The following is a 115,343-nucleotide window of genomic DNA, read 5'->3' as shown; positions in this document are numbered from 1 at the left end:
GACGCATTGGCCAGGCTGTCCGAAGTGGACGATTGCTGGAACCGCATCGGCATCCGCGGCGATAAAAGCTGCGAACGGCTGCCCGAACACGTGCATTGCCGCAACTGCCCGGTGTATGCCGCGGCGGCCAAGCGCATCCTGGACCGCCTGCCGCCGCAGGCCGCGGCGCAGGTCGAGGACACCACTGCCGCCCTGGCGGCGCAGGCGCGCCTGTCGTCGCTGCTGGTGTTCCGCCTGCGCAACGAATGGCTGGGGCTGTCCACCAAGGCGCTGGACGAAGTGGCCAGCACGCGGGCCATCCTGACGCTGCCGCACCGGCGCGATCCGGCGGTGCTGGGGGTGACCAACGTGCGCGGCACCTTGACGGTGTGCGTGTCGCTGGCGCGGCTGCTGGGGCTGGACGCCACGGCGGCCGACAACGGCCGCGACCGGCCGTCGGCGGCGCGCATGCTGATCTTCGGCGGCGCCGGCCGCGCGGTGGTGCTGCCGGTCGACGAGGTCGAAGGTATCCATTCCGTGGACCTGGACGCGCTGGGCGCGCTGCCCGCCACGGTCGAAGGCGCCAGCCTGAAATATTCCCGCGGCGTGGTGCGCTGCGGTGCCCATAGCGTGGGCGTATTGGACGAGACCCTGTTGATGCAAGCCATGGAACGGAGCCTGGCGTGAACCCGGACCAGATGCGCGACGCCTCGTTGCTGGAACTGTTCCAGCTGGAAACCCGCGATCAGGTGCAGGTGCTGAACAACGGCCTGCTGGCGCTGGAGCACGACCCGACGTCGGCGCCCCAGCTCGAAGCCTGCATGCGCGCCGCGCACTCGCTCAAGGGGGCCGCGCGCATTGTCGACCTGCATCCGGCCGTGCGCATTGCGCACGCAATGGAAGACTGCCTGGTGGCGGCGCAGGAAGGGCGGCTGCGCTTGCAGGCCGCCGATATCGACGCGCTGCTGCTGGGTGCGGACCTGCTGCAGCGCGTAGCCACGCCGGGCGCCGAACTGGGCAGCGAGATCGACGAGTTGGTGGCCCGCCTGTCCAACGCGCCGAATGCGCCGCCGGCCGCGGCGGTGGTCGAACGTGCGCCCAGGCCATCCGACTTTCTGCCGCCGATCCAGCGGCCTGGCGACCCGCCGCCGCCGCCCCCGCCCGCGCGCCGCGTGTCGGACCAGGCGCTGGGCGAGGGCGAGCGGGTGCTGCGGGTCACGGCCGACACGCTCAACAAGCTGCTGGGCCTGTCCAGCGAAACCCTGGTCGAATCGCACTGGATCGCGCCGTTCAGCGCGTCCATGCTGCGGCTGCGGCGCCTGCAATCGGGCGCGGGCCAGGCGCTGGACAGCCTGCGCGCGTCGCTGGCCGAGGCGCACCTGGATGCCCGCAGCCAGGCCGCGCTGGACGATGCCCAGCGCATCGTCGAAGCCTGCCAGCAGGAACTGACGCAGCGCGCCAGCGAGGTCGATGAATTCGGCTGGCGCATGGGCCACCTGGCGCAGCGCCTGTACGACACGGCGCTGGCCTGCCGCATGCGGCCCTTCGGCGACGGCGTGGGGGGCATGGCGCGCATGGTGCGCGACCTGGGCCGCTCGCTCGGCAAGCAGGTGCGGCTGGAAATCGATGGCGACGCCACCCAGGTCGATCGCGACATCCTGGACAAGCTCGATGCGCCGCTGATGCACCTGTTGCGCAACGCGGTGGACCACGGCATCGAGATGCCGATGGACCGCCTGGAAGCCGGCAAGCCGCCCGAGGGCCTGATCCGGCTGTCGGCGCGCCACGCCGCCGGCATGCTGCTGATCGAACTGAGCGACGACGGCGGCGGCATTTCGCTGGACCGCCTGCGGGTCGAAGTGGTGCAGCGCAAGCTGACCAACAGCGAGACCGCCGCCCGCCTGAGCGAGGCCGAACTGCTGGAATTCCTGTTCCTGTCCGGCTTCAGCACCCGTGGCGAAGTGACCGAGATCTCGGGCCGCGGCGTCGGGCTGGATGTGGTGCAGACCATGGTGCGGCAGTTGCGCGGCGCCGTGCGCATCCACCAGCAGACGGGGCAGGGCACCCGCTTCGTGCTGGAAATGCCGCTGTCGCTGTCGGTGGTGCGCAGCCTGCTGGTCGAGGTGCAGGGCGAAATCTACGCGTTTCCGCTGGCCTACGTCAGCCACGCGTTGCAGGTGCGCGCCGAGGACATCGAGCAGCTTGAAGGGCACCAGCATTTCCGCTTCATGGACCGCCAGATCGGCCTGGTGTCGGCGCGCCAGATCCTGCGGTCGGGCGACCCCGCCCCGGCGGCCGAGACGCTGCAGGTCGTGGTGGTGGGCGACCACGACAAGCGCTACGGCATCGCCGTGGATCGCTACGTGGGCGAGCGCACCCTGGTCGTGCAGCCGCTGGACCCGCGCCTGGGCAAGGTGCAGGACGTGATGGCCGGTTCGCTGATGGACGACGGCACGCCGCTGCTGATCCTGGACGTCGAGGACATGCTGCTGTCGGTGCAGAAGCTGGTCGAAGGCGGGCGCTTGACCCGCGTGGACGGCGGTGGCCCGGTGGCGCAGGCGCGGCGCCGCAAGCGCGTGCTGGTGGTGGACGATTCGCTGACCGTGCGCGAACTGGAACGCAAGCTGCTGCTGAACCGCGGCTTTGACGTGGCGGTGGCGGTCGACGGCATGGACGGCTGGAACATGCTGCGCAACGAGCCCTTCGACCTGGTGGTGACCGACGTCGACATGCCGCGCATGGACGGCATCGAGCTGGTCACGCGCATCAAGGCTGACCCCAAGTTGCAAAGCCTGCCGGTGATGGTAGTGTCCTACAAAGATCGCGAAGAGGACAGGCGGCGCGGCCTGGATGCCGGTGCCGACTATTACCTCGCCAAGGGCAGCTTCCACGACGACGCCCTGCTGGACGCCGTCGAAGACCTGATCGGAAAGGCGCGAACGTGAGAATCGGCATCGTCAACGATCTGCAGATGGCCGTCGAAACCCTGCGGCGTGTCATCGCCCTGGAACCCGGGCTGGAAGTCGCCTGGGTGGCGGCCAACGGCCAGGAGGCCCTGGAACGCTGTGCCCAGGACCGCCCCGACGTGGTGCTGATGGACCTGATCATGCCCGTCATGGACGGCGTCGAGGCCACGCGCCGCATCATGGCCGAAACTCCCTGCGCCATCGTGGTGGTGACGGTCGACGTGGCCCGCCACACTGCGCGCGTGTTCGATGCCATGGGCTACGGCGCGCTGGATGCGGTGGACACGCCGGTGGTGGGCAGCGCCGACCTGCGCACGGCGGCCACGCCCTTGCTGCGCAAGATCCGCAATATCGGCTGGCTGATCGGCCGCTACGGCAATAACCGCACGGCGCTGACGCCGGTGGCCCGCAGCGCGACCCAGCTGGGCCCGTCGCAGGGGCTGCTGGTGATCGGCGCGTCGGCCGGCGGCCCGGCCACGCTGGCGCAACTGCTGCGCGACCTGCCCGTGACGTTTCCCGCCGGCATCGTGCTGGTACAGCACGTGGACGCCTCGTTCGCCGCTGGCATGGCCGACTGGCTCAACGATCAGGTCGATCTGCCGGTGCGGCTGGTGCGCGAAGGCGAGCGCCCGGCGCCGGGCCAGGTATTGCTTGCCGGCACCGACGACCATCTGCATCTGGTGGCGGATGGTACGCTGCGTTACACCGAGAATCCCAAAGAAAGCCTGTACCGTCCCTCAATTGACGTATTCTTTCATAGCGTGGCGCAGCACTGGCGCGGCCTGGCGGTCGGCGTGCTGCTGACGGGCATGGGCCAGGACGGGGCGCGCGGCCTGAAGGCGCTGCGCGAGCGCGGCTGCCTGACCATTGCCCAGGACCAGGCCACCAGCGCAGTCTATGGCATGCCGAAAGCGGCGGCCGCGCTGCAGGCCGCCGTTGAAATCCGCCCGTTGGACAAGATTGCCCCCCGTTTGATCCAGGCGTTTGCTTGAGCCGGCGGATACAGCGAGACATCAAGGACAGACACTATGCACCCTCCCATTGACAGCCCGGCGTCGGCGGACCTGAATTCGCATGCGGCCATGGTATTGCTGGTCGACGACCAGGTGATGGTCGGCGAGGCCATCCGCAGGTCCCTGGCCACGGAGGGCAACATTGACTTCCACTATTGTTCGGACCCCTACAAGGCCCTGACCGTCGCCATCCAGACGCGGCCCACCGTGATTCTGCAGGACCTGGTGCTGCCGGGCGTGGACGGCCTGAGTCTGGTGCAGGAATACCGCAGCCATCCGGTGACGCGCGACATTCCCATCATCGTGCTGTCCACCAAGGAAGACCCGGCCATCAAGAGCGCGGCGTTCGCGGCCGGCGCCAACGACTACCTGGTCAAGCTGCCCGATTCGATCGAACTGGTGGCCCGCATCCGCTACCACTCGCGCTCGTACCTGGCGATGGTGCAACGCGACGAGGCCTACCAGGCCCTGCGCCAGAGCCAGCAGCAGCTGCTGGAAAGCAATATGGAATTGCGCCGCCTGACCAATTCGGACGGCCTGACGGGCCTGGGCAACCGCCGTTATTTCGATGAATACCTCAACGCCGAATGGCTGCGTGCGCGCCGTGACGGGCGCGAGATCAGCATGCTGATGATCGACGTGGATCACTTCAAGTCCTACAACGACACCTACGGCCACATCGCCGGCGACGAGGCCCTCAAACGCGTGGCCAACACCATTTTTGCCAGCTGCGACCGGTCCACCGACCTGGCGGCGCGTTTTGGCGGCGAGGAATTCGCGCTGGTGCTGCCGGGCACGCCGGCGGGCAGCGCCCGCCTGGCCGCCGAAAAGCTGCGCCGCGCGGTGGAAGCGATGCAGATTCCGCAGAAGGATGCGGGCGGCGGACCGTGGCTGACCGTCAGCGTGGGCACTGCCACGGCCGTGCCGGTGGCCGACCAGCCTTGCACCGACCTGATCCAGGTGGCCGACCGCGGGCTGTACCAGGCCAAGCGCCAGGGCCGCAACCGGGTAGTGCAGGGGCAGATGTAATTCAGCAAACGGCCCCGGCGTTGTGCGGGGCCTGCGCGCGGGGCCGTGCCTTTGCAAGGCAAGGCCCCGCGGCGCTTCAGGCCAGCCTTATTGCCGGCGCCGGATCAGCGTGGCCGCCAGCATCAGCGTCAGGCTGACGGTCACGGCCACCGCGGCCATGGCCATGCCTTCCCCCACGGACCCTTGCTCGAACTGGCGCCAGACGAAGATCGACACCGTCTGCACGCCGGCCGGCGCCAGCAGTAGCGAGGTGACCAATTCGCGCGAGGCCACGGCAAACACCATCAGCATCGACGCGGCCAGGCCCGGCAGCACCAGCGGCAGCACGATGCGGCGCAGCGCCGCCGCCGCGCTGGCGCCGTGCACCCGCGCGGCCGCTTCGAGGTTGGCGCCGATCTGCGACAGCGCCGCGCCGACGTAGCGCACGGGGTAGGGCAGCAGCAGGCAGGTGTACGACAGCAGCAGGATGCCCCAGGTGCCGTAGGGCGACGCGGGCCAGAACGGCTGGTTCCAGGCCAGGATCAGCCCCACGCCCACCACCACGCCGGGCAGGGCGGCGGGCAGCAGCGCCAGCGCGTCGATGACGGCGGCGCCCGGCACGTGCCGGCCCGCCACGCACCAGGCCGCGAGCAGGCCCACGGCGCCGGCCGCCAGCGCCGTGCCGCTGGCCAGGAAGAGGCTGGTGGACAACGCCTGCCAGGCTTCGCCGCCGCTCTGGAACAAGGCCGCGAAATGGGCCAGGGTCAGGTTGGCCGGCGACAGGCCCGCCGAGACGTGGCGCGTCAAGGCGGCCGCCAGCATCGAGGCCAGCGGCGCCGCGACCGCCACCAGCGCGACGGCGACAAACAGGGCCAGCACCGGCCAGCGCCAGGGGCCGAGTGGGCCGCGCGCCAGCGGGGCGGGCTTGCCGGTGGTGGTTTCGAAGCCGCGTCCGGCCACCAGCGCGCGCTGCACTGCGTAGGCGGTCAACGCCAACGCTACCAGCACCATGGACAGCAGCGCGGCGCCGGGCAGGTCGATGGGCCAGTCCGCCAGTCGCCGCTCGATGGCGGTGGTCATGACGCTGACGCCGGCCTGCGCGCCCAGCGCGGCGGGCACGCCGTATTCCTCGATGGCCAGGGTGAAGGCGAGCAGCAGGCTGGCCGCGATGGCCGGCAGCGCCAGCGGCAGGGTGACGCGCACGAAGGCGCGCCAGGGCCCGGCGCCGAACACGCGCGCCACGTCCGCCAGCCTCGCGCCGGTGGCGGCCATGCTGCGCGACACGGCGAAATACACCACCGGAAAGATCGCCAGCCCCATCGCCAGCGTCACGCCCGCCGGGGAAAACAGCAGCGGGCCCAGGTGGAAGCCGGCCAGCTGTTCCAGGTAGCCGCGCGGTTGCAGCGCCATGGTCCAGGACAGCGCGGCGATGTAGGGCGGCAGCAAAAAGGGCACCAGGAACAGCAGGTCCCACAGCCGCGCCAGCGGCACCTGGAACAGACCGCGCAGGGCGCCCAGCGGAATGCCGATCACGGCGCTGACGGCCGCCACGCCCAGGCCCAGCTTGAGGGTGCCGCCGATCAAGGTCAGTGCGGCCGGCGTGGCCAGGGTGGCCGCCCAGGCGCCGAAGGGGTTGCGCAGCGACCCGTCGGCCAGGTGCGGAAAGATGGCCTGCAATGCGACGAAGGCCATCGGCAGGGCGACGAGCACGCCCAGGGCGGCCAGGGTGATGGCCGCCAGGATGAAGACGCTTTTCATGGTGGGGGTGGGGATGCCGGGCGGGCCGGCATCCCGGTCGGTCAGTGTTGGCCGAACAGGCGGGCGAACCGGGCCAGCACCTCGGCGCGGTGGGCGCCGGGCGCGGTCTCGGGCAGCAGCGCCAGGTCCTTGAACAGGGGCCGCTTGCCGGCCACGTCCTGGCGCGCCGGCATCAGCCAGGCGTCGGCGACGGCGCGCTGGCCGTCTTCGGACAGCACATAGTCGATGAACTTGCGGGCGTCGTCGGGCGCCTTGGTGGTCTTCAGGATCATCATCGGACGCGGCGCGATGGCGGTGCCGCTGGACGGGAAGATGACCTTGATGGATTCGCCCTTTTCGACGCTGGCGTACGACACGTAGTCGACCGCGCCGAACACCGCCGCCTTGGCGCCTTGCAGCACCGGCGTCAGCGCCTGGGCGTTGGGGCCCGAGATCGTCATGCCGTTGTCGCGCAGCGTTTCAAAGAGCTTCCAGGCGGCTTCGCCCTGGGCGCTTTGCAGGCCCAGCAGCAGGTCCAGCGAGGCGCCGGACAGCGCCGGGTCGGGCGTGGTGACGGCCTGCTTGAACTGCGGGCCGGTCAGGTCGGACCAGTCGCGCGGTTCGGGCGTGCCGCTGCGCGAATTCCAGACGATGCCCAGTGCGGAAATGCCCTGCGCGACGTAGGTCGGGGTCTTGAAGCGCGCCGGCACCTGGGCCGCATTGGGGCTGTCATAGGCGAGCAGCCAGCCGCGCTGGTCCAGGTCTTGCGCGGTGTCCCACGAGGCCGAGATCAGTACGTCGGCGCGCGGATTGGCGGCCTCGGCTTCCAGGCGGGCCATCACCTTGCCGGTGGTGGCCTGGAACACGTCGACCTTGATGCCGGTCTTTGCCTGGAAGCCCGCGGCCAATTGCTTGATCAGGCCGCCGGGGCCCGCAGTGTAAACGGTAAGCGCCTTGGCCTGGCCCGAGGCCAATCCGAACGAAAGCGTCATAAAGAACGTGGCGAGGAGTTTTGAAAGGGGTGCGTGGGGCATTTTAGGCAGAGTCCTGGGGTTTGGACATGACAAGGTCGGCGATGCGGCCGTGCGCCATGCGGGCGATCGTGTGCGCCAGGGCATGGGCTTCCTCGTGGTCATGGGTGACATAGACGGCGGTGGTGCCGAGCCGGCGCAGCAGTGCGCCGATCTCGACGCAAAGCGATTCGCGCAGGGCCCGGTCCAGGTTGGACAGCGGTTCGTCGAACAGCAGCACGCGCGGCCGCGCCACGATGGCGCGGGCCAGCGCCACGCGCTGCTGCTGGCCGCCGGACAGGTCCGACGGGCGGCGCGTGGCGTGCTGGTCCAGGCCGACCAGGGCCAGGGCTTGCTGCACCCGGGCGGGCCGCTCGCGCCGCGGCACCCCGCGCATTTCCAGCGGAAAGGCGACGTTCTGCGCCACGCTCAGGTGCGGCCACAGGGCGTAGTCCTGGAACACCATGCCCAGGCCGCGGCGTTCCGGCGGCTCGTGGCGCCGCGCGTCGCAGACGGTGGCGCCGCCGAAGTCGATGCGGCCGGACTGCGGTCGCAGCAAGCCCGCCAGGGCCTTGAGCAGGGTGCTCTTGCCGCAGCCCGACGGGCCGAGCAGCGCCAGGACGGTGCCCGCGGGCACGTCCAGGTCGACGCCGTCCAGCACGGTGTGGCCGTTGAAGGCGTGCCGCAGGCCGCGCACGGCAATCGCCGTGCCGCCCGCGGTGGGATCAAGCGCGCTCAAAACCGGTGCCGCAGGCCGAGGTTCAGGCCGAACTGGTTCTTGCCCGGCTCGACGTTGGCGCCGTACTTGCCGCCGATGACGCTCTGCGACGACTTGTCGTCGTTGACCGCGTAGGCCGCCACCGCATACACCGTGGTGCGCTTGGACAGGTCGTATTCGTTGCCCAGCACGAACATGGTCGACTTCTGGCCGGTGCCCGCGGCTTGCGCGGCGGGGCAGACGGCGTTGTTCATGTCGTCGCACACGGCATCGTCCAGGTGGTACACGGTGAACGACAGTCGGTTGTTCTGCACCGGCAGGTAGGTGAAACCCAGCCAGGTCAGGTTGTTCTTGTAGTTGCGCTGCGTCAGCTTCTGTTCCAGCCAGCGGTAGCCGCCGTACAGCTTGAAGCCGTCGAAGTCGTACGACACGCCGGCCACGATGCGGTCTTCGCGGTTGTCGCTGTTGGCGCCCTTGGCCGGCTTGTCGGCGTTCTTGGCGTGGTACAGCAGGCCGGCGTCCAGGCCGCCGGACTGATAGCGCACGCCGCCGCCGATCATGCGGCCCAGCGTCTTGTCGTCGAACGATTGTTCGTTGTTCCAGCCGAAGCTGTAGTAGCCGCCGACCGAAACGGGGCCGAACTTGCCGACGTACATGACGGCGTTGTCGGTGCGGTCGGAGAATGCCGCGTCAGGGCGCTTGATCGAGAAGTTGGCGTTGTCGAACGGGTTGTACTTGCTCATCCATTCGATCATCAGCGTGTTGTGGCGGCCCAGCGTCAGGCGGCCCCAGTCCTTGCTGGCCAGGCCCACGTAGGCCTGGCGGCCGAACAGGCGCCCGCCCTGCATGGTGGTGCCGTTGTCGGAATCAAAGCCGTTTTCCAGCACGAACACGGTGGACAGGCCATCGCCCAGGTCTTCGGTGCCGCGCAGGCCCCAGCGCGAACCGCTGAGATTGCCCGTGGCCAGGCCGGTCTTGCTGTTGCCGCCCGGACCGTTGTTGACGTATTGCAGGCCGGTGTCGATCAGGCCGTACAGCTGGACCGAGGGGGCGGTGGCCGCCGCCGAGAGGGCGGGGCAGAGGGCGAAGACGGACAGGCAGGCGCCAGCCGCCGCAATGCGGAGCGTCGATTTCATAACAGGAAGTCCTCTTTGGGATTCAATCGGAATCGACACTCTATTTTTCGGTCGCTACAGCTTCATGACACCTCTGGCGGCTGTGGTTTTCTGGCGCAAGGAGGCACGCCGCGGCAAGCGCTACAGATGCAGCTTGGTCGACGACTTCACTTCGTGCATCGACAGCGTGCTGAGCAGTTCCTTCACGCCGGGCAGCGTGCGCAGGCGGTTGCGCACGAATTCGGAATAGGCGTCGAAGTCGCGCGCCACGATGTGCAGCAGGTAGTCGTGCTGGCCGGTGGTGTTGTGGCAGGCCAGCACTTCGGGCATGGCGGCCACCGAGGCCTCGAAGGCGTGGCAGGTTTTCTCGGTGTGGTTGTCCAGCGAGATGCTGACGAAGGCCACCACCCCCATGCCCAGCGCGCGGCGGTCCAGGATGGCCTGGTAGCCGCGGATGACGCCCGAGGTTTCCAGGCGCTTGAGCCGCTTCCAGCAGGGCGAGGCGGATAGCGACACGCGCTCGGCCAGTTCGGCGTTGGACAGGCGACCATCTTCTTGAAGGATTTTCATGATTTTCCAATCGATCGCGTCAAGTTGATGTAACAAGGCAGTGTCTTTCATGGTTGGTGAGTTATGGGAAACGATGTTTCTCATTATCCGATTTAGACAGCAGAAATGGAAAGAAAATTGTGGCCGGGGCGGCCCATACTCGCTGCATCGCCCGGCGGGCGGCGCTATCGTGTCCGAACGAGCACGTTGCCCGCAGGTAGGCCGCAATTCCCCCAAAGAGAGGCACACCATGAGTTATTCCAGTTATCACAAGAAAGACATCTTCGGCCGTCCGCTGCACGCGGAAACGCAGATGATGTCGTATGGCTTCGACCCCTTCCTGTCCGAAGGGGCGGTCAAGCCGCCGGTGTTCCTCACGTCGACCTTCGCGTTCCGGTCGGCCGAAGACGGCGCCGAGTTCTTCGACCTGGTGTCGGGCCGCAAGCCCTTGCCGCAGGGCGAATCGGCCGGGCTGGTGTACAGCCGCTTCAACCATCCCAACCTGGAAATCGTCGAAGACCGCCTGTCCTTGCTGGACGGCTCGGAAGACGCCGCGGTCACGTCCAGCGGCATGTCGGCGATCAGCGCGGTGTTCCTGGCATTCCTGCGGCCGGGCGATCAGCTGGTGCAGTCCGTGCCGCTGTATGGTGGCACCGAAACGCTGATCGCCAAGATCTTTCCGGAATGGGGCATCGGCTCGCATCCGATCCATGACGGCCTGTCGGCGCAAAGCATGCGCGACGCCCTGGAAGCCGCCGCGGCCAAGGGCCCGGTGCGCCTGTTCTATGTGGAAACGCCGGCCAACCCGACCAACGCGCTGATCGACTTCCAGGCCATGACGGCCGAGCTGGACGCGTTTGCGTCGCGCCACGGCTACCGCCCGATCTCGGTGTGCGACAACACGCTGCTGGGACCCATCTTCCAGAAGCCGGCCGAGCAGGGCGTGGACCTGTGCGTGTATTCGCTGACCAAATACGTCGGCGGCCACAGCGACCTGGTGGCCGGCGCGGTCACTGGCACGAAAGAGCTGATCAAGAAAGTGCGCGCCATCCGCAGCGCCTTCGGGTCGCAACTGGACCCGCATTCGTGCTGGATGATCACGCGCTCGATGGAAACCGTGGTGCTGCGTATGAAGCAGGCCGCGCGCAGCGCGACCAAGGTGGCGCAGTGGCTGGCGGGCAATCCGCATGAAAAGGTGCAGATCTTCCATCCGGAAATGATCGCGGACGACGCCTACCAGGCCGTCTACAAGCGCCAGTGCAGCGGCCCGGGGTCGACCTTTGCGTTCGTGCTGGACGGCGGGCGGCCCAAGGCGTTTCGCTTCATCAACGCGCTGCGCCTGTTCAAGTCGGCGGTCAGCCTGGGCGGCACCGAGTCGTTGGTGTGCCATCCCGCGTCCACCACGCATTCGGGCGTGCCGGCCGCCGAGCGCGACGCGGCCGGCGTGTCCGAAGGCCTGATCCGCATTTCGATCGGCCTGGAGCACGAAGAAGACCTGATCGCCGATATGGACCAGGCCTTTCGCACTGCGGTCATGAAATAGCTGCCCGCCCGCGCGGCGGCGTCGGGCGCAGGATCAGCCCGCCGTCGCCCCGCGTGACCGGGCGCCGCCGCGCAGCCGGTTCAGCAACACCAGGATGGCGGTGCCCAGCAGCATCACCGTGGCCGTGGCGATGACCACGGCGTAGCCCGCATCGAAAGCCGTGCGGGCCAGGTGCGCCAGCGAGGCGCCCAGGTCGGCCGACAGGCCCTCGGCCACGATCAGGGCTTCGTCCAGGCTGTCGCGCGCGGCACCCGCGCCCGCCGCCGGCAGCCCCGTGGGCACATCCAGCGTGTGGGCATACACGCCCGACAGGATCGAGCCCATCAGCGTCACGCCCAGCGCGCCGCCCAGTTCGTACGACACTTCTTCGATGGACGCAGCCATGCCGGCGCGTTCCGGCGTGGCGCTTTGCATGATGGTGCTGGATGCGGCCGTCATGGTGGCGCCGATGCCCACGCCCAGCACGCACAGGCTGGTCATCTGCGCGGCCAGGGCGCCATCGAAGCTGAACAGGTAGCCGGCCATGCCCAGGCCCGACACGAGCAACGACACGAACAGCAGCCTCGCGCCGCTCACGCGCGACAGCAGCCAGCCCGCCAGCGGTCCGGCAATGAAGGCAGCCAGCGGCAAAGGCAGGATGTACAGCGCCGCGTCGATCGGCGACATGCCCAGCACCAGCTGCAGGCGCTGGCTGAAGACCAGTTCCATGCCCAGCAGGGCGGCCGCGGCGAACAGCGCCGACGCCACCGCCGAGCTGAAGCTGGGGTTGCGGAAGATGGCGAAGTCGATCAGCGGATAGGGCCGCGCGCGCTGGCGCCGCACGAAGACGGCCAGCATCGCGGCGCCGCCCGCGCAGGCCAGCCCGGCATGCAGCCAGGACGGCTGGGCGCGGCCCAGTTCCTTCAGGGCGTACGCCGTCAGGATCAGGCCCGCCATGACCTGCAGCGAACCGGTCAGGTCCCACGGGCGCTGGCGGTCGGGGCGGCTGGCCGGAATGTAGCGGCGCGCCAGCGGCAGCGCCAGCAGCACGATGGGCAGGTTGATGAGAAACACCGAGCCCCACCAGAAGTGTTCCAGCAGCACGCCGCCGATGACCGGGCCCAGCGCGGCGCCGCCCGAGGCCACCGAGGCCCACACGCCGATGGCGACGGCGCGCTCGCGTTCGTCGGTGAAGGTCAGGCGCAGGATCGACAGCGTGGCCGGCATCATCATGGCCGCGCCGATCGCCAGCACGGCGCGCGCGGCGATCAGGGCGCCCGGGTTGGGCGAATAGGCCGCGGCCAGCGAGGCCGCGCCGAACACCACCAGGCCCATCATGAACAGGCGCTTGTGGCCCAGGCGGTCGCCCAGCGTGCCCATGCCCAGCAGCAGGCCGGAAACCACCAGCGCGTAGATGTTGACGATCCAGAGCTTGGACGAGGCCGTCACGCCGAGTTCGTGCGTGAGCCGGGGCAAGGCGGTATAGAGCACCGTCATGTCCACCACGATCAGCAACAGGGCGCTGGACACGATGGCCAGCACGAGCCAGCGGCCAGGGGCGGCTGGGGCGACAGCGTGGGTAAGGTTGCGCTGCGTCATAGGGATACTCCTGTAAGGCCGCCATTATCTATCTACATAATTTCTATAAAAAGTTTGATTGCATCTATAAAATAGATGGATTGAAAGGGGCCATCATGAACTGGACGTTGGATCAGCTGAGGCATTTCGTGGCGGCGGCCGACGCGGGCTCGTTCTCGGCGGCGGCCCGGCAACTGGGCCGGGCGCAATCGGCCGTCAGCACGTCGCTGGGCCTGCTGGAGGCCGACCTGGGGGTGGAACTGTTCGACCGCTCGCGCCGCAACGCCACGTTGACGCAGGCGGGCCAGGTGCTGCTGCAAGAGGCGCGCGAACTGCTGCGCCAGGCGGCGGGGCTGGAGCAGCGCGCGCTGTCGTTCGCCACCGGGCAGGATGCGCGCCTGTGCGTGGCGCTGGACGAAGCCTTGCCCTACCTGGTGCTGGGCGAACTGGTCAAAGAGGTGTCGGCGCGCTTCCCGGCGCTGGAACTGACCCAGCTGAACGGCACGGCCACCGAAGTGGCCGACTATGTGCAGCAGGGCCGCGCCAGCGTGGCGTTTCATTTCGACCGGGGGGATCCGGGGGCGGCGTTCGCCCATCGCTATCTGGGCGACGTGGGGCAGGGCATCTTCGTGGCGCGCGGGCATGCGCTGGCCGCGCTGCGCGACGTCACGCGCAACGACCTGGCGCGGCATCGCCAGCTGGTGATGCAGATGGACGGCGTACAGGACGTGGTGATGAGCCCATCAGCCTGGCGTTCGGACAGCTTCTACAGCATTGCGGCGATGGCGGCCGACGGCCTGGGCTGGGCGATCCTGCCGCTGAACATCGCCGAATACGAGGGCTATCGCAACGATCTGGTCGGCGTGCCGTGTGCGGGCCTGTCCCTGCCGCCGCTGTCGGTGCGCACGCTATGGCTGCAGGGCCGCAGCCCCAGCCCGACCGAACAGTGGATACAGGAAAGAATGGGGCAATTGCTGCGCCCGGGGGCGTGATCGTGCCGACGCCGCGAGCCGGCATGCCTGCCGGCCCGCGGCGCCGTCAAACACCGCACGGGACGACGCTCAAGCCTGCTTGCGGTACACCAGCACCGGCGTCGTGGAATGCGCCAGCACCTTCTGCGTCTGGCTGCCCAGCACCACGGCGGCCATGCCGCGGCGGCCGTGCGAGGCCATGGCGATCAGGTCGCAGCGGCGGTCGCGGGCGGCGTCGATGATGGCCTGGTAGGGGTCTTCGTGCGTGGCGCGCAGCGTTTCGCACGGCACGCCGGCTTCGCGCGCCTGCGACGCCGCCGCGCTCAGCAGGCGTTCGGCCTGGGCGCGGATCTGGTCCTGGTATTCGTTCAGGTTGTGGGCCACCTGGGCCGCGCCCATGGCAAACACATGAAAGGGCTCTTCGACGGTCAGGATGGTGACCTGGGCCCCCAGCGCGCGGGCCAGGTCAAGGGCTTTGACGACGCCTTCCGTGGACAGCGGCGAGCCGTCCGTGGGGATGAGGATGTGCTTGTACATGATGTCTCCCGTGCTTGTGCCGCGGCCCCCGCGAATGGCGGCCGTCTACGTACCACTGTATCGGGCGGCCATGTGGCACAAGTTGAGCGGGATCAAACTCGCTGCACGTCAGCTGAGCAGGGCGGTCACCAGGTCGCCGCCGGCGCGGTCGTCTTCGTTGAAGTCCAGGGCGGTCTGCACGTGTTCCAGGTGCTCGTCCATCAGCGCGCAGGCGCGTTCGGCGTCGCCGGCGCGCGCGGCCTCGATGAAGGCATGGTGTTCGCGCGACGAGCAACTGGCGTCGTGCGAGCTTTGATACAGCACGGTAATGACGGCGCTGCGCGCCGACAGTTCGCGCAGCATGCCCGTCAGCACCGAATTGCCCACCGTCTCGGCCAGCAGGATATGGAAGTCGCCCAGCAGGCGGTTGCGTGCCTGCACGTCGCCGCTTTCCACCGCGGCGCGTTCCTCGGCCAGGTGGGCGTCAATGCGGCGGTAGTCGGCGGCGGTGGCCCGCGCCACGAATTCGCGCGCCAGCGCCGCTTCGAGGATGCGGCGCACGGCGTAGACCTCGCGCGCCTCGTTGGCGTCGGGCTTGCTGACGAAGGCGCCCTTGTCGGGCACGATGTTGATCAGCTTGTCCTTGGACAGCATCAGGAGCGCCGCGCGGATCTTGGTGCGGCTGACCTTGTAGACCCGCGCCAGGGCCTCTTCGCGCAGACGGGTGCCCGGGGGCAGGCGGTGGGCCACGATGGCGGCGGCGATGGCGCGGGCGATATCGTCGGCACTGGGGTCGGGAAGGGCTTGCTCGGTCATTGGGCGCGGCAACAATGGCCGACAGGGGAGAACGCAGGGCAGTCAGTCTAGCAAAAACGCGTACAGGAAAGGCAACATTTATTGCATACCAAACCTGTGCGCGAATGCGGTGGCGGCGCCTTGGCCCCGCTGGCGCCCCGGCGCTGGCGTGCGCTGGCCAGGAACGGCCGGGCCCGCGGCGCCAGGACACCGCGCCTGCTGACCGCGTGTGGCGGCCGCCCGTCAGTCCTGCCTGAACGCCGCCGGCGTATAGCGGCTCAACGCGTCCAGCAGCCGCGTCCAGGCCTGCACGCCTTCGCGGATCGAACCCAGCCGGAAGAACTCATTGGGGGCATGCACGTCCTCGTCCGGCAGGTTGAAGCCGAACATCAGCGTGTCGATGCCCAGCGTTTCCTTGAACACCGACGTGATCGGCACGCTGGCGCCCAGCCGCACGTGGATCGGTTCCTGGCCGGCGCTGGCCCGCAGCACGTCGCTGGCCGCGCGTACCAGCGGATGCCGGGGCGCCAGGGTCGAGGCGGGCGAACCGTCGGTCAGGGCGGTCACGTCCAGCGCGCAGCCGGGCGGGCAGGCGGCTTGCAGGTGGGCCAGCACGGCGCGGATGACCCGGGCGGGGTCCTGGCCCTGCACCACGCGCACCGTCAGCTTGGCCGCGGCCTCGCACGGGATGATGGTCTTGGTGCCCGCGCCGGTGTAGCCGCCCCACATGCCGTTCACGTCCAGCGCCGGGCGCAGCGTGATGCGTTCGCGCGGGCTGTAGCCAGGCTCGCCGTGGCTGGCTGCGCCCACGTCGGTGAAGAAGGCGGCTTCGTCGTACGGAAAGGCGGCGGTGTCCTGGCGCTGGCGCGGCGTGGGCGGCGTGGCGTCGTCATCAAAGCCGGCCACCGCCACGCGGCCGTCCGCCGCGTGCAGCGTGGCCAGCAGCGCCGCCATTTCGTGCAGCGCATTGCGCACGCCACCGCCGTAACGGCCCGAATGCAGGTCCTTGCCGGCCGTGCGCAGGCGGATTTCCAGCGCCGCGTGGCCGCGCGCGCCGGTATTGATGGTGGGCACCTGCGCGCTGGCGCGGCCGCCGTCGGCCGACAGCACCGCGTCGGCGGCCAGCAGCGGCCCGTGGCGCTGGATCAGGGTGCGCAAGGTGGGGCTGCCGGTTTCTTCCTCGCCTTCGATGAAGAGCTTGATGTTGACCGGGCAGCTGCGCAGCGTGGCCAGGTAGGCGAACACCACTTCCAGCGCGACCGTGGTCGACCCTTTGACGTCGGACGTGCCGCGGGCATACAGCCGGCCGTCGATCTCGGTGGGTTCGAAAGGCGGCGTGCGCCACAGATCCAGCGGATCGGCCGGCTGCACGTCGTAATGGCCATAGATCAGCAGCGTGGGCTTGCCGGGCGCGCCCAGCCATTCGCCGTAGACGGCCGGCTCGCCGCCGCCGTCCAGCAACTGCACGTTGGCCAGGCCTTCGCGGCGCAGCCGTTCGCACAGGAACTCACGCGCTTGCGCCATGCTTGGCGCAAAGGCCGGATCGGCACTGACGCTGGGAATGCGCAGGAAGGCCTTGAGCCAATGCTCGATCAGCGGCTGGCGTGCTGCAAGATGCGCCAGCACGGGCTGGATCAGGGTGTCGGACATGCGGAACTCCATGGATCGGAATGCAGGCCCCCGCGGCGGCCGCGCGGGGCGAGAAAGAGGAAGCGCCGGGCGCTCAGTCCGCCGTGAAACCGCTGGCGCGCACCAGTTCGGTCAGGGCGGCGGTCTGTTCGGCATAGAAGGCGGCGCTGTCGGCCAGGGTCTGCGGATCGAACAGGATCTTGCCCTGGGCCAGCAGCGTTTTGCGCGCCGCGGGATCGGCCAGGGATGCCTCGACGGCGGCATGCAGCTTCTGCACCACCGCGTCGGGCGTGCCCTGCTTGACCAGGTAGGCGGTCCAGATGGCGTAGTTGAAGTCTTTCAGGCTGGCGCTTTCCTGCACGCTGGGCACGTCGGGCAGCGCCGCCAGGCGTTCGCGGTTGAGCGTGCCGATGATCCTGAGCCGACCCTCGCGCCGCAGGTCGTCATAGTTGGCCTGGTACGGCATGATGGCAAAGTCGATCTGGCCGCCGGCCATGTCGGTGATCAGCGGCGCACCGCCGCGGTACGGAATGTGCGTCAACGGGACACCGGCGCGGCGCGACAGCGCTTCGGTGATCAGGTGGATCATCGACCCGGCACCGCCCGATCCGTACGTCAGCGGCACGCTGCGCGCGCGCGCCATGGCCACCAGTTCGTCGACATTGGCCGCGCCCAGGTCGGCGCGGGTCACCACCACATACGGCGAGGTCGCCACCGGCGCGATCATGCGGAACGCTTCCGGCTTGTACCTGACCGACTTATTGGTCAGCCCGGCCAGGATCAGTTCGTTGGGCGAGCCCTGGAACAGGTAATAGCCGTCGGCCCCTGCGCCCAGCACGCGGTTGGCACCCAGCGCGCCGTTGGCCCCGCCCAGGTTTTCCACGATGACCTGGCCGCCCAGCGCCTGCGCCATCGGGCCTTGCAGCGCGCGGGCGGTGATGTCGCTGGCCGCGCCGGCCGGGTAGGGCACCATCAGCGAGACGGGGCGGGCGGGGTAATCGTCGGCCCGGGCAATGCCCGCGCCCAGCGCGGCCACGATGGCTACAGCGGAAAACAGCAGCTTTTTCATGAAGGTCCCTTGGTGTGTCGTCGTGTTTTCCAGAATGCTAGAAGCGGTGATTTCATCTGTCCAATCGATTGATTGGCTGATTACAATGCGTTTTATGCATGGTTTTGTGCCCACCTGACGAGGCGATCCACTCATGAACCTGTCGCAACTGGCCCACCTGGTGGCGCTGCTGGAAACCGGCTCCTTCACCCGGGCGGCCGAAGCGCTGCACCTGTCGCAGCCGGCGTTCAGCCGCAGCATTCAGTTGCTGGAAGCCGAATTGGGCGCGCCGCTGGTCGATCGCATCGGCAAGCGCAACGAGGCCACGCCGCTGGGCCGCCAGGTGGCGCAGCGCGCCCGTCGCGTGCTGGCCGAAGTGCACGAAATCCGCCGCGAAGCCGAGATGCTGGCGCAGGGCCAGACCGGCTCGGTGGCGTTGGGTCTGGGCGCCGCGCCCAGCGCCTTGCTCAGCGTGCCGCTGATGCGCCGCATGCTGCACGGCCACCCCGCGCTGCGCGTCAAGCTGTCGCGCGGGCCCACCGATTCGCTGCTGGTCAGCCTGCGCGAACGCACGCTGGATGCGCTGGTGGTGCATGTGCGCACGCTGGACAACGACGCCGACCTGGACGTGGCGCCGATGCCGGCGCTGGCCTCGGGCTTTGTCTGCCGGCCCGGCCACCCGCTGTTGCAAGGCCCGCGGCCGTCGCTGCCGCAGGTGCTGGCGTATCCGGTCATGTCCACCGGCCTGTCGCCCGAGATCGCCCGGCGCGTCGCCGCGGCCAGGCCAGAGGGTTTTGCGCTGCACCGGGAAAGCGAAGACATTGCCTGCCTGCTGGATATCGCCGCGCAGTCGGACGCCGTGTTCCTGGGCGTGCTGGCGTCGGCGGCCTCGCTCGTGGCAGCGGGTGTGCTGGCGCGCGTGCCGCCGCCGGCCGATTTCGACATCGCCGCACACTTCGCCTTCGGCACGCTGCGCGGCCGCAGCGAAAGCCCCGCCACCCGCATCGCGCGCGACATCTGTTTCGACCAGATCGGCCAGGCGGCGCAGGGATTGCCTGCGGCCTGATGCCGCGGCGCCGCGATTGCTGTCGAGCGCTACACAATCGCCCTGACAGACATGATGAATCGCGGGGCGGTCTTGGCGTATCCTGCTGGGGTCTGCTGGCGTCTTGCGCGCGGATGTCCGGGCTGACATCCGCACGGCTTGACGCCGACGTCCGCACTGACTTCCGGGCTGTCCATCGGCCTGCCTTCATCCCTGCTTTTCGGAAACCCCTCCATGGCCATCGATCTTGCCGCTGCGCTGCAGCGCTTTCCCCGTTACGCCTTGCTTGACGGCCCCACGCCGATCCAGCGCCTGGCCCGCCTGGAAGCGGCCCTGGGCACGGCGGCCAATGGCGTGCGCCTGTACGTCAAGCGCGACGATCACATGTCGCTGGGCGGTGGCGGCAACAAGCTGCGCAAGCTGGAATTCCTGCTGGGCGAGGCGCGCGGCATGGGCGCCGACACGGTCGTGACCGTGGGCGGCCTGCAATCGAACCACGCGCGCCTGACGGCGGCGGCAGCCGCCCGCGCCGGCCTGGCCTGCGAGCTGGTGCTGGGCCGCGTCGTGCCGCGCAGCGATGCCGACTACGAAGAAAACGGCAACATGCTGCTGAATCGCCTGCTGGGCGCGGTGGTGCATGACCTGCCGGCCGGCGCCGATGCCATGGCCGCGGCGCTGGAACGCGTGCGCACGCTGGAACTGGCCGGCCGCCGCGTCTACCTGGCGCCGCTGGGCGGGTCCACGCCCACGGGCGCGCTGGGCTACGCGGCCTGCGCGCTGGAAATCCTGGCGCAGTCGCGCGAATCCGGCGTGGAATTCACCCGCGTGGTGGTGGCCAACGGCAGCGCCGGCACGCACGCCGGGCTGGCCGCGGGCATGATCGCGGCGGGCAAGCCGGCGGCGACGGTGCAATCGTTCTCCACGCTGGCCGAGCAGGCGGTCGCCCACGCCAAGACGCTGGATCTTACGGCCGCCACGCTGGCGCTGCTGCAGGCCGGGCCGGATGCAGAGCAGGCCGCGCCAGAAGCCCTGGCACCGGCCGACATCGTGGTGAACGGCAGCCAGCGCGGCCCGGGCTACGGCGTGCCCACCCCGGCCATGGTCGAGGCGGTGGAATTGCTGGCCCGCAGCGAAGGGCTGTTGCTGGACCCGGTGTATTCCGGCAAGGCCTTCGCGGGCCTGTTGGCCGACGTGCGCGCCGGCCACCATGCGCCGGATGCCGCCGTGCTGTTCGTGATGACGGGCGGCGCCCCGGGCCTGTACGCGTACAAGAGCGCCTTCTGAAAAGCACAGGCGGGGCCAGGCTGCGCGCCAAGCCCCGCCTTGACCCCTGGCCTTTGACTCCCGCGCACGCCGGGCCGAAGCCGCCCGGCGCGCGGCGGCGTCAATCCTTCGCCATCAGCCCCAGGTACTCGATCAGGCCCTTTTCCTTCGTGTAGGTGGCCTGCGCCCACGCCTTGTAGTCGGCGCTGTCGCGGTAGACGGGTTCCTGGTTCAGCTGCTTCATCACGTCCAGGCTGGCCGGATCGAGCAAGGCCTTCTTGAAGGCATCGTGCAGCACCTTGACCACCGCCGGGTCCATGCCCTTGGGGCCGGCCAGGCCGTACGGCGACGTGGAACTGACCTTGTAGCCCAGTTCCAGCGCGGTCGGCACGTCGGGCCAGCGGGTGGTGCGCTTTTCGCCGAAGGTGACCAGCAGGCGCATCTTGCCCGAGTCCACGAACTGGTCCCAGCCGGTGCCGTCGCTTTGCGCCATGACGTGGCCGCCCAGCAGCGCCTGCTGCATGTCGGCGTTGCCCTTGTAGGGCACGTGGTTCAGCTTGACCTTGGCATTGAGGGCGACTTCTTCCATCAGCAGGTGCGGCGACGACCCCACGCCGGTCGAGCCGTAATCGACGCTGCCCGGGTTCTTGCGCGCGGCCTCGATGTATTCGTTGAAGGTCTTGAACGGCGAATCGGCGCGCACCGTGACGCCAAAGGTATAGCCCGACAGCCCGATGATGAAGGTGAAGTCGTTGATCGGGTCCCAGGTGGTCTTCTGCATGTAGGGCATGCGCAGCATGGCCAGGGTGTATAGCGCGACCGTGTAGCCATCGGGCTTGGCGGTGCGCGACATGGTGGCCGGGCCCAGCGTGCCGCCGGCGCCGGGGCGGTTTTCGATGATGACCGTCTGGCCCAGGTACCTGGACGCGTCCTGCGCCACGATGCGCAGGTGGCGGTCGGTGGACCCGCCGGCCGGGAACGGCACGATCACGGTGATGGGCTTGGTGGGAAAGGCGCTTTGCGCCGACGCGGCGGGGGCCAGTGCGATGCCGGCCAGCGCCAGCAGGGCAGCCAGGCAGGTGCGGCGCAGGGGGGGGTGGACCATGATGGGGTTGTCTCCTGTGTGTTTTTTATGGGGGCGCCAGTCGTCAGCCGTGGACGGCGACCTTGACCGGCAAACGGGCCAGCGCCTCGCGCAGCTGCTCCTTCAGCGGCGCGGGGGCGGTTGCGTCGACTTCTACGGCGACGTCAGGTTGCGCATCGGCCAGCACGCGCAGGACAGCACTGTCCGGCGGCAGGCCGGCGCTTTGCAGCACCCGCTCGACCACCGCCTGCACCGACACGGCCGTGGCCAGGCGGCGCAGGTCGGGCTTGTAGATCTTGCCCACGTTGGTCATGGGCATGTGTTCGAGCACGATGACCCGCTTGGGCCGCGCGGGGCCTTCGTCGACATGGGCGGCGGCATAGGCCACCAGGTCGGCTTCGGACACGTCGGCGCCCTCGGCCAGCGTGACGAAGGCGATGGGCAGTTCGCCAGCGTAGGGGTCGGGCGCGCCGACGGCGGCGCAGATGTGCACCGCGGGGTGCGTGGCCAGGGCGTCTTCGATGGTCTTGGGGTCGATGTTGTGGCCGCTGCGGATGATCAGGTCCTTGGCACGGCCTTGCAGGTGCAGACGGCCCTCGGCGTCCAGCACGCCCACGTCGCCGCTGATCAGCCAGCCGTCGTCGGTGAAGGCGCGCGCGGTGTCCTCGGGGTCGAGGAAACCCGGAATCACGTTGGGCGACTTGAACAGCAGCATGCCGGGCTGGCCCGGCGGCAGGTCGCGCGCGGGCTGGCCGGCGGGCGTGTCCAGCGCGGCCACGCGCACCTGCACGTAGGGCAGCGGAAAGCCCACGCAATTGACCGGAAAGCGCGAGCCCGGCGGCGTGATGGACGTGATGCCGGCCATTTCGGTCATGCCCAGGCTTTCGTTCACGTGCAGGCCGAACAGCCGTTCGAAGCGCGCAGCCAGCTCGGCCGGCAAGGGCGCGGCCCCCGTGCGGCAATAGCGCAGCGAGGAAATATCGGCCCCGGCCAGCGGAATGTCGGCCAGCGCGGCCAGGATGGTGGGCACGCCCTGCAGCGAGGTGGCGCGGTGGCGCTCGACCAGCCGCCAGTAGTTGCGCAGCACGTCGCGGTTGCGCAGCAGCAGCGTCGTGGGGATGACGGTCTGCACGCCGGCCGACAGCGCCGCCAGCGAGGCCGGCAGCACGCCCGCCACATGGAACAGCGGATAGCCGTTGATGACCACGTCGCCCGGCCCGGCGCCTTGCAGCTGCACGGCGGCCCAGGCGGTGAAGACCTGGTTGGCGTGGGTGTGGATGGCCAGCTTGGGCGCGCCGGTGGTGCCGCCCGTATGGAAATACGCCGCCACGTCTTCGGCGCGGATGACGCGTTCGCTGACCAGGCGGTCCATCGGCTGCCCGGCCCGCGCCGCGTTGAAGTCCTGCGCGAAGTCCGGCAGGGTGGGGCGCTGGTCGGGCGCCTCGTCGTGCGGCGCCACGCGCAGCAGCGTCTTCAGGGACGGCACGCGTTCGACCAGGCGCAGTGCCTTGGACCAGGCGCCGCATTCCGCGTCCGAGCCGTAGGCGATCAGCACCTTGGCTCCGGCGGTGGTCAAGAGCGAGGCCAGCTTGTCGTCGGTCAGCAGCGGGTTCAGGGGCTGCACGATGCCGGCGGCCTCGGTGCCCCACAGCGCCAGGTGGTATTCCAGGCAGCCGGGCAGCAGCACGCCCACCGCGTCGCGCGGCCCGACGCCCAGGCGATGCAGCAGGTTGGCGGTCTGGTGGATCCCGGCCAGCAGCTCGTTGTAGCTCCAGTGGATGGGCGAGTCGTCCGGGTCGGCGCTGCGCAGGAAGGTGAGCGCCTTGCGCGCGCCAAAGGCCGCGGCCGAATTGCGGAAGATCTCGTAGGTGCTTTGCACCGTCAGCGTGTCGGCCAGCGGCCGGGCCGCCAGGCGTGCGACGTCGGCGGCGGTCTTGACCGGAAACGGCGCCGAAAAGGGCGGGGCGATAGGCGGGGCGGCGTAGGCCTGGGTCATGGTCGTGTCCTTGCCGATCATGCCTGCCCCAGCGCGATGTAGCGCCGCAGGTGGTGGTCTTCGTCGCCCAGTTGGTGGTCGATCATGACCAGGCGCTTGGCGTAGTGCGCCAGCGGCAATTCCCAGGTCATGCCGATGCCGCCGTGCAGCTGGATGCTTTCTTCGGCCACCAGCGTGCCGATGCGGCCGATGGTGTATTTGGCGGCCGACAGCGCGCGTTCGCGGGTGACGCGGTCGGGGTGGTCCAGCGCCGCGGCGGCGTTGATGACCGCCGAACGCGCCTGCTCGATTTCCAGCAGCACGTCGGCCATGCGGTGTTGCAATGCCTGGAAGCTGCCGATGGGCACGCCGAACTGGCGGCGCGTGCGCAGGTATTCCAGGGTGGCGTCGCGGGCGCAGTCCATGGCGCCCACGGCCTCGGCGCACAGCGCCAGGATGCCGCGGCCGGTGGCGTGTTCCAGCACGGCGTAGCCGGCGCCGGCCTCGCCCAGCAGGCTGTCCGGGCCCAGGGCGACCTGCTCGAACGTGAGCTCGGCCGCGCGGCCGCCGTCGATCAGGCCATAGCCGCGCGCCGTCAGCCCCGGCGTGCCGGCGCTGACCAGGAACAGGCTGATGCCGGCCTCGTCATCGTCGGCGCCCGCCGTGCGGGCCGACACCAGGAACAGGTCGGCATGCTCGCCCGCCGCCACCACGGCCTTGGCGCCATTCAGGACCCAGCCGTCGCCGCTGCGTTCGGCGCGCGTGCGCACGTCGGACAGCGCGTAGCCGGATTGCGGCTCGGCCGCGGCCAGCGCGGCGGTGATGCCGCCGGCGATCAGGCCGTCCAGCGCGTCGCGTTGCGCGGCGTTGCCAGCCTGCGCGATGGCGCTGCCCACCATCAGGGCGTCCAGCAAGGGTTCGAGCACCAGGCCGCGGCCCAGCGCCTCGAACACCACGGTAATGTCAAAGCCCGCGCCGCCCAGGCCGCCGTGTTCTTCGGCGAACAGCGCGCCGATGGCGCCCAGTTCGGCGTAGCGGCGCCAGAAGTCGGGGCTGTAGCCTTGCGGCAGCCTGGCGTTGCGCTCGCGGGTGGCGAAGTCGTATTGCTCTGCGACAAAGCGGCGCAGCATGTCGGACAGCATGCGCCGGTCTTCGGTGTGTTCAAAGTTCATGGCCGGCCTTTACAGTCCCAGGATCATCTTCGAGATGATGTTCTTCTGGATTTCGTTGGAGCCGCCGAAGATCGACAGCTTGCGGTTGTTGAAGTACTGCGCCGCGGCGCTGTCGGCGCCGTCCGGGCCGATGGGCGCGGCGTCGTAGCCGTCGTGCAGCGCTTCGGGCACGAAGGGGCGGGCGTAGGGGCCCATGGCGCGGCGGTTCAGCGCCGTGATTTCCTGGCGGATCTGGGTGCCGCGGATCTTCAGCATCGAGCTTTCGGCGCCCGGCGCGCCACCGCCGGCCGCGGCCGCCACCACGCGCAGGTTGGTGGTGCGCATGTTGGCCAGTTCGATTTCCACCCGCGCCAGCCGGGCGGCAAAGTCCGGGTCCTGGTCCAGGGGCTTGCCGTTTTTCTTCTGGCTGGCCGCCACCGCCTTCAGGCGTTCGAGCGCGGCGGTGGATTGGCCCACGCCGGCAATGTTGGTGCGTTCGTAGGTCAACAGGTACTTGGCGCAGGTCCAGCCGCGGTTCTCTTCGCCCACCAGGTTCTCGACCGGCACGCGCACATCGGAAAAGAACACTTCGTTGACTTCGTGTTCGCCGTCCAGCGTGATGATGGGGCGCACTTCGATGCCGGGGCTGGCCATGTCGATCAGGAGAAAGCTGATGCCTTCCTGGCGCCGGCCTTCGCTGGACGTACGCACCAGGCAGAAGATCATGTTGGCGTACTGGCCCAGGGTGGTCCAGGTCTTCTGGCCATTGACGACGTAGTGGCGGCCGTCGTCGCTGCGTACGGCGGTGGTCTTGACCGAGGCCAGGTCCGAGCCCGCGCCGGGTTCGGAATAGCCCTGGCACCACCAGTCGGTGCCATCCAGGATGCGCGGCAGCCAGTGGCGCTTCTGGGCCTCGTTGCCGTACTTGATCAGCACCGGGCCCAGCATGCTCAGGCCGAACGGCACGATGCGCGGCGCGCCGGCCAGGGCGCATTCGTTGTCGAAGATGAACTTCTGCGTGGTGCTCCAGCCGGTGCCGCCATGCTCGACGGGCCAATGGCTGGCCAGCCAGCCCTGGCGGTTCAGGATGGCGTGCCATTCGACCATGTCGGCGCGCGCCAGCAGCTTGCCCTGGATGACCTTGTCCGACAGGCGCGTGGGCAGGTGGGCGGCCAGGAAGGCGCGCACTTCATCGCGGAAGGCGTTTTCTTCGGGGGTGAATTCCAGATCCATGACGCGGTTCCTCAGTAGATTTCAAACAGGCCGGCCGCGCCCATGCCGCCGCCCACGCACATCGTGACGACGGCGTAGCGCGCGCCGCGGCGGCGGCCTTCGATCAGCACGTGGCCGGCCAGGCGGGCGCCGGTGACGCCGAACGGGTGGCCCAGCGCGATCGAGCCGCCGTCCACGTTCAGGCGGTCCATGGGGATGCCCAGGCGTTCCTGGCAGTACAGGGCCTGCGAGGCAAAGGCTTCGTTCAGTTCCCACAGGTCGATGTCCTGGACTTTCAGGCCATGGCGGGCCAGCAGCTTGGGCACGGCGTAGACCGGGCCGATGCCCATTTCGTCGGGCTCGCAGCCGGCCACGGCCAGGCCGCGGAAGGCGCCCAGCGGTCGGATGCCGGCGCGCTTGGCTTCATCTGCTTCCATCAGCACGCAGGCCGCGGCGCCGTCGGACAGCTGCGAGGCGTTGCCGGCCGTGACGAACTGGCCGGCGCCGCGCACCGGGGCCAGCGCGGCCAGGGCCTCGTAGGTGGTGCCGGGGCGGTTGCAGGTGTCTTTGTCGATCGTCACTTCGCGCTCGGTCACGGCGCCGGTGGCGCGGTCGGTGACCGACATGGTGGTGGTGACGGCGATGATTTCCTCGCGATAGCGGCCGGCGGCCTGGGCCGCTTCGGTACGCGCCTGGCTTTGCGCGGCGAAGCGGTCTTGCGCCTCGCGGCTGATGCCATAGCGGGCCGCGACGATGTCGGCGGTCTCGATCATGGGCAGGTACAGCTCGGGCTTGTTGGCGACGATCCAGGGGTCCATGCCGCTGACGCCATCGTCGCGGGTGCGGATGTGCGACACGCATTCGACGCCGCCCGCGATCATGGCGGGCGCGCCGTCCATGACGATGCGCGCCGCGGCCGAGGCGATGGCCTGCAGGCCCGAGGCGCAATAGCGGTTGACGGTGGCGCCGCCGATGCTCACGGGCAGCCCGGCGCGGATGACGGCCTGGCGGCCGATGTTGCGGCCGGTGGCGCCTTCGGGGTAGCCGCAGCCCAGGATGGCGTCTTCGATCAGGGCCGGGTCGATGCCGCTGCGCTCGACGGCGGCGCGCACGGCGTGGGCGGCCAGCGTGGGGCCGGCGATCAGGTTGAATTCGCCGCGTTGCGCCTTGGTGATGGGCGTGCGGGCGGTGGAAACGATAACGGCTTCGCGCATGTCGGTATCCGGGTAGGTGAAAGGGGTGGGGCGTCAGCCGGCGGGGTTCAGGCTGGCGAAATCGCGTCCGGATTCGGCCAGCTGCACCAGCAGCGGCGACGGCTTCCAGAACGCCGGGTCTTCTTTCGCAAACGCGCGGATGTCGGCCAGCACGTTCGCCAGGCCCACGCGGTCGGCGTAGTGCATCGGCCCGCCGCGATAGCGCGGAAAGCCGTAGCCGGACAGGAACACCATGTCGATATCCGACGGGCGCAGCGCGATGCCCTGGTGCAGTACGTTGGCGGCTTCGTTGATCATGGCGGCCAGGTAGCGGCGCTGGATGTCTTCGTGGCTGAAGGGGCGCGGGGTGACCCCGGCGCGCTGGCGCTCGGCGTCGATAATGGCCAGCACGTCCGGGTCGGGCGTGCCGGTGCGCGCGCCATCGGGGTACAGGTAGAAGCCGCGGCCGGTCTTCTGGCCGAACCAGGCGCGTTCGCACAGGCGGTCGGGAATCTGCACGTAGCGCAGGGCCGGATCGCGGGTGGCGGCGCGGCGCTTGCGCGTGGCCCAGCCGATGTCGCCGCCGGCCAGGTCGGCCATCTGGTAGGGCCCCATGGGGTAGCCGAATTCACGCACGGCGGCATCGATGTCGTAGGGCGACGCGCCGTCTTCCATCATCATGTCGGCCGCCTGGCGGTGCACGGCCAGGATGCGGTTGCCGATGAAGCCGTCGCACACGCCCGCGCGCACCGGAATCTTGCGCAGCCGGCGGGCCAGTTCAAAGCCGGTGGCCACCGTGTCGGCGCCCGTCTCGCGACCCACCACCACTTCCAGCAGCTTCATGATGTTGGCCGGCGAAAAGAAGTGCAGCCCCAGCACGTCGGCCGGGCGGCCGGTGCCTTGGGCGATGCGGTCCACGTCCAGGTAGGACGTGTTGGTGGCCAGCACCGCGCCCGGCTTGGCCACGCGGTCCAGTTGCGCGAACACGGCCAGCTTGACGTCCATGTCCTCGAACACGGCCTCGATGATCAGGTCGGCGCCGGCCAGCGCGTCGTAGTGCGTGGCGCCGGTAAAGCGCGCCAGCCGCGCGCGGCGTTCGTCGGCCGTCATGCGGCCTTTTTTCACCAGCAGGTCGTAGACCTGTTCGACCCGCTTGCGGCCGCGCTCCAGCGCGGCGTCGTCCTGTTCGACCATGACGGTGGGCAGGCCGGCGTCCAGCAGCGCCACCACGATGCCCGCGCCCATGGTGCCGCCGCCGATCACGCCCACGGTGTCCAGCGGGCGCGGCTGGGCTTCTTTCAGTTCGGGAATCTTGGCGGTGTCGCGTTCGGCGAAAAAGGCGTGGATGAGGCCGGCGCGCTGCGGGCTGTCCAGGCATTGCAGGAACAGCGCGCGTTCGGTGCGCAGGCCTTCGTCGAAGGGCTGCTCGATGGCGGCGCGCACGGCCTCGACGATCTTGGCGGGCGAGAACAGGCCGCGGGCGGTGCTCGCGACCTGCTGGCTGGCGGCGTTGACGGCAGCCAGCGCGGCGGCCTTGTCGTCCAGGGCGCGGCCATCGCGGCTGCGGCGCGGCTGGGCGCCTTGCGCCAGCAGGCGGCGGGCGTAGTCCAGGCCGGCGGCCAGCGGGTCGGCGCCGGAGGCGAGTTCGTCGACCAGCCCGGCGGCCAGCGCCGCCTGCGCGGCCAGCGGCTTGCCGGACAGCATCAGGTCCAGCGCGGCCTGCGCGCCGATCAGGCGCGGCGTGCGCTGGGTGCCGCCGGCACCGGGCAACAGGCCCAGCGTGACCTCGGGCAGGCCCAGCTTGGCGCTGGCCAGCGCCACGCGGTAATGCGCAGCCAGCGCGACTTCCAGGCCGCCGCCCAGCGCGGCGCCTTGCAGCACCGCCACCACCGGCTTGGCGCAGGCTTCGATGCGGTTGCAGACGTCGGGCAGGCTGGGCGGCACGGGCGGCTTGCCGAATTCGCGGATGTCGGCGCCGGCAATGAAGTTCTTGCCTGCGCCGGTCAGCAGCACCGCCCGGACCTGCGGGTCGGCCTCGGCCTCGGCGATGGCGCGGGCGAGGCCGCCGCGCACCGCGAAACTGAGGGCATTGACGGGGGGATGGTCGAGGGTGACGACAAGAATGTCGCCGTCGCGGCGCGTGTGCACCGCGCCGGCGTTTGCGCTGGCTGTCATGGGACAGTGTCTCCGGTAGGGCTCGCCGCCCGCGCTGGCCTGGCCAGGGTGCGCCGACATTGAATCGCGCGGGGCTTTTCAAGCAGGTCGGCACGCCCCGGAGGGGGACGCGGCGCAGTCACGGCGCCTGGCGGGCCAGGGACGGCCCGTCTTGTATTCGCTTATTCTTTCCCAGTAAAGAAGTCTTGACAATGACATCAATAATTGACATTGATGATAAAAAAAATTGACAATCCGCCGAGGAGATTCGACATGGACACCAAAGCCCTGACCCTGCTGGTAGAGATCCTGGACGCCGGCAACCTCAGCGAGGCCGCGCGCCGCCTGAAAATGACCCGCGCCAACGTCAGCTACCACCTGACCCAGCTCGAGCGCGCCGTCGGCATGCAACTGTTGCGCCGCACGACGCGCCACGTCGAACCCACGGAAATCGGACTGAAGCTGTACCAGCACGGCCGCAGCATCCAGGACGAACTCGCGGCGGCGCGCGAAGCCGTCGAAAGCCTGGGCAAGACGCCGCAGGGCAAGGTGCGCCTGAGCGTGCCCAGCGGCTACGGCCAGTTCGTCATGACCCCGTGGCTGCTGGAATTCAAGAAGACCTATCCCGACATCGTGCTGGACGTGCTGTTCGAGAACAGCGTCGACGACCTGCTGCGCGACGAGGTCGACATCGCGGTGCGCATCATGTCCGAGCCGCCGCAGAACCTGGTGGCGCGCGAGCTGGGGCAGGTGCGCTACGTGGCCTGCGCATCGCCGGATTTCGCTGCCACGCGCGGCCTGCCGGCCCGGCCTGAAGACCTGACCCGATTGCCGGTCATCAGCGCCGCCGTCATCGGCAGGCCGCTGCGCCTGTCGGCCTACTACGGCGGGCAGCCGCGCCAGCACGTGGTGCTGGAACCCACCATCATCTCGCGCAACTACGCCTTCCTGCGCGACGCCATGCTGGCCGGCCTGGGGGTGGGCGTGGTGCCGGACTACGTGGTGCATGACGACGTGGCGCGCGGCGACCTGGTGGCCGCGCTGCCGCAATGGCGCCTGAGCATCTTCGGGCGCGGCATGTACATGCTGTACATGCCCAACCGGCATCACCCGCGCGCCATCGCCATGCTGATCGAATTCATCCAGCAGCGCGCCCAGGCGGCACACGAAGGGCGGCCGGGGTTGCTGGGGACGGGCGAGTAGCGGCCGCGCCGCCCGTCACGCCGTGCCGCCGTTTCCTGGCGGCAGGCGTGAATCAGGGCTGGGGCGAAGGGCAGGGCCAGGACAGGGAGGGGGCGGAGCGGGTCGGGTTATCGAGGTTTGACAAAAAGAAACATAATGATAAAAATCCCGTCGTCGTTCCGATCCATTGCGGGCCTTTTCTTGCGGAGCAAGTATGGCTTTCATGTTCTTACGCCGGGTCCTGTCCGGCAAGTTGCGGCTGGGCATGCTGGGGGGGGTCGGACTGCTGGCCGGGTGCGCGGGCGGCGAGCCCCGTATCGGCGACAGCTACACCGTGCATACGCCCATCTACGCGGATAACCGAATCTTCTATCTGAAGCCGGCCGCCAACCCCGCCGAGTCCGTACGAACGCTGGAGCTGGCCGGCACGCCGGTGTCGGCCTTTGAGCAGTCCACCGTGGTGCAGGCCAACGCGCCGCTGTCGATCATGATGCGGTCGGTCGATATCCCGGCCCTGCGGAACGCCAACGGCAACAAGACTGCCGGCATCGACGGGCCGGCGGACTACGCCGTGATCCTGGACATCGCGGCCAAGGAGGACGGCAGCAACCAGTCCATCGTGGTCTGGTATCAACGTGGCGTGCAGCCCGACCAGTCCTTGAATTTCTCTAACCTGCTGGTCTATTACGTGCAGCGCTGGGACGAGCGCGTGGCGCCATCGTTCCGGCTGCGGGTGATGGATGTCACCACCGAGCGCAACGCCGAGACCTTGCGCGCCCTGCAACGGGCGCAGGGCGTGGCCAGTGGCGCGGCCAGCCTGGCCAACAACCCGCTGGTGTCTCCGCTGGTGGGCGTGGCGTTTACCGCCGCCGAACTGGTGCTGGCCAACCAGCGCAACCGCATGGTGCTGGACTACAGCGTGCAGCTGTATTCGCAGGCGGCGGTCAACCAGGCAGCCGGTTCCGACCTGGGGCTGCTCAAGCAGGGTACGTACGTGGTGGTGGGCCGGCCGGTGGGCGGCCCGCGCGCGTTCTGGGAAAAGCCGCTGCGCTACAACATCCGCACCAACCAGGCGCTGGACGGCGACACGCCGCTGAACGTGCCGACCGCGCTGGTGTCGGTGGGCACCTTTGAAAGCATCGTGCCCAAGTCCGTGCTGGAAAAATCGGTGGCCCTGACGGCGCTGCTGGGCAAGGTGGGAACGGGAGCCTCGATCGAGCAGGTCAGCGATGCGCAGAGCCGCCTGGAGGCGGCGTTGACCGCGTACACCTTGGGCGAGCGCCTGGCGCGCTATCGCGATGACAAGACGCTGATCCTGATATCGGAAAAACTGAACGACGACTTCTTCGCCAAAGCGTTGGGCAGCGAAGAGGAATTCCTGCTGCTGCGTGGCCTGAACGCCTGCTACAAGCCGAAAGCGCAGTTCACCCGTGTGGAAGAATTCCTCAAATTCCATGACAAACCGGAGGGCAAGGCATGCGCTGCAAGAACCTAGCGTTGCGCCAGGCCGAAGGCGGGGGGATGTTCCGGCCGCTGCTGGGGTGGCTGTGGCCGGCTTTGGTCGTGTTGTTGCTCGGCGGCTGTACATCGGCCTCCGGCCCGGCCAGGCACACCGCCGCGCCGCCTGCGCCGGCCCCCACGGGGCCGACCGAGCCTGCGTCGCCGTCCGGCGCGGCGGGCGGCTGGAACGCCCAGCCCGCGTCGGTCATACCGTTGACGGGCCTGTTTTCCCATCGTTTGCTGGCGCCTCCGCTGCAATTGGTGCAGTTGCCCCTGGCCGGCAACACGCCAACCGTGCTTGCCGCGATGCAGCGCTTTGCCGCCGCTGTGCCGGCGGCGCTGGAACAGCGCGAACTGCTGTACGCGCAGACCTCACAGGAGCCGCAAGAAGGTTGGCTCACGCTGATGGCGCGGTCCGAAGGCGTGGACTGGGTCTTCGGTCTGCAGTTCAACGTGGACGAGGGCGGCCGCACGTTGACGCTGCGACTGCGTACGGCGGGGGCGGCCAATATCGCCAATCCGCAGGGCAAGAAGATGGATGGCCACATCAATACGCTGGGCCAGGTGGTGCCGCGCTTGTTCATGGATTGAGGTGGCGAGGCTGCCAGGGCCGTGGGCTGTCGTGCCGCGTCCGCCGCTCTGGTATAACGCGCAGACGCCCGTGCCCAGGTCAGGGCGCACGCCAACGCTGAACCCAAGAGAGGCAACCCCGTGCCGCAACCCCTTACCGGCCGCCACCTGCTGGCCCAGACGCTGCGCCAGTTCACCCGCCAGGTCCCCGGCATGTTCACCGCCGCGCCGCTGGCGTTCATGCTCTTTGTGATGTCGCTGCCCGGCGCGTTGCTGCTCGATCAGATCGGCGGCCCGCGTGAACGCTGGCTGCTGGCGGCCGCCATCGTCTGCCTGCTGTCGCTGGCGCGGCTGGTGGTGGCCTGGCAGCACTACCTGACCGAATCCCCGGCCAGGCCGCCGCTGCGTCTCGATGGCGCCCACCTGCGGGTACTGGCGCTGCTGACCGGCGTGGCGGCGCTGATCGTGGGCCTGAAGTCATTCAGCACGTCGCTGGGCGTGGCCCTGTATTTCAAGATGGCCGGCACGCCGAGCACGGTCTTGCTGACGCTCATGCTGCTCCTGTGGCTGGCGATCTGGCTGCCCGTGATGCACCGGCTGGGCGCCTGGTCGCTCAGTTTGCCCCAGGCGGCCCTGGCGGGCCGCTACGGGCTGGGCCAATCGCGCCGCTGGCTGCGCGGCCGGGTCTGGCCGTTTGCGGCCTTGCTGTTGCTGTTGACCGCATCCACCGCCATTGCCACCGGTTCGCTGACCAAGGCGCTGCGCACGCGCTGGTTCGATGCGATCGCCACCGGGGCGGGCGCCCTGATCATCACGCTGGTGCTGGTGCTGGCGTTCGCCATCCAGTGCGCCATCGCGTACCGGGATCGGGGCGAGGCCTGAGGTTCACCGCCTTCAACCGTGTTCGGCCAACAACGTCGCCAGCGCCGCGGCGGCGCCCGTCAGGTCGGGCAAGACGGTGGCGCCGCGCGCCGCCAGGGCTTGCGCCGTCGACCCCACGCCCAGGAACCGCAGGCCCAACTGCCGGGCGACTTGCAGGTCCCACAGGCCATCGCCCATCGACACCACCACGCCGTTCCGCGTCTGCGGATGGGCACGGCGCGCGTGCGCAATGGCTCGGGCCACCAGGGCATCGCGCGCCGGTTCTTCGCTGGCGGTGAACAGGGCAGCGTCCGAAAACGGAATGCCTGCGGCCTGCAGCTTCACGCCGCTGACCGCGCGCACGCCGCCGGTGGCGAACACCACGGCCCAGGCGGAATCCGCCAGGCCATGCACGAAGTCGGCAGCGCCCGGGATGGGCTGAATGGGCGCGGCCGGCTTAGGCGCTGCCGGCGTAGGCGCTGCCGCCAGTTCATCCAGAAAGCGCCGCGCCAGGTCCTGTTCGAACGCCATCAACTGCCCGGCTGACGGCTCGGCCCGTCCGTTCATGGCCAGCGCATGGCGCAGGATGCCGGTGTCGGTGTGATGCGGATACGCGCCCCAGTCCGTCTCCAGCGCCGGCAGCGCCAGGGCCTGCATGGCGCCCAGGAAGGCGCGCTGGTGCAACGCCACGGTGTCGGTCAGGGTGCCGTCGATGTCCAGCACCAGAATATGATTCTTCACGTCGTTCCTCGCGGGCAATGTCAAAATCCGCATTCTGGGAACGGGCGCCGGCCGCGATGGCGGCGCCTCGGACAATGACTACGCCGTTTCGGACAGCCGACGGCGGCTCGGGACGACAGCGCGATGACGGCGCCCAAAAGCAGCAACCAGATCGACTACCAGGGGCTGGACCGCCCGCTGGGCGCGATGCCCAAGGAATACCCCGACGGCCATCACAGCCGGCCGCACCAGCATCCACGCGACCAGCTGATGTACGCCGTGCAGGGCGTGATGCAGGTGCGCGCGGCGGGCAGCCTGTGGCTGGTGCCGCCGCGCACGGCGCTGTGGATGCCGGCCGGCGTGGTGCACGAGACTCGCATGCGCGGCAAGGTGTCGCTGCGCACCGCCTATCTCGCGCCGGGCCTGGGCGGCGGGCGCGGGCCCACGTTGACCGGCGTGTCGCCGCTGCTGCACGAATTGCTGCTGCGGGCGGTGGACATGCCGATGGACTACGACGAGGCCGGCAAGGACGGCCTGATCGCCCGACTGCTGATGCAGGAGATCGACTGGCGCGGCCTGGCGCACCTGGACATGCCCTGGCCGGTGGATGCCCGTCTGCGCCGCATCCACGACCATCTGCTGCGCCATCCGGCCGACGCCGACGGCCTGGCCGCCTGGGCCGACCGGCTGGGCCTGTCCGAACGCACCCTGGCGCGGCTGTTCGTGCGCGAACTGGGCATGGGCTTTACCGCCTGGCGCCACCGGCTGCGCCTGATGGTGGCGCTCAGCCGGCTGGGGCAGGGCGCGCCGGTGGGTGTGGTGGCGCACGAAACCGGCTACGCAACGGCCAGCGCCTTTGCCGCGATGTTCAAGCGCCTGACCGGCCGCCTGCCGTCGGATCAGGCGCGCCGCACCAGCGCGCTGGCGCCGGCATAGACGGCCGTCGCACCCAGTTCGCGTTCGATGCGCAGCAGGCGGTTGTACTTGGCCGTGCGGTCGGCGCGCGACAGCGAGCCGGTCTTGATCATGCCGCAGTTGGCCGCCACTGCCAGGTCGGCAATCGTGGTGTCTTCGGTTTCGCCCGAGCGGTGCGACATGACCACGCCATAGCCCGTGCGGCGCGCCAGCGCCAGCACGCGCCAGGTTTCGCTCAGGGTGCCGATCTGGTTGATCTTCACCAGGATCGCGTTGCCGATGCCTTGTTCGATGCCGGCCTGGAACAGCTCGGGGTTGGTGCAGAACACGTCGTCGCCGACCAGCTGGCAGGTGTTGCCCAGCGTGGCGCCCAGCACCTTCCAGCCGGTGGCGTCGTCTTCGGCCATGCCGTCCTCGATCGACACAATGGGGTAGTCGCGCACCAGGCCGGCCAGGTAGTGCACTTGCTGTTCGGGGCTGCGCAGCAGGTTCTCGCCGTGGTAGCGATAGCCTTCGGCGCCATGGAATTCACTGGCGGCCGGGTCCAGCGCCAGTGCGATGTCGGCGCCGGGGCGCAGGCCCGCCTGTTCGATGGCGGCCATGATGAAGTCCAGCGCCTCGGGCGCGTTGCGCAGGGTGGGCGCAAAGCCGCCTTCGTCGCCGACGTTGACGCTGTGGCCCGCCGCCTTGAGCGCGTGGCGCAGTGTGTGGAACACCTCGGCGCCCATGCGCAGGGCTTCGCAAAAGCTGTCCGCGCCCACCGGCAGGATCATGAATTCCTGGAAATCCAGCGGGTTGTCGGCGTGCGCGCCGCCGTTGATGATGTTGATCATGGGTACGGGCAGCGTCTGCGCCTGCACGCCGCCCACGTGGCGCCACAACGGCAGGCCCTGGCTGGCCGCCGCTGCGTGCGCCACTGCCAGCGACACGCCCAGCAGCGCGTTGGCGCCCAGGCGGCTCTTGTCGGCGGTGCCGTCCAGCGCGATCAGGGTCTGGTCGATCTCGGCCTGCTGGTCGGCGCGCAGGCCCACGAGCGCGGCGCGCAGTTCGGTATTGACGGCGTTGACCGCGCCCAGCACGCCCTTGCCCAGGTAGCGGGCGGCGTCGCCGTCGCGCTTTTCCAGGGCTTCGCGCTGGCCGGTGGACGCGCCGGACGGCACCAGGGCCAGGCCGCGCGCGCCATCGTCCAGGCGCACTTCGACTTCAACGGTGGGGTTGCCGCGGCTGTCCAGCGCCTCGTGGGCGGTCAGGTGGGTGATGTGCATGGCGTGGGGCTCCAGATAAAGAAAGGTCAGTTAATTGAAAGTAATGCCGTACCGGGCCGCTGCGCTGGCCGCGTCACCGTAAGCCGCGCGTGATGGCTTGAACGGGCGGGCAGCACGCTTTGAACAGCCCTGATTGCAATGTCGCCATGCTAAAAACAGGCCATGCTGCCGACAATGCAGTTTTTCTGCCTATCCGTCAGTTTTCTTGACGAATAGGCGGCCGAACCTCGCGGCCGCCGCCTGCGCCCAACCCTGCCACCGTCCCTCACGCCATGCGCCAATTGCCCCCGCTATCCGCCGTCCGCGCCTTCGAAGCCATTGCCCGCAGCGGCTCGGTCACGCGCGCCGCCGAAGAACTGTGCCGCAGCCACGGCGCCATCAGCCGGCACCTGCGCCTGTTGCAGGAACATGCGGGCGTGGCGCTGTTCGAGAAAGACGGCACGGGCCTGCGCCTGACCCAGGCCGGCGCCACCTTCTACGCCTCGGTGCGGGCCGCGTTCGACCAGCTGGAAAACGCCTACGAGCGCCTGGCCCGCGAGTCGCAGGCGCCCGGGCTGCACGTGGCGTGCAGCGCCACCTTCGCCATGCGCTGGCTGGTGCCGCAGCTGGCCGTGTTCTATCGCAAGCACCCGGACATCCGCATCCGCCTGTCGATGACGTCGGCGCGCGAAATGCGCAACGAAGGCGCCGACCTGATCCTGGCCTGGGACCTGTCCGGCTACGCCGAGGCCGACCGGCGCCAGGCGCTGCCTTTGGCGCCGGTGCGTTTTGGCGCGGTGTGCACGCCGGCCTATGCCCGCAAGAAGCCCGCGTCGCGGGTGCGCATCGCGCATGAATACACCTCCAGCGCCTGGAACCAATGGGAAGCCATCACCGGCCAGCCGGCGGCCCAGGGCGGCACACTGGCGTTTCCGCACACCCACCTGTGCATCGAGGCCGCGTTGTCCGGCCTGGGCGTGGCGCTGGTCGAGCGGCGCCTGATCGCGCGTGAACTGCAAGACGGCCAACTGGTGGCGCCTTACGGCTTCGTGCCGTTCGACGGCGGCCTGCGCGCGGTGCCGGCCGCCGGCCGCACGCGCACGGCCCATGCCGACGCCTTCATCGCCTGGCTGCGCGGCGCGTTGGCCGAGGCGGGCGATTGATCCCGCCGACCGACAGGCTTGGTATGCTGGGCCTCGCGTTCCCGCCGGAGACCTCATGACCGCAACACCATCGTCCGCCCGCTCGTCCGCGACCCATTCCGCGCTGGCTTCGCAGGCGCGCCGCACGCAGTTGCGGCGCATGAAGATCGCCGCGCTGGCGCTGCTGGTGGCGATGATCAGCGGCTTCATCACCAGCCACGTCATGGGCGGGCAGGGCGCCTGGGCCTGGGTGCGGGCCTTCTGCGAAGCCGCCACGGTGGGCGCGCTGGCCGACTGGTTCGCCGTGGTGGCGCTGTTTCGCCGGCCCATGGGCCTGCCCATTCCGCACACCGCCATCATTCCCAGCAACAAAGACCGCATCGGCGACAACCTGGCGGTGTTCGTACGCGACCATTTCCTGGATCCGGACACGCTGATGGAAAAGCTGCGCGTGTTCGACCCGGCCGCGCGCCTGTCGCGCTGGCTGGCCCGCCCCAAGCAGGCGCATGCCCTGAGCGACGGCGCGCGCCGCGTCGCGCTGCAAACGCTGGACCTGCTGGACGACCAGGCCGTGCGCGGCGTGATCCAGGAATTCGTGGTCAAGAACCTGCGCCGCTGGGACGCCGCCGGCACCGCGGGCGAGGTGCTGGGCCTGTTGACCCGCGACGGCCGCCACCAGGAACTGCTGGACGCCGCGATGGAGCGCCTGGGCGGGTACCTGGGCGACGACGACGTGAAAGAACGCGCCTCGGCACTGCTGGTGAAGTTTGCCCGCAAGGAATGGCCGCGCATCATCTCGGCGGTGGACGTCATCGCCTCGGTCGACGGCATTGCCGACAACCTGGCCGACCGGCTGGCGCGCGCGCTGGTGCAGGAACTGCGCGACGTGCTGTCCGAACCGAGCCACCCGGTGCGGCGCGACTACGAGGCCTGGGTACTGGACTACATCGAGCGCCTGCGCACCGATCCGGCGCTGGCCGAGCAGGTCGAAGCCCTGAAGCAGCGCGCCATCGACCACCCCAAGGTGCAGGAATACGTGCAGGGCCTGTGGGACGACATCCACGCCGCGCTGCGCCGCGACCTGGCCGACGAGCAGTCGGCCCTGGCCGCGCACCTGGAAAGCGCCTTGCTCGCGCTGGCCCGCAAGCTGGGCGAAGACCCGGACCTGCGCGAGGCCATCAACAACCATGTGCTGGGCGCCGCGCGCCGCCTGACCGGCCGCCTGCGCATCGGCGTCACCGAACACATCTCACGCACCGTCAAGCTGTGGGACGAGCGCCATCTGGTCGACGAACTGGAATTGAGCGTGGGGCGCGACCTGCAATACATCCGCTTCAACGGCACGCTGGTGGGCGGGCTGATCGGCGTGCTGCTGCATGCCGGGGTGCTGCTGGTGGGCAGTTAGGACCCGGCGTTTACCGGGCGTGCGGGGCCGAAATGCCGGCCGGCAACGGCCTGTTACCCCGGATGTATCAGGAATGAAGATTGCTGGCGAAGCGCCGCGCCCCGGTGCTATTGTCTTTCGCAGTCTCCGGCGCCTGGCGACAGGGCCGCAGACCCAGCACCGCCCACCCGGGCGGCGCGCAACCGGCGCAAGATCCCAGGAGGCAAGTCCATGAAGAAAATCTCGATACTTGTTGCAACGCTGACACTGGCCGGCGCCTCGGCCGCGGCCCAGGCCGAGAACGTCGCGATGTCGTTCCTGACCGCCGACGGCGTGGGTAAAAGCGCAGGCACCATTTCACTCAAGCAGACCAAGGCCGGCCTGCAGTTGACCCCCAACCTGACGGGCCTGCCGCCCGGCGAACACGGCTTTCACGTGCACGAAAAAGGCTCGTGCGACCCTGGCATGGTGAACGGCCAGATGGCGCCCGGGGGCGCGGCCGGCGGCCACCTGGACCCGCACGGCACCAAGGCCCACAAGGGCCCCGAAGCCACCGATGGCCACACGGGCGACTTGCCCTTCATCGTGGTGGCCGCCAACGGCACGGCCAAGCAGGCCGTGGTGGCGCCGCACCTGAAGCTGGCCGACGTGAAAAAGCACGCGCTGATGATCCACGTGGGCGGCGACAACTACAGCGACACGCCCCAGCCGCTGGGCGGCGGAGGCGGGCGTCTCGTCTGCGGCGTGGTGAAGTAAAGGTCTTCAGGCCGTGCCGTTGCGTCCGTACAGCAGATATGCCGGACGTTCGGCCAGGCGGTCGTAATAGGCGGCCACCGCGGGTAGCGGTGGCCGTTTGTCGTTATCCAGCGGCGTGCTGAACCACCGGTTCACCGACAGGCCCACCGCAATGTCCGCCAGCGTGAAATCATCCCCCGCCACATAGGCGCGGGTCGCTTGCAGGCGCTGTTCCAGGATGCCCATGAAATGCGCCCAGTCCCGGGTCGATGCCGCGATGGCCGCCGGGTCCTGGTGCGCGGGCGATTGCCGCGCCAGCCCCATGAAGGCGTAGCTCCACGAGCGGTTCAGGTCGGTCGCCTGCCAGTCCAGCCACTGGTCGACGCGGGCGCGGCGTTTGGGCTCGGCGGGGTACAGCGCGTCCGTCTTGCCGTATTGCCCGGCCAGGTAGCGGATGATGCTGTTCGATTCCCACAGCACGAAGTCGCCGTCGCGCAGCACGGGCACCATGGCGTTCGGGTTCAGGGCCAGGAAAGCCGGGTCCTGCGTCGCACGAAAGCCCACGCCCCAGTCTTCACGTTCAAACGGCAGGTCCAGTTCGGCGCAGGTCCACAGCACCTTGCGCACGTTGATGGAAGAGGCCTTGCCCAGGATGTTCAGCATGTTGGCAGCCGCGCCGCCTGGGCGCGGAGAAATGAGGGATCGGAAAGCCGGCGGCGCGTGGGCCGCCTGGCAGCACCGCGCCAGTCTAGCGGCGGGGCAGGCAGGCCGACAGATACAGATCGGCGGATTGATGGGCGCAACAGATGGGCGCAACCGATGGGCGGTGCCTCAAGCCGCCACGGCTTGCGGCTGTTGGCGCAGCCGCCGCACGGGGGAGGCGAACAGCACCACGAACTGCACCGCAAACCCCACGCTGGACACCCACAGGCAGGCCTCGACCCCCACCCGTGACGCCAGCGCCGCGCCGATCAAGGCGCCCACCGGCCGCGCGCCGAAGGTGGCGGTGACGATCACGGCGGACACGCGGCCCAGCAACGCATTGGGCGTGACCGCCTGTCGCAGCGTGGTGGTGGCAATCGTCCACAGGATCGGGCCGGCGCCGAACAGGAAAAAGCCCACCGCCGCCCAGGCGCCGGACGGCAGCGCCAGGGTCGACAGCAGGATCAGGCTGGCCGCCAGCGCGCATAGCGGCCCGGCGGCGATCAGCGCGCCGAACGGCAGGCGGGCGGCCACCCAGGGTGCGGCCAGCGCACCGGCCAGCATGCCCGCGCCGTAGATGCCCAGCGTGGCGCCCACGCCCGCCGCCGTCAGGCCCAGATGGGCGACGGCATACGCCACGTACACGGCCTGCAGCACGAACCAGGCGGTATTGAAGAACACCGCGGTCACCAGCACGGGCCGCAGCAGCGGATGGGCGGCTACGAACGCCGCGCCCTCGGCCAGTTCGCGCCACAGCCGTCGGCGCGGTGCCGTGCGCGGCGGCTCGGCTGGCAGGCCCGCCAGCAGCATGGCGGCCAGCAGCGACAGCGCCGTGGCCAGCCCATAGGCGCTGGACGCACCGATCCAGCCGACCAGCGCGCCGCCCAGGGCCGGCCCCGCCGAAAACGCGGCGCTGCGCGCCAGTTCCAGCCAGCGGTTGGCATTGCCCAGGTCGTGGGCCGGCACCAGCGTCGGCACCAGCGCCGGGGCGGCCACGTTGTAGGCCACCGTGCCCACCGCACCCAGAAAACCCAGCACGGCCAGCCAGCCCAGGTTCAATCCACCCAGCGCCAGCAACGCCAGCAGGCCCAGGAGGCTGGCCGCGCGGGCGCACTCGGCGGCGGTCATCAAGGTGCGGCGCGATATCCGGTCGGCCAGCACGCCGGCCGGCAGCGACAGCAGCAGGAACGGCAGCGTCTGCGCCGTCTGTAGATAACCGGTCTGGGCCGCACTCGCGCCCAACGCCAGCACGGCCACCAGCGGCGCGGCGGCCAGGGCGATCTGTTCAGAGAATTGGGCGGCCAGGTTGGACGCGGCGAGACGCCGGAAGGCCGGGGGCAGGGCAGGCATGGGGCGGGCGGCAGGGCCGCAGAAACGGCAAGGGCCCGATCATGATCGGGCCCCGCGCGGTCCGCACTCCGAATGTTGCGGTGGGTTCAGCGCCAGGAATCGGCGGGCCGTCGCCCAGGCCGCCCGGGCGTTTCGCTCAAGGAATCGGCGGGTAATCGCCGAAGCCGTCCGGCCAGGGCGTCAGCACTTCGTAGCCGGTCTCGGTGACCACCACCATGTGCTCCCACTGCGCCGACAGCGAGCGGTCTTTGGTGACGACGGTCCAGCCGTCGGGCAGTTGCTTGGTCTGCGGCTTGCCGGCGTTGATCATGGGCTCGATGGTGAACATCATGCCCGGCTGCAGCACCATGCCTTCACCCGGGCGGCCGTAGTGCAGCACCTGGGGATCGTCGTGGTAGATCTGGCCGATGCCGTGGCCGCAGTATTCGCGCACGATGCTGAAGTGCTCGCGGTGCGCGATGGTCTGGATGGCGTGGCCGATGTCGCCCAGCGTGGCGCCCGGCTTGACCGCCAGGATGCCGGCGCGCATGGCTTCGTACGTGGTGTTGACCAGGCGCCGCGCCAGCGGGCTGGGCTGGCCCACGAAGTACATGCGGCTGGTGTCGCCGTACCAGCCGTCCTTGATGACGGCCACGTCGATGTTCAGGATGTCGCCGTTCTTCAGGACCTTGGCCGACGGAATGCCGTGGCAGATCACATGGTTGGCCGATGCACAGATGGTCTTGGGAAAGCCGTGGTAGCCGACGTTGGCGGGAATGGCCTGCTGCACGTTGACGATGTAGTCATGGCAGATGCGGTCCAGTTCGTCGGTGGTGACGCCGGGGCGCACGTGCTCGGCAATCATGTGCAGCACGTCCGCGGCCAGGGCGCCGGCCTTGCGGGCCATGGCGATGTCGGCGGCGGACTTGATCGAAACCTTCTTCGCCATTTACGCGGCCTCCTGCTGGCCGGGCTGCGGCTGCCCCTGGGACAGCGCCGCGATGCTGAAGCCCTCGGCCTGCTCGATGCGGATCAGCAGCTGGCAGATGTCGGCGTGGCGCAATTCGGGGTAGAGCTCAGACAGCATGCCGATGCGCATCCAGTGTTCCGCCTGGGAATTGATGGAGCGGCTGAGCGCGCCGCTGGCGACGCGCAGGTTTTCGTGCATCTGCTCGGAGATCTTGACGATGCCCATAGTGAACGTTCCGTATATGGTTTGTATATGGAACGTATGGTACTGCGGGTTGCCGGCGGGCGCAAATCGGCGCGGCAGGGTGAGCCCGGGCGCCCTGAACGGACGCGCACGGACGCGCACGGACGCGCACGGCTGCCGACGCCGGGCAGCCTCAGGCGCTTTGCGTGGCCGGCGCCTTGTCCAGCAGGTTCATCCCGTCCAGCAGCTGGTAGCGCGCCGGGTACTGCGACCGGGCGTACGGTTCGCAGCCGGTGCCCTGGGTGGCCACGGCCATCACCACGAATTCCGCGAAGTCCTCTTGCGGGCCGGCCTTGGCGTAGTCGGACGGCACCTTGCCGTCGGACCGCGCCGCCGCCGCCCAGGCCTTCATGTCGACCTGGGTGTTGTTGGCGTAGCTGTGGGCCAGCTCGTGCAGCACGGCGTGGTCGACCATGCCTTGCTCGCCGGGCATGCTGTAGAGCGTGATGTGCGAGAACATCGTTTCGCCCACGGTATGCGCGTCGCGGGTCGGGTCGGCCCACGGCGGGCCCTTGACGACCTGCGCGTTCAGGCGGGTGACGCGGTCTTCCAGCGACATGCCGCGCGCAATGCGGATCTGCAGATCGCGGCCTTGCAACAGCGCCTTGGGCGCCGCGCCCAGGCTCTTGGCCACCTGTTCGGGTTGCGGCTGGGGCTGTTCGGTCAGGCGTTCGGTGATTTCGCTGGACGAGCGCTGCAACAGGTTGCCCGTCCAGGGCGATTCGCGCGGCTCCAGCACCACCGGCACGCGCTGGCCGCCGGGCCAGGCCTCGTACATGACGCACTTGTCGTCACCCTGGCGGGCCTGGCCGGCCGGCGGCTGGTAGGCCGACGGGCCGGTCATGCGCACGGGCGCGCGCTTGGCGTCGAACATCTGCTCGGTCAGTTTCAGCGTGTCGGACACGTGAGCGCACTGGGCGGGCGCGTCCTGCGGCGCAATCGCCTCGGCCAGCGCGGCCGGCGCGCCGGCCTGTACGGCCGCGGCCGCATCGTTCACGCCCGAACCGCCGCCTTGGCCGCCACCATGCTCAAGCTGGTAGAACTGCTGGCTGGCGATGAGCGTGGCGCCGCAAGACGTTTTCATGCCTTCCAGCGCGGTGGGGCGATTCGAGCTGACGCTCTGCACGCCTTCCACGATGGTGTGCTGGCCGGGGCACTTGGGGCAGGTGACGCGATCGCCCACGCGCGCCATGGGCTGGCCGAAGATCTGGACGGACTCGTCCCCGGTGACGACCACGCCGCCGTGTGACGTGCGGTCGCCCTTGCGTATTACGGATCGCTGCGCCATGGCCGCCCGTTGCTCCGAAAGGATGGTTATTTATGCTTACAGATAGGTGCCGTCAGGCGCCATGCGAGGCGGGCCCACGACGAAGGTGCCGTCGGGCGCCATGCGCACGGGACCGCCGCTGCCCAGGTAGCTGCCGTCGGGTGCGCGCTGCGGCGTGCCGGCAACATAGGTGCCATCCGGCGCCCGCGTGATCGGCCCGCCGTCGCCGACGTAGGTGCCGTCCGGGCAGCGCCGCGGCGTGCCATTGATGAAGCGGCCGTTGGGCATCATGTGGAATGACTTGTTCATCGTGACTCCCAGTTTTTGGAGAGCTTGAATGATATCCAGGGTGCCTGATGCGCTTTGTAATAGGACGTGTCATCTTAGAACGTAACGTCGTTACAGATATGGGATCATCGCTGCTTTCGACGCCGCCACGACTCAGGAACCCATGAGCGATATCGACGCATTGTTGCAGCCCATTCCCGGCCCGGCGCCTTGTGGCGCCGACATGGTTTTTTCGGCCGAATTCGACGCCATCCGCGAAGCCCGCCGCCACGACGACCCGCACCTGGACCAGGGCGACTGGGTCATCGACATCAAAGAGGCCGACTGGCCCCAGGTCATCCGCATCTGCACCGACGTGCTGACCCACCGCAGCAAGGACGTGCGCGTGGCCGCCTGGCTGGCCGAAGCCTGGGCCAAGACCCGCGGCTTTGCCGGCCTGCGCGACGGCTTCCTGCTGGTCGACGGCCTGTGCCGCCACTACTGGGACGGCCTGCATCCCGTGCCCGACGAGGGCGATGCGCAGCAACGCGTCGGCAACCTGGCCTGGCTGCTGTCGCGCTCGCAGCAACTGGTGCGCGAACTGCCGCTGACGCAGTCCGAAGGCGGGCGCTTCGGCGCGGTGCTGTGGGACAGCGCCAGCCAGCTGGCCAACGCCATCAAGCGCACGCCGCAGAACGCGGCCGACATGTCGCGCGGCAAGGTCACGCTGGACCAGTTCGATGCCGCGCGCCGCGATACGCCGCCCGCGTTCTATTCCGACCTCGAAGGCCAGCTGCAAAGCTGCTTCGCGGCCGTGGACGTGCTGGAGCTGACGCTGACCGAACGCCTGGGCGATGACGGCCCGGCGTTCACGCCGCTGCGCACGGCCCTGCAGGATGTGACCGAGCTTGTGCATCGTTTCGCCCGCGAGGCCGGCCTGCTGGTGCGCGCCGACCTGGCGTCGCCGTCCGCGGCCCCGGCCGCAACGCCTGCCGGCGCACCCGCCATCCGGATGGAGCCCACCTTGACCGCTGCCGCCGACCTTCCGTCCGCCGCGCCCGCGCCCGCGCGCGGTCCGCTGCAAACCCGTGACCAGGCCCTGGCGCAATTGCGTGAAGTGGCCGAGTTCTTCCGCCGCACCGAACCCCACAGCCCGGTGGCCTATCTGGCCGACAAGGCGGCCAGCTGGGGCGAGATGTCGCTGCACCTGTGGCTGCGCACCGTGGTCAAGAACGGCGAGGCCCTGTCGGGCCTGGAAGAGCTGCTGGGCGTGCCCAAGCCGCCCGAGCACAACGGCTGACAGGAAAAGGGCCCCAGGCATGCCGCCGGGGCCCGCAACGCGGCGTATTCGCCGCCTGTTCGATGGGCGTGCGCCCGGCCGTCGCGGCCGGTGCGGACCTTATCGGCTGGCCCGGAACTCGATCCGGCGGTTCTTGGCCCGGCCTTCCGCGGTGGCGTTGGTGGCCACCGGCTGGTCCGGCCCCGCGCCCAGCGTCTCGAAGCGCCCGGGCGGCAAGCCCTTGTCCACCAGGTAGGCCCTGACCGCGTCGGCGCGCGCCTGGCTCAGCGCCAGGTTGGTGCTGCGGCTGCCGGAACTGTCGGTGTGGCCGATGATCTGCACCTTGTCGCTGTGCAGCTTGGGCACCACGTCGGCCACCTGGTCCAGCAGCTCGCGGCCGCGTGCGGTCAGCGTGGCGCTGCCGGTTTCGAATTCCACCACGCGGTTGGTCAGCACCTTGTCCAGCAGACCCTGTTCGTCTTTCCCGGCCGCCACGCGCAGGCCGTTGACGATCTTGTAGGTGGGATTGAGCGACGTGGCGAAGGTGCTGGCGATCTGCTGGCGCGAGGCCTCGTTCTGCACCTCGCCGCGCAGGCGGATCTGGGTGCCGTCCACTTCCAGCTGGCCGCGGTTGATCTGCTTGAGCGGCTGGCCGATCAGCTTGCCCACGTGTTCGGACCAGTTCGGCGGGGCGACCACGCCGCCCACTTCGATCTGGTCGATCACATTGCCCACGCCATACACCTGTTGCAGCCGCGTCAGCACGTCGGCCTTGGTGGCTTCGTCGGGCACGGCGCCGCTGGCCACCACCTGGCCCGGCTGGGGAATGACATTGGCGGGCACGACGGTGGCGCCGTCTTGCGCCACGGCGGCGGACGACAGCAGCGCCGCCAGGATCAGGAGAGAGACACGCATGGTCAGGCTCCGGTGAAGACTTCGCGGTAGGTGTCCAGCGCCATGCGCAGGGACAGCCGCGGTTGGTCCAGGTAGCTGGACAGCTTGGCCAGGCCATGGCTGGCCGACACGTGGTTGCGCACCCAGGGCGCGTCTTCCAGCACGATGTGCTGTTCGGCAAACGCCTGCGGCGTGGACAGCAGGCTGGCCAGCGTCTGCGGCGACGCGCCGCGAAAGCCCGCCACCAGCCGATGCTTGCCGGCGATGCGGCCGATGAACACGGTAATCTCGAAGTCGGCGCGCGACAGGAACGGCGCGATCAGCGTCATCCAGTACGAGGCCACCAGGTTCAGGTACAGGGGATCGTCGGGCAGCGGCAGCGCCAGCCCGCGATCCAGCTGCGACGAGCCGCTGGACATCACCGGTTCGAGCAGAATGCCCAGCGCCAGGATGATGTCGTGCACCCGCGCCGCGTGGCCGTTGCCGCGCAGCATCGCTTCCAGCCGTTCGACGGTCTGCAGGTCGACAAACGCGTCAAAGCCGTCGTCGGCCTCGGTGCGGATCTCGCCTTCGAGTTCGTTCAGCGCCTGCAAGGCGGCCGCGGGGTCGGCGTCGGTCATCAGCAGCGCCGCGGCGCCGCTCATGCGGTTCCAGAGCCGGCTGAAGGCCATGGGGCTGCGGGCAATGAATTCCAGCGGCCGCTGCACTTCCACCGAGGTCGCCGACAGGAATGGAAAGCGCCGGCCCGACTGGTCGCGGCTGGGCTGCAGATGGCCCGCAATGGCCAGCTTGCCGCGCGACCCCAGGATGGCGAAGGGCATGGGTTCGGCCTCGTCGTACAGCGTCTTCCAGTGCGGATCCTGCGCCAGCAGCTCCATGGTGTGGGCGACCCAGGCGTCCAGCGTGGCCATCAGCTGCGGGTGCGAGGTGTTCTTGACGAAGTCGCCGCGGGCCGGGATCTTGCCGAAATAGGCCGTGCGGAACAGGGGGGACTGCAAGTTGCTCATTGCGGCGCTCCGGGTCGCGTCTGGGCGGAGGAGGAGGATTCGGGGGTGGCGCCCACCACGGAAGAGGGCAGGCGCAGGTTGCGCAGGCCCTGGCTGCCGCCGGGCTCGCTGCCGCCGGCGCCAGGCGCCTGGGCGTTGCTGATGATGCGCAGTTTCACGGGCACGGTCACGTTGGACTTGCCCCAGCTCATGTTGAAGCTGCCGTCCGCGTTGGACGTGCGCTGGGCGGTGGCGATCAGGCGTTCCAGGCCGAAGCGGCCCGGCTCGTTGACGATCTCGACCACGCTGCCGTCAAAGGTGGTGGCCGTGATGCGCGCGCCCGGCGCGCCCTGGGCATTGGGCCACACGAAGTTGACCCACTGCGGCGGGGTGTTGCGGTAGCGCAGCTGCTGGCCGTCGATCTCGATCGTGTATTCCGTGACGCCCGAGGCCGGCTTGGGCTGGATCTGGAACAGGGTCTGCGGCTGGCTGGACGCGCCGCTGCCCGCGGCGCCGCCCGACAGCGGCGCCACCCACTGGGCGAAGTTGGCCGTGAAGGTCGGCTGCAGGCTGATGCCCATGTCGCCCCAGGTGCGGGCGGTCAGGATGTCGCCGCGGCGCACGGTAAGCGGGCCCAGCGTGTCATTGACGTATTTGGCGATGCTGCCCTGCGGGCCGAACACCTGGCCGATCTCGTCGCTGCTGGCCTCGACGCTGGCGCGCGCGGCAAACGGATACTTCTCGGCCAGGGTCTGGTTGAACGGCTGGTAGATCTGCGCGTTCCAGACCTTGTTCAATTCCGATTCGGCCGGCTGCATGGCCACGGCGTAGGCCTGGATCAGCGGGCGCACCAGCAGCGGACGCAGCGTTTCGCGCTGGGTCGCCGACAGGCCGGCCAGCATCTGCTCGTCCACCAGCTTGAGCGCGTCGGCCAGTTCCGAATCCTTGCCCTCCAGGGTCTGGCGCAGCAGGATCAGCGAGCCGGGGCCGGGGTCGCCCTGGTTGTTCAGCAGGTTGAAGCGGGTGCGGATCTTGGACAGCGCGCCCATGTAGTTGCCCAGCAGCGACTGGTTCTCGCGCGTGACCACCAGGCGGGCCACGTCCGAGAATTCGCGGCCCACCGGGCCCATGGGAATCGCTTCGCCGTTGGCCGTGGTGGTGGCCGCGGGCGCGGGCGGGGTCTGGCGCAGGATCACGCGCTTGAACCAGCCCACCACGCCGCTTTGCGCCTGTTGCAGGCCGGCGTTGATCAGCGACGGGTTGTCCCACGAGGTCTGTTCGTAGGTCGTGTTGATCAGCTTGGCGATGGGCGAGGTCTGCGGATCGCCCAGGCGGTTCATCGCACCCACCGACTGCTCGAAGCTGGTGAACGGCTTGATGGTGACGCCGCGCAGGAACTTCTGCCATTCCTGGGCGTATTCCGTCTTGTACATCGTCGCCAGGCTTTTCTGGATCTGCTCGGGGCTGCCGTCCAGCGTCAGGTCGTCGCGTGCATTCACGCCCAGCACCCAGTCGCTGGTCTGCACTTCCTTCTTGGCGGCCTCGTTGATGGCGGGCTGGATGTACTGTTCCCAGGCTTCGCGGGTGAAGGTGCCGGGGATGGCGTAGCTGCCGGCCACCACGCCCGCATCGTTCTCGCCCACGATGCGCGCCACCGTCATGGTCTGGAAGCGCGTGGCGGCGCGGGCCTTCAGCGTGGCGTAGGCGCGTTCGCGCGCCGGCATGCCCTGCATCACGGCGCGCAGGCTGGCGCGGGTCTTCTCGACCAGGGCCAGGTTGGTGTCGATCTGCGGCCAGCCGGCATCGGGCGCGCGGCTGACGTAGAACGAGATCAGGCGCTCGCCGCTGCGGATCAGCTGGTCGCGCGGCATGGCGCCGCGGTTGGTTTCGAGCCAGCCGCGCCAGAAACGCGTGATCTGGTCGGACAGGTGGGTGGGGTCGACGTGCTGGTGATTGGCCATCATCAGGTACGTCTTGAGCGCGTTGTAGGCGTCGTCGGCGTTGGTCGGCGAGGCGTCCTGGAACAGCGTGTCGCCGCCCGGGTTGTGCGGGGCGCGCGCGGTCTGCGGCGCCGGTTGCGGCGTGCCCCCGGTGGCCGCGGCGGCGCCGGACATGTCCACCTTGGCCAGGAAGTCTTCCAGGCTGGCCTTGACCGGGCTCAGCATGAACTGGCGCGCGCCGTTGTAGTACTCGGCCAGCAGGCGTTCCTTGAGCACGTCGCCCTGGTACAGGCCCAGGCCCAACGACCACGGCCGGCTGGACGAATAGCGGTCCAGCTGCTCGATGCGGTCCTGCAGGATCTCCATGGCTTCCAGGCGGCTTTGCAGGTCGGTGCGTTCGCTTTGCAGGCGCACCACCTTGTCCAGGTCGGCCTGCACGTTCTGCGCCAGTTGGCGGTTGCCCAGGTACGACCAGCTCCAGCCGCCCAGCACCAGGCCCAGCGCCAGCACCAGGCCGAAGAAGGTCACGTAGCGCATGCGGGTCTTGGCCGGGCTGGCGTGCTGGCGCACCAGTTTCTTGTCGGCGAAGATCACGCTGGAAAACAGGTCGCGCAGGAAAAAGCCGTTGTGCGAGGACACATTGCGGGCCTGGCCGCGCGTGGCCGGCCGCAGATCAAAGCGCTCGGCCAGCCGCTCGGTCGATGTGCTTTGCGAGACGCCTTCCTGCAAGGCGCTGGTGAAATAGAAGCCGCGGAACACCGGCTTGTACTGGAAGGGGTTGGTCTCGAACAGCGTCGACAGGAACGTGCGCAGCGCAGGCTTGATGCCGGCGAATTCCAGCGGAAAGGTCAACAGCCCCGGCGGCAGGTCGCTGCGGTTGCGCAGCGAGATCTGCGCCGTGCCCATTTCCTTCAGGCCTTCGTACAGTTCGTCGAAGCGTTCGTCGAACAGGGCCAGCACGTCGCGGTTTTCTTCGGCGCCGTAGGGCAGGGTGGCGCCCCAGACGCGGTCGCGCTCGCGCTGGTCGCTGTCGGAGAAGAACTCGCTGAAGCCCGAGATCAGGTCGGCCTTGGTGAAGATGATGTACACCGGCGCAAACACTTCCAGCCGGTCGGTCAGTTCCTGCACGCGCTGGCGCAGGTTCTTGGCCAGGTTGATGGCGAATTCGGGGCCCGCGCCGGTCAGCTCGTCGATGCTGGCCGCCACGATGATGCCGTTGATCGGCGCCTTGGGGCGATGGCGCTTGAGCAGGTCCAGAAAGCCCATCCATTCGTTGCGGTCTTCTTCGTGCACCGAATAGCGGCCCGCGGTATCCAGCAGAATGCCTTCGGTGGTGAAGAACCAGTCGCAGTTGCGCGTGCCGCCCACGCCGCGCACGGCCGCGCCGTTCTTGTCGGCGAAGGGAAATTGCAGGCCCGAATTGATGACCGCGCTGCTCTTGCCCGCGGCGGGGTTGCCGATCACGATGTACCAGGGCAGCTCGTACAGGGCTTCATTGCCCGACACCTGCCCGATCTTCGAGGTCTTGATCGTGCGCACCGCCTGGATCAAGCGCGTGCGCAGGGCGTCGACCTCGCCGCGGTTGGCGGCCGCCGCGCCCGTCTGCACCTGCTGCTCCAACATGTCGCCCAGGTTCTTGTTGGCGCGCCGCGCACGGCGCCGGCGCCACAGGTAGGCGCACAGCCACAGAAACAGGAAGATCCCCAGCGCGATGCCTGCCCACACCAGGCCGATCTCGACCGTGTCGGCGAACAGGAACAGGAACACGACCAGGGCGATCAGGCCGATCGCCATGAACAGGCGCGGGTTGCCCAGCGCGCGTGAGGTCCAGTGCCTGCCTTCGCTCATGGCGCTGGAAATACCGGAGAAGAAACCTGAAGGGCTACGCATGATTTTCGCTGTTTTTATAGGGGTCAAGCGGAGGGGGGAAGAGGTTGGGACACCAGCGCAAGCGTGCGCAGCGCCGGGTCCTGCGTCATGACGACCAGTACCGGCGCGTCGGCCTGCGCGTTGGCCTGGCCCGCGACAGCCAGGGTCAGCAAATGCGCGGCCGCGCCGGTGTAGCCGCAGGCGGTGCCGACCGCCAGGCAGTCCTGGTTCGGGTCCAGCGCGGGAAACAGCGTGCTGGCCAGCCCCGCGGCTTCCAGCGGCCGGCTGCCGCGATGGTCGGCGTCGCTGATCAATGCACGGATATCGTCCGCGCGCCGCGCGTGCTGGGCCAGGAACTGGGTGGCCAGTTCGGCCAGCATGGGTTCGCTGGCGGCGCCGCGCGCGTCGGCCTCGGTGGCACGATGCGCCATGGCCGACAGCGTCAGCGCAAAGGCGCCTTCGGGCGGCGGGGCGGGCGGGGCGCTTTTAGCGTCGGGCGGCGCGGTCTGCGCCAGATCGAGCAGCAGGCCCGCGGCGGCCTCGCCGGGCACGCGGCCTTGCGGCGTGGCGGTGCTGACCAGCATGCCGCCGGCATCCCAGTCCTGCACCACGTTCGCATCAATATAGGAATCGGCCGCGGCCACGATGCGCAGCGGCGCCCGGTCCGCGGCAAGCGGTTCCAGCGCCAGCTGGCGCAGCAGGCTGTCGCTGGCCAGCGTGTCTTCGGCCTTGTGCAGCCGCAAGGTCAGGCGCGAGGGCGCCCAGACGGCCGCCGCGCGGGCTTGCTCCAGCGCGTGGTCGCGCGCGGCCTGCGGCCATGGCGCGGGCAGCAGCAGTTCCAGCTGCAGCAGCGGCCAGTCCTGGTCGCGTTCCGGCGTGCCGTGGTCCAGCACATGGCCGCGGGCTTGCTGCGACAGCGTTTGAACCACCTCGCACAGCAGCGCCGTGGCGCGCAGGCGGTCGTCCGAGCGCGCGGCCGGCGGCGCCTTGTCGGCGTGGGCGGCTTCGCGCAGGGCGTCGATATCCAGGTGTTCGGCGCGGGCGCTGAACACCGGAAAACCGCGCGCGTTCGTCAGTTGCGTGTCCAGGTCGGGCCGCCGTTGCTCGGCCAGCGCGTCGTGGATCGCGGCGGCATCGCTGCCGGGCGCGGCGCGGGCGGCGCCGGCCAGCGCCACCAGCCGGGTCACGGCGGGGGCTGCGGGGGCTTGCGCGGCGGCGGTATCGGTCTTGGGGGCCGCCGCGGCGGCGGCGCGGGCCTCGCGGCGTGCTCGGGCGATGCGCAGGCCGGCCCAGCCCGCCGCGATCAGCGCCAGCGGCAGGGCGAACAGGTACAGCCCGATGTCCACCCCGGTGGGTAGCGTGCGCGATTCCTGCCACCAGATGATGACGCCCAGCCAGACGACGCCAAACACCAGGGCCAGCACGAGGCCGGTCTTCAGGACGCGGCCCATCATTGCGCGACCCCGGCGTCGCGGCGGATCACGCCGGGGCGGCGCAGCTCGGTGTGGCCGAAGTCCATCAGCTTCCAGCGGCCGCCCCAGGTCAGGCCGACACGCTCGGCGGTTTCGCCGAACAGTTCATAGCCGCGCATGGCCCAGGGGTCTTTCTCGGACACCACCACCTTGCCGTCGCGCAGGAACGCGCTGTCCGCGGCCAGGCCGTACTGGTGATAGCTCTGGTAGGCGCCGGCGTTGGTCACATGCGATCCCTTGGCGGCCAGTTCGGCCTGGCGCTCGGGGCTGCGATAGCCCTCGATCAACACCATTTCGTAGCCGTGCTCTTCACGCATGACGCGGTACGCGGCCAGCAGGCGCTGGCGGTAATCCGCATCCAGCAGGTTCCAGTCGCGGCTTGCGCCGCCCAGGTTCGGACGCACCAATTCAACCTCGCGCGTAGTGAAAACTTCGGGCGGCAGGGGCGGCGGCGGCACCAGCCGTTCACCCGTCAACAATGCCTGGATTCGGGGGTCCGGACCGGCCATCCGGTCCTCGTAAATAAATGTGTGATTGTGTCGCATGACGAAAGCGAAAAGGGACGGAAGCAACACCACCGCGAGCACCGCGGCGATCTGCCAGCGGTACACGGAAAACGTATTTCCGGCCCTGCCGAACCCTGCCCGGACGGCCTGTGCCGAGCCGCCGACCATGCCCCCGGCATGGTCCGCGCCACGCGTGACACGACGGCGAAATCCCTGCGCGAGCGCACGTGCGCTTCGCGCGGTTCCGGCCCGCAAGGACGGGAAAACCAGCAGCGCGGAAACGCCGATCGCGAGCAGAAAATATAGGGGCAGTAGAACTAGCAACGGTATCCCTCAATCACGAAGGCGTAATCTTTTGTTCTATTCGGGATTGAGGCAAGCGCTTGGGCGTTGCAGACAGCGTCGATGCTTTAGGAATCGTAACAAGAAGCCGTGATCTAAAAGATGTCATCAGGTATTCTCGGACACCTTGGTTAAAAGGGGTTTTATGCGCCCCAGCCAACACGGGACCTCGCATGGCAGAAGACGAAAAAAGATCGCGACCACCGCCCTCTATTCCTAGTTTGCTGGCCGGGCGCTCATCCACGCCGGATGAGCGGCAGTCGTCGCGCATCCTCGCCACGCTCGAAGGCCGCGTGCCCGACGCCGAGGTCAAGCACCTGCCGCCCAAGACCCGTTCCAAGACACCGCTGGTGGTGTTGCTGCTGCTGTTCCTGGGCGCAGCGGGCGCGGGCTTGTGGGCGGTGTACGACACGGCGCAGTTGCCCGTGGTCGTGGCCCGCGCCGATGCCGATGCATCGCGCAATCTGTCGACGTCGGGGGCCGCCTCGTCGGGCGCTGCGACGCCGGATGCCTCGACGCCGACGGCCTCGCTCAATCAGCCGGCTGCGGGGCAAGCGCCGGCGCGTGCCAATGCCGAAGCGCCGCCGTCCAATGCCGCCACCATCATCGAAGACCATCCGCTGGCGCAACTGACCCAGCCCGATGCGCAGGCCGACCTGCGCGAGCCCGCCAATCCGCTGGCCGCGCTTGCGGTGACGGCTGCCGCGCCCAACAAACCTGCGGCCGCGGCGTCGGCCAAAGCGCCTGGCCCGGCCCCGCAGCGCACCGAGCGCACGCGCGACGGTACGGTGGCCGCGGCAACGGCCGCCGCGGCAACGGCCGCCGCCCCGCAGGCCTCGACGGCCAAGGGGGCGCCCAAGGCCGCCGCCGCGCCTGCGCGCGGCAAAGCCACGCCACGCAGTGACAGCGACGCGGCCTTGCTGGCGGCGTTGATGTCCTACGGCCTGCCCCCCGCATCGCCGCCCGGCACCAAGGTCTACAAGACCGACGGCATCTTCATCCGCGAGCTGCCGGGGTCTTCGCTGTCCACCCGCTTGGGGGAATGCCGCAAGCTCGGCTTTCTTGAAAGCGAACAATGCCGCCTGCGCGTATGCGCGGGCCACTGGGGCACCGCTCCGGAATGTCCCAATGCGCAAGCTCACACCGAGCCCTGAGCGCTGCTGAATAAGGTTTTTGCCCGTGATGGATACGACCGCGACCGCCGGCCTGTTCAATTCCGACGCCCGCCTCTACCGCCTGCAAGGCGAGGGTGCGCTGGCGTCGCTGCACGTCGAAGGCTGGACCGGCCGCGAGGCGCTGTCGGGCGTGGCGCAACTGCGCATCGTGGCGCTGTCCGACGATGCCGGCCTGTCGTTGCAAGACATGATCTCGCGGCCCGTCACGCTCTGGACGACGCGCGCCGACGGCAGCCGCAGCGGCCGCAGCGGCGTGGTGCGCGAAGCGGAATTGCTGGCCGGTGATGCAGGGCTTGCGCGCTACCGGCTGACGGTGGCTCCGTGGCTGTGGCTGGCCACGCAGCGGCGCGCCAGCCGCCTGTTTGAAAACAAGCCGGTGCTGGACATCGTGCGCCACGTGCTCGATACCTACGAAGGCTACGTCTACCGCATCGCGGCCGACGTCGACAGCGCGCTGGCCGACCTGGCCCCGCGCCCCTACACCACGCAGTACCGCGAAACCGACTACGCCTTCATCAGCCGCCTGTTGGCCGAGGCCGGCCTGGGCTGGACCGTGCTGGAAGATGCCGAGGTGCCGGCGCGCCACGTGGTGCAGATTTTTGCCGACAGCCGTGCCCTGGCCGAAGACGCGGAGTCGTCCAGCGGCGGCGTGCGGTTCCAGCGCGCCAGCGCCACCGAATCGCGCGACACCGTGCAGGCCCTGGTGCGCCAGCGCCGCCGCACGCCCGACAGCATCACGGTGCTGGGCTGGCACGACAGCGGCAAGCGCGCCGTGGCCGCGCAGGCGCGGGTCCACGCGGCCAACGGGCAGGACGATGCAGCGGGGCTGGATTGGTACGACATTGCCGGCCACGGCGGTTTTGCCAACGAGGCCCAGGCCCGCCGCCAGGCGGAACTGGCGCGCGAGGCCGTGCGCGCCCGCGCCGAGACCTTCGCCGGGCGCGGCGTGGTGCGCACGTTCCGCTCGGGCACGCGCTTCACATTGCAGGACATGTCCTCGCTGGGCCCGACGGGCGAGGCCGGGTTCGAGCCGGTCTTCGCGCTGGACTGGATCGAGCACGTGGGCATCAACAATCTGCCGCCAGAGACGCGCGCGTCGCTGACGCAGCGCCTGGGCGGGCTGGATGCGTACCTGACGCTGGATGGCGAGGCGATTGCCGCGCCGGATGAAGCGGCAAGAGAGCAATCGCTTGCCGAGGACTCGATCTCCCCCGACCCCGCCGTCCTGGCCAAGGCCCGCGAGGTCGGCTACGCCAACCGCTTCCAAGCCGTGCGCTGCGACCGCCCCTGGCGCCCAGCCTTGCCGGAATCCCGCGGCGCCCGCCTGGGCGGCGCGCCCTCGGTCCACGGTGTGCACACCGCCGTGGTCACCGACGCCGAAGGCGGCACGCAACCCAGGCAAAGCGACGAGATCCTGCGCAACAAGCGCGGCGACGTGCGCATCAGATTCCATTGGCAGGCGGGCAGCCAGGACGGCGAGGCCAGCAGCCGCTGGGTACGCGTGGCGCAGCGCCAGTCCGGCGCCGGCATGGGCATCAGCTTCGTGCCGCGCATCGGGCAAGAGGTGCTGGTGCGCTTCCTGGACGACGACATCGACCAGCCCATCGTGGTGGGCGCGCTGTACAACGGCCGCGGCGAAGGCGGCACGCCCGCCACGCCGGGCGGGCGCGCCGGCAGCGCGGCCGATACGCAGGTCTACGCCGCCGCGCGCGACAACGCGCCCAGCGCCCAGGCCAACCTGGCCGCGGGCAACGCGCCGGCTTGGCACGGTGCGGCCGCAGGCGAAGACAACCACCGCAACGCGGCCGCGCTGACCGGCTTCAAGAGCAAGGAATTCGGCGGCGCGGGCTACAACCAGATCGTGTTCGACGACACCGACGGCCAGCTGCGCATGCAGGTCAAGAGCAGCCAGGAGGCCTCGGAACTGAACCTGGGCCATCTCATCCATCAGGCCGGCAACTACCGCGGCGGCCTGCGCGGCGTGGGCGCCGAACTGCGCACCGACGCCTACGGCGCCGTGCGCGGCGGCGCGGGCGTGCTGCTGTCGACCTACAGCGCCACCGGCGGCAACGCCAGCGCCGTGGGCGATGCGGCAGGCGTGCAGGCGCTGGCCAGCCAGACCGAGCAGATGGCGCGGTCGCTGGACAGCGTGGTCGGCGCCCACCAGGGCCTGCGGCTGGCCCCGGCGCTGGGCACCAAGGGCCCGCAGGCCAGCGTGCTCGATGGCGACAAGGCGCCGCTGGCGGCCATGCACCGCACCGTCTCGGGCACGGTCGCGGGCGACAGCCTGGATGGCGCCCGCGGCGATGCGTCGGCCAAGCACACGCAGGCGGCGCCAGGCAAAGTGCCGCACCCCACCGATCCCGTCGTGCTGATGGCTGCGCGCGCCGGGCTGGCGCAGGTCGCGGCCAAGCACCTGCAAGTGACGGCCGGCGAGGCCGTGCACTGGTCGGCCGGCAAGGACCAGAACCTGGCGGTGATGGGCGCGCTGCGGCTGCACACCGGCCAGGGCCTGGGTATCGTCGCCGGCCTGCAGCAGGGCGGGGCGGACTCGGGGCTGGACCTGATCTCGGCCAAGGGCAACGTCGACGTGCAGGCGCAGCACGACATTTTGCGGGTGCAGGCGCAGCAGGACATCACCATCGGCAGCGCACAGACCGCGGTGGAATACGCCGCGCCCAAGCGCATCCGCATTGCGACGGCGGCCGGCGCCAGCATCGTGCTCGAAGGCGGCAACATCACCGTCACCGCGCCGGGGCGCATCGACGTCAAGACCGGCAACAAGCAGTTTGCAGGACCGGACCGGCTGCCTTATGCCTTTCCGCAGTTCACCGTGTGCAAGCAATGCGTGCTGGACGCGCACGATGGCGTGCAGTCCATCACCGACAAGGCATGACCCGCATGATCGATTGGGAAACCCGGCTGAACGACACCCTGGCCGCTGCCGCCGAACTGGCTGCCGCCACTGGCGCCACGTTGAACACCTACCTGCTGGTGGATTTTCGCGGCCGCCCCGAACTGGCCGAGCCTGTGCGCGCCAGCGCCGATCTCAGCCATGGGTCGGTCTGGGTCGGCACGGACCTGGCCATCTACCAGGACATCGCGCCGCTGCTGATCGAGGTCGACGACCTGACCCGTTTCGAGCTCTGGCGCGGCCAGGACGAGCCGCGCGCCTCGCAGGTGCTGCGCCTGCTCAACCGATTGCATCAGACGGAAGGCGGCGAATACGCGCTGACGCACATCGTGTCGCCCTTGCCGCTGGCCGAGCTGATGGCGCATTACGCCTATTACACCGACTACGGCCTGCCGGACGGGCGCGAGTATTACCTGCATTTCTACGACGGCCGCATCCTGGACCGCGTGTTCCAGGTCTGGACGGACGTGGAGCGAGAGCGCTTCCTGGCGCCCGTGAACCTGCTGCGCTACGCCCGCCGCGACGGCTCGGTGGCGCAATGGACCGGCCTGGGCGATCAACTGGAAACCGGGCTGGACGCGCCCAGGCAGCAGCCTTTGTCGCTGGCGCAGCACCAGGCGCTGCTGGACCTGGACTACCCGGACAAGCTGGCGGTGCAGATCCGCCGCATCTACCTGGGCGTGCTGGGCAGCGACTTGCGGCAAGACGAGCTGTACACGCGGGTGCTGGCGCAAATGCAACGCGCCCGCGCCTATGGCATCCAGACCGAACGCGACATGCTGGACTACGTGGCGTGGGGCATCACCATTTCCCCGCGCTTTGATGAACACGAGGCGATTGCGCCGGCCTTGCAGGCCTTCAAGGCACGCGGTGAAGGGCTGTCGCAGGCGCTGGCGCATGTGCCGGACACAGTGTGGGATGGGTTGCTGCGGGCCGAGCAGGAACAGGAAGAAGGGAGTGCGGTATGAAGCGGAAGGGATGTGCGGTGGACGGAGCGTCTGATGCGTAAGGGCCTGATTGTCTTGTTCATGTGGTTGGGGCTGCTGGCGGGATGCAATGGCGAGCCAAGCTATCAAGGGCTGTCCTTCGTGACCTACAACTACACGCCCTGGGATCTGGATCGGGTGGAAGTGACCGATGCAGAAGGCCGTTCGGCTGTCACCGGGTCGATTGGCGCGGGGGGCGGTGAAGGGTCGGCGACGTGCTGCTACAGCCTGAAAGGCACGGACTTCAAGGTCCTGTGGCGCGGTGCGGACGGAGAAAAAGCCAAACAGCACATGTTCGACGGCAAGCTCGACGAGGTCATCTTCAACAAAGAGACCCCCGTGCATTTTCCTGCAACGCAGGTGCCGTCGGGGGATGGGCCGCTCTACCTGGAACTGCACATCTATCCGGACGAACACATGGAACTGGCGCTGAGCCGCAGGCTGCTTGGCCAGGTGCGCATTCCTATCGTCGAGGCCACGCGCTGGCTGTATGCGCAGCACCGCGACGCGTTGGGCGATTTCGGCAGCAGCGCCGAGGTCAGGCGCGTGGTGGCCAAGGTGGCCAAGCGGGCGTGGGTGAAGTATCGGATCGAGAACCTCGAGGACATGAAGCAGTACATGTTCCTGTATTTCACGGCGGCGTCGAATTTCGATGCCGACCCGGACATTGCCGCGATCCTGGCCGCGCCAGGCCGCAAGCCCGGTGACTTCGCGCAAGCGGTCCAAGGCCTGTCGAAGGAAAAGATCGCGCATCTGAAAGCCACGGGCACCGTGCCGGGAGACAAGAATGGCTAATCCGTTGCCGCCGGTGGACCGTACCCCGGCCTCGGTGCTCAAGAAAATGGCGGACAGCGAGGCCGCCTATCCGAAGCAGGACTGCAACGAATGCGGCGCAGTCATCCGGATCGGCTTCTTCTTCGACGGCTTCGGACGCAGCCGCGACGTGGACAGCAAGCATCCCACCTTCTATTCCAACGTCAGCCGCCTCTGGGAAGCCCATTACGCCCAAGACGACGAGGATCGGCCCGTCAATCAGTATTGGTTCCGCTTCTACTATTCGGGCCTGGGCACCGAGTTGAACGAGGATGCCAAGAACGACGATCTCATCTACGCGGCGACGGCGGCCGGCAAGAAAATCCTCGGCGAAGCCGCCAAGAACGCCAAGAACGCCGCCAAGAACATCACGCGGGTCGACGAGATTCCCGAGCAGGACGTCCTGAAGCGCCTGCGCAGCGCGACGCAGAAGATGATCAAGGAAGGCTCGTACCAGCCGATGGTCAAGGCCTACAAAGACGTGGTGAAAGACGTCAAGACCTTGCCCGACAAAGTCGTGCGCATCTGGAACGCCTGGGATCCCGAGCGGCTGGTGAATCGCGCCAAAGGGACGATTCGCGGCTTCTGGTCGGGCTTCAAGAAGAATCCCCTGAAGGTCGCCTGGACCGCCGGCAAAGAAGTCGTGAAGTCCACGGTCATGGAAGGGGTGCCGATCATTCGTGACAACGAAACCGTCGCCTACCTGATGGGCACGGGTGTCGACGTACGCGTGGACGCGGCTTTACGGCAGTTCAAGGCCGCGCACGAAGCCGTCAGCGCCGAGATGAACAACGTCCGGCGGATCGAGATTTCCGTCTTCGGCGGCGATCGTGGCGGCGTCATGGCTCGCCAGTTCATCAATGACGTGGTCAAGAAATACCGGCGCCGTCACGACAAGGACCTGGTGTTTCCCGGAGAAAAGGGCGCCCGCGATGCCGAGATCCGCATCCGCTTCGTCGGGCTGCTGGATTCCGTGTCGTCGATCATGGACGAGAGCACCTTCCTGGGTTTCCTGCCTTTCACGGACCTGCTCAAGCAGACCCACAAGGACCGCACGCTGACCATCCCCGGCGCCGTGGAAAAATGCGTCCATTTCGCCGCCGCACATGAACTGCGCGCCAATCAGCGGCTGGACAGCCTGGAAAAGACCCGTGGCGAGCAATACCTGTATCCGGGCTCCAGCGGAGACGTCACCGGTGTCAGCCCCGAGGGCTCGCTGGGCGCACGAGGCGAACTGTCGCGTGTGTCGTTGCGAGATATGCTGAATCAGGCCCTGTGCAATGGCGCGGGTTTCTACAGCATGGAGCAACTGTTCGACAAAAGACCGCTGACCTACGCCAAATTCACCATGGCGACGCCGATCAAGGATGGCGGCCAGAGCTATCCCATTACCGACCTGGTCGACGCCTACCGCGGCGTCGTCAAGTACGAGCCCGGCATCGATTTCATGCCGCACATGGAAGTCTTCCTGCGCTGGCTGGCCGTTCGCTACCAGGATCCGGTCTTCAAGAGCGACCTGGCCGACCCCGCTGAAAAGTGGATCAAGGACCGTGATTTCTTCACCCCCGAACAGGAATACAACGAAGAGTTCCGGCGCGTGTCGGCCTTGCCCGCGGACCAGCGCAACAAGCCCGAAAACACGGCGCGCCTGAAAGAGCTGGAAGCGCTGAAGAACGAACGCTGGGACCGCGCAGTCGCCAGCCGCGGTGAATTGCCGCCCAAGCGATTCAAACCCTTGTGGCAAAGGCTGGAAGAGGAATACCGGGCGCTTGAAGAGGCCGAGCGCAATGACGCGCAAGCCGAGCGGCGCAAGGAAGATCTGCGCCGCAACAACCCGGAGCTGGTGCGCAAGATCGAGCAGGTGAACCAGATGCCGCGCGACATGCAGAAGATGCGCAACGACATCATCGTGCGCAATGGCGGCACGTTGACCGAGGCCGACCAGCCCAAGGACCCGCTTGCCGACATGAAGGCCAAGCGCGCCACCCAGCAACGCCTGCTGAATGTCTGGCGGGAAGCCAGCGCGGGCACCAATCCGCTGCCCCCGAAGGTCATGGCCTTGTTCGATTTCCTGGTGCACGATGCCATGCTGAGCAGCTGGCCGGATCACCTGCTGGCCAGCACGTCGCTGTACTTCCGGGTGCGCGACAAGGACATCTTCGGCAAGACGGACTTCAAGGCCGAAGAGGCCAAGCTGAAAACCGACACCGAATCGGCCGCGCGGGTGGACCAGATGCAGGCCCGGATGCAGGCCAACATGAAGGGCATGACGCCGGCACGGCCGTAGGCGGTTCGCCTATCGGGTCGAAGGCGCTTTGGACGCCGCCTGGACTTCGATCGTCACCGTGTTGGACCGCACCCCGTTCGATTCGATATAGACCTCGTAGGTCGCCGGCGTCGTCGGCAGCTTGGCCTGCGCGGCCAGGTCGGTGCTGAACTGCGTGCCCACGCTGATGCCCGGGCTGATCGGAATGCCCTTGGGCGGGCGCGAGCCCGGAATGGTGTCGACCTCGACGCCGGGGGGCGGCGCGGGGCGCTTGTACTCGTAGGCGATGCCTTCGTACACCGCCTGGGTCTGCGTATCGACGGCCACAAAGCGCGGCAGCTTCTGGTTCTGCGACACCGGAATGATGCCGTGGGCGCAGACGGGGATCACCAGCGCGCCGGAGGCCTGAGGCCGCACGCGGGCGGGGGCGGCGATGTTCAGCTGATCGTCGCTGCCGCGGTTGGGCGGAATGCAGGCATGGTCGCGCACGGTGCCGATGGGGGCGGTGGCGAAGGCGGGCGGGTCGGTCCAGTCGGTGTTCATGGATGCGGTCGAGGTAGCGGATGAGGAAGAGGGCGGGCCGCCCACGGTGCGCGCCGCCGCGGGGGCGGCGGCCGCCAGGGTGGCCGCCAACAGCAGGGCCAGGGCCGGCGCCAGGCGGCGCGCGGGCTTAGAACGAGGGCCAGCCATGGGACATGTCCACCTTGCGCACGGCCTTGGCGCAGTTGACGCAGTAGCGGATGCTCAGGCAGTCGCCGCCGAACATCACGCACGAGCCGGTATAGGCCGGAGTGGCCTGGCTGGCCGGCAAACCGAAATGGCAGTGGTTGCCGAACTGCGAATAGAAGTAGGGGCCTTTGTCCAGTTTCGAGGCGTCCATGTCGGCCTCGTCGGGATGGGCCTGCACCCATTCCGGACCGCTGGGCACCATGCCGATCAGGTGGCCGATTTCATGCACCAGCGTCTGCTGCTGGTAGTCCATGGTGACCGGCTCCCAGGGCGACATCGCCGCCACGCACAGCAGGTTGCTGTTGTAGAAGGCCACGCCGGCCGCCGCGCTTTCCATCAGCCGCACGCGCAGGATGATCTTGCCGTTGGTCGGCATCGGCAGCAGGCCGGCCATGCGGATATTGACGGCGCTGCATTCCTTTGGCGCCGCGGCGTCGTAGGGCACCGGCGTCAGGCGGTCACGCGGAATCGGGATCTGCCTGACGCCGGCCGCGGGGTCGGTGTATTCGAACAGGGCCTCCACCAGCCAGTCCGTGTTCGGCTCGATGTGATGCCACAGGAAGCTGACATTGCCATCGGCGCTGACGAACTCGACCAGCTTGTCGCCGGCGCTCGGGCCGGCCACGGCCTGGATGTAGATGGGCTGCACCGGCAGCATGGACGCCAGCCGGTCCACGTGGCAGACGACGATGGTGTAGGGCTCGTGCGACGGGCCCTGCGAGCGCGGATAGATCGCGCGCGCCAGCTGGCGCAGGCGTGCATCGCCGCCATCGGTGAAGACATCGGAATTGGCGTCGCCGCGCCCGCTGACGGGCGGCAGTTGCACCACGTCCACGCCGTGGCGCGCATATTCGGTAGCGGTGGGCTGGAAACCGTGCGGACGGGCCAGCGTTTCCGGGCCGGGCAGCATGAGCTCCTGGATGTACAGGCGCCGCGCCGTCTCGACCAATTCCGTCGAGATGATCTGGTTCTTGTCGTTGACGACTTCGAACAGATAGGTATTCAGACCGGCGGCGGGCAAGGTGATGTCGTCGACGACCTTGGTGCCATCGGGGTCGGTGACGTAGCTGTACGACCGCTGGGTGGGCTCGCGGTACAGCGGCTGGCGGCTCAGTTCCCGCGCGGAATACACGGCGTTGCCGGGGCGCGGGCTGACCTTGACGGTAAAGCGGTGCTGCCCGGCCTTGTCGAAGCGCACGCGGATCTTGGGCTTGTTGGTCTGGCGGTCCAGGCTGTTGAGCGCCTGGCCGTCGTTCCAGCGTTCGGCCGGCTCGGTCAGGTTGACGTACTGCAGCTTGGCGCCGCTGCGGGCCTGGTAGGGCGATGGCGTGGACGCGGGGGCGGGTGAGCCTTCCGCATTCTGGCCGGCGTCCTGGCCGACGGGCCGGGCCGCGCCGCCGGGCAGCGTGATGCCGGCCGCTTCCATGACGCGCCTGGCCAGCCCGGGGTACGGCGAATTGGCCACCGCCGGGATGTTCATGATCGTCTCGGCCACCTTGGGCAGCGTCACGCTGGAAATGCTGGGCGACTGCAGGATGGCGCCCACCACCGAAGGCACCGCCGAGTCGGTCAGGCCGGGCGTGCTGAGGATGGCGCCGGCCACCGCGGGCAGGTTGCCCTGGTTGACGTCGGGCATGGACAGCAGCGAGTTCACCGCCGATCCCAGCGCGGCGCCGCGGTCGCCCATGGCACCCATCGCCTGGGTCATCACGGGGCCGATGGCCGAGCCCACGCCGCCGCTACCCGAGGCCGTCAGGGTCGACGCCGCCGACAGGGCCGAGGCAGCCGACGCGTTGCCCATGGCGCCGGCAGCCTGCGCGGCCATGCCGGTGGCGGAAGACGCCATGCCGGCGGTCTGCGCTGCCAGTCCGGAGGAGGCTGCGGTGGAGGTGCCCACGCCGCCCGCCGCGCCACCCGATGCTGTACCGGCCGCGCCGCCCGATGTGCCGCCCGACAGCAAGCCCGAGGCCTTGGCGCTGATGTCGGCCGCCTGCGAGGCCATCTGCGTGGCTTGCGTGGCCGCGCCGGCCGCATTGGCGACGCCGGCCGGCATCGCGCTGGCCAGGGCCCCCGTGGCGCCCTGCGTCAGGCTGGCCGCGCCGCTACCCATCAGGGATTGCGCCGCGTTGCCGGCCATCGATTGTGCGCCGCCCATCAGCGACGGCGTGGCGCCGCCCATCAGCGAGGGCGTGGACCCCATGGCCGATTGCGCCAGGCCGCCGACCTTGGCCGCGGCGCCCGATGCCAGGCTGGTGCCGGCCTCGGTCACCGACCCCATGGCCTTGCTGGCCATGGCGCCCAGGTCCTGCACCGGCTTGAGTGCGGCGTTGGCCAGCGACTTGGCCTTGTCCATCATGGTTGACGCGGTATCGCTGGCGGCCGACAGGCCGCTGGACAGGCTGGCGGCGCCGCCGGCCAGGGCCGAGCCGATGCCGCCCAGCGAAGACGCGCTGCCGCTGGCGGCTGCGGCGTCGGACGCGCCTGCCGCATTCAGGGCCTGCCCGGCCCCGGTGGCCACCGCCTTCATGGCCGCGGGCCGGTGCACCAGTTCGGCCGTCACCAGCATCGGATCGCCGACCTGGCTGGACGGCAGCGCGGGCAGGGCCGCCGCGTCGCTGGCGGGTCCGATCAGGTTGTGCGAGGCACCCTTGACGGAAAACATGCCCGGGCCCTTGAAGAGGATGTCGCCGCCTTCCATGACGATGCTGCCGCCGGCCGCCTGCAAGGTGATGCGGGTGTTGGCCAGGATCTCGATGCTGTCGGTGGTGGACGTGATCGTGATGTCCTGGCCCGCCAGCATCTCCAGCATGTCGGTGTGCGCGTGGATCGACACCGGCGCGTTGGCGGCGATGGCGCGCAGGCCGCCGTCCTGCACGAACAGGCTGGTCGAGCGGCCCGACGCGCTGGCGAAGGTCTGGCGCGCCGCGACGTGGCCGTCGGCCTGGGTCGTGGCGTGCAGGTTTTCGCTGGCGTGCAGGATGGCGCTGGCCGGCGTGGACAGGTTCAGCGAGTTCGGTGCGTCGATCAGCATGCGCGCGCCGTCGATGCGTTCGACGGGGTCGGTGCCGCTGCGCTCGTTGGCGCTGGCCTTCACCGCCTGCTGGCCGCCGACGCTGCCGGCATACCGGCCGTCGGCCTTGGGGTCCACCGCCTGGATCAGCGGATTGAATTGTTCGTTGGCCGCCAGCGGCCGCGCCTGGCTCTGGGTGGCCAGGTTGTCGATGCGCTGGGCGGCATGCTGCGCGCCACGCAGCAGCAGCAATGCCTCTTGCGTATCGGCCTGCGTCGAGCGCGCGCTTTCGCGGGCGTTGGCCGACAGCAGCATGCCCTGGCCCGAGCGCACCACGGTCCAGGCGTCGGACCGCAATTCAAAGCCCGTGCCGCGCCATGGGCCGCGCGACGCGTCGTCGGCGCCTTGCTGCACCAGGTAGCCCAGGCCCAATTGCGACGCGGCGATGGAACTGGACAGCCGCGTGCGGACCTGGCCGGCGGTGTCATCGAACAGCCACTGGCTGTAGCCGCTGCCATCCAGGCCCTGGCTGTGCCAGCCGCTGAGCGTGCCCGGATGGTTGGCATCGGCATCCACGCCCGCCGTCCACGGGGGCAGGTCGGCATCGTTGTACAGCTGCGCCACGATCACTGGCTGGTCGATGTCGCCGTCCAGGAATTCCACCACCACTTCGGTGCCCTGGCGCGGCAGATGGTGCGCGCCCCAGTTGGGGCCGGCCTGTGCGCCGGTCACGCGCAGCCAGGTGCCGGACCGGTCATCGCCCGGCGCATTGCCGGCGTCGTCGCCATGGCTGCGATGGCGCAGGCCGCCGGCCAACGGGCGTTCGCCGCGCTGCCACGGAAACTGCACTTTCACGCGCAGGTCGCGGCCGGTGGTGACGGCGGCGTCTTCCGCCGTCACGACGACGGCGGTGGCGCCTTCGGGTGCGGTAGGCTTGGCGCGCCAGGCGGGCAGCAGCGGGGCGGAGGCCGGCTGGGCGCTAAAGGTATTGCGGTACGCGCCGCGCTCAAGATCCGCCGCGCCCAGCACCTGGGCGGCCTGGCTGCCCAGGTTGTTGGCGGCCTCGTGTTCGACGTGCAGCAGCGTGTAGCGGTTGCCGCCCAGCTCGTCCCCGGCGCTGCCGGCGCCCTGGGCGTAGCGGTCGTGCTGCGTCAGCGCGAAGGTGTGGCCCGGCATCATCTGGCGCGCCGTGCCGCCGCCGTCAAAGCGCAACATGCGGGCTTCATGCGCCTGCAGGCTGCGGGCGGCCTGCTGTTCGGCCGAGTCGTCGCCCGTGTGGCGGCCATGGCCGTCGTAGTCGTAGTCTTCCAGCGCGGGCAGCGGGCCGGCATCCACGTCAGAGGCCGCGTGGGCGCCATGGGCCAGCAGCGTGCGGTCGTTCCAGGCCAGGCGCGTCACCGCATTGGGGCGCACCTGGCGCGCGGCGCCGAAGCGCGTGACGCTGTCTTCGGATTCGGTCGCGTCGCTGCGATGAAAGCGCAGGGTCGCCGCGGGGTTCTCGGGGCGCGCGGCGCGGGTGTCGAACACCACCAGCCGGTGCTGTGCGCCGCCGCCGGCCTGCTGCTCGCCCTGCTCGTGGTCGAAGCGAAAGCTCAGGCCGGCCTCGGCCATCAGCCGCAGCACGAAGTCCAGGTCGGTCTCGCGGTACTGCGTGCGCACGGGGCGCGGCGCGGACGGCTCGGTGATCTCGAAGGCGAACGAGGCCAGCGGGTAGTCGGCAAACACCTCGGTCAGGATGTCGGTGACCGACTTGTCCTGGAACACGAAGCTGTCGCGCCGCAGCCGCAGCGTGGCCAGCCAGGGCGCGGCGTGCAGGCGGTAGCGCGCCAGGCCGCCGTCGGCGCCCAGCGCGTCCACGCCTTCCACCACCGCGTGCCAGCGGCGCCAGCCGCCGTCGGCCAGCAACAGGCTGACGCTGATTTCCTTGCCCAACAGGGGTTCCACGTCCAGTTCGGCGGACGAGGCCAGGCAATCGAGGGTCAGCGCGAACAGTTCCGAGACGCCTTCGCGCAGGTGCAGGCGTTCGACGGTGAGCGCGTCGCCGAGCGGCGTCTGCGCCTGCAGCAGGCGCGCGTTCTGGGACAGGGCGGCGACGCCCAGGCTGCTGTAGCCCGAAGGCGTGGAAGAACGGTCGGTCATGGCGTGTGGCGGAACGTGAACCTTCAGGGCAGCGAGATGGTCAGGTGCGCGGCGCGCGGCCCCAGCTTGACGATGTCGTGGTACGGGGCCATGGCGGTCTGCATGTCGCCGTTCAGGAAGTGGCCCATGCCCAGGAAGGCCAACAGGCCCAGCAGGGCGAACAGGGCGCCGATGCTCCAGAGCGGCACGTCGCGCTTGAGCGTATGGGCGATCTTGTCCGGCAGCGGCCAGTGCGGCGCAAAGCCGGCCCGCTTGCCGCGCAGCAGCGCGATCTCGTCGCCCAGGCGCGCGGTCAGGTAGCCGAGCTTTTCCTGGCCTTCGATCATGTACTTGCCCTGAAAGCCCAGCAGCAGGCACATGTAGAACACTTCCAGCGATTGCAGGCGCGGCGCGCCCTGGGCGCGCAGGTCTTCCAGGCGCGAAAAGAAGTTCTCGCCGGCCAGTTGCTCGCCGAACAGGGTCAGTTGCAGCGGTTGCAGCATCCAGGCGTCGCGGATGGAAAAGCCGGAATTGAGCACGGTTTCGTCCACCGCCGCGCAGAACGCGTACTTGGTGGCGTAGACGTCTTCGGCGGGGATATCCAGCTTCTTGGCGCTGCGTTCGAAGTCCGCCAGGAATTGCTGCACTCGCGCCGAGAACGACGCGGCGCTGGCGGGTTCCTGCCCGCTCTTGAGCAGGAACAGCATCAGGAAGCCGTCGTACAGCAGGTCCAGCAGCGATTTGGCGGGGCGCGCGCCGTAGAAATCGGCGGCGCGGGGAGGGAGCGTGGCTCCGGGCATCAACGAGGGCGCGTCGGCAGTCATGGCGGGCTCTTTCGGTTGGCGTCGGGTTGGCGTCGGGGGGGGCGTCGGTCAGCGGGTGACGGCGATCAGGTCCAGTTTCAGTTCGGGGATGCCGGACGGGGCGTAGATGGCAATGCTGCGGGCCTGCAGCATGCGGTCGTAGAGCGAGCCGCGCGTCTGCAACGTGAAATAGCAGGCGCCCGGCTTGACCGGCACGGCCGGCGGCACTTGCGGCGTGTAGGCCAGTTGCACGCCCGGCATGGCCGACAGCACCAGCTTTTCGACGTCGTCGGGGGCGCCGACCTTGAAGCGCAGCGGCACGGTTTCGGCCAGTTCGCTGGCGGGCGTGGCGGCCGACACCGACAGGTACAGCGCGGTGGTCTCGTCCAGCTTGTCGGAATCGAGCCGGCCCACGTGGAACGACGGCCGCACTTCGTCCAGCACGATCGAGAAGTAGCGGGTCGAGATGACGGTGTCCAGCAGGTCGCGCAGGATGGCATCCAGCTGCGCGAAGGCCGCGCCCGGCTGGTCGTGGCGATACGCGGGCAGGTCGGCCAGCGTGTGCACCTTGGAAAACGTCATCAGCGCGCCGGCCAGGCGCAGCATTTCCTGGAACAGGCGTTCGGGGTGCAACTGCGGGTTGTGGAACAGGTGCGACAGCGCCGAATAGGCTTCGTTGGCGGTGTGCAGCAGCCAGAACGAGGCCACGTCGCCGGAGCGGAATTCGATGATGTTCTTGCTGGGTTCGCGGTGAAAGCCGTACAGCGCGTTGACCTTGGCCTGCAGGGCATCGAGCAGGCGCCGCAGTTGTTCGAACAGCGCGCCGCAGGCCTGCACCGTCAGGCTGGGGGCGATGAAGCTGGTGTCCAGTTCGTAGCCCGCGCTGGCGTTGCGGCGCACGCGTGCCACGGGGATGGTCAAGAGCGCGTCGCGCGGCTCGTGTTCGGACAGCAGCCGCACATTCTTGCGCAGGAACGCCAGTTCGGCGGTGCTGGCGTTGGTGTAGAGGTCGGGGGCGGGGCTGTCGTGGTGCGCGTAGCGGGCATCAAAGCCCTGGGCCTGCTGCGCATCGCGGTAGTTGCCGCCGATGTCCTTCATGGGATGCAGCGCCAGGTAGAACACCGCTTCGCTGGCGCCATCCAGGCCGTCCAGCGCCACGGCGGGCGGCAGGTCGTCGTTGTGGGGCGCGTTGTAGATTTCACCGTCGGGAAAGATGGCCGACAGCTCGGTGGCGCGCAGCATGCCGTTGGCCAGCGCCGCGGCATCGAAGCGCACCGTGCGCAGCCCCCATGAATACGGGTGCAGGGCCCGGCTCATTTCGGCCAGGCGGGCCTCATGGTAGGCGTCCTGGCGCTGAAAATGCTGGGGCCGCAGGAACAGGCCTTCGCCCCACAATACTTTTGCTGAATAACTCACGTTGGCTGGCTCTTGTCTATGTTCTATATACAGAGGGCGTCTGGATACGACGTGGGTTGCGGCCGGAGTCAGTCAGGGCAGCGCACCGATCCGAGTCTTGAGGGATCGAAAGGCGCCATGCCCGGTGGCTGCACGATCTTGCCTGTGGCCACCGTCAGGGCGCACGCATGCGCGCCCAGGACAATGCCGCTGTCCGCGGCCGCTTTCACTTCAAATACGTATTTCCAGCGCTGTGGCGCTGGTGCGTAAAACAAGGCGGCGACGGCGATATAGCTGGCACCCTTGGGCACTTTTTCGACGTTTTCGAAGCGCTGGCCGGGCGTCAAGGTAATCTCGCGCGACGCGATGAGACTGTCACCCAACGCCGCCTTTTCCTGCTCAGTATCAACCAATTGCGTGAGCGGTGCGCGCTGAAATGCCTCGGCATTCTTCAAATAGTATGCTTTCGTAACGACAGCCGTAGGTTGACCGCTGCTCGCATTCAAATTTTCTCCGGCGTGTATCGCCAATTTCACATCGGTAGGCGCGTTCGGGTCCTTTTTCAGGCCTGCCGCATCCAGGGCCGTGCCGGTTATTCCGGCGACCGCGCCAAGCGCCGAAACCGCTGCGCAACCAGTAATGACGGGGATTGCCGCGATGGCGATCGTGGCCGCCAAGCATCGCGATAAATTGAGATGTTTTGACATGGCTCTTTATACCGGAACATGAAGACAAACTACAGATGACGGCACGTTGAGCCACATTTCGTGCCAAGTTACATGACGTAATCCCCTGTAGTGGTGTACTAACAAAAAGTTGTTGAAATACGCGGCCCTTGGTTACATCAGACACGTGCCCAAAAAATGCAACTTTCCCGGTTTTTCCTCATTGGCGGTATGGCGGCATTGATGGCGGGTTGTGCGGCTACCAACAAGCCCCAGACGGACGCCGAATATAAGCAGTCGATTACCCAGGCCACGGAAGCGCTTGCCTCGAAAGGCAGCGACCAGGCGGTGGCCCAATTCCAGGAAATCGCGCAGCGCAATCCGTCGCGCGGCGAGCCCTGGTCGTACATCGCCAAGATCCGCTTTGATGAACAGAAATACGGGGAAGCCATCGTCGCCGCCGACGAGGCCTTGAACCGGGATTCGGAAGATTTCACCGCCAAGACGGTGCGCGCCGTCGGCGGCCTGCGCGTGGCCATGCAATCGCTGGCCGACCTGCGCGCCGATGCGCTCCTGGCCGGCAACGCCCGCACCGACGCGGTGGCCCTGGCCGCCGCCATGCGCGAAACGCTGGGGCAGGACGTTTTGTTCCCCGAAGGCCGCAAGCCGCCGCGCACGGGCACGCGTCCGCCGCCCAAGCGCACGGATGCCGCGCCCACGCCCGCCACCCCTGCCAATGGCACCCCCACCACCCAGGCGGGTCAGTCCGTGATGCCGACGCAACCGGCCGGAGCGAGCCGGCCCGCCGCGCCATCCGGGGGGCAACCCGCAGCCCAACCTGCCGGCCCGTCCGCCGCCCCGGCCCAACCCGCCGGCGGCCGCGCACCCGACCCGTTCGGCAATCTTCTCAAACCCTGATCGGCCCGCCGGCCCCGGCAGGCCGGGTCCGCTTGCCTTCGTCACTTCGCATCCCGCTTGGAGCCCCCATGGCTAAGAAAGAAAGCGTTCAGAAAAGACTCCAGAAAGTACGCCCGCCGCGCGTCCAACTGACCTATGACGTCGAGAAGGGCGACGCGATCGAGCAGAAGGAACTGCCCTTCGTCGTGGGCGTGGTGGGCGACTTCAGCGCGCAGTCGGAAGCCGAACTGCCGCGCCTGAAGGACCGCAAGTTCGTCAACATCGACGTCGACAATTTCGATGACGTGATGCGCGGCCTGGAACCGCGCGCCGCCTACCGCGTGAAGAACCGGCTGACCGACGAGGGCGGCACCTTCGGCGTGGACCTGAAGTTCCGCTCGGTCGAGGATTTCCGCCCCGAAGCCGTGGTGCAGCAGATCGAGCCCCTGAAGGAGCTGCTGGACATCCGCACCAAGCTGGCCGACCTGCGCAACAAGCTGGCCGGCAACGACAAGCTGGAAGACCTGCTGGGCGAAGTGCTCAGCAGCACGGAAAAACTGCAGCAACTGACCAGCGAAGCCGGCAAGGACGGCAAGGGAGGCAGCAATGAGTAATTCCGCCGCCGCGCACAGCGCGTCCGCCCCGGCCGCGGCCGACTCGGGCCTGCTCGACCAGATCGTCGAGCAGAGCCGGGTGGCCAAGTCCACCGCCGAACACGACCGCGCCAAGGACCTGATCGGCGAACTGGCCCGCGAAGTCATGAAGGGCACCGTGGTGGTGTCCGACAACCTGTCCGCCATGCTCGATGCGCGCGTCGCCGAACTGGACCGCCTGATCTCGGCCCAGTTGAGCGAAGTGATGCACGGCGCCGAATTCCAGAAGCTCGAAAGCACCTGGCGCGGCCTGCATTACCTGTGCCAGGAAAGCAACACCGGGCCCATGCTCAAGATCAAGGTGCTCAACGTCACCAAGCGCGACCTGGTGCGCGACTTCCAGACCGCCATCGACTTCGACCAGAGCCTGATGTTCAAGAAGGTCTACGAAGAAGAATTCGGCACCTTCGGCGGTTCGCCTTTTGGCGCGCTGCTGGGCAACTTCGAGATCACCCGCCAGCCCGAGGACATGTACTTCATCGAGCAGATGTCGCACGTGGCCGCGGCCTCGCATGCGCCGTTCATCGCCTCGGCCTCGCCCGAACTGCTGGGCCTGGACTCGTTTGCCGACCTGGGCCGCCCGCGCGACCTGGCCAAGGTGTTCGACACGGTGGAATACACCAAGTGGCGCAGCTTCCGTGATTCGGAAGACTCGCGCTATGTCGGCCTGACCATGCCGCGCTTTCTGGGCCGCCTGCCGTACGACCCGAAAGAGGGCACCTCGGTCGAAGGCTTCAACTTCGTCGAAGACGTGGACGGCACCGACCATTCCAAGTACCTGTGGTGCAACGCCGCCTGGGCCTTCGGTGCGCGCCTGACCGCGGCATTTGCCGACTTCGGCTGGTGCGCGGCGATCCGCGGCGTGGAAGGCGGCGGCCTGGTCGAGAACCTGCCGACCCACACCTTCAAGACGGACGACGGCGAGATCGCGCTGAAGTGCCCGACCGAAATCGCCATCACCGACCGGCGCGAAAAGGAATTGAGCGACCTGGGCCTGATCCCGCTGGTGCACTGCAAGAATTCCGACTACGCCGCATTCTTCGGCGCGCAGTCGGTGCAGAAGGCCAAGAAATACAACACCGACAGCGCCAACGCCAATGCGGTGCTGTCGGCCCAGTTGCAATACATCTTCTCCGTGTCGCGGGTGGCCCATTACCTGAAGGCCATGATGCGGGACAAGATCGGCAGTTTTGCGTCCGCGCAATCGGTCGAGAGCTTCCTGAATCGCTGGGTCTCGCAGTACGTGCTGCTGGACGACAACGCGAGCCAGGAGCAGAAAGCGCAGTTCCCCTTGCGGGAAGCCTCGGTGCAAGTGGCCGAAGTGCCGGGCCGTCCTGGCGTGTTCCGGGCCGTAGCGTTCTTGCGGCCTCATTTCCAACTCGACGAACTGTCGATTTCCCTGCGCCTGGTGGCGGAATTGCCCGCCCAGGCCCAGAAATCCTGATGCTCGTCTGCTACGCGGTTTTTAACTGGAGAGAACTTTAATGAAGGACATCTACGTCAAATTCGGCAATCCTGCGCTCAAGGGCGAGTCCCAGGACAAGGACCACCCGGACTGGATCGAAGTCGGTTCCTGGCGCCACGAGATCATCCAGCCGCGCTCGGCCACGGCCTCGACCTCGGGCGGCCATACCGCCGAGCGCACCGAGCACGGCGAAATGGTCTTCACCAAAGACCTGGACGTGGTCAGCCCGCTGCTGTATCAGCACGCCTCGGGCGGCACCACCTTTGACGAAGTGACCATCGATTTCCTGCGTGCCGACGGCGAGGGCAACCGCGTCAAGTACCTGGAAATCAAGCTCAAGTACGTGATCATCTCGCGCGTCGCGCCGGAAGTGGTCAGCGAAGGCCTGCCGCACGAGTCGTTCTCGCTGAAGTACGCCGCCGTGCAGTGGAAGTACACGCAGCAGAAGGTCGGCGGCAACCAGGGCGGCAACGCCCAGGGCGCCTGGAGCCTGACCAAGAACGACAAGACCTACTCGGTCTGAACCCGATCGCGCGGCAAGGCGAAGGCCGCGGCTCGTCTCCGGGCCGCGGTTTTCCGTAAAAGAGGTCCGTGATGAAGGGATTCGAACCCAGTCTGTTCGACAAGTTGTTCGACGGGGACGGCCCGGCGCCGCACGCGCTGCGGCGCCTGTCCGTCGAGGAAATCAAGGAAACCGTCGCGCGCGACATCGAGGCCTTGCTCAATACCCGCATGGTCTTTACCGAGGCGTCGCTCAAGCGCTATCCGAATTGCCAGCGGTCCATCCTGACCTACGGGCTGTCGGATTTTTCGGGGCTGAGCCTGGCCAGCCACTACGACCGGGAATTCATCTGCCGGTCGCTGGAACAGGCCATCGCCCGGCATGAGCCCCGGTTGACGCACGTGCGGGTGGTGCTGCAGGTCGACAGCCGCGCGACATCGGTGCTGTATTTCGCGATTACCGCGATGCTGGACGTGGGCCCGGCCCACGAGCCGGTGACGTTCGACGCGACCTTGCAGCCGTCGACGCTGCAGTATTCGGTCAGCAAGGGCTGGGCCAAGGCCGCGGCGGCCGCCTGACAACATAAACGCACGCGGGCGTCGGCGGCCAGCCGTCGGCGAGGAAGGGAAAGATGGAAGAACTGCTGCCGTATTACGAACGCGAGCTGGGGTTCCTGCGCGGCTCGTCGCGCGATTTCGCCCAGCGCTATCCGAAGATCGCGGCGCGCCTGGGGCTGTCGGGGGAAACCTGCGAAGATCCGCACGTCGAACGCATGATCGAATCGTTCGCGCTGCTGGGGGCGCGCATCAACAAGAAGCTGGACGACGACTATCCGGAATTCACGGAAGCGTTGTTCGAGGTGATGTACCCGCACTACCTGCGGCCGTTTCCGTCGTGTTCGATCGCGCAGTTCGACATGGGCGGGGTGGCGGCCCAACTGACCGCGCCGGTGCGGCTGGCGCGCGGCACCGAATTGAAGTCCCACGCCGTGCGCGGCGTGGCCTGCCGTTTCCGCACGGCCTACGACGTGACGCTGGCGCCGGTGGCCATCCGCGGGGCCGCGTTTGCGTCCACCGCCAATGCGCCGTCGTCCACGCAGCTGCCGCCGGGCGTGACCGGCCGCCTGTCGCTGACGCTGGCCTGCCTGGCCGAAACGCAGAGCTTTGCCACGCTGGCCACCGATCGGCTGCGCGTGTATCTGCACGGCGAGCCGTCGTTCGTGGCGGCGCTGCGCGATTGCCTGTTCCTGCGCACCGCGGCAGCCTACATCGAGACGCAGCCGGGCCGCTGGAGCCGCCTGCCCGAGGTGCCGCTGGCGCAGGTGGGCCTGGCCGAAGAAGACGCGCTGATCGATTTTCCGGCCAGCTCGCATCCGGCCTACCGGCTGCTGGCCGAGTATTTCGTCTTTTCCGAGAAATTCAATTTCGTCGATATCGACCTGGCGGCGCTGCGGCGCGCAGTGGGGCCGGTGCGCGAATTCACGCTGCACCTGCCGGTCAAGGGCCTGCGCGCCGATTCGAACACCGCGCGCCTGCTGGAATCGGCGTCGGCGGACAACTTCCGCCTGGGCTGCACGCCGGTGATCAACCTGTTCGAGCAGCGCGCCGACCCGATTCGTGTCACGCACGCCGCCGCGTCGTACCCGGTGGTGGCCGATGCCCGCCGCGCCTACGGCTACGAGGTCTATTCCATTGACCGCGTGCGGCTGGTGCGGCAGAACGCGCAGGGCGATTCGGTGGTGGAATTCCGGCCGTTCTATTCGCTGCACCACGGCGAAACGCCCGAAGGCGCCAGCCATTACTGGACGGCGCGGCGTGACCCGATGGTGGCCGAGCGCAGCCCGGGCTACGAGATGGAGATGTCCATCGTCGACATCGACTTCAATCCGGCGCTGCCGCAGACCGAAACGCTGAGCCTGGAGCTGACCTGCACCAACCGCGACCTGCCGTCGCACCTGGCGGTGGGCCAGCCTGGGGGCGACCTGTTCCTGGAAGGCGGCTCGGTGGCGCGCGAGATCCGCATGCTGCGCCGCCCGACCCACACGCACCGCTTCCAGCAGGGCCGCGCGGCGCACTGGCGGCTGATCTCGCACCTGGCGCTGAATCATCTGTCGCTGGTGCACAGCGGCTTGCCGGCGCTGAAGGAAACGCTGCGCCTGTACGACCTGTCGCACGCGGCGGTGGCGGCGCGCCAGATCGAAGGGCTGGTGGGGCTGGACTACAAGCCCGCCACGCACTGGATGCCGGGCGAGCCGTTCGCGACCTTCGTGCGCGGCATCGAGATCCGGCTGACGATCAACGAAGACAATTTCGTGGGCACCAGCCTGCATGCCTTCGTGGCGGTGATCAACCGATTCTTTGGCCTTTACGTGCACGCCAACAGCTTCGTGCAGTTGGTGGTGCTGTCGCGCCGCGGCGCGGAAGAAATCCTACGGTGTCCTCCATGCAACGGCGACGCGATCCTAGCGTAATCGAATCGCTGCTGGCCGAGCCGCAGCGCTTCAAGTTCTTCCAGGCCGTGCGGGTGCTGGAGCTGTGGTTTGCGCGCCAGGAAGGCACGCGGGCCAGGAATGCGGTGCCGGCGCACCTGCGCTTCGTCAATTCGTCGTCGCTGGGCTTTCCCGCCAGCGAGATCGCGGGGCTGACCGCCTTTGACAAGAACGGCCAGGTCCTGCACGACGCCGACGCGCGCCTGGCGGCGCTGGCGGCCGGCACGCTGGGCCGGGTCGAGATCGAGCCGGCGTTCTTCGGTTTGCTGGGCGGGCAGGGCGCTTTGCCGCTGCACTATTCCGAGATTCTGAGTCATCGGGAAAGCGCCACCCGCGACCGCGGTGCGCGCGCCTTTTTCGATATTTTCTCGAACCGGGCCGCGGCGCTGTTCTATGCGGCCTGGAAAAAATACCGCATGCCGCTGCGGCACGAGACCGAGCAGGACCACCACTACCTGCCGCTGCTGCTGGCGTTGGGCGGCGTGGGCCATCCGGCGCTGCGCGACCGCCTGCATGCCGGCGAAGGCCGCGTGTTCGACGAGTCGCTGGCGCACTATGCGGCGGCGGCGCGGCAGCGGCCGGTGTCGGCCGCCTATCTGCAACGGGTGCTGGCCGATTACTTCCAGGTCGCCCTGCGGGTCGAGCAGTTCGTGGGCCGCTGGTACCACGTGCCGCCCGAAAACCGCACCCAGCTGGGCCGCCCCGGCGCCGTGCTGGGCGTGTCGGCCATGGCCGGCGATCGCATCTGGCAGCGCGACCTGCGCATCCGGCTGTGGATCGGCCCGCTGTCCAAGTCGGCGTTCGCCGATTTCCTGCCCGGCGGCGCCCGCGCGCAGGCGCTGGAAAAGCTGCTGACGATGTTCGGCGGGCTGAGCTTCGAATACGAGGTGCGCCTGGTGATGGCCAAAGAGGACGTCGCCGGCAGCGCGCTGGGCGGCGATGCCGACAGCGGCGGCGCACGCCTGGGCTGGAATTCCTTTCTTTGCACCGAACCGTCGGCGTCGGATCGCGACGACGCCAGCTACGAACTGCACACCATCCACTAAGAACAAGACAACCCAGAACATGGCCACTCCCCTGAAAACCCTGATCGGGAAACTGAACCAGACCTGCCGCCAGGCCGCCGAGCGCGCCGCCAGCCTGTGCATGGCGCAAGGCCACTACGAGGTGGACCTCGAACACCTGTTCCTGGCGCTCTTGGAAAAGCCGGCCAGCGACTTCAGCCTGGTGGCGCGCCGCAGCGGCATCGAGGCCGCCGTGCTGGAAGCCGACCTGAACGCCGAGATCCGCGGCTTCAAGAACGGCAACACCCGCACGCCGGTGTTTTCGCCGCACCTGCCGCGCATGTTCGAACACGCCTGGCTGATCGCGTCGCTGGATACGCAGACGACCCGCATCCGCTCGGGCCATCTGCTGCTGGCGCTGTTGACCGAACCGGACCTGGCCGCGCTGGCGCGGCGCGGTTCGCGCTTGTTCGAGTCGTTCCGGCTGCAAGAGCTGAAGCATGACTTCGCGGCATTGACCGAAGGCTCGGAAGAGGCCGGGCAGTCGGTGGCGTTGGGCGACGGCGCCGCGCAAGGGGACGCCGCCACGCCCGCCGCCGGCCTGTCCAGGACGCCCGCGCTCGACCAGTACACCACCAACCTGACCGAGCGCGCCCGCGAGGGCAAGATCGATCCGGTGATCGGCCGCGATGCCGAGATCCGCCAGATGATCGACATCCTGACGCGGCGGCGCCAGAACAACCCCATCCTGACCGGCGAGGCCGGCGTGGGCAAGACCGCGGTGGTCGAAGGCCTGGCGCTGCGCATCGTGGCCGGCGACGTGCCGCCGGCCCTGGCGGGCGTGGCGTTGCGCACGCTGGATATGGGCCTTTTGCAGGCCGGCGCCAGCGTCAAGGGCGAGTTCGAGAACCGCCTGAAAAGCGTGATCGACGAGGTCAAGCAAAGCCCTACGCCCATCATCCTGTTCATCGACGAAGCCCACACGATGATCGGCGCGGGCGGGCAGGCGGGGCAGAACGATGCGGCCAACCTGCTCAAGCCGGCGCTGGCGCGCGGCGAATTGCGCACCATCGCGGCCACCACCTGGAGCGAGTACAAGAAGTACTTCGAGAAGGACGCGGCCCTGGCGCGACGCTTTCAGGTGGTGAAGGTGGAAGAACCCAGCGAAACCCTGGCCGCCAGCATGCTGCGGGGCATGGCGCCGCTGATGGAACAGCATTTCGGCGTGCGCATCCTGGACGAGGCCATCGTGGCTGCGGCCCGCCTGTCGCACCGCTACATCAGCGGACGGCAGTTGCCCGACAAGGCGGTGGGCGTGCTGGATACGGCCTGCGCCCGGGTGGCGCTGGGCCGCAGCGCCACGCCGGCCCTGATCGACGACGCGCGCCACCGCCTGGCCCGCCAGGACACCGAGCGTGCCGCGCTGCGCCGCGAAGCCGCGACCGGCGCCGTGCAGTCGGCTCGCCTGCGCGAACTGGACGAGGAAATGGACGCCACCCGCCAGGAACTGACGGCCGCCGAAGCGCGCCTGGCGCAGGAAAGCGAGCTGGTGCGGCAGATCCACGCGCTGCGCGAAGAACTGGAGGCCGCGGGCCAGGAACCCGAAGCCGAGACCGCCGGCAAGCGCCGCAGCGGCAAGGCCGCGGAACCCACGCCCGCGCAGGCTCAACTGGCCGCGTTGCAGCAGCAATTGCGCGCCTTGCAGGGCGAGGCGCCGCTGGTGCCGGCCTACGTGGATGCGCAGGTGATCGCCGAGATCGTCTCGGCCTGGACGGGCATTCCGCTGGGCCGCATGGTCAATGACGAGATCCGCACGGTGCTGGAATTGCAGCCGCTGCTGGCCGAGCGCGTGATCGGCCAGGACCATGCGCTGCATGCCATTGCCCAGCGCGTGCGCACCGCGCGCGCCGGGCTGGAAGACCCGAACAAGCCCAAGGGCGTGTTCCTGTTCGTCGGCCCGTCCGGCGTGGGCAAGACCGAGACCGCGCTGGCGGTGGCCGACATCCTGTATGGCGGCGAGCGCAAGCTGGTCACGATCAACATGAGCGAATACCAGGAGGCCCACAGCGTGTCGGGCCTGAAAGGCTCGCCGCCCGGCTATGTGGGCTACGGCGAAGGCGGCGTACTGACCGAGGCCGTGCGGCGCCAGCCCTACAGCGTGGTGCTGCTGGACGAAATCGAAAAGGCGCATCCCGACGTGCTGGAGCTGTTCTTCCAGGTGTTCGACAAGGGCGTGATGGACGATGCCGAAGGGCGCGAGATCGATTTTCGCAATACGCTCATCATCCTGACGTCCAACGTCGGCTCGTCGGCCATCATGCAGGCCTGCCTGAACAAGCCGGCGGACGAACGGCCAGACCCCGAGGCCCTGCAGGAACTGCTGGCCCCGCAACTGTACAAGGCCTTCAAGCCCGCTTTCCTGGGCCGCATGAAGACCATTGCCTACTACCCGGTGGATGACGACGCGCTGGTGCGCATCATCGGCCTGAAGCTGGGCCGCATTGCCGAGCGCGTGCAGGCCAATCACCGCGCGGTGTTCGACTGGGACGAGGCGCTGGTCGAGGCCGTGCTGGCGCGCTGCACCGAAGTGGACACCGGCGCGCGCAACGTCGACCATATCTTGAACGGCACGCTGTTGCCGCAGATCGCCGAGCAGGTGCTGGGCCGCATGGCGCAAGGCGAAGCGATCGCGCGCATCCGGGTGACCGCCGGCAAGAACGGCGACTTCCGTTACCGCCTGACCTGAGCCCGGAGCCGCGACCATGCCCCAGGATGCTTCCGGACTTTCCCGCCTGTCGACCGCCGGTATCGCGCAGGCCAACCGCCTGCTGGACCTGCGCACGCCGCTGGGCGAGAACCGCCTGGTGGCCGAGACCTTGTCGGCCACCGAACAGCTGAGCGGCGGCGCCTGCCGGCTGGAAATCACCGCGCTGTCGGACGACGCGCATATTCCGCTGAAGGCCTTGCTGGGCCAGCCGATCACGCTGCGCTTGCAGACGGCGCTGGATCGCGAGCAGCCGCGCCTGTGGCACGGCCATGCGACGGCGGCGCGTTTCCTGGGCGCCAACGGCGGCCTGGCGCGCTACGGCCTGACGGTGGAACCCTGGCTGGCGTTCCTGCGCGCGCGGCGCGACAGCTTTGCCTACCAGGACAAGACGGTGATCGACATCGTCGAGAGCATTTTCGGCGACTACAAGGGCCAGGGCACGCTGGCGCCGCAATGGCGCTGGGACGTGCAGGATCGCGCCGCCTACGTCAAGCGCAGCCTGACCATCCAGTACCGCGAAACCGACTACGCCTTCGTCGAACGCCTGCTGGCCGAAGAAGGGCTGTTCTATTGGGTCGAGCACGCGGACGACGGCCACACCCTGGTCATCGCCGACCACAACGATGCCTTCAAGCCGGGCCCGCAGGCCAGTGTGCGGTTTGCGCGCGCCGACGTGACCGAAACCGAAGACAGCATCCAGCGCTGGAGCCCGCGCCAGCGTTGGCAGACCAATGCCGTGCGCATGGCCAGCTGGGACTACCGCAGCGCCCAGTCGCGGCCCGTGTCGGCACAGGCTGACGCCGGCAACTTGGCAAACGCGCTGGAACTGGCCAGCGACGACTACCCCGGCCAGTATGCCTACGAAGACAGTGCGCAGGGCGAACGGCTGGCGCACAACGCGCTGGCCGCGCTGCGCGTGCGCCAGCACAGCGTGCAAGGCGCGGGTACCGTGCGCACGCTGGCACCGGGGCAGCGTTTCGAGCTGACCGGCCACTACCAGCAGGGCGGCCCGTCCACCTTCGTGGTGATCGCGATCACGCACCAGGCGCGCAACAACTTCGACGCGGACCTGGGCCGCGCGGTGAGCGAAGCCTTGGGCGGCAACGCTGACGAAGACGCCGATTTCTACCGCAATACCTTCACCTGCATCGGCAGCGATACCGAATTCCGCCCCGCGACGCAGGACGGCCATGGCGTGCGCATCCATCCGCGTCCCACCGTGTTCGGTGCCCAGACGGCGCTGGTCGTGGGGGCCGAGGAACCGGTGCACACCGACCGCGACCACCGCATCAAGGTGCAGTTTCACTGGCAGCGCGGCAAGGCCTCCAGCAGCCGGCTGGCACATCCGTCGGGCGAAGAGAACGCGCCGGCCAAGGATGAGCTGGGTACCTGGGTGCGCGTGGCCGAACCGGTGGCCGGCGGCGATTGGGGCGGCCATTTCGTGCCGCGCGTCGGGCAGGAAGTGCTGGTGGAGTTCCTGCATGGCGACATCGACCGCCCCGTGGTGGTGGGCGCGCTGTACAACGGCGAGGGCGCCGAAGACGCCTCGCACAACCAGGTTCAGGCGGGCGGGGCCAACGCCACCGGCAACGCCCCGGCCTGGTTCGCGGGCGGCAGTGAAGGCCATGCCCACAACGCGGTGATGTCCGGCTTCAAGACCCAGGCGCTGTCGACCAGCGGCGCGGGCACGGGCGGCTACAACCAGCTGGTGCAGGACGACACGCCCGGCCAGTCGCGCCTGACCGCGTCGACCACGCAGGCCGATTCCCGCCTGAACCTGGGGCACGTCAAGCAGCAGCGCGACAACGAACGCCTGGAAGACCTGGGCCACGGCGCCGAGCTGTCGACCAAGGAAGCCGTGGCGCTGCGCGGCGGCCAGGGCCTGTTGATCAGTGCCGACCTGCGCGAGAACGCCGAGGGCGCGCTGCTGGACAGCGCCGAGGCCGCCAGGCAGATCGACGCCGCGCTGGAATCGGCCAAGGAACTGGGCGATATCGCGATCAAGCAGAAAGCGATTCTGGATGGCGACCCGCAGGCCCTGCCGGTGCACGAGGGCCTGACGCACGTGCGCGACGTGGTCGAGGCCACCCAGGACGATGCCGCCGCACAGGGCGGTGCGGTCAAGGTGGCGGCCTACAGCGAGCCGCACATCCAGGTGAGCGCGCCCAGCGGCATCGGGCAATACACGCCCGGCAACGCATTCGTGGTGGCCGGGGGCACGCTGGCGCAGGTGGCGCCGGACGTGAACTGGGTGAGCAGCGCGCATCTGGCGATGGGGGTGGCGTCCGGCGTGGTGCTGTTCACACTGGGCCAGGAGGCGGGCGGCAGCCGTGCGGTGCAGGACCGTGGCCTGCGGCTGCATGCGGCGGGCGGCAAGCTGCGCCTGCACAGCCAGGGCGCCAAGATGACCCTGACGGCCGAGAAGGCCGTGACCATCGCGTCGGCCAGCGCGGCCGTGCTGGTGCAGGGCAAGGAGCGCGTGCTGGCCACCGCCGGCGGCGCCTACGTGCGGCTGGAGGGCGGCGGCATCCAGCTGCACGCCCCCGGCAAGGTCGAGCTGAAGGCGGGCGCGCACAGCTGGGTCGGGCCACAGACCACGCAGGCGAACCTGAACTTCAACGAAGCCAGCCCCTTGTGCGAAGCACGCGTGCGCGGCGCGGCCCAGCAGGGCGGTGCCGTCGTGCCGCTGGGCTAGGCCGGCACGACATGGACGGCGGCATGCTCGATTATCAGACGTTGTGTACCTATGGCTTCGGCCTGATCCAGGATGAGCAGACGCGTGGCGTACCGCCTCTGGCGGCGGCGCGGGCCCAGGCGCTGGTGCCGCCCGCGCTGCGCAAGATGCCCGGGCTGATGCCGCGGCTGCTGGATCTGTCCGCCCTGGACGTGGCGGGCAGGACGCAGGTGCTGGCCAGCCTGAACCAGGCGGCGCATGACGGCGACGACCTGTGGCTGGCGCTGCTGCTGCAAGCCGATCGTCCCGCCGATGCCGTGGCGGCGCATTGCCGGTCGCGCATGATCGTCGACATCGCCGGGCAGGGGCCGTGCTTTTTCCGCTTTTTTGATCCGCGCGTGCTGGTCCAGGTGTCGTGGATATTGGACCCGGGCCAGCTGGCCTGGCTGTGCGGCCCGGTGCAGCGCTTTCTGTTTCACCTGGATGGCGAGTGGCGCGCGCTGGATCGGCCCGAGGCCGAGGCGGCGCCGCGTCTGCGGCTCAGTGACGAGCAGTCGTTCGCGCTGACCCAGGTGCAGCCATTGAATGAAGTGCTGTCCGGCCTGGACGGCTTGGCGCCTGACCGCCGCATCGCGCTGGGCAGGACCGTGATGGACCATTTCCGCACGGCCCGCGAACTGGGCCTGGCGACGGCGCAGGAACGCAAGGCGTTTGCCCGGCACGGGCTGTCGGTGCACCCCGCCTTCCATCGCCACGAACGGGTGCGCGAATGCCTGGCGGCGATGCAGCCGGATGATGACTACCCCTACCTTGCCGCGATCCAGGACCTGTCGGATGACGACTGGGCCCGCGTGCGCACGGAGCTGGAACGAACTGGAGAGCCCGATGGCCGATGATGTGAAGCAATGCGGAAAGAAGCGTTCATCGATCGATTGCGAAGAAGATTGCCCGTTTCACCGGGTCGGCCTGCCCATCATGCCGCTGCGCTACGCGGTGCTCAAGAAAGAGGACCCGTCCCCGGCGCTGGCAGGCGACCTGAACATGCCGCAACTGGCAGAGCGGCCCTTGGGCGACAGCGCGCGCTACGGCGTGCGCCTGCTGCGCCCCGGCTATCTGTACATGTATGACGAAGCGCGCTCGGAACTCAAGGGCTACTACGTCAACGAGAACGGCACGCTGTACAACTTCGATATCGACAAGCCGGTGGAGAACTGCGACCGCACGTTCACCTGCACGATGGATCACGAAGCCAAGGCCTCGCTGCTGACCATCCCCAACGCGCGCAAGGCCACGTTCGTGTGGCTGACGTTTTCGGACGTGCAGTGGACCAAGGACGTATGCAAGGCCCACAAGGGCCGGCGCGGCGCCGATATGCGCGAGCGCCACATGTTCAAGTTCGACGTGCAGGCCTGGCTGTCCAGCGGCCAGCACGCCAACGCCAAGAGCATCAAGAGCCTGAAGGACACGGCGGCCGAATACGTGGTGCATCGCAAGCGCGAGCTCGATCTGCAACAGAAGCAGCAGATGCTGGGCTGGAGCACCGTCGGCTACTACGACGTGAAGGGCTGGATGGGCGAGATGATCGAGAACGCCGCCGAGGCGTTCCTGCCCGGCAAGGGGCTGATGCTGGCGCTGCCGGACAGCACCGGCATCCTGCAGGACCTGGCGCGGCTGATGCGCCTGCGCTTTGACGATTTCGTGTCGAACAAGGAAGACCTGCGTCCGCTGACAGTATCGAAGTCGATCGAGTCGGTCAGCGAGATCATCATGCAGGCCGCCGAAAACGATCTGCTGCGCGACCGCGCCAAGGATGCGTCCAATTATTCGGTCTATGGCACGACCAGCCCCAACATGGCGGGCGCCGGCGGCGGCGGCAGCGCCGGCGGCCTGGCGATCGGCCAGCTGGTGCTGGACATGATCAACCCGGATCGCCAGAAAGAGCGCATGGCCGAGGCCGAGAACTACCGCCACCCGACCGAGCAGGAGCGCCGGACGGTGCGCTGGGATGCCTGGAAGAAGTACTTCGACAACTACGACGAGAACGCGCGTCGGGCATGGCAGAAGGATTTCGACGAGCGCCTGACCAAATTCGACGCCGCCACCATCGTGCCGATGGCGAAGGCGCACGTGGCCTGGATCACCTGCGGCGATACGTTCAACGGCTTCGAGTGCAACTACGACGTCAACAGCGCCGATAGCGGTGAGGTCTTCCAGACCGTGTTTTCCTTGTGCATCGACGGCACCCAGGACAAGCGCGTCTGCTTCAAGCAGTATGTCGAATGGCTGCAAGGCGATCCCGAAGACACGCGCAATCTGCTTTTGCGCGCCATGTTCCACAACCAGGATTTCGTGATCAAGAAGGTGGTCGAGGCGCACGAGGCCGCCCTGGACTGGAAGGCCATTCCCTGGGGTAACCTGCACGAGGCCTACAAGACCGGCCTGAAGGTGCTGAGCGAAGGCCAGATGGACAAGACGGCGCGCCTGCTCGAACAGATCATGGGCCCGGTGGTGCAGGTGCTGCGATTGGGCGTGGACAGCTCGATTGCGCGCAAGCTGGCCATGTACCTGGGCTTGCTGTCGCGCCACGACGTGGTGATTGTCGAAGTCGAGGGCGGCAAGAAGACCTTCCGCGCCGCGCTGATCCGCGAACTCATGCGCCAGCATGGCGGCCAGGTGAACATGCGGCAGATGGAGCGCGCCGTGGCCGACGAATTGCGGCGGCTGGAAGTGCGCGGCGAACAGCTGGAAGGCACCGACAAGAAGCGCTGGTTCATGCTGGTGGACAGGGAAGCGGCGGCCAGCGTGCCCCGGGAAGGCCGGGCGGCCGACCGGGCCAGGATGCTGGCGCAGACGTCCATGACGATGGAAGAATACGAGGCCAGGGAACTGTCGCGCTGGCGCACGACGATCACCACGGATGTCCGGGTTGGCGTCGTCAGCTGCCTGTTCCAGACCGTGGCGGTGTACAAGCTCTGGAGCGATCTGGAATCGGCCATGCCGCACGAACGCACCGATGCAAGCTGGAAGTTCGTGATTGGCATCGCATCGGCTGGCGGGTCGGTGGCGGAGGTCCTGGGCATGGCGCTCAAGGGCCGGATGGCCGCCGGCATGCGCTTGGGGATGGGCCTGGGGCTCGAATCCACCACGACGCTGCTGATGCGCTGGGGCAGCCGCACGGGGGTGGTGACCGGCGTGCTCATGGCCGCGTTCGACGTGAAATCCGGCCTGGATCAGATCATGATCGAGAAAAACGGCTGGATGGGCGGCCTGTACCTGGCCTCGGGGGGGCTGAGCCTGATTGTCGTGGGCGCGTTCGCCATGTCGTGGACCGTTGTGGGGCTGATCGCCGCCGTCCTGCTGATCGTCGTGGCGGTGCTGATCGAGAAATTCAAAGGCAACAAGATCGATGAATGGCTCAAGCGGTGCCTGTGGGGCAAGCTGCAGGGGCAGGCCGGCGCCGATTACTACTATGGAGTGCAGCAAGAAGTGAACAGTCTGCGTGTGGCACTGGGAGGGGAGTGATGGACTTCACGGGGTTGCTGTCCCGGTTTCCCAATAACCGTCCCCTGACAGAATTCGACCGCGAGCACCGGCTGCTGCAGAAAAAGCGCCTGGACGTCCCGCTGCTGGCGCAGTTGTGCGTGGTGAAGATGAATTCCAACAGCCTGCTGTCGGTGGACCGCTGGTACGGGTGGCGCGGTTTCGTGGCCCTGCTCGGCGCGATAGGCGTGGCCTTCGGCATTGGCGTCATCCTGAAGCTGGCCTGGATCCTGGTGGTGGATGACCTGCCCAACGAGAACGGCCTCTGGGAAGCGGTTTTCTTCGGCATGGCGATGTTCGCGGTGGTGGGTGCCCTGGGGGCCTGGGTCGCCTGCAAAGAGATGTTCCGCTGGACCTACTACCCCATCGCGCTGGACCGAAAGCGCCGCCTGGTGCATGTGTTCCGGCTGGATGGCACCGTGCTGACCGCGCCCTGGGACAAGATCTACTTCACGCTGGGCCGCGGCAAGGCCGCGTTCGGCATGCGCAATTGGGATATCCGCGGGCTGATCCTGGACCCGGATGGCGTCACCGTGAAGGAGACGTTTTCGTTCTGCATCGCCACCAGCCGCGTCGAAAACGCCTATTCCCACTGGGAATTCCTGCGCCGCTACATGGAAGAAGGGCCGCAGGCGGTGCTGGACGCCGTGCTGTATTGCATGCCGGTGGACGGCAAGCGCGAGCGCTTCGCGTTCAGCAAGGAACGCGTCTTCGCCAACGACGCCCAGACGCCTGGACTCATGTACGTGCTCGCGGCCCCCTTCAACTACCTGCACGCCATCATGCGCTGGGTGGTGATGCAGACCAGCAAGATACCGGCGTTTCCCCCCGAGATCGAAGCGACGCTGCAGCCTGAGCCGGGCGATCCGTACGTGCGCGATGCGTCGATGAACCCGGAAGACTTGCGCTAATTAAACCCGGGTAATATTGACGGATTAATTTAATCCGGGTAAAAATGCGTCCTGCGACATTTCGCCGCAAAGGACGCAAGCATGAGCACATTCGATCTGAACACCGGCGCCACCGCGGCGCTGGCCCATGAAACCGATCTGACGGACCTGCCCGTGGACGGCGAGCTGCCGCCCGGGCTGGACGGCGTACTGGTCCGCAACGGCCCCAATCCGCTGGGCGGGCGCTTCGAGGGCAACGACGTGCTGTCGTGGTGGCCCCAGCCGGCGATGCTGCACGCGATTGAATTTCGGGATGGCCGGGCGATGCGCTACCGCAACCGCTGGGCCCGTACCCGGACCTGGGCGCGTGTACATGCACCAGAGCAGGCGGACGGCTTGCCGGACACCAACCCCAACGTCAACGTGCTGCGCCACGCCGGTGAGACCCTGGCGCTGGCCGAGGGCGGCGCGCCGCTTGTGATGACGCCGGGGCTGGATTTCGGCGGCGCCAGCCAGCGCCACCCCGGCCTGGCGGCAGGCATGACGGCGCATCCCAAGGTCGACCCCCGGACGGGGGAATTGATGAGCTTCCGGTCCCATTGGGAACAGCCGTGGCTGCGCTACGGCGTGGCGGGCCCGGACGGCCAGCCCCTGGTGGACCAGCTGATCGAGGTGCCGGGGCCGTCGATGATGCACGACATGGCGATCACGGCGCGCTACAGCATCCTGCTGGACCTGAACGTGGCGTACGACTTTTCCCTGCTGCAACGCGGCTACCGCATGCCGCTGCGCTGGCATGACGAACGCCTGTCGCGGCTGGGCGTGATCCCGCGCCACGGCGGGCCGGTGCGCTGGTTCGAGGTGGCGCCGTGTTTCATCCTGCACGGGGTGAATGCGTACGAGGCGGACGACACGACGGTGGTGCTGGACGTGGTGCGCTATCTGGAATACCTGCGGCTGTCGGGCAGCGGTGCGGGTTTTGAAGAGAACCCGCTGGGCGTGCTGTGGCGCTACGAGATCGATCTGGCGCGCGGCACGGTCAGCGAGCGTGCACTGGACGAGGCGGGCATCGAGCTGCCGCGCATCAACGAGGGCAGGACGGGGCAGCCCTACCGCTACGTCTATGCGGTGCAGCAGCCGAACAACCAGGAAATGCGCGGCGTGGTGCGTTACGACCTGGCAACGGGGGCGACGCAGCAATATCGGGTTCCGCCGGGCGACCAGAACAGCGAACCGGTGTTCGTGCCGCGCCCCGGGGCGCGGGATGAAGACGATGGTTGGGTCTTGGTGTGCGTGTACCGCCAGGCCAGCCATACCAGCGACGTGGTGGTGCTGGACGGGCGCGATCTGCAAGCCGGGCCGCTCGCGACGGTGCGCTTGCCCAGCCGGATTCCTGCCGGGTTCCATGGCGCGTGGTTGCCCAGGGAAACGGCTTAGGACGCTTTCTGGCTGAAGGCAGTGACGCCTGGCTGGGCAAGCGGCCGTCAGGCCAGGCCGCTGCGCTCAGCGGGCCTTGGTCCGGCTGGTCTTCTTGGCGGCGCGCGGCGCGTCTTTGGCGGGCGCCGGCACGGCCGCGGCCGTGACCTGTTCCATCCAGGCCAGGGTCTCGGTGTAGGCCACGAACTGCTGCAAGTAACCGGGCGACAGCTCGCGCATCAGCGACAGGGCGCGGTGCACCAGCTGGTTGGAATTGAGCGGCCCGGCGTTCTTGTGCACCTGTTCCTGCGACTGGCGCACCTGGCGATCGGCGCTCAGGCCCGACCACACTTCGCGAAAGTAATCCAGCGCCGGCAGGTCGGGGTAGGCGTCGCGGCGCGCTTGCGCGGCGGCGGCATCGGGGTCGTCGCCGGGTTCGCCGGGGTAGGCCAGAAAGGCGGCCAGCTCGGCCAGGGGGCCGCGCGGGCGCGGGGTCGCCTGGACTTGAGGGGCGGCCTGAGCTTGCGGGACGGCCTGATTAGGGGCTGCCAGATGTGGGGCAGCCAGATATGGGTCTGCCAGGTGAGGCAGGCGGTCGGCGTAGGCCTGCATCAACTGCGCCAGCCGTTCATCCAGCCGTTGCCGCACGGCGCCGTGCTGGTCGGCCACTCGGCGCGCCAGGGCGTCGATGACGTGGAACGCGATCGGGTCCAGGCGGTCGTCGCCGCGCTCGCGCCAGGCTTGCAGCGTGGCGCAGGCGTCCGGCAGCGTGCCGATGTCGGTGGCCGGGTCTGGCGTCGGGCCCAGGCTGCCGTCACTGCCCACGTGGCGGCTCCTCGCCGTTGGACGGCTTGGGGATGGGGGTGATCTCGACCCGGCGGTTCTTGGCGCGGCCCGCTTCGTCGGCGTTGGACGCCACCGGTTGTTCCGAGCCGAACGCGGCCGCAAACACGGACGCCGACGGCACGCCCTCGTCGATCAGGGCGCGCGTGACGGTCAGCGCGCGCTGGGCCGAGAGGTCCCAGTTGTCGGCGAAACGGCGGTTGCCTTCGCGCACCTGCTGGTCGTCGGTATAGCCGCTGACCATCAGGATCTCGTTGTTGGCCTTCAGGTAGGCCGACAGCGGCTCGATCAGGCTTTTCAGGACCTCGCGGCCCTCGGGCTGCAATTGGTCGGAATTGAGCGCGAACAGCACGCTGCCGCTGATGCCGATGCGGCCGTTGATGAGCGTCACGCGGCCGGCGGCCAGCGGCGCGGCCAGGGCCTGTTCCAGCGTCTGGCGGCGCTGGGTTTCTTCCTGGCGCTGCTTGACCTCTTGTTCGAGCTGGGTGGACAGCTGGAGCTGCACGGCCACCACGCTGACCAGGATCAGGACGAACGCGCCCAGCAGCACCGACATCAGGTCGCCGAACACGGCCCAGGTCGGCACGGCGGGTTCGACGCCGCCGTCGATGTCTTCGCCCGCGCTCATGCGGCTTCTGCGCCGGCGGCGGCGCGTTGGGTGGCCAGCTGGCGCAGGTTTTCAATGATCTGCTTCTGCGACTGCGTGCTCAGGTCCACGACTTCGCGGGCTTGCGCCACGTAGTAGGCCAGTTGCTCGTCGCCGCGGGCGATGGACTTGTCCAGCGCGGCTTCGATGCGTTGCAGGTGCGCCACCAGCGAATCGTTGGACTCGCCGAAAAGCCGCACGGCGGCGCCGAAGGCATCGCCCAGGCTGGCCACTTCGATGGCGCTGCTGGCCACCTGGTCGGCCACGTCGGTCAGGCGGCCGGCTTCGGCATCGACCTTGTCGGTGAACTGCGCGCCCACGCGGTCCAGCAGGTCGGCGGACGACGACACCAGCGCGTCCACGGCGGTGCGCTGTTCGCTGGAGGCATGGTTGACGGCATCCAGCAGCGTGGCCAGCGTGTCCAGGAGGCGGTTGCGTTCTTCCAGCATGGCGTTGTCGTAGGCCAGGCTGTCCGACAGCTTCTGGCGCAGCTCGCCGATGACCTCGGCGGCGGCGCGCGGGGCTTCCGAGGCGGCTTGCACCAGGTGGCTGATTTCGGCGATGGTGCCGTTGGCGTGGGCTTCGGTCTGGGCGGCGATGCTGTCAGCGGTCTGGGCCAGCGTGGCGCAGATCTCTTGCTGCAGGCTGGCGCTGCGGGCGCCGGCCTGTTCCCATTCCTGCCGCAGGGCGTCGGCCATGGCGCCCAGCTTGTCGGTCCACGCGGCCAGGCGCGCCTGGTCTTGCGAGGCCAGCTCGGCCTGCAAGCCGGCCTGCGATTGGCCCAGCGTCTGCAGCAGCGAGGCCGAGTGCTGTTCGAACGCGGCCGACGCGGTGGTCAGGGCCTGCTGGTTGTCGCTGGCCAGCTTTTCGTTGGTCAGTTCCTGGCGCACCTGGGCCTCGGTCCAGGCGTCGGTCACGCGGGCAGCGGCCGTCTCCAGGCGGGTCGACATGTCTTGCAGCAGGGCGGCCTGGGCCTGGGTCTGCGCGGTCAGGTCCTGTGCGGTCTGGCTCAGCAACTGGCCGAGTTCCTGGTGGCGGGCGGCGGTCTGCGCGCCGGCCTCGCGCCATTCGTGGCCCAGCTTGGCGGCCAGCTCGCCCAGCGAGTCGTTCCAGGCGGCCAGGCGTTGTTCGTCGCGGGCGGCCAGGGCGGCGTGCAGGTCGGCCTGCGACTGGTCCAGCGTGCGCAAGAGCGACGCCGAATGCGCCTCGAAGGCGGCCGCGGCGGTGGCCAGGGCCTGCTGGTTGTCGCTGGCCAGTTTCTCGCTGGTCAGTTCCTGGCGTACCTGCGCGTCGGTCCAGGCTTGGGTCACGCCGCCGGCCGCCGATTCGATGCGCGCGGCCACGGTGTCGAGCAGGGCGGCTTGCGCCTCGCTGCGGGCGGCCAGGTCTTGGGTGGTCTGCGCCAGGGCCTGGCTGATCTCGTGCTGGCGCGCGGCGGCTTGCGTGCCCGCTTCTTCCCATGCGCGGCCCAGCTTGTCGGCCACGGCGCCCAGCGTGCCGGCCCAGGCGGCCAGGCGCTGTTCGTCGCGCGCGGCCAGGGCCGCCTGCAGATCGGTGTGCGACTGATCCAGCGAGCGCAAGAGCGACGCGGAATGCGTTTCGAAGGTGGCGGCGGCAGCGGCCAGGGCCTCGCGGTTGTCGCCGGCCAGCTTGTCGCTGACCTCGGCCTGGCGGGCCAGCGCCTCGTGCCATTGCGCCGACACCTTGCCGGCGGCGGTTTCCAGGCGGGCGGATACGCTGTCCAGCAGGCCGGCCTGGGTGTGCGCGTGGGCGGTCAGGTCCTGGGCGGTGCGGGCCAGCGCCAGGCTGATTTCCTGCTGGCGGTCGGCGGCTTGCGCGCCTGCGGCCTGCCATTCCTGGCGCAGCGTGGCAGACATGGCGCCCAGCGTTTCGGTCCACGCGGCCAGGCGTTGCTGGTCGCGCGAAGCCAGTTCGGATTGCAGGACGGTGTGCGACTGGTTCAGCGTGCGCAGCAGCGACGCCGAATGCTGTTCGAAGCTGGCGGCCGCCGCCGTCAGGGCTTGCAGGTTTTCGCCGGCCAGCTTTTCGCTGGCCTGTTCCTGGCGCGACAGCGCCGTATGCCAGGCCTCGGACATGGTGCCCGACGAGGCTTCCAGGCGCGCGGACACGCCATCGAGCAGGGCGGCCGAACGCTGTTCAAAGGTCTGGGCAAAGCGGTCCAGCGAATTGCGCAGGTCCTGCGCCAGGGTTTCGCTGGCGGCCTGCTGGCCGGCCAGGGCCTGGTTCCAGATGCCCGCGACGTTGGCGGTGGCCGCCTGCAGGCCGGTGGTCAGGCCGTCCAGCTGGCGCTGCACCGCGTCGGTCACCGCGCCATGCAGCGTGGCGGTTTCGCGCGACAGGCCGGCCAGGGTGGCCTGCACGGCGGGCTGCAGCGCCTCGCCAGCCGAGCGGGCGCTTTCGGCCACGCTTTCCTTCATCGACTGTTCCATCACGGCGGCCAGGCGCGCGTAGGCGGCTTCGGCCTTGCCCTGGAACGCGTCCTGGCTGGCCAGCTGGCGCTCGTTCAGCGACTGGCTCTGCTGTTCCATGTTGCGCATCATGGCGTCCAGGCGGTCGACCAGCGTGGGCATGGCTTCGGCCTGCCGTTGCAGCACTTCGGCCTGGCGTTGCAGCAGCTTGAAGCTTTCTTCGCGCTGGTGCTGCTGGGTGTAGATGCGCAGCGTGGTGGCGGCCTTGCTGTCGAGCAGTTGCGCGGCCTGGATGCGGTCGCGGCGGCTCAGTGCGGCCAGCAGGCCCAGCATGGCCGAGGTGGCGACGCCCGCGATCGAGGTGCCGAAGGCAAAGCCCAGGCCCTTCACGGGGGCGGCCAGCGACGCGCGGATGGCGGCCAGGTCGGTCGCGCTTTCCAGCGCCGTGCCCGTGCCGCGCAGCGTCACCACCATGCCCAGGAAGGTGCCCAGCATGCCCAGCAGTACCAGCAGGCCGACCAGGTACGGCGCCAGCGCCGGGCCGGGCAGGCCCACGCGTTCGCCTTCGATGCGCAGACGAGCGGCGCTGCGCAGGCTGGGGTGCAGGGTGTCGAGCCAGGCGCCCAGGCTGGCGGGCGGCTGCGACAGACCGTTGGCCGCGCGTCTGAGCGATGCCGTGGCCTGCTGGTAGCGCAGCAGTTCAAGCGCGCCGGCCAGGTAGCAGGCACAGATCAGCAGGGTGACCGCCAGCGCCAGGGGATTGGTGCCCGCGTAGCCCGCGCCGATCCAGCCGGCCACGGCCAGGCCGCTGAGGAAAACAACGATATTGATCAGATACTTGGACATAGTGTCCCGGTTAGCTGGCGCGAAGGGCCGCAAGCAGCCCTTCCACCGGTTGTAAACGAACATCCAATTCGGCCAGCAGCACGCTGCGCATGTCTTTGCGGAACGTCTCCAGCCAGGCGCCCGGCGTGGGCGCCGTCAAGGTGGCTTGCGGGGGCGTCCCCGCGGGTCTTGCGTCGCCGCCCGCCGCCGCGGCACCGGCCGGCGAGGCATCGGCCGGCGAGGCGTCCGCTTGCGCGTCGGCCTGGGGGGCGCCTTCGGCATCTGCCTTGGCGTCGCCTTCCGCGTTGTCCTCGACTTCGGCGTTGGCCTCGGCCTCCGCGTCGGCCAACGCCTGCGCCTCGGCTTCGGCCTGCGCCAGGGCCAGCGCCTCGGCCTGCGCCGCGACGTCGTCCAGCGCCGCTTTCTCGGCCAGCCGCAGCCGGTCGAAATGCCCCTGCAACAGCTTTGGAATCGCGCCCAGCAGGGTGCGTTCGCGCGGCAGCAGGGCGCGGTCCATGATGGCATCCACCACCGCCAGCCGCGTCATTTCGGGCGTTTTGGCCGCGACCATGCCGCGCAGGCGGCTGCGCAGGTTACCGATGCTGGTTTCCATCGTGTGCTGCAACGACAGATAGCGCTGACGGAAATTCGCGTAATCGGCGTCATCCGCTTGCAGGGCGGCGGCGGCCTTGGCCGGCATCTGCCCCGGGATCACGCGTTTGGCGGCCGTGGCCGCGGTATCGCTGGCGATGGCATCGGCCAGCGTGGTCCGGACACGTTCACATTCGCGCTCTTCCTGGCTGCTGAACTGGCGCGCGCCGGGCGCGATGGCCGGCGGGCGGTTATTCAGGGCGGCGGACAGCGCAATCGCGTCGGTCCAGCCGAGCCATTGGCTCAGATGATCCGACAGCGGCTGCCTGGATTCCGGAACGTCGACATCCGTCAGGCGAGTCAGCAAGCGAATGAGCGTCGGGCCGCTTAAACCTGTGCGCTGTGGGGCTTGCAACATACCACCAGAGTCAAAAAGGGGGGAGTTTACACGCTGGCGGGGGCCTTCTGGGGGGTGGAAGGCGGGGTTGCGGTTGCCGCTGCAACAATTTGTCAGTACTGGGGGAATCTGACGGATTCTTGCCCAGCCAGGCGGGGGGGGGGCCGGCCGCCGCGCCCGACGGGGTCGTGCCCCATTTATGCCAGCCGGGCAGGCGGCCCGCGGCGCGTTCTCTATATAAGAGAAAGGCGCCGCGCCGTATCGGCGGTGGCTGCTCAGGCCAGGGCGCGCGGCTTGCGCACCGCCCGCAGTTTGCCGCTGGTCGCGCCGCCGCAATAGAACACGTCGCCGCCGTCCGACTCCAGTCCGGATACGACCACGCCCGCCGGCAGCGCCAGGCTTTCCAGGACCTCGCCGCTTTGCGGGTCGACGTGTCTTAACTCGCTGGCGTCGTCTTCCCAGGTGCCGTGCCACAGGCCGCCGTCCACCCAGGTCACGCCCGTCACGTAGCGGTCTGAGGCGATGGTGCGCAGGATGGCGCCGGTGGCCGGGTCCACCTGCAGGATCGTGCGGTCTTTGTAGCGGCCGACCCAGAGCATGCCCTCGGCCCAGGCCATGCCCGAGTTGCCTTCGCCGTGTGGCGCGGGGATGGTGCCCAGGATGCGGCCCGAGGCCGGGTCGATCTTCTGGATGACGTCGCCGGCGATCTGGTACAGGTGTTGGCCATCAAAGGCCGTGCCGGCCTGGGCCGCCACGTCGATGGACTGCACCACGGCGCCGGTGGCCGGGTCCAGGGCGTGCAGTTTCTCGCCGACGGCGATCCACACGCGCTTGCCGTCGTAGGACACGCCGTGCACCTGGCTGACGCCAGGAAAGGGGCCGTATTCACGGAGGATGTCTGCGGGTTTGGATTTCATGTCGATGTCCTGTTCAAGAGGTTGACGTGTCCATCCTAGGCATTCGGCGGCGGCAGCGGGAGTAACAATGTGGTCGCGAAACCGGGCAAGGGCGGCGTCATCCAGCGCCGCGCCCGGCCCCGGCCGAACGACTGGGCACGGCCGGCATCGGCCAGGGCATCCAGCGCGCGCTGCACATGGCGCTGGCTGAGATCCAGCGCCAGCGCCAGGGCCGAGCTGGACCAGGCCTGGCCGTCGCCCAACAGCGCCAGCACGGCAGCGTGCTTGTCCTGCACGGGGGGTGTCAGGACGGCAACCCGCTGCCCCGGCGGCGGCGTCAGCGCGAACCCGCCGCGAGTGGCGTGCAGTGTCGCCAAGGGGCCCAGCGCGGCGCGCAGGCGGCCGATCTCGACCCGCAGGCGGGCCCGGTGGGTTTCGTCCGGGCGACGGGTGCGAAAGGCCTGTTCGATCAGCACGTCGCGGGGCACGTCGGCGGGCCAGGCGTCGGCCAGTATCCGGGCCAGGGTGAAGAGAACGGGGCGGGTGGCCAGCGCCACCGTGCGGCCCGCGCCGTGCAGCGCGTAGCGGCAGGCGTCGATGACCAATGTGTTCGAGGCGAGCAGCGCCTGGACGTCAGCCAGGCGCTGCGGGCGGGGGGCAGGGGCGGCCGTCAATATCGCGGCCGGCGCATCCAGCAGACGCTGGGCGTCGCGCACTTCGGCCTGCAAGGCGGGGATGCCCGCGTCCTGCGCAGCCTGGGCGGCGCGGGCCAGGGCCGCCTGGGCCGCGTCGGCGCGCAGCCGCCGCATGGCGATGCCGGCCACCACCAGTTCATGCACGGTGCGCAAGGCTGGCGGGAACGCGGCCGGGTCCAGCGTCGCCAGCGTCTGCTCGGCCTGGTCCAGGCGGCCGATCAACAGCAGGCGCCGGCCGGTCAGGTACTGGGCATAGGCCGCATTGCGCGTATCGCCGTGGCGTTCCAACACCTGTCGGGCCGCGTCCAGGGATTGCGTGGGCCAGGCCAGGTCGCGCGAGGCCAGCGCAATCTCGGCCTCGGCCACGACGCAGCGGGCGCGCGCCACGGGCGCCTGCGCGCCAAACTTGCGCGCCGCCTGCCGCACCAGCGAACGGGCACGCTCAAAGTCGCCCAGTTGTGCCAATGCAATGCCGCGCAGCGCCAGGGCCGGCGCATCGTCGCGCAAGGCCACGCGGCCCAGGGCGCCCAGCGGGTCGCCCGCAGCCAACGCATGTGCCGCGGCGGTGATCAGCAAGTCCATGGGGCGTCGGTCGTGGCGTTGTCGTGCGGGGGCACCGTGGCGGGTCGATGACGCCAATCTACACCGTCACGGACAAACTGGGTCTGCGGCGTTCCGTACTCACGGATGAGTGGACTGCGTCCGACTTCTGCAATCACGGGCCAGCGTCGGCCAAAAATCAGAATCTTCCAATGTTCTGTCTGATTCGGATTGCGTAGCGTAAGCGGGCAATTTCCGGATCGGTGCTTTTGGCTTTGTCGATAGTCCGCGGGGTTTGGGCGGGCTGAAGGTCGGCTGTCGTGGCAACGGTTGTGGTTTTACCCCCTTTGCCGAGTCTTGCCTGATATGTCGACGTTACGCCGCACGATTGCCTGGTTGTTGGTCTTTGCGCAGATCTGGACGCCCGTCCTGGCGCAGACCTTGCCGATTTCGGTAGACCAGAGCGTCGGCGGGCAGAAGCCCGTGGTGGGCGTGGCCAACGGTGTGCCGGTGGTCAACATCGCACCGCCTTCGGCCGGCGGGGTGTCCAACAACCACTACACCCAGTTCAACGTCGGCCCGTCCGGCGTGGTGCTGAACAACAGCGGCGCGGCCAGCCAGACGCAGGTGGCGGGGCAGGTGGCGGGCAACCCCATGCTGGGCAACCAGCGTGCCACCACCATCCTGAACCAGGTCACGGCGCCCAACCCCTCGCAACTGCGCGGCATGCTGGAAGTGGCCGGCAATCGGGCGAACGTCATTGTTGCCAACCCGGCCGGCATCACCTGCAACGGCTGCGGGTTCTTGAATGCCAATCGCGCCACGCTGACTACCGGCAAGCCGGTCGTGGGGCCGGATGGTTCGCTGGGCTTTGACATTGCCAGTGGTCGCTTGGCGATCGAAGGCGCGGGTCTGTACGGCGCCAACTTGAGCCAACTGGACCTGCTGGCGCGCACTCTGGAACTGAACGCCCAGGTCTGGGCGGACCGCTTGAACGTGGTGGCGGGACCCGCCCGGGTGGGCTACGACGGTATCGACGTCTCGGCCCTGACTGGCGCGGGCGGCACCACGGGTGTGTCCATCGATGTGGCGGCCTTGGGCGGCATGTACGCCAACAGCATTCGACTCATCGGCACGGAAGCGGGTGTCGGCGTGAACATCGGCGGCAACTTGGCTGCGCTGACCGGCACGCTGACCGTCAGCGCCAATGGCGACGTCAAGATTCTGCCGTCCGGCCGCATGCAGGCCGCCACCGATCTGTCGGTGCAGGGCGGGCGCGACATCGTCAACGAAGGCACCGTCACGGCGGGTGGCGCGCTGGCGCTCAATGCGCCGGGTTCAGTCGTCAACACCGGCGCCATGTCCTCGGCGGGCAACGCCAGCGTCGTGGCGCGCCAACTGGATAACCGCGGTGCCTTCACCGCAGGCCTGCAGGCCGATGCTTCCATCAGCCCCTTGGGTGCATTGAGCGTACAGGTCAATAGCCTGCAGAACGCCGGCACGCTGATGGCCGGCGGCAACGCTACGGTCACGGCCGATGCGCTGGGCCTGTCGGGCGGCAAGTTCGTCGCGGGTGGGGTGTTGACACTCGACGCCAACGGGGCAATCACCAATCGCGCCGGTTCCGTGTACGGCGGCTCGGTGCTGCTGCGCGCGTCCAGCCTGGACAACACCGGCGGCAAGCTCACCAGCGGGGCAGGGTTGACGGTCAACGTCGCAGGCGCGGTCGACAACTCCGCCGGCACCCTGGCGGGCACCGGCTCGGTTGCCATCACCGGTCAATCCATCATCAACGCCGCAGGCGGCGTCGTCTCGGGCGACAGCGTGGCGCTGCGCGGTCCAGCCGGCATCAACAATCAGGGAGGCTCCGTCCAAGCCAACGGCGCGCTGCGCGTGGAAACGGCCGGCGCCTTGAACAACCAGGGCGGCAAGCTCTTGGGCGGCACGGCCGATATCCAGGCGGCCAGCCTGGACAACCGCAACGGCGTGGCGCAGGCGGACGGCAAGCTTACGGTTGCCAACACCGGTGCCTTGCAGAACCAGGGCGGTGGACTCTATGGCGGTTCGGTCGACGTTAAGGCAGCCAGCCTGTCCAACACGAACGGCAAGGTCGTCAGCGGCGGCGCACTGGACGTGAACACCACCGGCAACCTGGACAACACCGGCGGCACCGTTGCCGCTCAAGGCCAGGCCACGCTGAACGCGCAAACCCTGTCCAACACCCGCGGCCTCATTGCCGCAGGCAACCTGACACTCAATACACAAGGCCTGCTGGACAACCGCGCCGGCTTGATCCAGGCCGACAACCTCGTGGCCCTGAAGGCCGGCAGCCTGAACAACCGCGACACGCTCGCCAATGGTCTGGCGGGTGCGGGGGCCGCAATGTCGGCCAACGTGGAATCGTGGGCCCAGGCAGGAACGCCGACCCTATCAGGGACTCCTGCCGCAGCAGCCGCTTTGCCCACGTCGACGAGCGCCTTGGGTGTGATGGGCAAGCAGGTCACGGTCATTGCAAGCGCCATCGACAACCAATCCGGCCGCATCGGCGCGGGGCAAGACCTGGGCGTTGCCACCGGCACGCTCGACAACACGTCAGGCAACGTCTCATCCGACGCCAACGCCAAGCTCGCGGCGAATAACCTGATCAACAGCAGCGGTGCGGTGACAGCCGGCAATTCCCTGGAACTGACCACCGACAACCTGGACAACGACGGCAAGCTCCACGCCGGCCAGGACCTGACGATCACCGCCAACACGCTGACCAACCGCGCCACCGGCGAACTGATCGCCCTGCGCAACAACACCCTGGTCATCAGCGGCTTGCTGGCCAATGCCGGCCTCATCGATGGCGGCTACACCCGCATCACCGCTGGCAGTCTGACCAACACCGGCCGCATTTACGGCGACCGCATCGGCGTCCAGACGCCGACGCTCATCAACGAACCCAATGCCGTCATTGCGTCGCGTGGCGACCTGGACCTGGGCGTCGGCACGCTCGCCAACCGTGAACACGCCTTGATCTACGCCGGTGCAGACTTGCGCATCGGCGGCGCCCTGGATGCCTCTGGCAACGCCACTGGCCAAGCGGCGTTGCTATCCAACGAATCGGCCACCATCGAAGCCGAGCGCAACGCCGACATCGCGGCGGCCAGCATCCAGAATCTGAACACCCATTTCACCAGCAGCATCGTTCAAACCAAGAGCGAAGAGAAATGGTTCTACCGCTTGAACGGCTCCACGGAGATCATCGACGGCGAGGGCATGTGGTTCTGCAACACCGTCAAATCCATTTGCGGACGCAGCCCCAGATGGATGGGTCAGTACGACGAACGGCGCCTGTTGCTGCCGTCGACCCGCTATCCGGAAAGCCGGTACGGCCCGCCGTTCGACTACAGCAGCATTCAGGAAGACCAGCAAGGCCGTGCCGGCGTCAGCGCACCGATCGGGCTGGCGTATATCCCGGAAGAGCCGTCGTGCGGCGGAGGGGACGCTGGGACTTGCGGTGTCAATCCCGCCCAATTTTTCTACAAACCCGATGCCAAGATCTGGTCGGTCTTCGAGGTCGAGCGCCCGTCCGGGATCAGGAAGCCGCCGTCGCCGGATGACTGCGGCTTTCGCTGCCCTGCGGACCTGGCCCAGCAACAGGCCACCTACGAGCGCGACCTGCAGCTCTACGACACGTTGAACGAGAAGATCCGCGACTTCAACGCCGACTTCCGCAACAACCGCATGATCAAGGACTTCACCTTCTACGAAGTCACGCAGATCACAACCGAAACCGGTGTCACGCAGAGCGATCCGGGCAAGATCATCGTGGGCGGCAATGCGCGGCTGGTCGGCAACGTCCAGAACGACAAGAGCCAGATCATCGCGGGCGGGGCCCTGAATGCCGAAGGCGGCACGTTGACCAACCTGGGCGCAGAGGGTTCTCGCACTGTCCAGCGCGCGGGCACGATGGTCTATACCTACGAAAAGCGGGACTCGCGTCGCTATGACCGCTCGCCCTATGGCGTCACCGTCTCGGTGGAGAAAATCGATGCCGGTCTGGGAGTGACGCAGCAGAACACCGGTATTTCCCCAGGGGGTGTCGCGCCTGGCGCCAGCGCGATTGCCGCGGCCTTGCCGCCGGCGACGGTCACGCGCGTGTCGCTGCCGGGCAATCTCGCGGTCGCCGTGGTGACATTGCCGCCCGTCATTCCCACCAGCGCGCTGTACCGCGTCATGCAGGCGCCAGACGCCCCGTACCTGATCGCAACCGACCGCCAGTTCCTGGGCTCGCGCACCGTCACGTCCAGTGATTTCCTGCTTCGCCAACTGAACCGCAATGGCACCTATGTCCTCAAGCGCCTGGGCGATGGCTTCTACGAACAGAAGCTGGTGGCCGAGCAGGTCATGCTGGCCACGGGCCAGCGCTACGTGGGTGACTACACCGACAACGAAACGCAATACAAAGCCCTGCTCGCCGCGGGCGCCGACTTCGCCGGTCGCTTCGGCCTGACCGTCGGCACCGCGTTGTCAGAAGACCAGATGCGGCATCTGACCGGCGACATTGTCTGGCTGGTCGAGCAGACCGTCACGCTGCCCGACGGCAGCCAGCAAAAGGTATGGGCACCGCAGGTGTACCTGGCAGTCAGGCCCGGCGACCTGCGTGGCGACGGCACGTTGATCGCAGGCGGCAGTGTCCACATCGACATGGGCGGCGATGTCGCCAACAGCGGCACCCTGGGCGCGCGCAACGCCCTGGTGGTCGCGGGACAAAACCTGCGCAACAACGTAGGAACGATTCAGGGCAAGGCCGTCAACCTGAACGCCCGGCAGGATATCGACAACATCGCCGGATTGCTCAAGGGCGACAGCGTCACCCTGTCCGCCTTACGCGACATCAACCTGACCACCACCGCGAGCAGCGCCAGCGGCGCGCGCACCCGTACGACCTTCATCGACGGCGTGTCACGCATCGATGCGGGCAAGCTCGATGCCTTTGCCGGGCGCGATGTGAACGCCACGGCCGCGGCGATCAGCGCAACGTCCGACGCCGCGATCAAGGCAGGCAGGAACATCAATCTGACCACTGTGACGCAGTCTTATGCGGACTCCGTCCACTGGAAAAGCAAGAACCGGGCCGATCTGTCCTTGAGCCAGGAAGTGGGCACGTCCTTGTCGGCGGGCGGCAGCTTGCAGTTGGTGGCCGCGCAAGACGTCAATGCGCGCGCTGCCCAGGTGTTCGCCGACAAGAACCTGACCCTGTTGGCCGGGCACGACGTCAACCTGACGGCCGGCGTGGCATCGGGTTCGGTGCGTGACGAGCACTACCAGAAGGTCAAGGGTTTCCTGTCCAGCCGCTCGACTCACACCATCGACAGCAGCGCCTACAGCACCGCCCAAGGCACGCAGTTGTCCGGTGAAAGCGTCCTGGTTGGCGGCGGGCGCGACATCCGCATGACGGGTGCGCAGGTCCTGGCTTCCAAAGACATCGTGCTGGACGCCGCACGCGACCTGGCCGTGCAGGCCGGCGTGAACGCCTACGCCGAAGACCACTACCGCCGGGAAAAGAAAAGCGGCTTCTCGGTGGGCGGCATGGGCATCTCGTATGGCCGCAGCGACAGCAAATCGAACCAGCGCGTGGACGGCACCACGCAAAGCGACGCGCGCAGCTTGCTCGGCACGACCGGCGGCAACGTCATCCTGACCGCGGGCCGCAATGCCAGCCTCGTCGGCAGCGACATCGTCGCCGGCAAGGCGGCGGGCGATGTGACCGGCAGGACCGGCAACATCGACATTCAAGCGCAGAATGTCGCCATCCTGACCGGCCGCGATACGGAAAACACCCACAGCGACTATTCCAACAAGCAAAGCAGCTTTGGCGTGAAGCTCGTGGGCACGCCGGTGGACACCTTCAAGAACCTGTCCAACGCCGGCTCGGCAAAGGCCAAGGTCCAGGAACTGGCCCACAGCGGTGCCACCACGCCGGGCGTGACGCTCAACTTCAGCCGCAGCAAAAGCAGCGGTTCGCGGGATACGTTCAGCCAGGTCAGCAGCGGCTCGGACCTGAGCGCGGCCGGCGACATTCTCATCCGCGCCACCGGCAGCGGCGCCAGGGACGCGTCCGGCCGCGCGATTGACGGCGACATTGCCCTGGTCGGTTCCAACCTGCGCGCCCAAGGCGGCGTGGTGCTCGATGCGAAACGCGACATCATGGTGGCAGGTGCGCAGAACCAGTACCGCGAAGCCAGCCAGAACGACAGCAAAAGCACCAGCATCTCGGTCGGCAGCATGAGCCTGGGCGACATGGGCCGCGCCATCGACGGCGGCCCCAACGCCAGCGGCGTCAAGACGTTCCCCTTCGGCGCCCAGACCGCCACTGCCGGTGAAACGGCCGCGGGCACCTGGCAGACGGCATCGCTGATCACGGGCAACACCGTCTATCTGAACAGCCGCGAGGGAGACATCCGCATTGCCGGGTCGGCCATCGACGCCGTCAAGAACGTGGGGCTGTCCGCCAGCAAGGGATCGATTGCCATCGACACCGGCACGGCGACGCGCGACCACACCAGCAGCCACCGCAGCAAAAGCGTCGGCGACCTGAGCGACGACGTCGGCGGCGCAACCACCGGCATCCGCAAGTCCAGCGGCACGCTGGCCGAGAACAGCCGCAGCACCAGCGGCGCGGGCAGCACCATCGTCAGCCGCCAGGGTGACGTGTCCATCATCGCCAAGCAAGACCTGTTGATTCGCGGCAGCGATATCCGTGCCAGCCGCGATGTGCTCTTGGGCGGTCAGGCCGTCACTATCGAAGGCAGCTTCGACACCTCGGCCTTCCGGGATTTCCAGAAGAGCAGCCAGATCGCGGTCACGACCAGCGTCAATAGTCCGGTGATCAAGGCGGTGGAGACCATCGACCGCATGCGCCATGCGGCCCAGGACACCAACAACGGCAGAATCCAGGCGGTCGCCGCGGTGGCTGCTGGCTTGGCTGCCAAGAACCTCTACGACGCCGTGGCCAAGAATCCCGCGCAGATGGGGGGCATCAGCGTCAACGTCGACGTGGGCGCCAGCAGTTCCAGCCAGACCCGCAGCGGACAAAGCAGCACCGCCAACGGTTCGGCCGCCTCGGCTGGCCGAGACCTGGCCATCATCGCCACGGGGAACGGCGCGCAGTCCAACATCACCGTATCCGGCTCGAACCTGACCGCCGGCCGCAACGTGTTACTGAATGCGGAGGGCGACATCCTGCTCACCGCCCAGAAAAACACGTCCAGCCAGAAGAGCGACGGCAAGAGCCGCAACGCCAGCATCGGCGTGGGCCTGACGGTGGGCGGCAGCCAGAATGGCTTTGCCATCAACGTCGGAGCTGGCGGCAGCACCAGCAAGGGCAACGGCCAGGACAGCTCCTGGAACAACACCCATGTGGTGGCGGGGGAAAAGCTCACCATCAGTTCGGGTGGCGACACCGTGCTGCGTGGCGCCCAGGCCAGCGCGGCGCAGATCGTAGCCACCGTTGGCGGCAACCTCGTCATCGAGAGCCTGCAAGACATCAGCAACTACGCCGCCCGCGACCGCAGCGGCGGCGTGCAGGTCAGCCTGTGCATCCCGCCCATCTGCTACGGCGCCAGCAGCGTCAGCGGCAACTACGGCCAGACCAAGATCAACAGCCAATACGCCAGCGTCACGGAGCAGACCGGCCTGTGGGCGGGCGACGGTGGTTTTCAGCTGAACGTGGGCAAGAACACGGGGTTGATCGGCGGTGTGATCGCCAGCAGCGACAAGGCGGTGGCTGATGGCAAGAACGTGCTGATCACCGGCACCCTGACCAGTCGAGACATCGAGAACCGCGCCAGCTATGAAGGTCAGTCGATTCAACTCGGAGGGGGCTTCAACTTCGGTGGCGGGGGTTCGGGCGGCAAGGACGGCGGCAAAGATGGCGCTAAAGGCGCTGGCAGCAGTAATCAAAGCGCCATCGGCACCGACAACCAAGGCAACGTCGCCGGCGGCAGCAAAGCCACGCCGGGCTCCACGCTGCCCAGCTTCGATGGCCTCAGCGCCAACGTGCCCATTGCGATGGGCGCCCGCGGCGAGGCCAGCTCCACCACAAAGAGCGGCATCAGCGGCGGCACCATCGTCATTCGGGATGAGGCGGGGCAAAAGGCGCTGACGGGCCAGACCGCGGCGGAAGCGATTGCCGCGTTGAACCGGGACACCAAGGACACGCTCAACGCGCTGGATCGGATCTTTGACGAGAAGGAGATCCGGGCGGGGTTCGAGGTGACCAAGACCTTGGCGCAGGAGACGGGGGCGTTTCTGGCGAATCGGGCGGCGCAGGCGGACGCGCTGAAGGAAGCGATGCGCACCGAGAACGATCCGGCTAGATACGCAGACCTGGAACGGCAGTTTAACGCTGCTAAAGAATGGCTACCCGGTGGGACCTATCGCCAATTTGCCAACGCCGTTTTGGCTGGACTCGGCAGCAATGTGACCGGCGCTGCGACGGACATCGCGCAAAACGCTTTGGTCAACTATCTGCAACAGCAAGGCGCAGCGCAGGTCGGTAAGTGGGTGAGCGAAGGCCTCGTGCGAAATGGCTCACCCGAACATGCCGCATTGCAAGCGATCGTGGGTTGCGCAGGCGCAGCCGCGAGCGGCCAGAGTTGTGGCGCGGGAGCGACGGGCGGCGCCGCTGCGATCCTCGTGAACGCATTGCTGGATAGCACTAGTGGGAATACCAACGCCGAGAAAGAGGCACGTCGCAATCTTGTCGCGTCGCTGATTGCCGGCGCAGCGGCAGTTGCAGGTGCAGATGGTATCGCGACGATCACGAATGCGGCGATTGCTGAGCTGGACAACAACACGCTGAATCTGGCGCACGATCAGGATCTCATCGGCCGGCTGTCGCAGATCGACAAGTTGGATCCGAAGCAGCAAGACGATTTGATGCAGCAGATCAAAGCCGCGCACGCCGCGGGTACGCAGGCAGCATTGGATCAGATGAAGAGTATCTTCGGTCCCGGCGAGTTGCAGGAAACGCGGGACCAGTTGGAGTCGATGCTTGGCAGTGGATCGGCATGTGGGCAGGTGCCTGCTTGCGCGTTCCAGCTGACGAAGTCAATTAAAGAACTCGATGGCCTGCTGGCTCAGTACAAAACGCAGAGTGAATTGACTCCCAAGGTTGATGCGGCGCTGCTGGCGTTCGACATCGCGTCAAGCGGCGTTCTGGGAGGGATTCGGAATACATTCGTTAACCTCATCAAACTGAGCGCTACGCGTGCAGCGCGCGGTTCGTTGGAGATGACGGTTGCGAAGATGGCCTATGCGGATGGGGCGTCTTGGACGGTGCGCAATGGGGAGGTGCTGCTGGCTGATGGCAATACAGTCATAGCGAGGCAGAATCCCATTACGGGAAAATATGAAACGGTTTTTGCTTCTCCCGCGCGACCGACGGTTATTCCTCCCCCTGCTGAATTCATCCCACCGGGGATGGACAGGCCGTTCCGTCCTATCAATCCGAGCTTTCCGCCTGAGGCAACGGTGGTTGATGCGATGAATAGCCCTCTAGTTCGGGAAATGATCAATAGGTGCGGACAGGTTGATTGCTCTGACATAGCTGCAAAATTGCTAGAGAGCGCAGGCGGTAAAGGGATAATTCTGGAAGTGCGCCCCAAAAATCCTGGCAATCTAAACGTTTACGAAAATAGTATTGTCCAAAAAAATTATACGTATCACCAAATTTATACTGATGGTAGATACGTTTATGATCCAAGGTTGTCTAGTTCTCCCATTCCGAAGGGGGATTGGGAAATGCACATTAAAGGAATGAACCCTGATGGTGTGTACATTTCTTCAAAGCTAAAGGGGCTGGAATGAATTTAAAAATAATCGAAGACAGAGAAGGTGCTTTGCTAAACATCATTGATAAGCTGGAGCCTTTGGCCTGGCGGACCTATAAGCAGAGATATCCGCAAGTATGGGTGCGTGATCATGCTGAAGTTCAGGATCATTCAATTTTTCCGCCCTATGTATCTTTCAGATTCGTTAATGAAAATATTTCCGCAGTGAGTGCATTGAAAGACGCATTATCTAGCTATAAGGGGAAGCTGCGGTGGTCTATGGAATCTTATAAAAGGATTGCGATGCCCGGAGTAAATTGGTCTATTACTCCGGAGGAAGTAATTTTGATGGATAGAAAGCTAAATGATAGTTCCGTAGAAATATATGATTATTTTTCGAAAAATTATCCGTTATTTGGGCCAATAGCTTATGATGACTTAGATGAATTGACCGAGCACGTTGAGAGGAAATTGTTTGGTATATAGTAAAGAAATAAAATGGCGAAATAAAAAAATAACGAACCCCGGTGTCAGACTTCGTTTTCGGCGAGCGCCTCTGGAAACGGTGTCTGAATTGAGGTTTCTAGTCCGTCACTGAGGATTCAAGAACCTCGCACGGACGGAGGCGTCAACGTCGACCTGGGCGTAAGCACCCCTGTCAAGTAGACATCGGTTGATAGACGATCGGAGCAAGGGTTAGCCGGGGCATGAATTGCACCGGCGGAAGGCCACTCAGCGATTCGTGCGGGCGGTACTGGTTGTAATCGAGCAGCCATTGATCGGTAATCGCTTGGACCTGCTCAAGGTTGGCGAACAGGTGCGCGTCGAGCACCTCGGTTCGATAAGTTCGATTGAAGCGCTCAATGAAAGCGTTCTGATTTGGCTTGCCCGGCTGGATATAGCGGATCGCGATGCCCTTTGCGCTAGCCCATTGGGTAAACGCCTCTGAGATCATCTCCGAATGAACCCCGGTGTCAGACTACGTTTTCGGCGAGCGTCTCTGGAAACGGTTGTCTGAATTGAGGTTTCTAGTCCGTCACTGAGGATTCAAGAACCTCGCGCGGACGGAGGCGTCAACGTCGACCTGGGCGCCAGCAGCGCCAGCATCGGCGTGGGCCTGACGGTGGGCGGCAGCCAGAATGGCTTTGCCAGCAACGTCGGGGCAGGGGGCAGCACCAACAAGGGCAGCGGCCAGGACAGCAGCTGGAACAACACCCACGTGGTGGCGGGCAACCGGTTGACCCTGAACTCCGGCAGCGACACCGTGCTGCGTGGCGCCCAGGCCCGCGCGGCGCAGATCGTCGCCACCGTGGGCGGCAACCTCGTCATCGAGAGCCTGCAAGACATCAGCAACTACGTCGCCCGCGACCGCAGCGGCGGCGTACAGGTCAGCCTGTGCATCCCGCCCATCTGCTACGGCGCCAGCAGCGTCAGCGGCAACTACGGCCAGACCAAGATCAACAGCCAATACGCCAGCGTCACCGAGCAGACGGGTATGTGGGCCGGCGATGGCGGTTTCCAGCTGAACGTGGGCAAGAACACCGGGTTGATTGGCGGGGTCATTGCCAGCAGCGACAAGGCGGTGGCGGACGGCAAGAACGTGCTGATCACGGGGACCTTGACTAGCCGGGACATCGAGAACCGCGCTAGTTATGAGGGGCAGTCGGTACAGCTTGGCGGCGGCTTCAACTTCGGCGGTGGCGCAGCTGGCGGCAAGGCCGGCGGCAAAGATGGCGCTAAAGGCAGTGGCAGCGGCAGCACCCCGAGCGCGATCGGCACCGACAACCAAGGCAACGTCGCCGGCGGCAGCAAAGCCACGCCGGGTTCCACGTTGCCCAGTCTCGACGGCATTAGCGCCAACGTGCCCATTGCGATGGGCGCCAGTGGCGAGGCCAGCTCCACCACGAAAAGCGCCGTCAGCGGCGGCACCATCGTCATTCGGGACGAGGCGGGGCAAAAGGCGCTGACGGGACAGACGGCGGCGGAAGCGATTGCCGCGTTGAACCGGGATACCAAGGACACGCTCAACGCGCTGGATCGGATCTTTGATGAGAAGGAGGTCCGGGCGGGGTTTGAGGTGACTGCCGAACTCTCCAGGCAGGTGGGCCAGTATGTGGTCAATCGAAAGGCAGAGCTTGAGGCCCTGAAGGCGCGCTCAGAAGACGCATCGTTGCCGTACGGCGAACGCATACAGGCGGTACGCGACTATGCGGAGATGGAAAGCCGTTGGGGGCAGACCGGAACGCTGCTGCAATGGAGTACGGCAATCCTGGGGGCTGCCAGTGGAAATGTGGTCGGCGGTGCGGGGCAGTTCATCCAGGCGGCGGCGGTCAACTATTTGCAGGCCCTGGGCGCCACGAAAATCAAGGAACTGAGCGCTCAATTAGGCGGTGAAGGGTCCGCCGGACATGCCGCGTTGCACGCTCTGTTGGGTTGCGCTGGTGCTGCGGCCCAAAACAACGTTTGTGGTGCGGGGGCCGCGGGCGCGCTCTCCGGCGTTGTGCTGAACAAGCTTTTGGAGAGTGTTGACGGCCGAGAGACGAAAGACCTGTCGCCGGATGAAGCCAAAGCACGCATGAATCTGCTGACGAGCATTGTTGCCGGGATTTCCGCTGGCATCGATCCGTCCGTGGCCGCGCCTGCCGTCAACGCAGCGGTGATCGAATCAGAGAACAACACGTCTTACCGATACCGGGGCAAGGTTGCGCGTTTCAAGGCCGAGCTCTATGACAAGTTGGAGGCGAAGTGTGGCAACGATGGCCCTTGCTATCAGGCCGAGTTCGATCGTGCTGACAGGATGGCTGCGGCGTATGACGTTTCGCTAATCCTTGGCCAATATCCCAGCCTGACAAAGGAGAAAGCGGACACCTTGGCGCAGGCGGTGTTGGATCTGGCTCCTGGGGTCTCCAACGCCAGTGCGTTGTATGAGTTGGTCACAGGCAAGACGGCGACCGGCGAGGACGCAAACCGGTTTTTCGCTGCTATAGGCGTCGTGCCTGTGTTGGGCGGTATTGTGAAGAAAGGCGGCCAGGCGTTGCATACATTCGCGGATGCGGAGAAGGCGCTTGATGTTGGTAAAGTGAGGGGCACGCCAAAGCCTACGGGTGGAAAAGGGATTCCAGGGTTCAATCAAGTGGAGTCTGGGGTTCTCAATGAGGCCAAAGCGATACTAAACTCTAGCGAACTGGCCAGGATTCAAGCTGCACATGTGGCCGGAAAGCCTATAGAAATTAATATTGGGGGAAGACTTATCCAATATGAGCCCGGGTTGCCAGCTTCAGGAATGACGATGTTTGGTGAGAATGGCTTTCTTATTGGTAGAGAGGCTTTCAAATCACCAGCTGAACTTCAGAAAACAATCTTGCATGAGTTGCACAGATTAAGCACTTCCCAATCTTCTGGAGGTGTTTCTGCTGCGTTAGCCAGTCACGAGACGCAGGCGGCTTATGATTTCGCAGAAAAAGCCTTTCAGTACCTTAATGAGGCTAAAAAATGAATAAAGAAATGGTTAAGCGCTGGGTTGAAGCAGGGATAATTCTTGCGAAAGACCCTACGGCAGAAGTTGACTGTCCTGTGTGTCAAATGGCAATGCTCTTGGTTAAAGATGTGCAGAGAAATACGGGGTCTTCTGAATTTGAACGCCTAATGATATGTCCGCTTTGCGGTGCGGGAAATGTGCTTAGAATGCGTGATAATAAATAATTTGTCGGACTCTGAGGTTTTTCCACGAATTCTTAAAAGGATTTCTTATTTATTAACAGGCTACGGACTTATAGCAACGCAAGTGCGAGAAGCGGCGCGGTCTGGGCATGAACCCCGGTGTCAGACTACGTTTTCGGCGAGCGCCTCTGGAACCGGTTGTCTGAATTGAGGTTTCTAGTCCGTCACAGAGGATTCAAGAACCTCGCGCGGACGGAGGCGTCAACGTCGACCTGGGCGCCAGCAGCGCTAGCCAGACCCGTATCGGCCAAAGCAGCATCGCCAGCGGCTCGGCCGTCACGGCAAACCGTGACCTGATCATCGTTGCGGCCGGCAAGGGCGCCCAGTCCAACATCACGGTCTGAGGCTCGAACCTGACCGCCGGCCGCAACGTGTTGCTGAACGCCCAGGGCGACATCCTGCTCACCGCCCAGCAAAACACGTCCAGCCAGAAGAGCGACGGCAAGAGCCGCAACGCCAGCATCGGCGTGGGCCTGACGGTGGGCGGCAGCCAGAATGGCTTTGCCATCAACGTCGGGGCAGGGGGCAGCACCAACAAGGGCAGCGGCCAGGACAGCAGCTGGAACAACACCCACGTGGTGGCGGGCAACCGGTTGACCCTGAACTCCGGCGGCGACGCCGTGCTGCGTGGCGCCCAGGCCCGCGCGGCGCAGATCGTCGCCACCGTGGGCGGCAACCTCGTCATCGAGAGCTTGCAAGACATCAGCAACTACGCCGCCCGTGACCGCAGCGGCGGCGTACAGGTCAGCCTGTGCATCCCGCCCATCTGCTACGGCGCCAGCAGCGTCAGCGGCAACTACGGCCAGACCAAGATCAACAGCCAATACGCCAGCGTCACGGAGCAGACGGGTATGTGGGCCGGCGATGGCGGTTTCCAGCTGAACGTGGGCAAGAACACGGGGTTGATCGGCGGTGTGATCGCCAGCAGCGACAAGGCGGTGGCTGATGGCAAGAACGTGCTGATCACCGGGACCTTGACTAGCCGGGACATCGAAAACCGCGCCAGCTATGAAGGTCAGTCGATACAGCTTGGCGGCGGCTTCAACTTTGGCGGCGGCGCAGCCGGCGGCAAGGACGGCGGCAAAGATGGCGCTAAAGGCGCTGGCAGCAGTAATCAAAGCGCCATCGGCACCGACAACCAGGGCAACGTCGCCGGCGGCAGCAAAGCCACGCCGGGTTCCATGCTGCCCAGCCTCGATGGCCTCAGCGCCAACGTGCCCATTGCGATGGGCGCCAGTGGCGAGGCCAGCTCCACCACGAAAAGCGCCGTCAGCGGCGGCACCATCGTCATTCGGGATGAGGCGGGGCAAAAGGCGCTGACGGGCCAGACCGCGGCGGAAGCGATTGCCGCGTTGAACCGGGACACCAAAGACACGCTCAACGCGCTGGATCGGATCTTTGACGAGAAGGAGATCCGGGCGGGGTTCGAGGTGACCAAGACCCTGGCGCAGGAGACGGGGGCGTTTCTGGCGAATCGGGCGGCGGAGGCCAAGGCGCTGAAGAAGGCTTTGGATAACGAACCGGAGGGCGTCCGTAAGGAGCAGCTACGCGCTCAGTACGAAGAGGCTAAGCAGTGGGCGCCCGGCGGCACCTACCGGCAAGTGCTGACAGCCGTGACCTTGGCAACCAGCGGGAACGTGACCGGCGGCGCAGGCGAGTTCGTGCAAGCCGCGGCCGTGAACTATCTGCAAGGTCTGGGCGCGGCCAAGATCAAGGAGATCGCTCCGCTGCTGGGCGGTGAAGGCTCGGCCGGACACATCGCCCTGCACGCGCTGTTGGGATGCGCGGGCGCCGCATCCAAAAGCACCGGTTGCGGTGGCGGAGCGGCAGGCGCCTCGGCAGGCATCGTCGTCAGCCAGCTCATGGATCAAGCATTTGGCAAACCCGCCAGCAAGCTCGATCCCATCGAGCGGGAAGCCCGTATCAGCCTGGTGACCAGCCTGCTCGCCGGAATGACTGCGGTGTTGGATCCCAAGGCGGTAGCGGCGGTCAATGATGCGGTGCGGCTGGAGTTGGAGAACAACCAACTCGCCTTGCCGGGGGCCGGGATGGCTGCGTCTGGAGGTGCGATCGCAGGAGCGGGCGGGCGAGGAACGCGGCCCGGGAATAGTGGGTCGCGGTTGCCGGGTTCGGGTACGGGATACGAATTGAGTCCCACCGAGAACATAGCTTTACAGCTGGCTCGGGCTTGGAGTGCGCTATTCGGGGCGGACAGCGTGCCAGAAGAGGCTACAGGCCCGCTGGTGACGCCGGCCGTACCGCCTGGGGGCAACACGAGTGTGCCGGGATACCCGGGAGACTCGCAGCAGGCCGGGCGGACGCCAGGGTATGAGTTGGATCGGGGCAACCTTGGTACGCCGGGGCTTCAGGCTGATCCAAACAAGTATCACGGAGGCAGCGCGACGCCCTTGCCTGAGCAGCAAGGGCCAACAATAATACTGAACGAAATTTCGAATGAAACGGGTGCAAAGGCAACGGCTCTGGTTTCAAAAGGGGCTGATGTCACTCCCGAGATCATTCAGAGAGCATTAAAAGGTGACTCTGCTATTAGTGCTCAAGATTTTGTTTCGTTACCCGCGGTTCAGAGATATGTTGATCGGCTTCTGGAGGGTGATGTGGCTCCCCCAATTAAGATGGATGGCAACGTAATTATTGATGGGAATCATCGTTATATTGCCGCAAAGATACTTGGGCGAAATCCAGGGGTGACTCCAGGAGTATTGTCACCTAGCCGAGCGGGGCAGGCTAAGTCTATATCAGATGTAAAGATTGATACGGGTGATTGGGGGAATAGGTGATAACGATTTGCTTTGAGACGGGCGAGATCCTTGTCTTGCCATTGGAGAGTCTAGTTAATTCAACATTAAGTGGGCTGGAACTTCATCGTGCGATTTTTGATGGTCTTGATGCTTCAGGGGCGAACTTTGCAAATTCGAATTTGAGGAGTGCATCTTTTAGGCACTCTGTATTGAATGGGGTGGTAATGCGTGGTACTGCCCTTATGAATGCCGTATTGGTTGGTGTGCAAATGAGAGGCGTGGATCTTTCAAATTCTATAGCGGTTGGAGCAGACTTTACCGACGCAAATCTTTCCTCGTCAGACTTAAAAGGCGCCGATGTCTATGGCGCCAGTTTCATAAGAGCGGATTTATGCAATGCCAATGTTAATGTTAAAAGAATAGAAAGCGCTTTATTTTCTGGGGCTGTGTTTAATGGGGGGACGGTTTGGCCTGAAGGCTTTGAGCCTAAATCGTTTGGGGCGATAGAGGTGGCCCCTTGAATCACAGGTGGAATAGTCTCTGTGAAACTAAGATACCGTCTTGCCCGTCAAGCGTTTAGCAGTAGTCGGGGCGGTATGGTGAGCGTGTTTTTAGTACACCGAAGCACAGGTGAGCGAGTGAATCACCCCGGTTTTCGCGGAGGCTGTTTGGTTAAAGTAAAACAGCCTCCCCGGCGGATGTGCCGAGTAGCAGGCTGCTGAAATACCTCCTCCAAACGCGTAACATCGACCCCATCGCCATCGATATCAGACCTTGATCCTGTGCGCGGCGCCGACACCTTCACCGAGAGCCTGTTCACTTTACGCAAGCTTGAGGACTTCGTTCCCGGGGATCACCCCTTGCGCGAGATTCGCGAGATGGCCAACAAGTCGCTCAAGCGGATGGACAGTCTGTTTTCCAAGATGTACGTGGCGGGCATCAAAGGTGGAAGGCCGAGCATCGCGCCAGAAAAGCTCATGCGCGCCATGCTGCTGCAGGTGCTCTACAGTGTTCGCTCCGAGCGTCAACTGATGGAGCAGGTGCAGTACAACCTGCTATTTCGCTGGTTCATTGGGCTGTCGATGGATGATGCGGTGTGGGTGCCCACGGTGTTCAGCAAGAACCGAGAGCGCCTGATCGAACATGATGCGGTCGTGGAGTTCTTCAACGAGGTGCTGCACATTGCCGAGCAAAAGAACTGGCTCTCGGGCGAGCACTTTAGCGTCGACGGCACGCTGATTCAGGCGTGGGCGGGACACAAGAGTTTCAAGCGCAAAGATGACGATGATGGCGGCGACGGTACGGGCAGCGACTTCAAAGGCGAGCGCCGGAGCAATGCCATGCACGAATCGAGCACCGACCCTGAGGCCAGGCTGTATCGCAAAGGCAAGACCGCCAGTGAACTGCGTTACATGGGCCACACGCTTGCCGACAATCGCCACGGCCTGATCGCCAACGCGATGGTCACCCGTGCCGATGGATACGCCGAACGCGAAGCGGCCAAAGCCATGGCCGGTGATGCAGTGCAGGCGCTTGGGTCAGATGCGTGTGAGATTACATTGGGCGCGGACAAAGGCTACGACGCCCAGGAGTTTGCGCAGGCGTGCCTGGGCATGAATGTTGTTCCGCATGTGGCGCAAAATAAATCAGGACGCCGCTCAGCGGTCCCGGATGCGATTGCTCAAAGCATCGGCTACGGCCTCTCGCAGCAGAAGCGAAAACTTATCGAACAAGGCTTTGGGTGGGCCAAATGCGTGGGCCGCATGCGTCAGGTGATGGTGCGAGGCATCAAGCGGGTAGACCAGATGTTTGCTCTGACCATGAGCGCCTACAACCTCGTGCGTATGCGCACCTTGGGAGCAGTCCGTCTGCAAACAGCCTGATGACGGCAAAGACCGCACAAAAGGCTGTTTGCGGGGCGAAATCATCGAAAATCGGGGTAGAAATCCCGCGATGCGAAAAATGACAACATCACATTGATCGATGAAAGAGTGGCTGGTCGAATGACTGGGAGTATTTCAGCAGCCTGATAGGTCAAGGTGGCTCGCCGGAGTGGGGGCAAATTCTGCAGCCAATCCAAAGTTTACCTATTTATAACCTAAAAATTAATGTGCCCGAGAGCATAAAAATTCCAGGAGTAACGCCATGGGTTTTATTGATATTGTCGACTATGGAATTGTTATTCGTCGCCAAGCTCTTGAGTCTCAGTCTGTGACTATAGATAGATTGTTGACTGTACTTGAATTTGAGGCGCCACTTGATAATAGTACCGATCTCGTATCGTTTGGGCCTTGTTTTGGAGGGGAGGCGGCAGATGAATTTATTCGACGCTTGGAGATGCTTGGTTTGAGATATGTGGATGATTTTTTTGTTTTTTCAGGTGAATTCCCGCCATGGTGCAAATTTAAAGTTGGTCTAGAAAAATAGAGTTTCAGACTACGATTTTGACCACAGAAAATAA

General features: G+C 67.4%; 84 protein-coding genes and 1 pseudogene (2 of these 85 cut by a window edge). 44 read left to right on the top strand and 41 right to left on the bottom strand.

Annotated features, from left to right (window positions below; translation table 11 throughout):
- On the top strand, nucleotides 1-2 hold a 2-nt sliver of the coding sequence (locus ACUDP5_RS16800) for a CheR family methyltransferase (protein WP_445656645.1). Its footprint begins 1,387 nt before the window's first position; a 2-nt sliver of its 1,389-nt coding sequence is all that appears in the window; its start codon lies beyond the left edge, outside the window; the stop codon is cut by the window's left edge — 2 of its three bases fall inside, at nucleotides 1-2.
- A protein-coding gene (locus ACUDP5_RS16795) for a chemotaxis protein CheW (RefSeq protein ID WP_263914469.1) crosses the window boundary here: on the top strand, nucleotides 1-666 show its 3' portion. It extends 6 nt beyond the left edge of the window; 666 of the gene's 672 nt are visible here — the last part of the coding sequence; the start codon falls outside the window, past its left edge; its stop codon occupies nucleotides 664-666. The genes ACUDP5_RS16800 and ACUDP5_RS16795 overlap by 8 nt, the downstream gene beginning before the upstream one ends.
- Nucleotides 663-2,924 (top strand): hybrid sensor histidine kinase/response regulator, encoded by a 2,262-nt coding sequence (locus ACUDP5_RS16790; protein ID WP_445656644.1) that lies wholly within the window; start codon nucleotides 663-665, stop codon nucleotides 2,922-2,924. The genes ACUDP5_RS16795 and ACUDP5_RS16790 overlap by 4 nt, the downstream gene beginning before the upstream one ends.
- Nucleotides 2,921-3,937 carry a chemotaxis response regulator protein-glutamate methylesterase gene (locus ACUDP5_RS16785; RefSeq protein WP_445656643.1) on the top strand — a complete coding sequence of 339 codons (1,017 nt, stop codon included), beginning with the start codon at nucleotides 2,921-2,923 and terminating at the stop codon, nucleotides 3,935-3,937. Before ACUDP5_RS16790 ends, ACUDP5_RS16785 begins: the two co-directional genes overlap by 4 nt.
- Nucleotides 3,938-3,973: 36 nt before the next feature.
- Nucleotides 3,974-4,987: a response regulator gene (locus ACUDP5_RS16780; RefSeq protein WP_263914473.1), complete on the top strand. Its 1,014-nt coding sequence runs from the start codon at nucleotides 3,974-3,976 to the stop codon at nucleotides 4,985-4,987.
- A gap of 87 nt (nucleotides 4,988-5,074) precedes the next feature.
- Here the strand turns inward: ACUDP5_RS16780 and ACUDP5_RS16775 are convergent, their stop codons facing one another.
- The 5 genes from ACUDP5_RS16775 to ACUDP5_RS16755 all read right to left on the bottom strand — a co-directional run bounded on the left by ACUDP5_RS16775 (nucleotide 5,075) and on the right by ACUDP5_RS16755 (nucleotide 10,116).
- Nucleotides 5,075-6,724 (bottom strand): ABC transporter permease, encoded by a 1,650-nt coding sequence (locus ACUDP5_RS16775; RefSeq protein WP_445656642.1) that lies wholly within the window; start codon nucleotides 6,722-6,724, stop codon nucleotides 5,075-5,077.
- Nucleotides 6,725-6,765: 41 nt separating this feature from the next.
- Entirely contained in the window at nucleotides 6,766-7,695 is a 930-nt protein-coding gene (locus ACUDP5_RS16770; RefSeq protein WP_445656641.1) for an ABC transporter substrate-binding protein, read from the bottom strand.
- Nucleotides 7,696-7,738: 43 nt separating this feature from the next.
- Nucleotides 7,739-8,452, bottom strand: coding sequence for an ABC transporter ATP-binding protein (locus ACUDP5_RS16765; RefSeq protein ID WP_445656640.1), 714 nt, complete (start codon nucleotides 8,450-8,452; stop codon nucleotides 7,739-7,741).
- Nucleotides 8,449-9,567, bottom strand: coding sequence for a porin (locus tag ACUDP5_RS16760; RefSeq protein ID WP_263914479.1), 1,119 nt, complete (start codon nucleotides 9,565-9,567; stop codon nucleotides 8,449-8,451). The genes ACUDP5_RS16765 and ACUDP5_RS16760 overlap by 4 nt, the downstream gene beginning before the upstream one ends.
- 120 nt (nucleotides 9,568-9,687) lie before the next feature.
- Nucleotides 9,688-10,116, bottom strand: coding sequence for an Lrp/AsnC family transcriptional regulator (locus ACUDP5_RS16755; protein ID WP_445656639.1), 429 nt, complete (start codon nucleotides 10,114-10,116; stop codon nucleotides 9,688-9,690).
- 229 nt (nucleotides 10,117-10,345) lie between these two features.
- Between ACUDP5_RS16755 and ACUDP5_RS16750 the strand changes: the two genes are divergently transcribed.
- Nucleotides 10,346-11,638 (top strand): cystathionine gamma-synthase family protein, encoded by a 1,293-nt coding sequence (locus ACUDP5_RS16750; protein WP_445656638.1) that lies wholly within the window; start codon nucleotides 10,346-10,348, stop codon nucleotides 11,636-11,638.
- Nucleotides 11,639-11,671: 33 nt separating this feature from the next.
- On the opposite strand, the gene ACUDP5_RS16745 is transcribed toward ACUDP5_RS16750, so the two are convergent.
- Nucleotides 11,672-13,216 carry an MFS transporter gene (locus tag ACUDP5_RS16745; protein ID WP_263914482.1) on the bottom strand — a complete coding sequence of 515 codons (1,545 nt, stop codon included), beginning with the start codon at nucleotides 13,214-13,216 and terminating at the stop codon, nucleotides 11,672-11,674.
- Between the two features lie 95 nt (nucleotides 13,217-13,311).
- Here ACUDP5_RS16745 and ACUDP5_RS16740 point away from each other — a divergent pair, with 95 nt between their 5' ends.
- Nucleotides 13,312-14,187: a LysR family transcriptional regulator gene (locus tag ACUDP5_RS16740; protein WP_263914484.1), complete on the top strand. Its 876-nt coding sequence runs from the start codon at nucleotides 13,312-13,314 to the stop codon at nucleotides 14,185-14,187.
- Nucleotides 14,188-14,256: 69 nt separating this feature from the next.
- Here ACUDP5_RS16740 and ACUDP5_RS16735 read toward each other — a convergent pair whose 3' ends face one another.
- The 4 genes from ACUDP5_RS16735 to ACUDP5_RS16720 form a co-directional block, all read right to left on the bottom strand.
- Nucleotides 14,257-14,703 (bottom strand): universal stress protein, encoded by a 447-nt coding sequence (locus tag ACUDP5_RS16735; protein WP_263914485.1) that lies wholly within the window; start codon nucleotides 14,701-14,703, stop codon nucleotides 14,257-14,259.
- A 108-nt stretch (nucleotides 14,704-14,811) separates the two neighbouring features.
- Entirely contained in the window at nucleotides 14,812-15,498 is a 687-nt protein-coding gene (locus ACUDP5_RS16730) for a GntR family transcriptional regulator (protein WP_263914486.1), read from the bottom strand.
- A 222-nt stretch (nucleotides 15,499-15,720) separates the two neighbouring features.
- Nucleotides 15,721-17,127 carry a dipeptidase gene (locus tag ACUDP5_RS16725; RefSeq protein WP_445656637.1) on the bottom strand — a complete coding sequence of 469 codons (1,407 nt, stop codon included), beginning with the start codon at nucleotides 17,125-17,127 and terminating at the stop codon, nucleotides 15,721-15,723.
- Nucleotides 17,128-17,200: 73 nt separating this feature from the next.
- Entirely contained in the window at nucleotides 17,201-18,175 is a 975-nt protein-coding gene (locus ACUDP5_RS16720; RefSeq protein WP_263914488.1) for a Bug family tripartite tricarboxylate transporter substrate binding protein, read from the bottom strand.
- A gap of 133 nt (nucleotides 18,176-18,308) precedes the next feature.
- Here ACUDP5_RS16720 and ACUDP5_RS16715 point away from each other — a divergent pair, with 133 nt between their 5' ends.
- Both ACUDP5_RS16715 and ACUDP5_RS16710 read left to right on the top strand, forming a co-directional pair.
- Nucleotides 18,309-19,220, top strand: a complete 912-nt coding sequence (locus tag ACUDP5_RS16715) for a LysR family transcriptional regulator (RefSeq protein WP_445656636.1) — start codon at nucleotides 18,309-18,311, stop codon at nucleotides 19,218-19,220.
- 213 nt (nucleotides 19,221-19,433) lie between these two features.
- Nucleotides 19,434-20,483, top strand: a complete 1,050-nt coding sequence (locus ACUDP5_RS16710) for a D-cysteine desulfhydrase family protein (protein WP_445656635.1) — start codon at nucleotides 19,434-19,436, stop codon at nucleotides 20,481-20,483.
- A 100-nt stretch (nucleotides 20,484-20,583) separates the two neighbouring features.
- On the opposite strand, the gene ACUDP5_RS16705 is transcribed toward ACUDP5_RS16710, so the two are convergent.
- Genes ACUDP5_RS16705 through ACUDP5_RS16680 form a run of 6 tightly spaced genes read right to left on the bottom strand, consistent with a single transcriptional unit; the run spans nucleotide 20,584 to nucleotide 29,252 of the window.
- Nucleotides 20,584-21,567, bottom strand: coding sequence for a tripartite tricarboxylate transporter substrate binding protein (locus ACUDP5_RS16705; RefSeq protein WP_263914491.1), 984 nt, complete (start codon nucleotides 21,565-21,567; stop codon nucleotides 20,584-20,586).
- A 43-nt stretch (nucleotides 21,568-21,610) separates the two neighbouring features.
- The gene (locus tag ACUDP5_RS16700) at nucleotides 21,611-23,542 is read right to left on the bottom strand and encodes an acyl-CoA synthetase (RefSeq protein WP_445659180.1); all 1,932 of its coding nucleotides are present in this window, start codon (nucleotides 23,540-23,542) and stop codon (nucleotides 21,611-21,613) included.
- 17 nt (nucleotides 23,543-23,559) lie between these two features.
- Complete coding sequence (locus tag ACUDP5_RS16695) at nucleotides 23,560-24,693, bottom strand: acyl-CoA dehydrogenase family protein (protein WP_445656634.1); 1,134 nt, start codon at nucleotides 24,691-24,693, stop codon at nucleotides 23,560-23,562.
- 9 nt (nucleotides 24,694-24,702) lie between these two features.
- The gene (locus ACUDP5_RS16690) at nucleotides 24,703-25,905 is read right to left on the bottom strand and encodes an acyl-CoA dehydrogenase family protein (RefSeq protein ID WP_263914495.1); all 1,203 of its coding nucleotides are present in this window, start codon (nucleotides 25,903-25,905) and stop codon (nucleotides 24,703-24,705) included.
- An 11-nt stretch (nucleotides 25,906-25,916) separates the two neighbouring features.
- Entirely contained in the window at nucleotides 25,917-27,098 is a 1,182-nt protein-coding gene (locus tag ACUDP5_RS16685; protein WP_175220413.1) for an acetyl-CoA C-acyltransferase, read from the bottom strand.
- Nucleotides 27,099-27,131: 33 nt separating this feature from the next.
- A complete protein-coding gene (locus tag ACUDP5_RS16680; protein ID WP_445656633.1) occupies nucleotides 27,132-29,252 on the bottom strand; it encodes a 3-hydroxyacyl-CoA dehydrogenase NAD-binding domain-containing protein in 2,121 nt (706 codons plus the stop codon).
- Nucleotides 29,253-29,504: 252 nt separating this feature from the next.
- Here ACUDP5_RS16680 and ACUDP5_RS16675 point away from each other — a divergent pair, with 252 nt between their 5' ends.
- The 4 genes from ACUDP5_RS16675 (at nucleotide 29,505) to ACUDP5_RS16660 (ending at nucleotide 33,365) form a co-directional block, all read left to right on the top strand.
- Complete coding sequence (locus tag ACUDP5_RS16675; RefSeq protein WP_263914498.1) at nucleotides 29,505-30,434, top strand: LysR family transcriptional regulator; 930 nt, start codon at nucleotides 29,505-29,507, stop codon at nucleotides 30,432-30,434.
- 193 nt (nucleotides 30,435-30,627) lie between these two features.
- The gene (locus tag ACUDP5_RS16670; protein ID WP_445656632.1) at nucleotides 30,628-31,908 is read left to right on the top strand and encodes a hypothetical protein; all 1,281 of its coding nucleotides are present in this window, start codon (nucleotides 30,628-30,630) and stop codon (nucleotides 31,906-31,908) included.
- The gene (locus ACUDP5_RS16665) at nucleotides 31,890-32,504 is read left to right on the top strand and encodes a hypothetical protein (RefSeq protein ID WP_445656631.1); all 615 of its coding nucleotides are present in this window, start codon (nucleotides 31,890-31,892) and stop codon (nucleotides 32,502-32,504) included. Before ACUDP5_RS16670 ends, ACUDP5_RS16665 begins: the two co-directional genes overlap by 19 nt.
- Before the next feature lie 120 nt (nucleotides 32,505-32,624).
- Entirely contained in the window at nucleotides 32,625-33,365 is a 741-nt protein-coding gene (locus ACUDP5_RS16660; protein WP_445656630.1) for a hypothetical protein, read from the top strand.
- 12 nt (nucleotides 33,366-33,377) lie between these two features.
- On the opposite strand, the gene ACUDP5_RS16655 is transcribed toward ACUDP5_RS16660, so the two are convergent.
- The gene (locus ACUDP5_RS16655; RefSeq protein ID WP_445656629.1) at nucleotides 33,378-34,085 is read right to left on the bottom strand and encodes an HAD family hydrolase; all 708 of its coding nucleotides are present in this window, start codon (nucleotides 34,083-34,085) and stop codon (nucleotides 33,378-33,380) included.
- A gap of 123 nt (nucleotides 34,086-34,208) precedes the next feature.
- On the opposite strand from ACUDP5_RS16655, the gene ACUDP5_RS16650 reads away from it, so the two are divergent.
- Nucleotides 34,209-35,000 (top strand): AraC family transcriptional regulator, encoded by a 792-nt coding sequence (locus ACUDP5_RS16650; protein ID WP_445656628.1) that lies wholly within the window; start codon nucleotides 34,209-34,211, stop codon nucleotides 34,998-35,000.
- Here ACUDP5_RS16650 and eno read toward each other — a convergent pair.
- The gene (gene eno / locus ACUDP5_RS16645) at nucleotides 34,964-36,244 is read right to left on the bottom strand and encodes a phosphopyruvate hydratase (RefSeq protein ID WP_445656627.1); all 1,281 of its coding nucleotides are present in this window, start codon (nucleotides 36,242-36,244) and stop codon (nucleotides 34,964-34,966) included. The genes ACUDP5_RS16650 and eno overlap by 37 nt on opposite strands.
- 272 nt (nucleotides 36,245-36,516) lie before the next feature.
- Here eno and ACUDP5_RS16640 point away from each other — a divergent pair, with 272 nt between their 5' ends.
- The 3 genes from ACUDP5_RS16640 to sodC all read left to right on the top strand — a co-directional run bounded on the left by ACUDP5_RS16640 (nucleotide 36,517) and on the right by sodC (nucleotide 39,505).
- Nucleotides 36,517-37,386: a LysR substrate-binding domain-containing protein gene (locus ACUDP5_RS16640; RefSeq protein ID WP_445656626.1), complete on the top strand. Its 870-nt coding sequence runs from the start codon at nucleotides 36,517-36,519 to the stop codon at nucleotides 37,384-37,386.
- Between the two features lie 139 nt (nucleotides 37,387-37,525).
- Entirely contained in the window at nucleotides 37,526-38,770 is a 1,245-nt protein-coding gene (locus ACUDP5_RS16635; RefSeq protein WP_445659179.1) for a DUF445 domain-containing protein, read from the top strand.
- 210 nt (nucleotides 38,771-38,980) lie between these two features.
- The gene (gene sodC / locus ACUDP5_RS16630; RefSeq protein ID WP_263914507.1) at nucleotides 38,981-39,505 is read left to right on the top strand and encodes a superoxide dismutase [Cu-Zn] SodC; all 525 of its coding nucleotides are present in this window, start codon (nucleotides 38,981-38,983) and stop codon (nucleotides 39,503-39,505) included.
- Between the two features lie 6 nt (nucleotides 39,506-39,511).
- On the opposite strand, the gene ACUDP5_RS16625 is transcribed toward sodC, so the two are convergent.
- The 6 genes from ACUDP5_RS16625 to ACUDP5_RS16600 form a co-directional block, all read right to left on the bottom strand.
- A complete protein-coding gene (locus ACUDP5_RS16625; RefSeq protein ID WP_445656625.1) occupies nucleotides 39,512-40,147 on the bottom strand; it encodes a glutathione S-transferase family protein in 636 nt (211 codons plus the stop codon).
- A gap of 168 nt (nucleotides 40,148-40,315) precedes the next feature.
- Nucleotides 40,316-41,536 carry an MFS transporter gene (locus ACUDP5_RS16620; protein WP_445656624.1) on the bottom strand — a complete coding sequence of 407 codons (1,221 nt, stop codon included), beginning with the start codon at nucleotides 41,534-41,536 and terminating at the stop codon, nucleotides 40,316-40,318.
- 136 nt (nucleotides 41,537-41,672) lie between these two features.
- Complete coding sequence (map, locus tag ACUDP5_RS16615; RefSeq protein ID WP_263914511.1) at nucleotides 41,673-42,464, bottom strand: type I methionyl aminopeptidase; 792 nt, start codon at nucleotides 42,462-42,464, stop codon at nucleotides 41,673-41,675.
- A complete protein-coding gene (locus ACUDP5_RS16610) occupies nucleotides 42,465-42,710 on the bottom strand; it encodes a ParD-like family protein (RefSeq protein WP_025137936.1) in 246 nt (81 codons plus the stop codon). It lies immediately after the preceding gene.
- 151 nt (nucleotides 42,711-42,861) lie between these two features.
- Nucleotides 42,862-44,016 carry a PAAR domain-containing protein gene (locus ACUDP5_RS16605; protein ID WP_445656623.1) on the bottom strand — a complete coding sequence of 385 codons (1,155 nt, stop codon included), beginning with the start codon at nucleotides 44,014-44,016 and terminating at the stop codon, nucleotides 42,862-42,864.
- 36 nt (nucleotides 44,017-44,052) lie between these two features.
- Nucleotides 44,053-44,304, bottom strand: a complete 252-nt coding sequence (locus ACUDP5_RS16600) for a hypothetical protein (RefSeq protein ID WP_025137938.1) — start codon at nucleotides 44,302-44,304, stop codon at nucleotides 44,053-44,055.
- A 142-nt stretch (nucleotides 44,305-44,446) separates the two neighbouring features.
- Between ACUDP5_RS16600 and tssA the strand changes: the two genes are divergently transcribed.
- Nucleotides 44,447-45,562 carry a type VI secretion system protein TssA gene (gene tssA / locus ACUDP5_RS16595; protein ID WP_445656622.1) on the top strand — a complete coding sequence of 372 codons (1,116 nt, stop codon included), beginning with the start codon at nucleotides 44,447-44,449 and terminating at the stop codon, nucleotides 45,560-45,562.
- 99 nt (nucleotides 45,563-45,661) lie between these two features.
- On the opposite strand, the gene ACUDP5_RS16590 is transcribed toward tssA, so the two are convergent.
- The 5 genes from ACUDP5_RS16590 to ACUDP5_RS16570 all read right to left on the bottom strand — a co-directional run bounded on the left by ACUDP5_RS16590 (nucleotide 45,662) and on the right by ACUDP5_RS16570 (nucleotide 53,532).
- Nucleotides 45,662-46,456: an OmpA family protein gene (locus ACUDP5_RS16590; protein ID WP_263914515.1), complete on the bottom strand. Its 795-nt coding sequence runs from the start codon at nucleotides 46,454-46,456 to the stop codon at nucleotides 45,662-45,664.
- A gap of 2 nt (nucleotides 46,457-46,458) precedes the next feature.
- On the bottom strand, nucleotides 46,459-47,442 hold the full coding sequence (gene tagF, locus ACUDP5_RS16585; protein WP_263914516.1) for a type VI secretion system-associated protein TagF: 984 nt from the start codon (nucleotides 47,440-47,442) through the stop codon (nucleotides 46,459-46,461).
- Nucleotides 47,439-51,209 carry a type VI secretion system membrane subunit TssM gene (gene tssM, locus ACUDP5_RS16580; protein ID WP_445659178.1) on the bottom strand — a complete coding sequence of 1,257 codons (3,771 nt, stop codon included), beginning with the start codon at nucleotides 51,207-51,209 and terminating at the stop codon, nucleotides 47,439-47,441. Before tssM ends, tagF begins: the two co-directional genes overlap by 4 nt.
- A gap of 65 nt (nucleotides 51,210-51,274) precedes the next feature.
- Complete coding sequence (locus ACUDP5_RS16575; RefSeq protein WP_263914518.1) at nucleotides 51,275-52,684, bottom strand: hypothetical protein; 1,410 nt, start codon at nucleotides 52,682-52,684, stop codon at nucleotides 51,275-51,277.
- Entirely contained in the window at nucleotides 52,681-53,532 is an 852-nt protein-coding gene (locus ACUDP5_RS16570) for a M15 family metallopeptidase (RefSeq protein ID WP_445656621.1), read from the bottom strand. Before ACUDP5_RS16570 ends, ACUDP5_RS16575 begins: the two co-directional genes overlap by 4 nt.
- A 239-nt stretch (nucleotides 53,533-53,771) precedes the next feature.
- On the opposite strand from ACUDP5_RS16570, the gene ACUDP5_RS16565 reads away from it, so the two are divergent.
- Genes ACUDP5_RS16565 through ACUDP5_RS16545 form a run of 5 tightly spaced genes read left to right on the top strand, consistent with a single transcriptional unit; the run spans nucleotide 53,772 to nucleotide 61,725 of the window.
- Nucleotides 53,772-54,704: a hypothetical protein gene (locus ACUDP5_RS16565; protein ID WP_263914520.1), complete on the top strand. Its 933-nt coding sequence runs from the start codon at nucleotides 53,772-53,774 to the stop codon at nucleotides 54,702-54,704.
- Between the two features lie 28 nt (nucleotides 54,705-54,732).
- The gene (locus ACUDP5_RS16560) at nucleotides 54,733-57,621 is read left to right on the top strand and encodes a type VI secretion system Vgr family protein (RefSeq protein WP_445659177.1); all 2,889 of its coding nucleotides are present in this window, start codon (nucleotides 54,733-54,735) and stop codon (nucleotides 57,619-57,621) included.
- Complete coding sequence (locus ACUDP5_RS16555) at nucleotides 57,618-58,607, top strand: DUF4123 domain-containing protein (RefSeq protein WP_445656620.1); 990 nt, start codon at nucleotides 57,618-57,620, stop codon at nucleotides 58,605-58,607. Before ACUDP5_RS16560 ends, ACUDP5_RS16555 begins: the two co-directional genes overlap by 4 nt.
- 33 nt (nucleotides 58,608-58,640) lie before the next feature.
- Nucleotides 58,641-59,420 (top strand): hypothetical protein, encoded by a 780-nt coding sequence (locus ACUDP5_RS16550; RefSeq protein WP_445656619.1) that lies wholly within the window; start codon nucleotides 58,641-58,643, stop codon nucleotides 59,418-59,420.
- The gene (locus ACUDP5_RS16545) at nucleotides 59,413-61,725 is read left to right on the top strand and encodes a DUF2235 domain-containing protein (RefSeq protein WP_263915628.1); all 2,313 of its coding nucleotides are present in this window, start codon (nucleotides 59,413-59,415) and stop codon (nucleotides 61,723-61,725) included. Before ACUDP5_RS16550 ends, ACUDP5_RS16545 begins: the two co-directional genes overlap by 8 nt.
- Before the next feature lie 9 nt (nucleotides 61,726-61,734).
- Here ACUDP5_RS16545 and ACUDP5_RS16540 read toward each other — a convergent pair whose 3' ends face one another.
- The 5 genes from ACUDP5_RS16540 to tssJ form a co-directional block, all read right to left on the bottom strand.
- Nucleotides 61,735-62,394 carry a hypothetical protein gene (locus ACUDP5_RS16540; protein ID WP_445656618.1) on the bottom strand — a complete coding sequence of 220 codons (660 nt, stop codon included), beginning with the start codon at nucleotides 62,392-62,394 and terminating at the stop codon, nucleotides 61,735-61,737.
- The gene (locus ACUDP5_RS16535) at nucleotides 62,375-67,582 is read right to left on the bottom strand and encodes a type VI secretion system Vgr family protein (RefSeq protein ID WP_445656617.1); all 5,208 of its coding nucleotides are present in this window, start codon (nucleotides 67,580-67,582) and stop codon (nucleotides 62,375-62,377) included. The genes ACUDP5_RS16540 and ACUDP5_RS16535 overlap by 20 nt, the downstream gene beginning before the upstream one ends.
- A gap of 23 nt (nucleotides 67,583-67,605) precedes the next feature.
- Nucleotides 67,606-68,385 carry a DotU family type IV/VI secretion system protein gene (locus tag ACUDP5_RS16530; RefSeq protein ID WP_445656616.1) on the bottom strand — a complete coding sequence of 260 codons (780 nt, stop codon included), beginning with the start codon at nucleotides 68,383-68,385 and terminating at the stop codon, nucleotides 67,606-67,608.
- Between the two features lie 48 nt (nucleotides 68,386-68,433).
- Nucleotides 68,434-69,780: a type VI secretion system baseplate subunit TssK gene (gene tssK, locus ACUDP5_RS16525; protein WP_263915625.1), complete on the bottom strand. Its 1,347-nt coding sequence runs from the start codon at nucleotides 69,778-69,780 to the stop codon at nucleotides 68,434-68,436.
- Between the two features lie 68 nt (nucleotides 69,781-69,848).
- On the bottom strand, nucleotides 69,849-70,466 hold the full coding sequence (gene tssJ, locus ACUDP5_RS16520) for a type VI secretion system lipoprotein TssJ (RefSeq protein ID WP_263915624.1): 618 nt from the start codon (nucleotides 70,464-70,466) through the stop codon (nucleotides 69,849-69,851).
- Between the two features lie 156 nt (nucleotides 70,467-70,622).
- Here tssJ and ACUDP5_RS16515 point away from each other — a divergent pair, with 156 nt between their 5' ends.
- From ACUDP5_RS16515 to ACUDP5_RS16455, 13 genes are all read left to right on the top strand, one after another.
- Entirely contained in the window at nucleotides 70,623-71,342 is a 720-nt protein-coding gene (locus tag ACUDP5_RS16515; protein ID WP_445656615.1) for a hypothetical protein, read from the top strand.
- A gap of 68 nt (nucleotides 71,343-71,410) precedes the next feature.
- Complete coding sequence (gene tssB / locus ACUDP5_RS16510; RefSeq protein ID WP_263915622.1) at nucleotides 71,411-71,935, top strand: type VI secretion system contractile sheath small subunit; 525 nt, start codon at nucleotides 71,411-71,413, stop codon at nucleotides 71,933-71,935.
- On the top strand, nucleotides 71,928-73,418 hold the full coding sequence (tssC, locus tag ACUDP5_RS16505; protein WP_263915621.1) for a type VI secretion system contractile sheath large subunit: 1,491 nt from the start codon (nucleotides 71,928-71,930) through the stop codon (nucleotides 73,416-73,418). Before tssB ends, tssC begins: the two co-directional genes overlap by 8 nt.
- Before the next feature lie 40 nt (nucleotides 73,419-73,458).
- The gene (locus ACUDP5_RS16500) at nucleotides 73,459-73,962 is read left to right on the top strand and encodes an Hcp family type VI secretion system effector (protein WP_006395404.1); all 504 of its coding nucleotides are present in this window, start codon (nucleotides 73,459-73,461) and stop codon (nucleotides 73,960-73,962) included.
- 71 nt (nucleotides 73,963-74,033) lie between these two features.
- Nucleotides 74,034-74,519 carry a type VI secretion system baseplate subunit TssE gene (tssE, locus tag ACUDP5_RS16495; protein WP_006395403.1) on the top strand — a complete coding sequence of 162 codons (486 nt, stop codon included), beginning with the start codon at nucleotides 74,034-74,036 and terminating at the stop codon, nucleotides 74,517-74,519.
- 53 nt (nucleotides 74,520-74,572) lie between these two features.
- The gene (gene tssF, locus ACUDP5_RS16490) at nucleotides 74,573-76,411 is read left to right on the top strand and encodes a type VI secretion system baseplate subunit TssF (RefSeq protein ID WP_263915620.1); all 1,839 of its coding nucleotides are present in this window, start codon (nucleotides 74,573-74,575) and stop codon (nucleotides 76,409-76,411) included.
- On the top strand, nucleotides 76,375-77,475 hold the full coding sequence (gene tssG / locus ACUDP5_RS16485; protein ID WP_263915619.1) for a type VI secretion system baseplate subunit TssG: 1,101 nt from the start codon (nucleotides 76,375-76,377) through the stop codon (nucleotides 77,473-77,475). Before tssF ends, tssG begins: the two co-directional genes overlap by 37 nt.
- Before the next feature lie 19 nt (nucleotides 77,476-77,494).
- Nucleotides 77,495-80,179, top strand: a complete 2,685-nt coding sequence (tssH, locus tag ACUDP5_RS16480; protein ID WP_445656614.1) for a type VI secretion system ATPase TssH — start codon at nucleotides 77,495-77,497, stop codon at nucleotides 80,177-80,179.
- Between the two features lie 16 nt (nucleotides 80,180-80,195).
- A complete protein-coding gene (locus ACUDP5_RS16475) occupies nucleotides 80,196-82,895 on the top strand; it encodes a type VI secretion system Vgr family protein (protein ID WP_445656613.1) in 2,700 nt (899 codons plus the stop codon).
- A 23-nt stretch (nucleotides 82,896-82,918) separates the two neighbouring features.
- Nucleotides 82,919-83,770 carry a DUF4123 domain-containing protein gene (locus ACUDP5_RS16470; RefSeq protein ID WP_263915616.1) on the top strand — a complete coding sequence of 284 codons (852 nt, stop codon included), beginning with the start codon at nucleotides 82,919-82,921 and terminating at the stop codon, nucleotides 83,768-83,770.
- A complete protein-coding gene (locus ACUDP5_RS16465; protein ID WP_263915615.1) occupies nucleotides 83,760-86,396 on the top strand; it encodes a T6SS effector BTH_I2691 family protein in 2,637 nt (878 codons plus the stop codon). Before ACUDP5_RS16470 ends, ACUDP5_RS16465 begins: the two co-directional genes overlap by 11 nt.
- Nucleotides 86,396-87,325: a DUF6708 domain-containing protein gene (locus tag ACUDP5_RS16460; protein ID WP_445656612.1), complete on the top strand. Its 930-nt coding sequence runs from the start codon at nucleotides 86,396-86,398 to the stop codon at nucleotides 87,323-87,325. The genes ACUDP5_RS16465 and ACUDP5_RS16460 overlap by 1 nt, the downstream gene beginning before the upstream one ends.
- 81 nt (nucleotides 87,326-87,406) lie before the next feature.
- Entirely contained in the window at nucleotides 87,407-88,741 is a 1,335-nt protein-coding gene (locus ACUDP5_RS16455) for a carotenoid oxygenase family protein (protein ID WP_445656611.1), read from the top strand.
- 66 nt (nucleotides 88,742-88,807) lie between these two features.
- On the opposite strand, the gene ACUDP5_RS16450 is transcribed toward ACUDP5_RS16455, so the two are convergent.
- The 6 genes from ACUDP5_RS16450 to ACUDP5_RS16425 all read right to left on the bottom strand — a co-directional run bounded on the left by ACUDP5_RS16450 (nucleotide 88,808) and on the right by ACUDP5_RS16425 (nucleotide 96,624).
- Nucleotides 88,808-89,545 (bottom strand): DUF2894 domain-containing protein, encoded by a 738-nt coding sequence (locus tag ACUDP5_RS16450; RefSeq protein ID WP_445656610.1) that lies wholly within the window; start codon nucleotides 89,543-89,545, stop codon nucleotides 88,808-88,810.
- On the bottom strand, nucleotides 89,535-90,191 hold the full coding sequence (locus ACUDP5_RS16445) for an OmpA family protein (protein WP_263915612.1): 657 nt from the start codon (nucleotides 90,189-90,191) through the stop codon (nucleotides 89,535-89,537). The genes ACUDP5_RS16450 and ACUDP5_RS16445 overlap by 11 nt, the downstream gene beginning before the upstream one ends.
- Entirely contained in the window at nucleotides 90,188-93,484 is a 3,297-nt protein-coding gene (locus tag ACUDP5_RS16440) for a DUF802 domain-containing protein (protein WP_445656609.1), read from the bottom strand. Before ACUDP5_RS16440 ends, ACUDP5_RS16445 begins: the two co-directional genes overlap by 4 nt.
- 10 nt (nucleotides 93,485-93,494) lie before the next feature.
- A complete protein-coding gene (locus ACUDP5_RS16435; RefSeq protein WP_445656608.1) occupies nucleotides 93,495-94,472 on the bottom strand; it encodes a DUF3348 domain-containing protein in 978 nt (325 codons plus the stop codon).
- A gap of 254 nt (nucleotides 94,473-94,726) precedes the next feature.
- A complete protein-coding gene (locus tag ACUDP5_RS16430; RefSeq protein WP_263915609.1) occupies nucleotides 94,727-95,368 on the bottom strand; it encodes a Vgb family protein in 642 nt (213 codons plus the stop codon).
- A 35-nt stretch (nucleotides 95,369-95,403) separates the two neighbouring features.
- Entirely contained in the window at nucleotides 95,404-96,624 is a 1,221-nt protein-coding gene (locus ACUDP5_RS16425; RefSeq protein WP_445656607.1) for a helix-turn-helix domain-containing protein, read from the bottom strand.
- 324 nt (nucleotides 96,625-96,948) lie between these two features.
- On the opposite strand from ACUDP5_RS16425, the gene ACUDP5_RS16420 reads away from it, so the two are divergent.
- Both ACUDP5_RS16420 and ACUDP5_RS16415 read left to right on the top strand, forming a co-directional pair.
- Nucleotides 96,949-106,440 carry a hemagglutinin repeat-containing protein gene (locus tag ACUDP5_RS16420; protein ID WP_445656606.1) on the top strand — a complete coding sequence of 3,164 codons (9,492 nt, stop codon included), beginning with the start codon at nucleotides 96,949-96,951 and terminating at the stop codon, nucleotides 106,438-106,440.
- Complete coding sequence (locus ACUDP5_RS16415) at nucleotides 106,437-106,889, top strand: hypothetical protein (RefSeq protein ID WP_445656605.1); 453 nt, start codon at nucleotides 106,437-106,439, stop codon at nucleotides 106,887-106,889. Before ACUDP5_RS16420 ends, ACUDP5_RS16415 begins: the two co-directional genes overlap by 4 nt.
- A gap of 172 nt (nucleotides 106,890-107,061) precedes the next feature.
- Here the strand turns inward: ACUDP5_RS16415 and ACUDP5_RS16410 are convergent.
- Nucleotides 107,062-107,361 (bottom strand): annotated as a pseudogene (locus ACUDP5_RS16410) (integrase core domain-containing protein); the annotation flags it as partial.
- A gap of 153 nt (nucleotides 107,362-107,514) precedes the next feature.
- On the opposite strand from ACUDP5_RS16410, the gene ACUDP5_RS16405 reads away from it, so the two are divergent.
- The 6 genes from ACUDP5_RS16405 to ACUDP5_RS16380 all read left to right on the top strand — a co-directional run bounded on the left by ACUDP5_RS16405 (nucleotide 107,515) and on the right by ACUDP5_RS16380 (nucleotide 115,309).
- Nucleotides 107,515-109,899, top strand: a complete 2,385-nt coding sequence (locus ACUDP5_RS16405) for a hemagglutinin repeat-containing protein (RefSeq protein WP_445656604.1) — start codon at nucleotides 107,515-107,517, stop codon at nucleotides 109,897-109,899.
- Nucleotides 109,896-110,105 carry a hypothetical protein gene (locus ACUDP5_RS16400; protein WP_445656603.1) on the top strand — a complete coding sequence of 70 codons (210 nt, stop codon included), beginning with the start codon at nucleotides 109,896-109,898 and terminating at the stop codon, nucleotides 110,103-110,105. Before ACUDP5_RS16405 ends, ACUDP5_RS16400 begins: the two co-directional genes overlap by 4 nt.
- Nucleotides 110,106-110,494: 389 nt before the next feature.
- Entirely contained in the window at nucleotides 110,495-112,921 is a 2,427-nt protein-coding gene (locus tag ACUDP5_RS16395; RefSeq protein ID WP_445656602.1) for a hemagglutinin repeat-containing protein, read from the top strand.
- Nucleotides 112,922-112,956: 35 nt separating this feature from the next.
- A complete protein-coding gene (locus ACUDP5_RS16390; protein ID WP_445656601.1) occupies nucleotides 112,957-113,403 on the top strand; it encodes a pentapeptide repeat-containing protein in 447 nt (148 codons plus the stop codon).
- 261 nt (nucleotides 113,404-113,664) lie between these two features.
- The gene (locus tag ACUDP5_RS16385; protein WP_445656600.1) at nucleotides 113,665-114,765 is read left to right on the top strand and encodes an IS5 family transposase; all 1,101 of its coding nucleotides are present in this window, start codon (nucleotides 113,665-113,667) and stop codon (nucleotides 114,763-114,765) included.
- A 262-nt stretch (nucleotides 114,766-115,027) separates the two neighbouring features.
- Nucleotides 115,028-115,309 carry a hypothetical protein gene (locus tag ACUDP5_RS16380; protein ID WP_445656599.1) on the top strand — a complete coding sequence of 94 codons (282 nt, stop codon included), beginning with the start codon at nucleotides 115,028-115,030 and terminating at the stop codon, nucleotides 115,307-115,309.
- Nucleotides 115,310-115,343 lie beyond the last annotated feature (34 nt).

The organism is Achromobacter sp. NCFB-sbj8-Ac1-l (assembly GCF_052695805.1).
This window is presented reverse-complemented; position numbering and strand designations above follow the sequence as displayed.

Bases quoted from the DNA above. Each gene is read 5' to 3' on its own strand.
- ACUDP5_RS16635 (WP_445659179.1), top strand. From the start codon at position 37,526: ATGAAGATCGCCGCGCTGGCGCTGCTGGTGGCGATGATCAGCGGCTTC.
- tssC (WP_263915621.1), top strand. From the start codon at position 71,928: ATGAGTAATTCCGCCGCCGCGCACAGCGCGTCCGCCCCGGCCGCGGCC.
- ACUDP5_RS16675 (WP_263914498.1), top strand. From the start codon at position 29,505: ATGGACACCAAAGCCCTGACCCTGCTGGTAGAGATCCTGGACGCCGGC.
- tssJ (WP_263915624.1), bottom strand. From the start codon at position 70,466: ATGTCAAAACATCTCAATTTATCGCGATGCTTGGCGGCCACGATCGCC.
- ACUDP5_RS16705 (WP_263914491.1), bottom strand. From the start codon at position 21,567: ATGGTCCACCCCCCCCTGCGCCGCACCTGCCTGGCTGCCCTGCTGGCG.
- eno (WP_445656627.1), bottom strand. From the start codon at position 36,244: ATGCACATCACCCACCTGACCGCCCACGAGGCGCTGGACAGCCGCGGC.
- ACUDP5_RS16720 (WP_263914488.1), bottom strand. From the start codon at position 18,175: ATGAAAAAGCTGCTGTTTTCCGCTGTAGCCATCGTGGCCGCGCTGGGC.
- ACUDP5_RS16545 (WP_263915628.1), top strand. From the start codon at position 59,413: ATGGCTAATCCGTTGCCGCCGGTGGACCGTACCCCGGCCTCGGTGCTC.
- ACUDP5_RS16605 (WP_445656623.1), bottom strand. From the start codon at position 44,016: ATGGCGCAGCGATCCGTAATACGCAAGGGCGACCGCACGTCACACGGC.
- ACUDP5_RS16680 (WP_445656633.1), bottom strand. From the start codon at position 29,252: ATGACAGCCAGCGCAAACGCCGGCGCGGTGCACACGCGCCGCGACGGC.
- ACUDP5_RS16740 (WP_263914484.1), top strand. From the start codon at position 13,312: ATGAACTGGACGTTGGATCAGCTGAGGCATTTCGTGGCGGCGGCCGAC.
- ACUDP5_RS16400 (WP_445656603.1), top strand. From the start codon at position 109,896: ATGAATAAAGAAATGGTTAAGCGCTGGGTTGAAGCAGGGATAATTCTT.
- ACUDP5_RS16555 (WP_445656620.1), top strand. From the start codon at position 57,618: ATGACCCGCATGATCGATTGGGAAACCCGGCTGAACGACACCCTGGCC.
- ACUDP5_RS16440 (WP_445656609.1), bottom strand. From the start codon at position 93,484: ATGTCCAAGTATCTGATCAATATCGTTGTTTTCCTCAGCGGCCTGGCC.
- tssA (WP_445656622.1), top strand. From the start codon at position 44,447: ATGAGCGATATCGACGCATTGTTGCAGCCCATTCCCGGCCCGGCGCCT.
- ACUDP5_RS16420 (WP_445656606.1), top strand. From the start codon at position 96,949: ATGTCGACGTTACGCCGCACGATTGCCTGGTTGTTGGTCTTTGCGCAG.
- ACUDP5_RS16460 (WP_445656612.1), top strand. From the start codon at position 86,396: ATGGACTTCACGGGGTTGCTGTCCCGGTTTCCCAATAACCGTCCCCTG.
- ACUDP5_RS16560 (WP_445659177.1), top strand. From the start codon at position 54,733: ATGGATACGACCGCGACCGCCGGCCTGTTCAATTCCGACGCCCGCCTC.
- ACUDP5_RS16550 (WP_445656619.1), top strand. From the start codon at position 58,641: ATGCGTAAGGGCCTGATTGTCTTGTTCATGTGGTTGGGGCTGCTGGCG.
- ACUDP5_RS16620 (WP_445656624.1), bottom strand. From the start codon at position 41,536: ATGCCTGCCCTGCCCCCGGCCTTCCGGCGTCTCGCCGCGTCCAACCTG.
- ACUDP5_RS16575 (WP_263914518.1), bottom strand. From the start codon at position 52,684: ATGATGGGCCGCGTCCTGAAGACCGGCCTCGTGCTGGCCCTGGTGTTT.
- ACUDP5_RS16590 (WP_263914515.1), bottom strand. From the start codon at position 46,456: ATGCGTGTCTCTCTCCTGATCCTGGCGGCGCTGCTGTCGTCCGCCGCC.
- ACUDP5_RS16470 (WP_263915616.1), top strand. From the start codon at position 82,919: ATGCTCGATTATCAGACGTTGTGTACCTATGGCTTCGGCCTGATCCAG.
- ACUDP5_RS16475 (WP_445656613.1), top strand. From the start codon at position 80,196: ATGCCCCAGGATGCTTCCGGACTTTCCCGCCTGTCGACCGCCGGTATC.
- ACUDP5_RS16700 (WP_445659180.1), bottom strand. From the start codon at position 23,542: ATGACCCAGGCCTACGCCGCCCCGCCTATCGCCCCGCCCTTTTCGGCG.
- sodC (WP_263914507.1), top strand. From the start codon at position 38,981: ATGAAGAAAATCTCGATACTTGTTGCAACGCTGACACTGGCCGGCGCC.
- ACUDP5_RS16775 (WP_445656642.1), bottom strand. From the start codon at position 6,724: ATGAAAAGCGTCTTCATCCTGGCGGCCATCACCCTGGCCGCCCTGGGC.
- ACUDP5_RS16425 (WP_445656607.1), bottom strand. From the start codon at position 96,624: ATGGACTTGCTGATCACCGCCGCGGCACATGCGTTGGCTGCGGGCGAC.
- ACUDP5_RS16670 (WP_445656632.1), top strand. From the start codon at position 30,628: ATGGCTTTCATGTTCTTACGCCGGGTCCTGTCCGGCAAGTTGCGGCTG.
- ACUDP5_RS16640 (WP_445656626.1), top strand. From the start codon at position 36,517: ATGCGCCAATTGCCCCCGCTATCCGCCGTCCGCGCCTTCGAAGCCATT.
- tagF (WP_263914516.1), bottom strand. From the start codon at position 47,442: ATGAGCAACTTGCAGTCCCCCCTGTTCCGCACGGCCTATTTCGGCAAG.
- ACUDP5_RS16465 (WP_263915615.1), top strand. From the start codon at position 83,760: ATGGCCGATGATGTGAAGCAATGCGGAAAGAAGCGTTCATCGATCGAT.
- ACUDP5_RS16435 (WP_445656608.1), bottom strand. From the start codon at position 94,472: ATGTTGCAAGCCCCACAGCGCACAGGTTTAAGCGGCCCGACGCTCATT.
- ACUDP5_RS16755 (WP_445656639.1), bottom strand. From the start codon at position 10,116: ATGAAAATCCTTCAAGAAGATGGTCGCCTGTCCAACGCCGAACTGGCC.
- tssM (WP_445659178.1), bottom strand. From the start codon at position 51,209: ATGAGCGAAGGCAGGCACTGGACCTCACGCGCGCTGGGCAACCCGCGC.
- tssB (WP_263915622.1), top strand. From the start codon at position 71,411: ATGGCTAAGAAAGAAAGCGTTCAGAAAAGACTCCAGAAAGTACGCCCG.
- ACUDP5_RS16415 (WP_445656605.1), top strand. From the start codon at position 106,437: ATGAATTTAAAAATAATCGAAGACAGAGAAGGTGCTTTGCTAAACATC.
- map (WP_263914511.1), bottom strand. From the start codon at position 42,464: ATGGCGAAGAAGGTTTCGATCAAGTCCGCCGCCGACATCGCCATGGCC.
- ACUDP5_RS16530 (WP_445656616.1), bottom strand. From the start codon at position 68,385: ATGACTGCCGACGCGCCCTCGTTGATGCCCGGAGCCACGCTCCCTCCC.
- ACUDP5_RS16745 (WP_263914482.1), bottom strand. From the start codon at position 13,216: ATGACGCAGCGCAACCTTACCCACGCTGTCGCCCCAGCCGCCCCTGGC.
- ACUDP5_RS16685 (WP_175220413.1), bottom strand. From the start codon at position 27,098: ATGCGCGAAGCCGTTATCGTTTCCACCGCCCGCACGCCCATCACCAAG.
- ACUDP5_RS16610 (WP_025137936.1), bottom strand. From the start codon at position 42,710: ATGGGCATCGTCAAGATCTCCGAGCAGATGCACGAAAACCTGCGCGTC.
- ACUDP5_RS16625 (WP_445656625.1), bottom strand. From the start codon at position 40,147: ATGCTGAACATCCTGGGCAAGGCCTCTTCCATCAACGTGCGCAAGGTG.
- tssE (WP_006395403.1), top strand. From the start codon at position 74,034: ATGAAGGGATTCGAACCCAGTCTGTTCGACAAGTTGTTCGACGGGGAC.
- ACUDP5_RS16750 (WP_445656638.1), top strand. From the start codon at position 10,346: ATGAGTTATTCCAGTTATCACAAGAAAGACATCTTCGGCCGTCCGCTG.
- ACUDP5_RS16535 (WP_445656617.1), bottom strand. From the start codon at position 67,582: ATGACCGACCGTTCTTCCACGCCTTCGGGCTACAGCAGCCTGGGCGTC.
- ACUDP5_RS16780 (WP_263914473.1), top strand. From the start codon at position 3,974: ATGCACCCTCCCATTGACAGCCCGGCGTCGGCGGACCTGAATTCGCAT.
- ACUDP5_RS16665 (WP_445656631.1), top strand. From the start codon at position 31,890: ATGCGCTGCAAGAACCTAGCGTTGCGCCAGGCCGAAGGCGGGGGGATG.
- ACUDP5_RS16735 (WP_263914485.1), bottom strand. From the start codon at position 14,703: ATGTACAAGCACATCCTCATCCCCACGGACGGCTCGCCGCTGTCCACG.
- ACUDP5_RS16770 (WP_445656641.1), bottom strand. From the start codon at position 7,695: ATGACGCTTTCGTTCGGATTGGCCTCGGGCCAGGCCAAGGCGCTTACC.
- ACUDP5_RS16540 (WP_445656618.1), bottom strand. From the start codon at position 62,394: ATGGCTGGCCCTCGTTCTAAGCCCGCGCGCCGCCTGGCGCCGGCCCTG.
- ACUDP5_RS16430 (WP_263915609.1), bottom strand. From the start codon at position 95,368: ATGAAATCCAAACCCGCAGACATCCTCCGTGAATACGGCCCCTTTCCT.
- ACUDP5_RS16710 (WP_445656635.1), top strand. From the start codon at position 19,434: ATGGCCATCGATCTTGCCGCTGCGCTGCAGCGCTTTCCCCGTTACGCC.
- tssH (WP_445656614.1), top strand. From the start codon at position 77,495: ATGGCCACTCCCCTGAAAACCCTGATCGGGAAACTGAACCAGACCTGC.
- ACUDP5_RS16715 (WP_445656636.1), top strand. From the start codon at position 18,309: ATGAACCTGTCGCAACTGGCCCACCTGGTGGCGCTGCTGGAAACCGGC.
- tssF (WP_263915620.1), top strand. From the start codon at position 74,573: ATGGAAGAACTGCTGCCGTATTACGAACGCGAGCTGGGGTTCCTGCGC.
- ACUDP5_RS16725 (WP_445656637.1), bottom strand. From the start codon at position 17,127: ATGTCCGACACCCTGATCCAGCCCGTGCTGGCGCATCTTGCAGCACGC.
- ACUDP5_RS16730 (WP_263914486.1), bottom strand. From the start codon at position 15,498: ATGACCGAGCAAGCCCTTCCCGACCCCAGTGCCGACGATATCGCCCGC.
- ACUDP5_RS16445 (WP_263915612.1), bottom strand. From the start codon at position 90,191: ATGAGCGCGGGCGAAGACATCGACGGCGGCGTCGAACCCGCCGTGCCG.
- ACUDP5_RS16695 (WP_445656634.1), bottom strand. From the start codon at position 24,693: ATGAACTTTGAACACACCGAAGACCGGCGCATGCTGTCCGACATGCTG.
- ACUDP5_RS16380 (WP_445656599.1), top strand. From the start codon at position 115,028: ATGGGTTTTATTGATATTGTCGACTATGGAATTGTTATTCGTCGCCAA.
- ACUDP5_RS16600 (WP_025137938.1), bottom strand. From the start codon at position 44,304: ATGAACAAGTCATTCCACATGATGCCCAACGGCCGCTTCATCAATGGC.
- ACUDP5_RS16650 (WP_445656628.1), top strand. From the start codon at position 34,209: ATGACGGCGCCCAAAAGCAGCAACCAGATCGACTACCAGGGGCTGGAC.
- ACUDP5_RS16760 (WP_263914479.1), bottom strand. From the start codon at position 9,567: ATGAAATCGACGCTCCGCATTGCGGCGGCTGGCGCCTGCCTGTCCGTC.
- ACUDP5_RS16690 (WP_263914495.1), bottom strand. From the start codon at position 25,905: ATGGATCTGGAATTCACCCCCGAAGAAAACGCCTTCCGCGATGAAGTG.
- ACUDP5_RS16500 (WP_006395404.1), top strand. From the start codon at position 73,459: ATGAAGGACATCTACGTCAAATTCGGCAATCCTGCGCTCAAGGGCGAG.
- ACUDP5_RS16455 (WP_445656611.1), top strand. From the start codon at position 87,407: ATGAGCACATTCGATCTGAACACCGGCGCCACCGCGGCGCTGGCCCAT.
- ACUDP5_RS16515 (WP_445656615.1), top strand. From the start codon at position 70,623: ATGCAACTTTCCCGGTTTTTCCTCATTGGCGGTATGGCGGCATTGATG.